General features: G+C 32.9%; 103 protein-coding genes and 1 pseudogene (1 of these 104 running past the window's edge). 10 read left to right on the forward strand and 94 right to left on the reverse strand.

The features are described 5' to 3' along the window. Positions 1-96: 96 nt before the first annotated feature. The 13 genes from N4A68_05425 to N4A68_05485 all read right to left on the reverse strand — a co-directional run bounded on the left by N4A68_05425 (position 97) and on the right by N4A68_05485 (position 14,565). A complete protein-coding gene (locus N4A68_05425; GenBank protein ID MCT4563744.1) occupies positions 97-1,101 on the reverse strand; it encodes a hypothetical protein in 1,005 nt (334 codons plus the stop codon). Positions 1,102-1,216: 115 nt separating this feature from the next. Further along, positions 1,217-1,810: a metal-dependent hydrolase gene (locus tag N4A68_05430; protein MCT4563745.1), complete on the reverse strand. Its 594-nt coding sequence runs from the start codon at positions 1,808-1,810 to the stop codon at positions 1,217-1,219. A 97-nt stretch (positions 1,811-1,907) separates the two neighbouring features. Then, positions 1,908-2,495, reverse strand: coding sequence for an HD domain-containing protein (locus N4A68_05435; protein ID MCT4563746.1), 588 nt, complete (start codon positions 2,493-2,495; stop codon positions 1,908-1,910). 172 nt (positions 2,496-2,667) lie between these two features. Then, positions 2,668-4,632, reverse strand: coding sequence for a DNA translocase FtsK (locus tag N4A68_05440; GenBank protein MCT4563747.1), 1,965 nt, complete (start codon positions 4,630-4,632; stop codon positions 2,668-2,670). 25 nt (positions 4,633-4,657) lie between these two features. Continuing rightward, complete coding sequence (locus N4A68_05445) at positions 4,658-4,939, reverse strand: hypothetical protein (protein MCT4563748.1); 282 nt, start codon at positions 4,937-4,939, stop codon at positions 4,658-4,660. 19 nt (positions 4,940-4,958) lie between these two features. Beyond that, positions 4,959-5,297: a hypothetical protein gene (locus N4A68_05450; protein ID MCT4563749.1), complete on the reverse strand. Its 339-nt coding sequence runs from the start codon at positions 5,295-5,297 to the stop codon at positions 4,959-4,961. A 128-nt stretch (positions 5,298-5,425) separates the two neighbouring features. After that, entirely contained in the window at positions 5,426-7,261 is a 1,836-nt protein-coding gene (locus N4A68_05455; protein ID MCT4563750.1) for a DUF87 domain-containing protein, read from the reverse strand. Continuing rightward, a complete protein-coding gene (locus tag N4A68_05460) occupies positions 7,248-8,027 on the reverse strand; it encodes a hypothetical protein (protein MCT4563751.1) in 780 nt (259 codons plus the stop codon). Before N4A68_05460 ends, N4A68_05455 begins: the two co-directional genes overlap by 14 nt. A gap of 11 nt (positions 8,028-8,038) precedes the next feature. Next, positions 8,039-10,393 (reverse strand): hypothetical protein, encoded by a 2,355-nt coding sequence (locus tag N4A68_05465; protein MCT4563752.1) that lies wholly within the window; start codon positions 10,391-10,393, stop codon positions 8,039-8,041. Positions 10,394-10,406: 13 nt separating this feature from the next. After that, entirely contained in the window at positions 10,407-11,054 is a 648-nt protein-coding gene (locus N4A68_05470) for a hypothetical protein (protein ID MCT4563753.1), read from the reverse strand. A 20-nt stretch (positions 11,055-11,074) separates the two neighbouring features. After that, positions 11,075-12,832: a C39 family peptidase gene (locus N4A68_05475; GenBank protein ID MCT4563754.1), complete on the reverse strand. Its 1,758-nt coding sequence runs from the start codon at positions 12,830-12,832 to the stop codon at positions 11,075-11,077. 11 nt (positions 12,833-12,843) lie between these two features. Further along, a complete protein-coding gene (locus tag N4A68_05480) occupies positions 12,844-13,917 on the reverse strand; it encodes a GGDEF domain-containing protein (GenBank protein ID MCT4563755.1) in 1,074 nt (357 codons plus the stop codon). 183 nt (positions 13,918-14,100) lie between these two features. Beyond that, positions 14,101-14,565, reverse strand: coding sequence for a hypothetical protein (locus N4A68_05485; protein MCT4563756.1), 465 nt, complete (start codon positions 14,563-14,565; stop codon positions 14,101-14,103). A gap of 168 nt (positions 14,566-14,733) precedes the next feature. Here N4A68_05485 and N4A68_05490 point away from each other — a divergent pair, with 168 nt between their 5' ends. Beyond that, positions 14,734-14,925, forward strand: a complete 192-nt coding sequence (locus tag N4A68_05490; GenBank protein MCT4563757.1) for a hypothetical protein — start codon at positions 14,734-14,736, stop codon at positions 14,923-14,925. A gap of 59 nt (positions 14,926-14,984) precedes the next feature. Here N4A68_05490 and N4A68_05495 read toward each other — a convergent pair whose 3' ends face one another. The 43 genes from N4A68_05495 to N4A68_05705 form a co-directional block, all read right to left on the reverse strand. Then, positions 14,985-15,680 carry a DUF2786 domain-containing protein gene (locus N4A68_05495; protein ID MCT4563758.1) on the reverse strand — a complete coding sequence of 232 codons (696 nt, stop codon included), beginning with the start codon at positions 15,678-15,680 and terminating at the stop codon, positions 14,985-14,987. Between the two features lie 98 nt (positions 15,681-15,778). Continuing rightward, positions 15,779-16,471 (reverse strand): AP2 domain-containing protein, encoded by a 693-nt coding sequence (locus tag N4A68_05500; GenBank protein MCT4563759.1) that lies wholly within the window; start codon positions 16,469-16,471, stop codon positions 15,779-15,781. Then, positions 16,464-16,670: a hypothetical protein gene (locus N4A68_05505; protein ID MCT4563760.1), complete on the reverse strand. Its 207-nt coding sequence runs from the start codon at positions 16,668-16,670 to the stop codon at positions 16,464-16,466. Before N4A68_05505 ends, N4A68_05500 begins: the two co-directional genes overlap by 8 nt. Positions 16,671-16,737: 67 nt before the next feature. Next, entirely contained in the window at positions 16,738-16,953 is a 216-nt protein-coding gene (locus N4A68_05510) for a hypothetical protein (GenBank protein ID MCT4563761.1), read from the reverse strand. 42 nt (positions 16,954-16,995) lie between these two features. After that, entirely contained in the window at positions 16,996-17,376 is a 381-nt protein-coding gene (locus tag N4A68_05515; protein MCT4563762.1) for a hypothetical protein, read from the reverse strand. A gap of 126 nt (positions 17,377-17,502) precedes the next feature. Next, positions 17,503-17,709, reverse strand: a complete 207-nt coding sequence (locus N4A68_05520) for a hypothetical protein (GenBank protein MCT4563763.1) — start codon at positions 17,707-17,709, stop codon at positions 17,503-17,505. A gap of 129 nt (positions 17,710-17,838) precedes the next feature. Continuing rightward, entirely contained in the window at positions 17,839-18,789 is a 951-nt protein-coding gene (locus N4A68_05525; GenBank protein ID MCT4563764.1) for a hypothetical protein, read from the reverse strand. 91 nt (positions 18,790-18,880) lie between these two features. Then, on the reverse strand, positions 18,881-21,304 hold the full coding sequence (locus tag N4A68_05530; GenBank protein ID MCT4563765.1) for a hypothetical protein: 2,424 nt from the start codon (positions 21,302-21,304) through the stop codon (positions 18,881-18,883). Next, complete coding sequence (locus N4A68_05535; protein MCT4563766.1) at positions 21,297-22,241, reverse strand: copper amine oxidase N-terminal domain-containing protein; 945 nt, start codon at positions 22,239-22,241, stop codon at positions 21,297-21,299. Before N4A68_05535 ends, N4A68_05530 begins: the two co-directional genes overlap by 8 nt. Positions 22,242-22,274: 33 nt before the next feature. Then, positions 22,275-22,667: a HEPN domain-containing protein gene (locus N4A68_05540; GenBank protein ID MCT4563767.1), complete on the reverse strand. Its 393-nt coding sequence runs from the start codon at positions 22,665-22,667 to the stop codon at positions 22,275-22,277. Further along, a complete protein-coding gene (locus tag N4A68_05545) occupies positions 22,642-22,980 on the reverse strand; it encodes a nucleotidyltransferase domain-containing protein (GenBank protein ID MCT4563768.1) in 339 nt (112 codons plus the stop codon). The genes N4A68_05540 and N4A68_05545 overlap by 26 nt, the downstream gene beginning before the upstream one ends. Positions 22,981-22,993: 13 nt before the next feature. Beyond that, positions 22,994-23,248: a TIGR04540 family protein gene (locus N4A68_05550; GenBank protein MCT4563769.1), complete on the reverse strand. Its 255-nt coding sequence runs from the start codon at positions 23,246-23,248 to the stop codon at positions 22,994-22,996. Between the two features lie 186 nt (positions 23,249-23,434). Further along, the gene (locus tag N4A68_05555) at positions 23,435-28,594 is read right to left on the reverse strand and encodes an S-layer homology domain-containing protein (GenBank protein ID MCT4563770.1); all 5,160 of its coding nucleotides are present in this window, start codon (positions 28,592-28,594) and stop codon (positions 23,435-23,437) included. 22 nt (positions 28,595-28,616) lie between these two features. Continuing rightward, positions 28,617-29,132, reverse strand: coding sequence for a hypothetical protein (locus tag N4A68_05560; GenBank protein MCT4563771.1), 516 nt, complete (start codon positions 29,130-29,132; stop codon positions 28,617-28,619). A gap of 7 nt (positions 29,133-29,139) precedes the next feature. Next, positions 29,140-29,553 (reverse strand): DUF4320 family protein, encoded by a 414-nt coding sequence (locus tag N4A68_05565; GenBank protein ID MCT4563772.1) that lies wholly within the window; start codon positions 29,551-29,553, stop codon positions 29,140-29,142. Between the two features lie 20 nt (positions 29,554-29,573). Then, entirely contained in the window at positions 29,574-30,035 is a 462-nt protein-coding gene (locus N4A68_05570) for a DUF4320 family protein (protein MCT4563773.1), read from the reverse strand. An 18-nt stretch (positions 30,036-30,053) separates the two neighbouring features. Continuing rightward, positions 30,054-30,212: a hypothetical protein gene (locus N4A68_05575; GenBank protein ID MCT4563774.1), complete on the reverse strand. Its 159-nt coding sequence runs from the start codon at positions 30,210-30,212 to the stop codon at positions 30,054-30,056. Between the two features lie 235 nt (positions 30,213-30,447). Next, entirely contained in the window at positions 30,448-31,335 is an 888-nt protein-coding gene (locus N4A68_05580; protein ID MCT4563775.1) for a hypothetical protein, read from the reverse strand. A 23-nt stretch (positions 31,336-31,358) separates the two neighbouring features. Next, on the reverse strand, positions 31,359-32,336 hold the full coding sequence (locus N4A68_05585) for a hypothetical protein (GenBank protein ID MCT4563776.1): 978 nt from the start codon (positions 32,334-32,336) through the stop codon (positions 31,359-31,361). 12 nt (positions 32,337-32,348) lie between these two features. Beyond that, on the reverse strand, positions 32,349-33,743 hold the full coding sequence (locus N4A68_05590; protein ID MCT4563777.1) for an ATPase, T2SS/T4P/T4SS family: 1,395 nt from the start codon (positions 33,741-33,743) through the stop codon (positions 32,349-32,351). Then, entirely contained in the window at positions 33,736-34,587 is an 852-nt protein-coding gene (locus N4A68_05595; protein ID MCT4563778.1) for a hypothetical protein, read from the reverse strand. The genes N4A68_05590 and N4A68_05595 overlap by 8 nt, the downstream gene beginning before the upstream one ends. Continuing rightward, positions 34,580-35,428 carry a hypothetical protein gene (locus N4A68_05600; protein MCT4563779.1) on the reverse strand — a complete coding sequence of 283 codons (849 nt, stop codon included), beginning with the start codon at positions 35,426-35,428 and terminating at the stop codon, positions 34,580-34,582. The genes N4A68_05595 and N4A68_05600 overlap by 8 nt, the downstream gene beginning before the upstream one ends. Positions 35,429-35,441: 13 nt before the next feature. Beyond that, a complete protein-coding gene (locus N4A68_05605) occupies positions 35,442-36,806 on the reverse strand; it encodes a hypothetical protein (GenBank protein MCT4563780.1) in 1,365 nt (454 codons plus the stop codon). A 235-nt stretch (positions 36,807-37,041) separates the two neighbouring features. Beyond that, a complete protein-coding gene (ftsZ, locus tag N4A68_05610) occupies positions 37,042-38,142 on the reverse strand; it encodes a cell division protein FtsZ (protein ID MCT4563781.1) in 1,101 nt (366 codons plus the stop codon). Between the two features lie 160 nt (positions 38,143-38,302). After that, a complete protein-coding gene (locus N4A68_05615) occupies positions 38,303-38,641 on the reverse strand; it encodes a small basic family protein (GenBank protein MCT4563782.1) in 339 nt (112 codons plus the stop codon). 12 nt (positions 38,642-38,653) lie between these two features. Continuing rightward, on the reverse strand, positions 38,654-39,367 hold the full coding sequence (locus tag N4A68_05620) for a DUF881 domain-containing protein (GenBank protein MCT4563783.1): 714 nt from the start codon (positions 39,365-39,367) through the stop codon (positions 38,654-38,656). An 18-nt stretch (positions 39,368-39,385) separates the two neighbouring features. After that, positions 39,386-40,111, reverse strand: a complete 726-nt coding sequence (locus N4A68_05625; GenBank protein MCT4563784.1) for a DUF881 domain-containing protein — start codon at positions 40,109-40,111, stop codon at positions 39,386-39,388. An 11-nt stretch (positions 40,112-40,122) separates the two neighbouring features. Next, positions 40,123-40,875, reverse strand: a complete 753-nt coding sequence (locus N4A68_05630; protein ID MCT4563785.1) for an FtsQ-type POTRA domain-containing protein — start codon at positions 40,873-40,875, stop codon at positions 40,123-40,125. A gap of 343 nt (positions 40,876-41,218) precedes the next feature. Then, positions 41,219-42,472: a UDP-N-acetylglucosamine 1-carboxyvinyltransferase gene (gene murA / locus N4A68_05635; protein MCT4563786.1), complete on the reverse strand. Its 1,254-nt coding sequence runs from the start codon at positions 42,470-42,472 to the stop codon at positions 41,219-41,221. 150 nt (positions 42,473-42,622) lie between these two features. After that, positions 42,623-43,726, reverse strand: coding sequence for a putative lipid II flippase FtsW (ftsW, locus tag N4A68_05640; protein MCT4563787.1), 1,104 nt, complete (start codon positions 43,724-43,726; stop codon positions 42,623-42,625). Between the two features lies 1 nt (position 43,727). Next, positions 43,728-45,086, reverse strand: coding sequence for a UDP-N-acetylmuramoyl-L-alanine--D-glutamate ligase (gene murD, locus N4A68_05645; protein MCT4563788.1), 1,359 nt, complete (start codon positions 45,084-45,086; stop codon positions 43,728-43,730). Positions 45,087-45,111: 25 nt separating this feature from the next. Further along, positions 45,112-46,071: a phospho-N-acetylmuramoyl-pentapeptide-transferase gene (gene mraY, locus N4A68_05650; GenBank protein MCT4563789.1), complete on the reverse strand. Its 960-nt coding sequence runs from the start codon at positions 46,069-46,071 to the stop codon at positions 45,112-45,114. Between the two features lie 4 nt (positions 46,072-46,075). Further along, positions 46,076-47,458 carry a UDP-N-acetylmuramoyl-tripeptide--D-alanyl-D-alanine ligase gene (locus tag N4A68_05655; GenBank protein MCT4563790.1) on the reverse strand — a complete coding sequence of 461 codons (1,383 nt, stop codon included), beginning with the start codon at positions 47,456-47,458 and terminating at the stop codon, positions 46,076-46,078. Continuing rightward, positions 47,458-48,936 (reverse strand): UDP-N-acetylmuramoyl-L-alanyl-D-glutamate--2,6-diaminopimelate ligase, encoded by a 1,479-nt coding sequence (locus N4A68_05660; GenBank protein MCT4563791.1) that lies wholly within the window; start codon positions 48,934-48,936, stop codon positions 47,458-47,460. The genes N4A68_05655 and N4A68_05660 overlap by 1 nt, the downstream gene beginning before the upstream one ends. Before the next feature lie 301 nt (positions 48,937-49,237). Beyond that, complete coding sequence (locus N4A68_05665; GenBank protein MCT4563792.1) at positions 49,238-51,238, reverse strand: stage V sporulation protein D; 2,001 nt, start codon at positions 51,236-51,238, stop codon at positions 49,238-49,240. 21 nt (positions 51,239-51,259) lie between these two features. After that, positions 51,260-51,766 (reverse strand): hypothetical protein, encoded by a 507-nt coding sequence (locus N4A68_05670; GenBank protein MCT4563793.1) that lies wholly within the window; start codon positions 51,764-51,766, stop codon positions 51,260-51,262. Positions 51,767-51,795: 29 nt separating this feature from the next. Continuing rightward, positions 51,796-52,731, reverse strand: a complete 936-nt coding sequence (gene rsmH / locus N4A68_05675) for a 16S rRNA (cytosine(1402)-N(4))-methyltransferase RsmH (protein MCT4563794.1) — start codon at positions 52,729-52,731, stop codon at positions 51,796-51,798. A gap of 78 nt (positions 52,732-52,809) precedes the next feature. Further along, complete coding sequence (gene mraZ / locus N4A68_05680) at positions 52,810-53,241, reverse strand: division/cell wall cluster transcriptional repressor MraZ (protein MCT4563795.1); 432 nt, start codon at positions 53,239-53,241, stop codon at positions 52,810-52,812. Between the two features lie 449 nt (positions 53,242-53,690). Further along, complete coding sequence (locus N4A68_05685; GenBank protein ID MCT4563796.1) at positions 53,691-53,828, reverse strand: hypothetical protein; 138 nt, start codon at positions 53,826-53,828, stop codon at positions 53,691-53,693. Positions 53,829-53,966: 138 nt separating this feature from the next. Then, positions 53,967-54,689, reverse strand: coding sequence for a prolipoprotein diacylglyceryl transferase (gene lgt, locus N4A68_05690; GenBank protein MCT4563797.1), 723 nt, complete (start codon positions 54,687-54,689; stop codon positions 53,967-53,969). A gap of 308 nt (positions 54,690-54,997) precedes the next feature. Then, on the reverse strand, positions 54,998-56,290 hold the full coding sequence (locus N4A68_05695) for an insulinase family protein (GenBank protein ID MCT4563798.1): 1,293 nt from the start codon (positions 56,288-56,290) through the stop codon (positions 54,998-55,000). Then, positions 56,290-57,570: an insulinase family protein gene (locus tag N4A68_05700; GenBank protein MCT4563799.1), complete on the reverse strand. Its 1,281-nt coding sequence runs from the start codon at positions 57,568-57,570 to the stop codon at positions 56,290-56,292. The genes N4A68_05695 and N4A68_05700 overlap by 1 nt, the downstream gene beginning before the upstream one ends. A gap of 212 nt (positions 57,571-57,782) precedes the next feature. Continuing rightward, on the reverse strand, positions 57,783-58,760 hold the full coding sequence (locus tag N4A68_05705; protein MCT4563800.1) for a hypothetical protein: 978 nt from the start codon (positions 58,758-58,760) through the stop codon (positions 57,783-57,785). 603 nt (positions 58,761-59,363) lie between these two features. On the opposite strand from N4A68_05705, the gene ychF reads away from it, so the two are divergent. After that, positions 59,364-60,458, forward strand: coding sequence for a redox-regulated ATPase YchF (gene ychF, locus N4A68_05710; protein MCT4563801.1), 1,095 nt, complete (start codon positions 59,364-59,366; stop codon positions 60,456-60,458). A 232-nt stretch (positions 60,459-60,690) separates the two neighbouring features. Here ychF and N4A68_05715 read toward each other — a convergent pair whose 3' ends face one another. Beyond that, on the reverse strand, positions 60,691-61,467 hold the full coding sequence (locus N4A68_05715; GenBank protein ID MCT4563802.1) for a transposase: 777 nt from the start codon (positions 61,465-61,467) through the stop codon (positions 60,691-60,693). Between the two features lie 139 nt (positions 61,468-61,606). Further along, positions 61,607-61,777, reverse strand: a complete 171-nt coding sequence (locus tag N4A68_05720; GenBank protein MCT4563803.1) for an aspartyl-phosphate phosphatase Spo0E family protein — start codon at positions 61,775-61,777, stop codon at positions 61,607-61,609. Between the two features lie 226 nt (positions 61,778-62,003). Here N4A68_05720 and N4A68_05725 point away from each other — a divergent pair, with 226 nt between their 5' ends. The 3 genes from N4A68_05725 to N4A68_05735 all read left to right on the forward strand — a co-directional run bounded on the left by N4A68_05725 (position 62,004) and on the right by N4A68_05735 (position 64,965). Continuing rightward, positions 62,004-62,330 (forward strand): helix-turn-helix domain-containing protein, encoded by a 327-nt coding sequence (locus tag N4A68_05725; protein ID MCT4563804.1) that lies wholly within the window; start codon positions 62,004-62,006, stop codon positions 62,328-62,330. A gap of 521 nt (positions 62,331-62,851) precedes the next feature. Further along, positions 62,852-64,402 carry a methylmalonyl-CoA carboxyltransferase gene (locus N4A68_05730; protein MCT4563805.1) on the forward strand — a complete coding sequence of 517 codons (1,551 nt, stop codon included), beginning with the start codon at positions 62,852-62,854 and terminating at the stop codon, positions 64,400-64,402. Positions 64,403-64,428: 26 nt separating this feature from the next. Beyond that, positions 64,429-64,965 carry a biotin/lipoyl-binding protein gene (locus N4A68_05735; protein ID MCT4563806.1) on the forward strand — a complete coding sequence of 179 codons (537 nt, stop codon included), beginning with the start codon at positions 64,429-64,431 and terminating at the stop codon, positions 64,963-64,965. A 257-nt stretch (positions 64,966-65,222) separates the two neighbouring features. Here N4A68_05735 and lpdA read toward each other — a convergent pair whose 3' ends face one another. The 10 genes from lpdA to N4A68_05785 form a co-directional block, all read right to left on the reverse strand. After that, positions 65,223-66,632 (reverse strand): dihydrolipoyl dehydrogenase, encoded by a 1,410-nt coding sequence (gene lpdA / locus N4A68_05740; GenBank protein ID MCT4563807.1) that lies wholly within the window; start codon positions 66,630-66,632, stop codon positions 65,223-65,225. Positions 66,633-66,649: 17 nt separating this feature from the next. Further along, positions 66,650-67,930, reverse strand: a complete 1,281-nt coding sequence (locus tag N4A68_05745) for a 2-oxo acid dehydrogenase subunit E2 (GenBank protein ID MCT4563808.1) — start codon at positions 67,928-67,930, stop codon at positions 66,650-66,652. Positions 67,931-67,951: 21 nt separating this feature from the next. Further along, positions 67,952-68,953, reverse strand: coding sequence for an alpha-ketoacid dehydrogenase subunit beta (locus N4A68_05750; protein ID MCT4563809.1), 1,002 nt, complete (start codon positions 68,951-68,953; stop codon positions 67,952-67,954). Then, positions 68,950-69,894, reverse strand: a complete 945-nt coding sequence (locus N4A68_05755; protein ID MCT4563810.1) for a thiamine pyrophosphate-dependent dehydrogenase E1 component subunit alpha — start codon at positions 69,892-69,894, stop codon at positions 68,950-68,952. Before N4A68_05755 ends, N4A68_05750 begins: the two co-directional genes overlap by 4 nt. A gap of 159 nt (positions 69,895-70,053) precedes the next feature. Continuing rightward, positions 70,054-72,003 carry a sigma 54-interacting transcriptional regulator gene (locus tag N4A68_05760; protein ID MCT4563811.1) on the reverse strand — a complete coding sequence of 650 codons (1,950 nt, stop codon included), beginning with the start codon at positions 72,001-72,003 and terminating at the stop codon, positions 70,054-70,056. 623 nt (positions 72,004-72,626) lie between these two features. After that, complete coding sequence (locus N4A68_05765; protein MCT4563812.1) at positions 72,627-74,432, reverse strand: glycoside hydrolase family 16 protein; 1,806 nt, start codon at positions 74,430-74,432, stop codon at positions 72,627-72,629. A gap of 35 nt (positions 74,433-74,467) precedes the next feature. After that, the gene (locus N4A68_05770; protein MCT4563813.1) at positions 74,468-74,788 is read right to left on the reverse strand and encodes a PTS lactose/cellobiose transporter subunit IIA; all 321 of its coding nucleotides are present in this window, start codon (positions 74,786-74,788) and stop codon (positions 74,468-74,470) included. A 192-nt stretch (positions 74,789-74,980) separates the two neighbouring features. Continuing rightward, positions 74,981-75,304, reverse strand: a complete 324-nt coding sequence (locus N4A68_05775) for a PTS sugar transporter subunit IIB (protein ID MCT4563814.1) — start codon at positions 75,302-75,304, stop codon at positions 74,981-74,983. Between the two features lie 219 nt (positions 75,305-75,523). Then, positions 75,524-76,423: a haloacid dehalogenase-like hydrolase gene (locus N4A68_05780; GenBank protein MCT4563815.1), complete on the reverse strand. Its 900-nt coding sequence runs from the start codon at positions 76,421-76,423 to the stop codon at positions 75,524-75,526. Between the two features lie 91 nt (positions 76,424-76,514). After that, on the reverse strand, positions 76,515-77,834 hold the full coding sequence (locus N4A68_05785) for a PTS sugar transporter subunit IIC (GenBank protein ID MCT4563816.1): 1,320 nt from the start codon (positions 77,832-77,834) through the stop codon (positions 76,515-76,517). 250 nt (positions 77,835-78,084) lie between these two features. Between N4A68_05785 and N4A68_05790 the strand changes: the two genes are divergently transcribed. After that, a complete protein-coding gene (locus N4A68_05790; protein MCT4563817.1) occupies positions 78,085-79,284 on the forward strand; it encodes an ROK family protein in 1,200 nt (399 codons plus the stop codon). A gap of 100 nt (positions 79,285-79,384) precedes the next feature. Here N4A68_05790 and fucO read toward each other — a convergent pair whose 3' ends face one another. The 4 genes from fucO to N4A68_05810 form a co-directional block, all read right to left on the reverse strand. Next, entirely contained in the window at positions 79,385-80,539 is a 1,155-nt protein-coding gene (gene fucO, locus N4A68_05795; protein ID MCT4563818.1) for a lactaldehyde reductase, read from the reverse strand. Between the two features lie 369 nt (positions 80,540-80,908). Further along, positions 80,909-82,870, reverse strand: a complete 1,962-nt coding sequence (locus tag N4A68_05800; protein ID MCT4563819.1) for a sigma 54-interacting transcriptional regulator — start codon at positions 82,868-82,870, stop codon at positions 80,909-80,911. Between the two features lie 222 nt (positions 82,871-83,092). Beyond that, positions 83,093-83,713: a TetR/AcrR family transcriptional regulator gene (locus N4A68_05805; GenBank protein ID MCT4563820.1), complete on the reverse strand. Its 621-nt coding sequence runs from the start codon at positions 83,711-83,713 to the stop codon at positions 83,093-83,095. Between the two features lie 105 nt (positions 83,714-83,818). Next, on the reverse strand, positions 83,819-84,469 hold the full coding sequence (locus N4A68_05810; protein ID MCT4563821.1) for an L-2-amino-thiazoline-4-carboxylic acid hydrolase: 651 nt from the start codon (positions 84,467-84,469) through the stop codon (positions 83,819-83,821). A 363-nt stretch (positions 84,470-84,832) separates the two neighbouring features. Here N4A68_05810 and N4A68_05815 point away from each other — a divergent pair, with 363 nt between their 5' ends. Continuing rightward, complete coding sequence (locus N4A68_05815; protein MCT4563822.1) at positions 84,833-85,681, forward strand: polysaccharide deacetylase family protein; 849 nt, start codon at positions 84,833-84,835, stop codon at positions 85,679-85,681. 82 nt (positions 85,682-85,763) lie between these two features. Here the strand turns inward: N4A68_05815 and N4A68_05820 are convergent, their stop codons facing one another. The 3 genes from N4A68_05820 to N4A68_05830 all read right to left on the reverse strand — a co-directional run bounded on the left by N4A68_05820 (position 85,764) and on the right by N4A68_05830 (position 89,909). Next, positions 85,764-87,134 (reverse strand): alpha-L-fucosidase, encoded by a 1,371-nt coding sequence (locus N4A68_05820; protein MCT4563823.1) that lies wholly within the window; start codon positions 87,132-87,134, stop codon positions 85,764-85,766. A 97-nt stretch (positions 87,135-87,231) separates the two neighbouring features. Then, positions 87,232-88,200, reverse strand: coding sequence for an acetyl esterase (gene aes, locus N4A68_05825; GenBank protein ID MCT4563824.1), 969 nt, complete (start codon positions 88,198-88,200; stop codon positions 87,232-87,234). A 146-nt stretch (positions 88,201-88,346) separates the two neighbouring features. After that, positions 88,347-89,909, reverse strand: a complete 1,563-nt coding sequence (locus tag N4A68_05830; GenBank protein MCT4563825.1) for a BCCT family transporter — start codon at positions 89,907-89,909, stop codon at positions 88,347-88,349. 675 nt (positions 89,910-90,584) lie between these two features. Here N4A68_05830 and N4A68_05835 point away from each other — a divergent pair. Continuing rightward, complete coding sequence (locus N4A68_05835; protein MCT4563826.1) at positions 90,585-90,836, forward strand: YobA family protein; 252 nt, start codon at positions 90,585-90,587, stop codon at positions 90,834-90,836. Positions 90,837-90,981: 145 nt separating this feature from the next. Here N4A68_05835 and N4A68_05840 read toward each other — a convergent pair whose 3' ends face one another. From N4A68_05840 to N4A68_05885, 10 genes and pseudogenes are all read right to left on the reverse strand, one after another. Next, positions 90,982-91,959 (reverse strand): class I mannose-6-phosphate isomerase, encoded by a 978-nt coding sequence (locus N4A68_05840; GenBank protein ID MCT4563827.1) that lies wholly within the window; start codon positions 91,957-91,959, stop codon positions 90,982-90,984. Between the two features lie 16 nt (positions 91,960-91,975). Then, positions 91,976-92,647 carry a FadR family transcriptional regulator gene (locus tag N4A68_05845; protein ID MCT4563828.1) on the reverse strand — a complete coding sequence of 224 codons (672 nt, stop codon included), beginning with the start codon at positions 92,645-92,647 and terminating at the stop codon, positions 91,976-91,978. A gap of 55 nt (positions 92,648-92,702) precedes the next feature. Beyond that, positions 92,703-93,647 carry an ROK family glucokinase gene (locus N4A68_05850; protein MCT4563829.1) on the reverse strand — a complete coding sequence of 315 codons (945 nt, stop codon included), beginning with the start codon at positions 93,645-93,647 and terminating at the stop codon, positions 92,703-92,705. A gap of 147 nt (positions 93,648-93,794) precedes the next feature. Further along, entirely contained in the window at positions 93,795-97,031 is a 3,237-nt protein-coding gene (locus N4A68_05855) for an alpha-mannosidase (GenBank protein ID MCT4563830.1), read from the reverse strand. 69 nt (positions 97,032-97,100) lie between these two features. After that, positions 97,101-98,057 carry an ABC transporter ATP-binding protein gene (locus N4A68_05860; GenBank protein ID MCT4563831.1) on the reverse strand — a complete coding sequence of 319 codons (957 nt, stop codon included), beginning with the start codon at positions 98,055-98,057 and terminating at the stop codon, positions 97,101-97,103. A 99-nt stretch (positions 98,058-98,156) separates the two neighbouring features. Next, positions 98,157-99,116, reverse strand: a pseudogene (locus N4A68_05865) (ABC transporter ATP-binding protein). Between the two features lie 14 nt (positions 99,117-99,130). After that, on the reverse strand, positions 99,131-100,048 hold the full coding sequence (locus N4A68_05870; GenBank protein MCT4563832.1) for an ABC transporter permease: 918 nt from the start codon (positions 100,046-100,048) through the stop codon (positions 99,131-99,133). Between the two features lie 18 nt (positions 100,049-100,066). Next, on the reverse strand, positions 100,067-101,011 hold the full coding sequence (locus N4A68_05875; protein ID MCT4563833.1) for an ABC transporter permease: 945 nt from the start codon (positions 101,009-101,011) through the stop codon (positions 100,067-100,069). 105 nt (positions 101,012-101,116) lie between these two features. Continuing rightward, positions 101,117-102,817: a peptide ABC transporter substrate-binding protein gene (locus tag N4A68_05880; protein ID MCT4563834.1), complete on the reverse strand. Its 1,701-nt coding sequence runs from the start codon at positions 102,815-102,817 to the stop codon at positions 101,117-101,119. 360 nt (positions 102,818-103,177) lie between these two features. Next, the gene (locus N4A68_05885) at positions 103,178-103,729 is read right to left on the reverse strand and encodes a DUF421 domain-containing protein (GenBank protein ID MCT4563835.1); all 552 of its coding nucleotides are present in this window, start codon (positions 103,727-103,729) and stop codon (positions 103,178-103,180) included. A 403-nt stretch (positions 103,730-104,132) separates the two neighbouring features. Between N4A68_05885 and N4A68_05890 the strand changes: the two genes are divergently transcribed. Both N4A68_05890 and N4A68_05895 read left to right on the forward strand, forming a co-directional pair. Continuing rightward, positions 104,133-104,477, forward strand: coding sequence for a helix-turn-helix transcriptional regulator (locus N4A68_05890; protein ID MCT4563836.1), 345 nt, complete (start codon positions 104,133-104,135; stop codon positions 104,475-104,477). Continuing rightward, on the forward strand, positions 104,464-105,867 hold the full coding sequence (locus N4A68_05895) for an FtsW/RodA/SpoVE family cell cycle protein (protein MCT4563837.1): 1,404 nt from the start codon (positions 104,464-104,466) through the stop codon (positions 105,865-105,867). Before N4A68_05890 ends, N4A68_05895 begins: the two co-directional genes overlap by 14 nt. 93 nt (positions 105,868-105,960) lie before the next feature. On the opposite strand, the gene N4A68_05900 is transcribed toward N4A68_05895, so the two are convergent. From N4A68_05900 to N4A68_05940, 9 genes are all read right to left on the reverse strand, one after another. After that, positions 105,961-107,037: a hypothetical protein gene (locus N4A68_05900; protein ID MCT4563838.1), complete on the reverse strand. Its 1,077-nt coding sequence runs from the start codon at positions 107,035-107,037 to the stop codon at positions 105,961-105,963. Between the two features lie 64 nt (positions 107,038-107,101). After that, a complete protein-coding gene (locus N4A68_05905) occupies positions 107,102-108,328 on the reverse strand; it encodes an MFS transporter (protein ID MCT4563839.1) in 1,227 nt (408 codons plus the stop codon). Positions 108,329-108,561: 233 nt separating this feature from the next. After that, positions 108,562-110,106 carry an SPFH domain-containing protein gene (locus N4A68_05910; protein ID MCT4563840.1) on the reverse strand — a complete coding sequence of 515 codons (1,545 nt, stop codon included), beginning with the start codon at positions 110,104-110,106 and terminating at the stop codon, positions 108,562-108,564. A gap of 22 nt (positions 110,107-110,128) precedes the next feature. Continuing rightward, the gene (locus N4A68_05915) at positions 110,129-110,692 is read right to left on the reverse strand and encodes a hypothetical protein (GenBank protein ID MCT4563841.1); all 564 of its coding nucleotides are present in this window, start codon (positions 110,690-110,692) and stop codon (positions 110,129-110,131) included. Between the two features lie 610 nt (positions 110,693-111,302). Then, positions 111,303-112,949, reverse strand: a complete 1,647-nt coding sequence (hcp, locus tag N4A68_05920; protein ID MCT4563842.1) for a hydroxylamine reductase — start codon at positions 112,947-112,949, stop codon at positions 111,303-111,305. A 180-nt stretch (positions 112,950-113,129) separates the two neighbouring features. Then, on the reverse strand, positions 113,130-113,819 hold the full coding sequence (locus N4A68_05925; protein ID MCT4563843.1) for a Crp/Fnr family transcriptional regulator: 690 nt from the start codon (positions 113,817-113,819) through the stop codon (positions 113,130-113,132). A 47-nt stretch (positions 113,820-113,866) separates the two neighbouring features. Continuing rightward, positions 113,867-114,640: an ABC transporter permease gene (locus N4A68_05930; GenBank protein MCT4563844.1), complete on the reverse strand. Its 774-nt coding sequence runs from the start codon at positions 114,638-114,640 to the stop codon at positions 113,867-113,869. Positions 114,641-114,643: 3 nt separating this feature from the next. Next, complete coding sequence (locus tag N4A68_05935) at positions 114,644-115,264, reverse strand: ATP-binding cassette domain-containing protein (GenBank protein ID MCT4563845.1); 621 nt, start codon at positions 115,262-115,264, stop codon at positions 114,644-114,646. Continuing rightward, positions 115,245-115,343: the final stretch of a PadR family transcriptional regulator gene (locus N4A68_05940; protein MCT4563846.1), read on the reverse strand. 234 nt of this gene lie beyond the right edge of the window; only the last 99 of its 333 coding nucleotides appear in the window; its start codon lies off the right edge, out of view; the stop codon is at positions 115,245-115,247. The genes N4A68_05935 and N4A68_05940 overlap by 20 nt, the downstream gene beginning before the upstream one ends.

The raw sequence follows: 115,343 nt of genomic DNA on the forward strand, positions 1-115,343 counted from the left end.
ACATGCTTAAGAAGCTAAAGACTGCCGATGAAATGTATCTGTGTTACAAAAAATACATAAGAAATAAAAAAGTCAATTAAATTGTAAGACCAGGAATCAATCCTGGTCTTTATTATTTAATTCAAGTATCTCTCTCACTCTAGAACCACTTAGAATCTTTTCTCTGGCTAAATCTTCACTCAGTCTTAATATCTTATCTTTATTTTCTAAAATAATTTTCTTTGTATCTGCATAAAGTGGATCAACAATTTTTCTGTATACATTTTGTTTTTCATCGGAAGTTAAAACATCCCATGTTATAGGCCCAAGTTCAGTAAGACCATTATTCACTAAGGCTATTACAGATTTCTCAATGCTTTTTATGTCACTTCCTGCACCGTATGTTGCTTCCCCTTCATCGGATAGGAGTTCTTGTGCTAAAAGCCCGGCCAATGAAACTTGTATATCGTTATAAAAATCTTCTTTAAAAACAAATTCACTAGTTGTTCTATGGATTCCCAGTGGTAATTTTCTTGATTTTTTACTATATATATATCTATCTACCCTATCTTTATCCTTTGCATTAAATATCCTTAACTCTATTGTTTTTTCTGGCTTTAATATTTCATTGACTAAACAATGTCCACTTTCATGTACAGCAATACGCTTAAGCTCTTCATTAGTATTTTCGACATGTTCACTTGGAAACATTTCTAAATATATGATCGAGTATATTGGCAGTAAAGTAATATTTATACAAATAGAAATAGCAATTATTTTTTTTAACACTTTTAATTTGGATTTATTTCTTTTTTCATATTGATCATTTGGATTTTCAATAGGTTTTTTAAGGGAATATATCAAAGCCAAATATATTAATATCATAAAAGTTGTAGTTATTATAGGTTTAAAACTTGAATTAGCTTTTCCTAGATATCTATAATATTCTTTAAATGTTACAAACTGATTAATTGTAAAATATGCTAATCCTAAAACCACTACTAGAACAAATAATAAACCAATTTGAAAAATCATGTCCTTGAAACGCGAATATTCTTCTTTCTTATTTTCATTTAATTTTTCAGAAATTTCTTCTGTAATTTCATTTAATTCAGTATTCATAAGCTCCCTCCTTTTTTGTTTTAAATTTGCCCTTTTATATTTTAAAGGAATATTATTCTAAAATCAACTTTTTATCGATTGTTATCATTATTTTAAACTACGGAATCAGTTTTGTTTATCCATATATATCTATAATTCTATAAGCCACAAATAGCATTGCTCCTATAGACAACACCGTTTCTATACTTCCTCCTGTACTGAAACGCAAAGGAGCTTTGTAATTTTTATCATCAATAGGATACAAAGCTTCTATTCCATGTTCTGTAAAAAAGTCTGATACAAGATGTGAAACGTAGCCTACCATAAAGCTTTTTCCTTGGTCTACATATCCATACTTTTGTGTGAAAAGGTGTACTGTTATATAAAATATGAATACCCCAGCTAATGAATGAGTAAATCCTCTATGATGGGATATCCCAATCATTATTGAAATTGCTCCAATGAAATTTAGTAATGTACTATTAAATTTTATGTAATTACTATAAAGTAATAATGAACCCAATAAACAATAAACAAACATCTTAGTGGCTTTATTCCTTTTTACAGGTAATATTTTTTGATTCAATTTGCTTTTGGGATGATCAAGATCCGGAATCATAGATCCAAAAGCTGCAGATAAAACAGTAGTTACTGTTAATGGAATACTAAGTGCTGGATTTACTAAAAAAGCAGTAGCAGTTCCTAGTGTTACATGACTTTTTACATTCATTTTTATCATTTCCTTTCTTAAATAACAAAGCATAAAAAAACAGCCTTTAAATTAATTTATACGGGCTTTTTATAAAGAAGGTGTACCTATACTACCTTTAATTGCATGTAGCTTCCTTCATTGATTCATATGGATCTAAAACATTATTAATATTTTCAATAAATAGTTTAGTTAGTCTTGGATCAAATTGGGTTCCAGCTCCATCCACAATGATCTTCAGAGCTTCCTTTTTTGTATATACCTTTTTTCTATAAGTTCTTTCACTTGTTAATGCATCGTATACATCGGTTATTGAAATAATCCTAGATAAAAAAGGTATGTTGTTTTCTAAAAGTCCATCTGGATATCCCTTACCATCCCATTTTTCATGATGATATCTTACTACATTAGAGTAAGCTTTAAGCTCAGGAATAAGTAGTATATACTGCTCACCGAATATCGAATGTGTCTCTATGGCTTTCCTTTCACGTTCATTTAAAGCTCCGGGTTTATTAAGTATAGATTTCTTTATCCTAGCCTTACCAATGTCATGAAGTAATGCTAAAGCATAAAGTCTATTTAATTCACTATTCTCCAAACCTAATACACAACCAAATTTTTTTGAATAAAAGGCAACTCTTTTTGAATGTTCTTTTTCTCTTTCCCCTAAGTTTTTTAGCAACAAAAAATTTTCAAATTTCCTCATTTAATTCATATCCTCCCTGGTAAAATACAGTTCATATACACTTTCCAAAATGGTTCCCAAAGAATGGTTCCCACCAAATTATCTATACCTGATTTAGATAATTTTTAGTATTTTCAAATACTCTGGACCTTTTTTGTTAAGGGAACCATTCCTCTGGGAACCATTTTTATTTTTATTCTTTTAAAGCTTTTGGATTAAACTTTTTCAAGAATTCATAAGCTTCGATTTGAGATATCCGTATATATGTTTTACTTCCGCGACCAGTTCCTGTCATTTCAATAACACCTTCTTTCTCCATTTCTTTTAAAATTCTTAGCAAATCTTCTTTTCTAATTCCAAGTTGTCCTCTTATAACATTTGTTGAAGGCAAGATAAGTGTTTCATCATCTGATCGATATGCTATTTCATTAACATAAATCCTTACTATCAAATCCTTATCAGAATAATTTGTAATATTACCCATATTTTCCTCATCGTCCATTTTATTGCTTACTCCTAAATAGTTATTATAAATTTCGTCTGTGTTTTTTGTATTTGAAATATCAATTGATTCCATATCTCCTTCTGTATAATTTAATGCTCTTTTCTTCCACCAATCAATTATTTTATCAATCTCCCTGTCACTTATATATGAACCCTGAAATCTTTCTGGATTTCTCATTTCTGTAGTGAACAAATATCCATCACCATTTCCTAGTAGTTTCTCTGCCCCTGCTTGGTCCAAGATAATTCTTGAATTTGTATTATCTTGAACTGCAAAGGCAATCCTTGCTGCAAGATTAGCCTTAATGACACCAGTTACTACATCCATGGAAGGTCTTTGAGTTGCAACTATTAGATGTATCCCTGCGGCCCTCGCTAGTTGACCAAGTCTTTGAATGCTTTCTTCCACTACTTCACCTACCAGAAGCATTAGGTCAGCAAGTTCATCGATCACAATGACTATTTTTTCCATACAATTACCATTATTTTTTTCGTTATATCTATCTATGTCTCTAACTCCAGCCTTAGCAAAGGCTTTATACCTTTTTCCCATCTCCTCAACTGCCCACTCTAAACCTTTAGCTGCCCTTTTAGGATCAGTTATTACTGGAAAAATGAGATGTGGTATTCCATTATAGTTACTTAGCTCCACTACTTTAGGATCAATTAAAATAAGTTTCATCTTCTCCGGTGTATTTTTTAGTATGAGACTTGTGATTATAGTATTTACACAAACACTTTTTCCTCCTCCAGTTTGTCCAGCAATTAAGATGTGAGGGCATTTAGCAATATTCAAAGTCTGTATTTCACCTATTGCCGTCCTACCTATAGGAATTTCTAAGGTCTTAGTAGGTAAATTTAAGACTTCCATAAGTACGTCTCTATGATAGATCATTCTACGCACCTTGTTAGGTATCTCAAAGCATAAACCGTCCTTGTCAGGCTTTATGGTTATATAGTCTACTCCCAAGGTCATAGCTATTTCCTTTTCGTACTTTGTAACCTGGGATATTCTTTCATCTCCAATGTTAGCAATAAATCTTGTTATTGCTGGGCCATTAAGAACTTTTTCAATTTTTATATAGTCAAGATCATACTTTTGAAAGCACCATATTAGTTCTTTCTTTAGTCCATCATCATTTATATCTTCTTTAGCATTATTACTTTCAAGAAGTGTAATTGGTGGACAATCCTTATTTATATGTAATGGTTCTTCTTGCTTCTTCTCTGGTATTGTTTCGATATTCTTTTTCGCAAAGTCAATTTCATAACAATTCTCTTTAGTTTCAGCATTTTTAGAAGAATTAACTTTTTCAACAAGAAATTTTAACACGTACTTAATTACATCTAATAAATTTTCAGCCATGAATACTGTGGCATTAAATATAATCTTAATATTTAACAAAGCCACTGAAGATAGTATCATTACTGTCCCAACTGATATAAAATCATATGCTATACTTTCATAGCCCTTTAAAGCCTTAAGGCTATTTATTTTTTCAACATTTAAATATACTAATCCTAAAGCTATAAATACTATAGAAACTATTATTATGTTTATTATCCATTGCTTTATCTTCTCAAGTAGCTTCTCCTTCATATTTGTCATTTTTAATTTTATATTTCCCTTGCTATTTGTAGTTCCTTTAGCCATGCCTTTAGCTCCTTTCTATTTAGCTCTATTTAGCAATTGTCTTAATAGCCTCCATAAATTCATCAGAATTATTGATTGCAAAGTTATAAATGTAGACTAAAAGATCCTTGCCTTTTTCCATTGATAAATTAAATATTTTTTTAATAAGGGGGTAATTCTGCTCCCAGTTTGAAAATAAAGCAAAAAGAGCCAACGCAACTGATATTCCCCTTGCAAAAACCATTATTTTAGGGAAAACATCTACAAACTTTACAAACATAGCCCCTATAATTAGTATTACTAATACTACCATTAATTTTTCATCCATACTAAGCACTCCTTATCCTTTAAATAACACCTTCACTCCTTGCTCTATTAAGGGTTTCTAAAATATATTTTCTAAGATCTGCAGCTACATCAACACGTAGATGTTCATTGCAATATTTATAATAATCATGTTTATCCTTTTCGGTTAAGTATGTATAGGCTTTTTGATTCTTTTTGTCCTCTTGATTTTTCTTTGGCCTTCCTTTAACTTTTTCTATAAGCTTTTTATTTGTATCTTTTAGGTTCTTAGCATTATATCTTTTAGGTTCATCGAATTTATGATTAACATCCCCACTGACTAGATTACTATTAGATTCTGATCTTGTTAGTTTAATTCTTCTCATATTAGAATCCGTCATAAAATTCCCTTCCTCAATTAATAGCCATTTATTAAACTATTTTATATATCTTTTTAAATATTTTTTAAGTGGTAAAAAAGTATTAACAAACTACTTTTTTACTGTTAATTTAGCAAAAAAAATAAAACCTAACTAATTCCTCTGGTCTTAATAAGCTCAAGCTCTTTGTGGGGAAGTTCTGCCCTTAAAATATCAAAGGCTTCCTTGTTATTCTTTTTCTGCCTAAATATAAAGCCATACTCAGGTAAGTCAAGCCACTCATTTACTACTTCCCTAGGTATGTTTCCTGAAGTAGCAATCTCTTCTATTAAATCCTTTTTAAGTGTAAATAATACGTTGTATTTAGCATTGTTCCATATACCTTTATTATCTTTTAATATCGTTGGATCATTGAAGCCAGCAATTTGCTGATAATTAAACTTTCTAGCGGTTGTAAAATTCCTGTATGCACTTTTCCTTGCTGGTGGTTTTTCAATAAGCCTTTGGAACTCATCGTCTACACCAAAACTGAACTGCATCTTTTTCAGTCTATCTCTTTTTACTTGCTGCCAAATCATTTGATCTATCATAAGTAATTTTGCTGTACCTATTTTTTCATCCAATCCATCATCCACCGATGATGCAATATAAAATACTGTAAGGGAAGTATCCTTAATCCAGTCAGAACTTTGTGCATATTTAAACATATGTTTTTGTCCACCTTCAAAATATGTCCAAAGGTCCTCCATAAGATCCATTGAACCTTTTTTAAATAAAATCTTAGGATCATCGGAGAAGGCATGCTCTTTTATATATTCATAAAGTATTCTAATTCCAACACCCTCCCTAATTTCCCATGTTGAAGGTTCTTCTTCATCTATACCTGCATCTTCCCACATTTTTAATAGAGCAAATTCTAATGCATTTCGTTTTTTAGTAGTAAATTCATCAACTAAAACACCTACAACACCCCTTGTTAATGTTTGTGCTTCAGTATATCTTGCTGCATCTGCTTTTTTAGCCTTTAATAGTTCAGACTCTGAAAGTCTTGAGGGATCTATTTCATTAAGTAGTGAAGGTTCGATTATTGTTGGATCAACAAACTTTCCGCTGGCAAGGGAATAATCCACCCATTCCCCACCATATTTCTCACAAATATCTAGGTATTCACCATCAACATCCTTAATATATCCCTTCATTCCAGCTGCAAGCATACCCTCTATAAGAGCCTTTATAAAGGCTGATTTTCCCGATCCTGTATCCCCTATTACAAGCATATTTTCATTGTCAGATGATGACATAAAATCTATAGATACTGCTGTACCATCCTTAATTCTATGTCCTATATAACAACCTATATCAGCCGATAGAGAACCATCCAGGAAAGGATAAAAGGCTGCTAGTGCGTCAAGATCCATTATCCTTCCGTGATAATCCTTAAGAAGCTCTAAGTCTCCTGCCATCCATGTAGCTGATAAAGCTCTTTGCTGCTCCATTTTAAGTTCATTATATTTAAAGCCCCATACATTTTTCATATTATGTTTTAGAGCCCTTATCTTTCTTTTAAATACTTTTTTATCGTCACAGGATATGGTGACTAATAAAAACACCTCTACATAGGCACTTTTCATTGCATCACCAGCTCCAGAATTTCGAAGATTGACTATTGCATCAAGTGCTGCTTTTTCTTCTTCCCTTGGAGCATCTGATAGCTTACCGGTGCTATGGGATTCTACGCTGGCCTGTAGTCTATCCATCTTCTTTGTCATTTTCCAGTCAAATTGTACATCTGCCCTTCTTATGTGGAGCATTGAATTTATACTTGCTCTTATGCCTGTTCTTTTGTCAGGTTTTGAGATGTCTCCATGATTAAATTCATATAGCATACCTGGAATAGCTCTATTAGGAAAACCGGTTATTAAGAAGGTTTTAACATTTGTATTCCCAACAATAATTTGATTTATCCTTGATCTAATGTTTATCAAAATTTATTCCTCCTCGTTTTACGTTTGAATCAGGGGTAAGCTGTGTCTTTATTCTAGATTTTATACTTCCACTACCAAGGCAAGCCCCATCAAATACCATCGCATCTTGTATCTCTTCTATATCTTCTTCTGCATCTCCATCTGGTCTTTTGAGAATCCTTATGGTGTACTCCGTTTTACTTGCATGTCTTGATAGATTATAATGATGCTCTATTCTTGCACTTTCAATTTCTCTAATTCCTTGAGGAAATTCAGATAACCTTTCAAGCCTTTTCTCTAACAGGGTGGATTTTTCTGAAGAACACGTAGAAAATACGCTAACTTCTGTCCCCATAGATACTGCTGCAAAAACTCTTTGTGCGAAATCCATGGCACGGCTTTCCTTGATTTCATCTGGACTTACCTCCCATGGGTCAACTGAATAGTCTATATATACAGCCTCTGAACCATCCTTATTTTTTACAATTGGTCCATACTCCTCAATATTGTTTAGCTGATCAAGGTCTTTAATACTTTTTTTATCACGTCTGAATCTTATAAGTCTTTTAAAATATCCTGGTAAATCTGCAGCCATAATTATGGTTGTAAAAAAAGCTACTGCAAGTACAAAGAAAACCCTAAACAAGGGAAAAGGGATTATAATGAATGATAAAGCAACGGATATAACCGTTGCTATGATCACACATATAAGCCCTGGAATACTGAGTATTTTACCTATTTTTATATCTTCCAGTATATCTGCTGGAACATTTCTTGGTCTTAGCATTATTTCACCCCTTAAGCATTATATGTTCCTAAATATCTTCCATTTTCAGGAGGTTCTACATCCTTTACATACATCCTAAGCTTTGTATCAAAATAATAAAAATTGCCCTTACTATCCTTCCAGTAGGGCAATTTAGAACTATATTTCTTGATTATGTCTTTTACTCCTTTTATATGTTTTTTCTCAATAACCAACCTATTGTTTTTTTCATCCTTCTTGCTTCCTGGTACAATAGCATAGGGCATATATCTTTCAACCTCTTCATATACACCATTATAAAATTCTTTGTTAGATAGGTCTATGTGCACATAATCACTTACCCTAAGGAAATCTTCAGATTGTCCTATATATGTAATATCATCAAGAAATTTATCCTTTGCTTTGTTATCAAGCCATATCAAATCTTCTTGCTTATGTTTTAGTCCGGTACTTTTAATATCCTTTACAATACTTTCTCTATGGTCCTTAGATTCCAAATTAAAATCAAAGGTACTATTGTCTTCAAGATGAAATTTTTCTATAAATTTCTTTCCGGATTCAATTTTATGTTCAATCTGTTTATAGTCAGCTTCTTTAAAGAATATATCAGTACCAACTTTATTATAGTCGATCCCCCATATATCAAATATTTTTTCAGCATGGGAATTTTCCTCTGACTTTATCAAAATAGTTCCATTTGGCATCCTTTGAATACCTTTTTCTGTAAACATTTTAAAGTCATATACTAAAGTTTTGAGTGCCTTTATTTCTTCTTCTGGGATACTTAAGTTATATACATCCTTATGACTTAAATGTTTTGAATTGATACGTTCCATAACATCATCAATATGTTTTAAATTTTTATTTATAAGCACTCCTTCGCTACCGGAAAGATTAAATTTTTCCATATGTTTATCTGTATAAACTTTCTTTATCACTTCTTCTACTCTATTTATACTGCTATCATTAATGAGTAACTTCCCATCTTCAACAGCTATTACAGATTCTGATAACCCTTCTTTTTTGAGTGCCTTTTCCAGGGCTATTTCACTAATCCCTACGGAAGATACTTCTTGTAGCATTTCTAGCTGTTCTTTATCAGGTCCCATGGAAAAATCCTTTACTATTTTTTCCCTTCTAGCTCTATCTAAAGCCGCTAACTTATACTGCTGTCTTGCCTCGGCTAGCCTATCCTTTGTTGATCCTGTAAATTCTCCCGATAACTTTTCACCAGCTATTTTTATATGTTCAGCTCCAGTTACTTCCATTTGACCACCTTTAGTCTCAAGTCCGTCTATTCCAAATCGATTACCTAATGTGTTAAAACCTCCTCCGGTTTTCTTTATTATCTCTCCATAATGTTTTTGAGCTTCAACTCCGGCAAGGGTGAATGGTTGTTTTACTGCCTTGATCACCCATATAAACCATACCCATATTGCCCCTACTAAAGCTAAAGTAAAAATAATACATGCTATAGTTTGTCTTCCTAGTCCTTCAAACTCACTTGCACGGTTTACATATACTGAAAATAACCAAGCTAAGTCAAATATATAGGAAAGTGCCAATGATCTTACATAAAGATTTATATATCCTATAGCAGGGCTTAGGTTTCCAGTAAAGCTACAGGCCGAGAACCAAAATGGTGAACCAGCACCAAGTAGTCCCAATACTCCATATCGGATATATCCAAATAAACCTATTAGCCAATTAATAGACATGGCCCAAACCATTGTTAAAAAACCTGATCCCCCTCTTTTTCTTGAGAAGGTCTGATACATTTTGGCCTTTTTATCGGTAAGGTCCCCTCCAAAGGCAAGTTTTAAAAGGGATTTACTAGTAAAACTATGGAATCCTACTTCTTCAGGATCTAGATCCTCTTGTAGTATAGCTGCCTTGTTTTCTTCCCTAAAGTACTCTGTAACTAAAGTCTCCCTTACCATTGCATTTGTCATCATATTCGATCCGTCAATTATTCGATCCGTTATATAAAGGGAAAAGTATGAACATATAAGGGCAACAACCAGGGCCTTAATCAGCTCTCCCGTAGGAATTCTTTTTCCTAGAAACGTCATGACTATGGTTATTCCCATACCAATAACAGCTAGAATTATGGCGAGTATGTAATTATTCCACCAAAGTTTTTGAATCCACTCAAAATTAATAAGTCTTGGGGTTAAAAATACCCATTTACTTATAAGACTTGAAGAGTTATTAAATGCATCTTCAAAGGTTTTTCCGATTGTTTTTGACAAGAGTATTTCTAGCCATCCTTCTTCTTCCACATCCTCAGCTTCTTCCGCCGCATAGGCGGTTATTGGGACCATGTTTACCGATATAAGTCCTATAAGAACCAATAAAATCAATAATCTCTGCCTCTTAAACTTCATATTCTTACCTCCCCTACATAGTTTCTAAAAAGACGTTAAATACATCCTTTGTTATATTATCAATTTCCAAAATATCTTCTATTACTCTTATCTTGAAAACCCTAGCACTTCCTTCAAATTCAACCTTTAGGTTAAATTTAGTTGCATTATCAATGGATTTTATAGTATTGAGATCTATACTACAGCCTTTTATTTTAAAGTTGTTTATTGTTTTTATTTCCTTTAATAGCCTTTCAAACTTTTCAAGGGTATCACAGGAAAATCTATTTGCAATTTCCATTTCATTCTCCTGGTAGAATTCTTTTGCCTTATTTTCTTCAAGCTTTTTAAATCTAGGTATCCATATAAGCAAAGCTTCGTTTATCCTTTCCTTTATGATTTTTTGCTTTTCAAAATTATAATAGTTATAAAGCTCATGGGAACCGTCGATAAATATTTCATTTATTTCTATTCCTCCCGATAGCTCCCGATGCTTTTGGTACTTTTCATCTTCTTCCTGAATTTTTGAATGATCTTGAAACTTCTTTATTTTAGTTATTTTATCTACATCGTCTTTAGTTTCATTAATCACATTTATTTTGTAATTAATGCTTGCGTAAATAAAAAACAGTGCTGTTAACACTGCTAATACAATAATTAAATATACTTTTTTATTCTTCATAACGGCTCCCTTTCCTATTCCTATGGATTTTTAAAGGTCCAAAACTGCTTTGCTTCATTTAGAATTATTCTAAAGTCCCAGGGCCTATTTTTTATATTAAATGGATCATAGGGATCATTTACTATTACATGACCATTCTCATCAATCCCAGCTAAAACTATAAAGTGCCCCTTTGATGTAAAGTGCCCAGGACCCATACTAGCTATTGCAGGGTTTCCCTCCTTGAGTTCATCTAAAACCCTTTGATAATCCTTTGTAGAATACTGATTAGATCTTATGTTATATTCATTAGCTATTATTCTAAAAAATCTCCATGTCGTCCCTTTAGGATCTTTGCATCCATTTTCAACTGAAATTCTAGCTGCATCTACTGGTGTTACTATATCCTTTGTTAAACCAGTTATAACCATACTTGCTGAAGTTGGACCGCATCCTCCACGACCTATTGTAGAATCTCCATATCTTATTTTTGACCATCTTGAGTCAATCTGTGAAAATCTTGGAATTGGAAGTAGTAGCTCTGAAGGTTCTATAACAATATCTCCTATAAATCCAAAAACTGGATTTTTAAGTTCGCTTACTATTTTCAAATGATCATCCAAATATTGGTCTATATAATTTTCCCTCATACCAGCCGCTATATAGTATCCTCCTGGATAAAGGGACACCGTTTCTCTGAAATCATCGGCATTCTCTTCCCCTATTCCAACATTGTCCAGAAACTGAGCAAATACTATAGAATTGTCTTCTTCTAAAACTTCCTCAATCTCTATTTTGTCATAGCTTTTATATTTTTTGATTTTTGTTATTGTCTTTTTAGTAGCATTTCCACTGTCATCATAGTCCCTATCAATGTTTTTGTCCTCAGCTATAAGCTGATCGAAAACTTGATGTCTTGTATATTTATAGTTTATCTTTTTAAGGGGAGTTATTATCTCTTTTATCTTTAGAGAAGGCTCTACCTTTGTGATATATCTCTTTACTTTCTTACTTGTACCTGTAGATTTCCATCCTTTTTGTGTCTTTTTATAATGTTTTCTTTCAATTATTGTTTTTTCATCCTCAATTGAGTCATATCTATTTGCCCCTACGGGTTCTTTTGACCCTATAGCATAGAATTTATAATTTAAATCGTCATAGGGCACTGTGGAGTCCCTATTTATATTAATTTTATGATTAGCCTTATCTTTATTTATAAAACTATTTGGCTGTTCAAAGAATTTAAATTTTATCTCCTTAAAGTATTCATAGGTATATGTAGGTAGTAAACTTTTCAATGTATAGTCCATCTTATCTTGCATCAAATAAAAATCCGTAGCACTTATTATTTGCCACGGAACCCTATAATCATATTCTATTTCCTTAAGATCAACTTCACCTTCTACCACTTCCTTTTTACTCAAGCTAAAATTATTAGTTTCTTTCTTTAACTTTATTTTCTGTATATTATGTTTGAATTTTTGCTGAGAATATGTTTCTTTTTCCCTTTCAAGGGCTTTTTTTATATCCTCTAGATATATTGGATAGTTATTAATTTTAAATATATCCTCCTGCATTTCATCGATAAGACCTTCGAGATCCTCCGATGCGATATCCACTCCCATTTCTATGCTTGAATCAGTATTCTTCTTTTTAAACATATCCATGAATATCATTTTAACTTTATATATACCTATTATTGGTATGAGCATGGACCATAGGAGTGCTATAATAACTGCTATTACCCCTATTACCATAAATCTTTTTCTATATTTTTTTATTATCTTTAATAGGCTCATAAAATCACCCCTTATATGTATGCTACCCTGTTTTTACCTTCTTTTTTTGCAACATATAAAAGATCGTCGGCTTTTTTAATTAGCTTTTGTGGATTTATATCTTCATTCGCAAAATCATTTGGATATGTTACAAGGCCAAAGCTGGATGTTACTTTTATAATCTTTTCTTCAATTTCAATTTCAATACTTTCAAGTTCTTTTCTTATATTTTCTATTCTTTCTATAACCAGCTCCTTATTCATCCTAGGAATACAAAATACTATTTCTTCTCCACCCTGCCTTGCTACCATATCTGCATGCCTAATGTTTTTACTGAAAATATTAGATACTATTTTTAGAACTTCGTCTCCAATGTCATGTCCATGATTATTATTAATATTACTGAAATTATCTATGTCTGCATAAACAATGGTCATGGGATAGTTTTCATTGTTTAAATTATCATCTATATATTCAATCAGAAAATCTCTTTTAGGGATTTGCATTAGTGGATCTAAATAGGCATATAATCCACTATTTATTATGTTTGCTATTTGATCTGCAAGGATTATTATTTGCGCCTCGTCTATTTTGTTAATGCTGCAGTTCTCAATTAACCAATATGCTATTACTTCACCGGAGGATAAAAGGGGGAATATATATGTACTTTTAACACTTCGATTCTTTGCAGTGGGATAGTCAAGATACATATCATCTTCAAAAGCTATACGGGAATTATTCTTGAGCATTTCAATAAAATCCATTTGACTACTATCGAACTCCATTTTATGATCTTTTATATTAGCAAGCTGTCTGGCCAAATTGTTGTCTGCTATATTTGTTTCTTTTAATACTAGATCCTTTGTATTTTGATTAATAAAAAAGAAGCTGCTATAATCCATCTGCAGCTCCTTAATTAATATAGTATTAATATCCTTAAGCACTTTTAATATATTCTTTTCTCTGCTACTTACCTCCATTATTTCTTTAATAATTTTGTATCTTTTAAGCTCCTTATTTTCTTTTTTAAGCCTATGACTTAGGATTATAAATCTAGTCATAGTTATTATTAATATTATGTTGAAAATCCATAAAACACTTTCCATAGCTTCACTCCCCTTGCATATTTCCCCTATGTTAAATCAAATTCACCTTTTCTCAAACATTAAATAAGTGTTTCCGTTTATTAAAAAATGTAGCAAAAATAAAATTTCTGTTCTTCATTGTCTCTATCAAGAATTTTTTATCGTCTTTCCATGCATCTACTAATTTAGGAATTACTTAAATAATTACTTTACACATACGATATATTTTTTGTCGGGTTTTATTTCAACGTCAAAGCCCTTATTTTTCAAACTATCTATAAACATATCAAATTTTTTAGAATTATTAATTACATCAGATACTATGTTCTCATAATTACTTACTTGAAATGTTGCTAATCGATGAATTATATCTCTAAGGTTAAATTCCCCTACATATCTTATTTGTTTTTTAATCAGCCCTCCTAGTCGTTTTTGAAAACACAATTTTTCTAATAGAGTAGTAAATGTTAAATCCCATATATATTTTCCCATAAATGTATGTATAGTGATTTTTAAATCTTCATCTTTTCGCTTTTCATCTAAAATATATGTTGAAATTATATCTGTACTTATATATTCTTCTAGCCTTTCGTCAAATAACTCTGTTATTATTTGTATTATTTTATTGCGTTCATCGTTAACTTTATTTTGAACATCGGTTTTATTCATCTTCAGTCTCCTTTCTTTTTTCACCGTCGCAGAACCTCAATTTTTTGATCGATCGCTAACTTGATTATTTAACGATCAATCAAAAATCTTATAGTTTGCGCTGTTTACTCAACCTTTTCACAGGAATCTCGACATCTATGTCGAATTATTAATCTTGGAGGTGATTCTGTGGATAAGAGAGAGCAAGCAGTCCTATTAGCTTCTTCTATTCTAAAAAGAAGTGCTGATATTGATGTGAGGTCTAATTTCAAAGATTCAGAAGAAATCTTAATACTCTTTCAGGATGTAAATGACGAAAGAAAACATGAAAAAGCTATAACCTTATCAGCACTTCTTGAATTAATCGAAAAATCTCTTTGATACATTTAGGTTAGTATGACTAGCCTAAATGTAAAGTTGGTGTAGTTTATCTTACTATTCTAACCACTTTGTAATGCCATGAGAGTTTCTTCTGTCCCTTCGGCAATTTTATCTGAAATACTGAAATTTTGTCCATCTTCATGACCTTTAAAATATATATCTTTATGCCCCTTAAATTTAATTGCTGTATTTACTGACCCTTCAAATTCTTTTTGTTCGTATTCTTCCACGACTTCTTTGTCCTTGACTAGAACCAGTCCCCATTCTTGATGTTTCTTTTTCTGTTCCTCAAATTGTTCTCTTAAACCTTCTATAAAACCTATTGCATAGTCATTTCCTAATCCTTTTACGCTTAAACCATCTTTTCTATACTTATATTGCAATTTCTTTATAGAATTATCTATGCAGTCAACAGCATATTCTAAAACTATATTACATACTTCAACATCTTCTTCTCTTCCAAAGAATACAATTGTATTGGTATTCTTAGTTTTAAAGAAGTGATAACAACCAAAATTATCCCCGATAAGTCTTGCTAAATGTGCTTTCCATTTAGCTTTTGTAAATGTTATTTTACTCCTTTTTTCTTTTATGATGCTATTATGTATTTTAAAATCTTTAACTTCTTGCATTGATAGTTTATGCTTGATTAGCAACTCTTGGGCTTTTAGCATTGCTAATTCTGCTTCATGTTCATTACAACTTTCACTTAATGCAAGAAGTTTTTGTACTTTTTCTACTATCTTTACATTCATTCTTTCACCTTCTTTCACCGTCTCTAAACCTCAATTTTTTGATCGATCGCTAACTTGATTATTTAACGATCAATCAAAAATCTTATAGTTAGTCCTGGTCATTTTTTTCTATTGTTGTACCATTCTAAAAATTTCCCATGCAGTTCCTTTTCTGCATCTTTCCGTAACCCTGCTGCTTCTTCTGCTGTATCTTTACTCCCTAGAAAGTATCTTTTCCCTTGGAACTCTATTTGTGCCGTATATTTCCCATCCTTTTTTCTTAAATATACTCCCTTATACCCGGTTGTATTATTCTTATTAAGCTTATTGTTGTTAATGGCATTTAATCTAGTTCCAGCTACACAATTTTTCTCTTTAAATTCAAACATGTTTCTTGCTGCATTTTCTTTAGCTAATTCCCTATTTAAACAACCGCAACTTAGAGTATTTCCACTGATTAAATTGCTTACGCTTACATACACATCATTTCCACATTTACATTTACATTTCCAAATCACGCTTCCATGTCGTCTTTCCATAGTCGGCTCTATTGCTGTAAGCCTACCAAATTTTTGACTAGTAATATCCTTTGTTTGTCTAATCTTATTTCTTTTTACCACCTTTTCTGCCTTTAAGCAGCCGCAACTTTGAACATGCCCTTGCTCTAAGTTAGCTCTACTAGCATATACTTCCTTGTTTCCACAGTCGCACTCACATTTCCAAACTACACCCCCTTGTTGCCTTTTCGTAGTTGGTTCTATAGCTGTTAATCTACCGTACTTACGACCTGTAATATCTTTTATTCTAGTCATTATCATTTTCCTTCTTCTTCGGTAATAACTCTAATAATTTATCTTCTTTTACTATCCAAGGCTTTCCTTTGCCACCTATCTGTTCTTTATATTCATTGCAAAGTTTTTTAACAATTCTTTGTGTATTCCCTTGATCTAATCCGTACTTTTCACAGAAATCTTTTAATGGAATCCATCCTTTTTTTAAGCACTTATACATTGTGACAATCCTTTCCTTAATGGATTTAAGAACAAAGAGAAGCTTTAAAAGCCCTCTCTTTTCTTTTTTAGTTGGAATAATTTTTTTCTAATTCTAACATTTCTTCAAATGTTATTTCTTCTTCTAGGTTAGCATAACTGCTAAAATCTTCTCTTGCACAAGATTCTCCACAATCCCACGTGCCAGAGACAGGATTACTTCCACCATGTTCTTTTACCCATTCATTATGTTCTTCGATGTCCTTTCTCCATTCGTTATAAATCGCCTGTAATCTTTTATCCATCTTGTATCCCTCCATTTTTTATTCTTTACAAAAGAGTATTTATTATATAGATATATATCTATCATTTAAGTAGTTTCCTTTTAGATCATAGAAATTTTTATGAGAATTTGCATTTTTAGATCTCCAAGGGCAAGTTATGTATGCTCTTTTTTTACCATATCTTTCCCAGATGTTGAAGGTGATTTTAGCTTCTTCTGCATACTCTTCTTGGTAAACTTTTTCTACTTCTGCTAATTTTATAGATTCTTCTTCTGTAATATCTAAAGTTTTTTGTAATTCTAATACTCTTTCATCTTCTTTTTCTGATAGAAGAAACTTAATGCAAATACCAAGTTGAACTGAATAATTAACCTCTGGATATTCTTCTTTTATTTCCTTTGCTAATTTGTGAGCCTTTACCATAAGTTCTCTTGATATTTTCATTTGTCGTTCCCTCCATTTGATTTATTTGTTAATTATATTATACATTTTAGAATGTAATTCGTCAACACTCTAGAATGTATAATTTTATATTTCTTAAATGAAGGTGAACAAAATGTAAATTTAACGCTATACTCCTAGCCATCTTTTACAACTACTTAGACTCTTAAAATCTTCCGTCCATGCACTACCATCTGCATTATCTATGCCTATATAGATGCTATTACCATCCTTCTTTTCTATCGTGTAAAATAGTCCTAATGGTTTTCTAGTAGTTATAATTTCCTCGGCTTCTTTATTGGTAATTTTGGTTACTTTACTTTTTATTTCAATCACCTTCTTATAAAAGTTTTAGTGTTGTTACGCTATAAATCTTTGATTGATCGCTAACTGGATTCTTTAACGATCAATCAAAGGCATCATAAATAAGAATGATCTAGTCTGATTTTTTATTACCTTCTTATTCTATTGCATGAAGTACCCATAGCTCTGTGCAAATCTTATAAAAGTTTTTACTATGCCTTGCAAGAATATTTCAAAAGTAAACAGTAGTGTTAATAATGTAATTAATTGACTTCCAACCGTCTTTTTAGGTTTTATTGTATTAAAATAAAAATCATTTAATGCTTTCTTAATTGAAATTATATTTAATATAATGGTTGTAATAATTAATAACATTAAAATTGTTTTTATTATCGCAGTTGCGCTAGAATATATTTTGCTTAATGTTAGTAAGCTGCCATCACCAATGAAAGAATAATTATTATTGAAATAATAATAAGACCCTACCCCTATAATTATCAATAAAGATAATTTAAATATGCTCCCGAGGGATATATGGCTTAAGTTTTGTTGTCTAAGGAATGCTCTCATCGGGTTAATTAAAATTCTTTGAAAATACGAAACCTTCTTGTATTCCAATTCTTCTATATCATCTTGTATAATCTTTGTCACCCTAGATTCACTAATATTTATGTTCATTATTTTGTTTTCACATTCGTTATTTAGATACCAATCTATATAGGATTTTGCTTTTTCTTTGCTTTCTTCAAAGATAATTAATACAGTTCCATTTTTTCTGACAAATCTACATAAAAACTTATCCTTAGATCTATATCTTTTTAGATATGTATATATATTTCTTAAAACATTCTGTTTTCGCTTGCTTCCTATTTCACTGATCCTTTCTTCCAATTCATTATCATCAAGCTTCTCACAGTTCTCTTTAGTAAAAATTTTTATTATCCAAAATACTATTCCAAATAGCACAATAATTGTTCCTAGATAGAACAATATTATTCCATCAAGTCCAGCTAATTCTGAAATTATACTACCTATAAGACAAGTGGTTCCCCATACTAAGTAGAATACTGATCTTTTAAAACTGTCCCTAAAACTTCTTAAAATTTTTCTCATTCTTCCAGCCCCCTATTTTTCAAAAAACAATACAGGCTAGTAAAAGCCTGTATTGTTTATAAATTTATTTCCCTATGAATTTTTCAGTTCATTAATTGGTATTATCATCTTCGTACATGTGTCCCTTAATAGGAACTATAACATCTTGGCAAATATTTAATATTCCTCCAGGTGTGGAAGCTCCCTGGAGACTCACAGAAATTTTATAATCCCCATCGGAAGTATTAACCGGAATATAGTGCATTTTTTCATTCATATGACTTCGCGAATTAACCGGCAATTCAAATCTACCATTTGATCCTTTCATCTGGATGGTTTTGTCCGGCGAATAGAAAAATGTCCTTTGAACATTCTTTATTTGGCTTGGTCTATCATAGTTTGAAACGATATCAGCTTTGGCCTCAACTTCTATTCCATATCCAGATTTAATAAATCCCTGTTCTTTATTTATCCAATTAACATCAACATTAACATTGGTCAGTTTTGCATAGAACCTCACTGTATATCCATCTATAACAGTTACCGTCTTGCATTTTCTTTTTTCCCCGGAGCCAGTGCATTTCTTCTTGGTATGTGTCCATGTTTTAATTTTTTTACCGGAGCTATAACTCTTTTTGCTCCTGTACTCTGTCCATGTTACGTATGATGGACTGCATTTCTTTTCCTGTGCCTTGATTGTCCTTGAATTAATTGAGTAAGTGTTATTCTTCTCATTGCTTTCACTAATTTTATTATCATAATCGACTTTGGCTGCCATCTTAAATTGTGTTTCTATGTTTGGTGTTTGAAGTCCAAACATCACTTCGGCAACTTTCCCAGCCGGGACAAAAAAGTCTTTCTTTGAGACAGTACCTTCAACATCGAGCTTCAAGTTAGTTGCAATGTTTGTCGTTCCATTATTCCTAACCTTCACTATAACAGGAGAGTAAGACCCTGCTTGATATTCTCTATACTGAATGTCTATGACTTCAAGGTCAAAGGCTTCCTTTTCCTTGATTGGTATAAGGATTGAAATTTCATTGTCCTCCATTGTATTCTCCTCAATAATCGTACCATCTTCAAAGGTTGCCGAGTGCTTTTCGTTCATATTGAGCTTTGCAACAAGTTCAAAGGTATTCCGTTTATAATCCTCTGGAATGCCATAAATCAGACCTCCAGTTTGACTTTTTAAAGCTTCTATCGTATGGCCTGAGTCAACAAACATATGCTTTAATTTATCATTATACTGTAAATAATAATCAACCGTAACATCATAAGCGTCCTTAAGACACATGTTGTACACATCAAATTTTAATTCATAATCCTTATCATACTCTATTTCACTTGTCTCGTTTCTAATGTCCTTTATTGCCAAATTATCGGTTTTTGCTTCAACCCAATATTCGATAATTATTGGTATAAACACTATATACGCTTCAGCCCCTAGCTCATCTAACAAACTTTTTGCTGGAGGTATTTCGAATGTTTGATAAAGCACCTTGCCATTTTCAAGACTATGCCATCCGATCGCAGAACCTGGTGTATAATCAGTCTGCGGCGACTGAATCATAAAATAATCAATCAGTTTCTCTCCTGTCCATCCATTTTTTCCTGCCCATTCTATTTGATTGAGCCAATGAGTAGCATTTCGATCTCTATTAAAGGCCGACTTTTGAGGCCTTTTTTGATTCTCTATATTCGTATTCCAAGGCTTATATATCCAGTTTTTCTCCCAAGGTTTTTTACCTATATTAAAGTCATTAGGAAAGTCTTCATTTGTAAAGGGAGTACCATTAATATCATATCCCAGGTATCTATACTCCCCTGCCTTAAATTCATTATTTTCAATATCCTCTGGCTTTCCATATACAGCTAAGCCCTTTTTGAATAAAATCTCTACATTGAGCATACCTTTAAAGGTACTTAAAGGTACTGGAAGATTTAGATCTTCTACCGTAGGTTTTAACTCTCTAATGGCTTTTAAGTCTGACTTTATTTTAGGGTTAGGGTCCTCAGGATCTTCCCCTAATAATATATAGATATCTTCATCACTGTATTTAGATACGTTTAAGGGTTCTACTTTTGGAGTAAGTTCCGTATTATATTTTAAATTTACTATCCCATTGTTTAACTTTTTATCTATTACTTCTACGGAATCCGTTGAATGGTTATAGTAATTTTCAATAAAATTCTCTCTATCCTTACAAAACTTGTTAATAGGCCTTGTTAGTTCCTCCGTGGAAAACATAAAGCCAGGATCATAGGGATAAACTAAAACATTAAATATTTTATTAATATCCTCTTGGTCTTCAAACTGCCCAAGGTCAATTTTCTGCTCTATCTCAATATCCTCTCCTATCCCACCATTAATCCAATTTCCATCCTTGTCTTTGTATATTAGTATTCCTTTTTGTTCTAGCCTGTAATGTGGTACATATGCCACTAATTCCTTTCCCTGTGCCATTGTACTTATTGGATATCCTACAAACGATGTAAATAAAAAAAAGGCTAAAAGCCTTGATATGATTTTATTCATTGGCTTCGCCTCCTATGTATATACTAACTGCCATTTCACCTTTTGCACATGCAAAACTTCTCTTGTCATAAATAAACTCTTTTGCTTTTCCTTTAGTATATTCTGAATTCTTCATTGTATCAGTTACATAAGCATACACTGTTTCAAATTGAGTTGGATAATAAACTTTAAGCATTTCTTTAAGTACTGAAGAATCTTTCTTGTAGAACGTAGGATAAACTGTTATTAATGTATTGTTGTAGTACTCGCAATAGGATATCATTATCTCTGTATCATATAACCCTGTTTTTCCTTCTGAATTGTACATAATATCCTCTCCGGTATCTCTTCCTGCAACATATATATTTGAAACATTTTTAACAACTTCTTTTAGTTCATCATCTTTTAGATTTTGAACAATTTTCTCAATATTTTGTTCTGAAGGTGTTTGTGGTTGTACCACTTCCCCACTTTTAGTATCAACAGTTACTGTTTTTGTCTCTCCATTCCATCCAACCTTTGCCCCTAGAGCCTCTGAAACAAACCTTAATGGAACGAAAGTTCTATTAAAGTATATTTCTGCCTTGGTATCAAATTTTATGATTTCTGAATCAACTGTAGCCTCCATGGCACCTATTACTAATTCAATATGTTTTTGTTCTTGGTCTATAAATACAGTTCTCGTTTCTCCATTCCAATCAACCTTGGCTCCTAAAGCTTCTGCTATAAATCTTACTGGGACAACCGTCCTTTCCTGCTTGTTTATAAAGGGTTTAGCGTCTTTAAATTTTACCTCAACTTCATTTACAGTTACATTAACTATGTTATCAAAATTCTCATCAACTTTAATAAGGTTTCCATTTTCGTCCATCTTATAGTTGTTATCCTCGGCAAAACACGGTATAAGCAGTGCCAAAGTTAATGTCAGTACAATTATTAAGCTAATACATTTTCTCATATTTTCATCTCCTTAATCTATCTAATTTTTAGATTAGTTATTGTTGATTATATTTGATATAAAGTCTAGTATTGTATTTGCACTATCTATACTTTCCCGCGTCTCTTTATCTGTTATATCAATTGGAGTATCTGCAGGGTATCGGGTTTCTATATAGTAATCATCTAATGTATAGGTATGCTCTTTTATATCATCAAAAGACTCATCATATTTTTCACATCTTCTTAAAAGATAAGCTAAAGAATGCCCAGAAACAACTTCTCCTGACTTAAAAAGTAAAAATGCTTTAAGCATCTTTTCAGCTGCTTGCTGACAATGAAAAGTAATAATAGAATTTACTCCTTCATTAGCAAAAAGTATTTTGGCACTACTTAGATCTTCATTTGCTTTAATTATCCAGTCATTGTACCTTGTGCTGTCTGTCATATAATATCACTCCTTTATTAAGTATGTGATTTGCAAAAGTCCCTTTTTCCAGTAAATATTTTTTCCATTCCTCAATCGTATATATAAGAACATCTACAGGTTTATCAAAATCCAGTCCACTTTTAGCATAAATATATTTACTTATTTCCCTCCGCAATCTTCTTCTGTCCGTGGTTTCAATTATTATGCAAATATCAATATCGCTTTTTTCTGTTGCCGTCCCCTTTGCATATGATCCAAAAAGAATAATTTTTTTTGGATTGAAATTATCTACAATTCCTTTTTTCAATATTTCTATTAGCTCTTTACTCATACAAAGACTCCTTTCATATATGAAGCTTTGTTTGAAAGCCCTGTAATATCTTATCAATAAGGGCAATTCTTCTTTTGCCTAGTCGCTGCTTAATAGTCGGACTATATTCTGGACCATGGAACAACTTCTCTTTTTCATAATTTGCAAAATATATAATGTATTCCCTCATTTCTTCTTCAGTTATATCTCTGCTCCAGTAGGCATCAATTACTTTTTTCATTTCATGTGACAATTTCAAAACTGAACTTGGATGTCTTTGTATGTCCATTTTTTCACCTCAAACACATTTGTATGGTTTTCGTACTATTCGTATCATTATTGTATCATTTTCATACAAGTAATTCAACCATTATTTTACTATAATTACCATATCAAGGAGAACAAGTTAATGTTCTCCTTGATATTAAATGGATATATAAAGTCTTTTGCACCAAACTGATACAGATTATTTTGTTCAATCTCCACACTCTAATAATATTCTTTTTATTAATGTTACGGCTTCGGCCCTTGTAATTTCTTTACTTCCTTTAAAGCTTCCATCCTCATATCCTTTTAATATTCTCCCTGCAGTTTTAATTGACTCTTTATATTTTGAGTTGTCTATATCTGTGAACTTCACCTGGGAATCGGATTCAAACTCTAAAATTTTAGTTGTAAGATAAACTGCTTTTTCCCTTGTTAAAGGTGTATCTAATATAAAATCTATCTCATCTGCCTTTAAGCCCATAGTGGCATTAGCTATTTCGTAATAGCTCCAATGGGATCTGCTCAGGTCAATTGAGTTTAGCTTCTTATCTTCCTTATTAGTGATTAGTTTTACCTTGTTTAACATCACCAGGAACTCTTCAGTAGATACTATTTCATCTGGCCTGAAGGTATTATCCTCATAGCCATGGACAATCCCTTTCAAAATAGCGTTTTCTACAGTTTCTTTAGCCCAATGTTTTTCGATATCTGTGAGTTTTTGATCAAAAGGTTTAATATCAACTACTTTAAAGTTAATATTGCTAACCTTAGCTTCTGCCAGATCTACTACTCTTATAGTTGCTATCCCTTCATTTAAAGCTTTAACTTTTACATCATCTATTAATTTGATATTTTTACTATCGGTTTCAATTACAAGGTATTTACTATTTACATTTTGACCTTCTAATTCTAGATAATCTTTAACATTAATTTCTTTCCCCTTCAAAATAGTAAAAGCAACATTTTCCTCAATTTTTTGTATATTACTTCTAACACTTGAAATAGAATCCGCTACTATAACATATAGCTTAATATTTTCTTTATCTTTACTTGCTATTATCGTTCCGATTCCATTTTCATGGGCTTTAAGCACATAATCATTTATGCTTATGTTGCTACTCGTAGTCTCGAATGTAATGTTTTTGGTATTTTCAAATATATCTATTAACGCTTCATCGAAGGCGAGTGCTACATTCATTTGGCTTCCCTTTTCGACTATGATTCTTCTTTTGAAACTGTCATTATCATCTACTACCTTTATTAGGTATTGTATAGTTTTGTTTGTAGCTGTGTTTGTTATACTTACAACTATATCGCCTTTACCTATTATGTTTATTTTCCCATCCTTAATAGTTGCATTACCTTGAGTGATTTTGATATCTAAATCTTTCTTCTCAACATACTTTCCTAATTTATCAATTATTTTGTCTAATATATCTTCAACATCAATTTGCGAACCCTTACCTACTTTAAGTGGATTCTCAGGATTTATGGTTTCATGTATTATTCCATTCCCATCTGCAATTATTTCATTTGATTGTGTAAAGTTACCTTCTTTATCTCTAACTGTTACAATTAATTTTGTTCCCGTATCAAACTCTTTCCTGTTTTCATTTTGCCAATTTACTTCTGCCCATTTAGTTTTTGAAGCAAGTAAGCTAATATCTAACGCATCATCTATACTTGCAACAAGTACCCCTTCACCAAGGACAAATTTTTCTTTCATGGCTGCTTGTTTTTTCCCTGTTATATCAAATTTATAGGCCTTACTATGTAATTTAACATTATCCTTAGCTATTACATTAATTCTGTTATTACGAATGACTATGCTTTCTATAATTGGTGCCGTTCTATCCTTGGTCATCTTTTCAATCTCTTTGAATGCCAGTTCTTTATTTCCCTTTAATATACTTAATCTTACTATATATTTTGTGCTATCTTGTAGTTTTGGAATTTCAACATTTTCAGGTTCATTAAGGATTTTAGTATAAACTAGATTCATATTATCCTTTTTTATAATATCTAACCTATATCTATAATCATCACCTATATACTTATTTTTTAATTTGTTTGATATATTAATAGAGATTTTCCCTTCATTACTATTAAGCTCCGTATCCTCGGATTTTATATCTGTATCATTAATTGTGTCTATAATATCTTCCTTTAATTCTTCATCAATATTTGGGTCAGTAATAACTATATCTTCATCATTGGAATTATTGTTGTTATGTTTTTTACCATATATGGAATCCTTAATTTCATCTGAAACTTCTCCATAGATAATTTCATCATAATCGTTAACAGTGATTTCTTTCTCAGTGGTGTTATTAAAACTATCCTTTAGTAAGATTTTTAGGGTATTTGGTGCATTTATGGCTATATGATTGTCCTTATAATATTTTGTATCATCTACATCTAGGTACATCCTTCCTACTGCTTTGATACCATCTGTGCTAGTCAATTCCTTCTCCACATAGGAACCCTCTTTAAATTTAAATCCATATGGTTTTATAGCAAGCTTATAATTATCCATGCCTAATACATATACTTCGCCTTTCAATCTGTAAATACCAGTTATTATCGGTGCTATAGTATCAGGATATGTACTGTCAAATATAGTCCTACTATATAAAATATCCTTATAGTAAATCTCAATAATTATCCTGTAAGTATGTCCCATTTTTGCTCCTGATATTTCGATATTTCCACCTGTACTTGTGGTATTAGATATTACATTACTATTATCTTCTAAATCTATAACACTCAACCTATATTCACCCTTATCTAAGTTAGGTAAAACCAAGATAACCGGATCATTGTCAAAATCAATATGTATTTTGTTTATTTGATCTTCAAAATATGCCTTGTCACTCACCTTTTTCAAAATCTTATCTCTTTCTGCTTTTATGTCTTCAAGTTCCTTTATAAAATCATCCTTTTCTTTTCCATCGGGCAGTGAACTTATTTGATTTTCTAATTCATCTATTGATTTATTTAAATCATCTATACCTGTTGGGAGATCAATTTCCTTAGTATTCTTTAAATCATCAAGTTTTTTATTTATCTCGGTGATCTTATCTCTTATTCTATCCTTTAGGTTCTTTACTACAACCACAGTTCTAGTTTTTGAAGCCTTTGTACCAAGTGGATTTTCTGCTTCATATGTTAATATGTATTCTCCTAGTTTTGAAGTGTCTACACTTCCTAAAACTTTCACTGCATAGTTAGATGTTGCTCCTGGATCAATGAATGTACTTTCTCTCTCTGTCTCTATTAACTTAGCTCCATTTAGTTCTACATAGGGATTAATTACAATGCTGCCATTCCACTTCGTATTAGCTGTTCCACTCTTACCATCATTTGCTGTAATATTTATTCCCTCAAATTGTCCTGAATTTAATTCTGTACCCGTCCATGATAATGACCAATGGGAATTTGCTGAAGTATCAATACTTGTGGATTTTGTAATGCCCCCCAAAACACCTTTTATTGTTACTGTATCCCCCTCTGTATCTGTTATGGTTCCTTCCAGTATAAAGGAGCCATCGTAGTTAATTGCATTTTGTTCTTCTATAGTAGTTATGCTTACTGTTGGAGACGTATTTGTAATAAAGCTATCTAATGCTAGGTACTTAGGATTTTCTACACCATCACAATTCCTTGTCATGACCCATAATTCATATTCCGTTTCTATTGTAAGTCCTGTAAGTTCTCTAGTTGTATCTGCGCTCCAATCTGAGGTTGAAATATTAGATCCATTCTCACCGGCTCCTTTAAGTTTTAGTTCTAATTTATGTTCTGGTGGTTGTCCCTGTGGTGCATTAGCTATTTCAAAGGTTATTGATGTCCCTACACTATCTGATATTGATATGTTTTCAGGATTTAAAGCTTTGGTATAAATCTTAGCTATAGGAGAGTATCGGCTTTCGTTGTCTAGACTATCCTTAGCTTTGTATTTATAAGTGTACTGTGTATTTGCTACTAATCCTGTATCTGAATATGGGCTTGTATCGATCCATGAAGTTATGTCTGAGTCGTCCCTATTATATAGAAATGGTGCTACATTTAAATTACTCGGGTCATTTGCATTTGGTGTGATTTGTATTTCCGTATTGCTTATAACTCTTACTGTAGGTACATTTGATGTTGGACCTGTATTATCTACTATAAAACTTCTAGTTATTTCATTTGATTTGCCACCTTTATCATCTTCACACCATATTTTTATATTATTATTACCTTCGCTCAAACTATCATCTACAGATATAGTATAATTGCTAAAGTTTTGAGTGTTACCATTAGCTAAAAAACTATCAATATTTATATTCTCATGTCCTAAAACCGGGTTATTTGACCTATCTAATATACTATAGTAAACTGTTAAATTATCGCCAGCATCATCATCCTTTACATTTCCTTCTATTGAAATGCTATTGTGACCTACTTTCTTACTAAAATATTCATTTTCGGTAGGTTTGTTTATACCTATTGTTGGGTTGCTGTTGTCTGTATATTTTAGTGTTACTGTATAACCGTAGTAATCATCATATCCCCCTTTGTAGACTGTTCCTGAATAGTTCTGTTTCCAACTTCGTGTATCTGACTTATATATAGGTCCTCCATATTTTCCTTTACGATTGAGAGAAAAATGTTTTGTCTCACCTTTTCTACCAGTCCAATTTGGACCTAGCTTCCAATCATATAAACTTCCTCCTACATAATCTGTATCTTTTAAACTTAGCCAACCCGTAAATCCATCATTGCTATAATATATTCTGTCAGGTAAACTGGGACTAGTGGAACTAACCTTAATCCAGTCTCGATCATCATCATCCCATTTCCAATAAGAGTTCCATTCTATATAATGATATTTAGTAGTGTAGCTACTTTCTCCCTGAGAGCCTCCTAAAAACACACTAGTACCTGTTTTATATAAGGTTCCACTATAAGTCCCATAATTATAGTCCATTGTAGAAGAAAAACTACTACTCCCTTGTATTTTTGAATCTGTAACTTGCTTTGAATATTTCTTAGCGTTATATTCTTGTCTGCTAGGGCTTCCCCCACTAACACTGAAAGTTATATTTTCACCATCCACGGAATGCGATACATTCCCTGTATTTATAGATACATCTACTATACTCTTTAAATTAGGTATAGTTATAGTCTTACTCTTACTCTGATTCATGTCCTCAGTAAAATTTATAGTCATGGTTTTAGTTACAGGATCAGCATAGCATTGATTAATCGAAAGTCCTTGACTGATTACTATAACGCATAACATCACAACTAAAAACTTACCGAAATTAATATTTTCTTCACAATAATAATTTTCCTTAAATGCATTAAATAAACTTAATATCATATTGAACTGCCCCCTCTTTTTATCAATCGTATCTAGAGTTCTCAACATCTATATCAAAGGCAATTTTTGCATTGTATTTTATAAGAAATGATATAAGTACAATTGGCTTCTCTGTATATCCTTGAATATGTATTGAAGGAAAAACCGTATTTTTACTTCCACTACCATTTGTAGTATAATCTCCTTCTTCTACTGATATTTCTTTTATATATATTTTTCTTGATAGTATACCTTTTTCAATAGGATTTAGAGAATTATCTAGATCGAATTCCGTTTTTAATTGATCATAAAATGTATTTTTCACATCTTGAGTTTTCACTAAAGAAATATGTTCTCTTCGGTATTCATCCAAAAGATTCATCTCTAAACTATCTTGTGCAATTATTTCTATCTTTGTATTTAAAGTTCTGTGAATTGCTTGTATTTTAATAAATTCTATTCCTATACCTAGTACTACTATAATTAGGAAAAATTTCAACAAGGCAATAAGGGATGATGAACCCCTTTCATTATTAATTGATCCTTTAATTTTATTCATTATATGGTCACCATCCTTCACCATAACCACTTCCATAATATCCTTGGTTAGTACCTGAAGCCTTAAGTGGTATACTGAGCTTTATATTCCAAAAGTCTCCCAGTTTCACTTCATGCTCATATTTTATTTTTAAAAAAAGCTGATCTCCTAGTTTATCTACTTTTTTGTAAAAACTAGGCTTTATATCAACAACACTAACTTTGTCATAGCTTATATTTCTTTTACTTAGCTGCTCCTTTAAATAATTTTCTCTAATCATACCCTCGGACTCAGCCTTTCTTACAGCTTCATCAACAGCCATTTTGGCGAAACCAATATTTATAAGAAATATTGACAGCTGAAATACCAAGATCGTTACAACCAGAAGCTTAAAGGTAAATCCTAGTGCTTCTATAGTAGTACTCCCCTTTTCATTTTCCATATATATCAACCTATTCACCTTCAATCAGATATGTTGAGTTCATTTGGTTTAAAATACACCTGGGAAAACACATGACTTTTTACGGGTATTGTTATATCTATGGAAAAGGTAGATTTATCTATTTTCATAAAAGTAAGCTTTTTCCTGTAGGATAACTCTATACCCAGCTTATTTCTTTTATTAACCTTTACATCTGTACCTGGCAAAAATACTGTTGTTAATCTGCCCCTATCAATTTTATATTCATCTAAAAGCTCCTCATATCTAACTAATACAGCATTATTAAACCCCCCTACCTTTTTAGCCATATTAACTGTAGTTGTTGTAATGGTATTAAGATTTTTCCATGTAGTATATGTTCCCACTAAGGAACCTAGTATGGGTAAAAACATTAAAAGGGCAAATATTACAACCAAACCAGAGAGATTAGACATACCCCTCTGGTCTTTTAAGTGTTTTCTGAAATTTTTTCTAATGTTCATCAACATTATAACACCTACTTAAAATATCTTTGGGAATACAAAAATATCACTGCCATTAACTGCTTGGCTAAAGGTAGCAAACAGATCACCTGCTATTTTCACAGTTTGCTCCTTAAAAACAGTTAATAATGCTACTACCACAACTACAGCTATAGCCAATCCAAAAAGTTTGTTCATAATCCATGTCCTCCTTAGTTATTATTTAAAAAAATCAGATTTTTGATATACACCCTTCACTTCATATTAATAATCTGATTTTAATTAAAGCAGATTCAAAAATAAACTAGTCATCTTATTCCTTCTTTTAATTTTTTATCATTACTCAACCCCCTACATACAGTAAGTATGACGGTGACCAAAGTCCTGGAAAATATCAAAATAACTTCTTAACCTAGCCTGTTTTTTCATATGCTTAAAACTGTTTTGCAAAATCATAAAAGAAAGATAGTATAATTGCTAATCCATTCATGGCCATTATACTGTAGAGAACTATTGCATTAATTCTCTCCAAGATTTCTGGTCTTTTATTCATTTCTTCTTTGATATTATTAAGGTTCATTTGCCTAATTTTCTCTTCCTGAATTGCATAAAGGGCGTCAACATTTTCTTTACTAGTCTCTAATCCAGTAATAACTGCCATTATGTAGTTTTGTATTGCATTTATACCTATTTTATCTGCAAAATCCTGTAGTGCTTCTTTTTCAGATACACCCGCTTCTAGTTTCGCATGTAATATCTTAAGATCGTAGTATAATGGCCCTTTTGAAATCTTCAAATAGTCTTCTATGGTATGTATTATATTTTTATGTGGGGAATATCTTAGAGTCCTGGCAAAGCGAGGAAATTCCTTTAGTATATTACCATTTAATTCATCTATTTTCTTTTCCAGCTCAGCATCGGGTTGGAAATACATAAACACTGCAAATATTACACATATAGCAAATATTGTTACAGAAAATAGGCTTAGTACCAATCCTAATAAAATCATTATGCTTGGATAAATAATCTTTTTTGCTTGATGTTGTTCTGGCCCTATTTTTTCTCCAACTCTTAATAGGTTTCTTTCCAGACCTTCTCGATCATCATTACTTATCTTTACCTTTTTATTTACGAAGTCCGAAAATGGTTTTAAGGCTTCTTCTAAGAATGGAACCTTATCATCATTACTGTATTCTTGAATCCACTTAGCTTTTTTCCTTGTTTTCTTGCTTATTCGAAGTATAAGCATATCCTTAAGCTTATATAAAGCAACAAATATAGAGGTACTTATAATTAATGAGTATAGGGATTGTGTATTCAATTTTTTATATCACCTCTTTTAATTTAATCGATTTCAACTCTGATGGGCTTATTGTATTTATATAGAAAATAAGTACAACCTATCATTATTAGAACTACAACCGCTAGTCCTATTTTCCCCTGGGAGGTATACACAATTAAATCATAATATCTCCTATAACCTGCTCTTAAAATCAGCAGATTAAGGGGGAAAAATATCAAAGTTGCCACAAAATTTCTAATATATTTCTTTCTTATCAGATCAAATTCGCCTTGAACCTGCTGAATATCTCTAAGGTCTTCCGGTATTGTCATCATGGTATATTTTAATTCTTCCCCTTGAACTTCTGTCTGAATAGCCAAGTCAATAAATTCCTTGAAATAATAGTTATCGACTTTATCCTTCAGATTTTCTAATGCCTCAACCACATTTATGTTTAAAACCTGTACCTCATTAACGAAGGATGTAAAGTATTTATTTAAGGGGTTAGGAAGTTGGTCTAACTTCTTTTCTACGGCTATAACAAAATCTTCTTCACTCATGAACTGAGCAATTATATTCCCTAGAGAGGTTGGTAGGTTTTCCTCAATCACTTTAAATTTTCTTTTAGCTTTTTCCTGTATATAGAAAAAGGGTATTACTGATGTAAAGCAACCAAATATTATCATCAATAGTGGATTCCTTAGAATCATGCCTGCCATAATACCTGCAATACTAGATATCAATGTATAAACCAGAAATTTCTCTAAGGTTAGTTCTATCTCCGATAGTTCTATGGTATTTTTAACTTTCCTTTCTAAGCGTTCCCTTAAATTGGGTTTGATCCTTAATATCTCTTTTCTTCTGTTTTCTTTTAAAATCTTTTCATAGTTCTCTATTCTCCTCTTTTCCTTCTTTTTCCCTTTAAGTATAGGCCTAAATGATATCTTACCTTCAAATCCAAAAACAGTGCAAAGCAAGGTGAAAATTGCTATAAATATAGAGAGGCTTATTATCAATTTATAAACCAAAGCTCTTTCCATTAGTTCCCCTCCTTAATTCTCTGTTTTTCCCTTTAAATATATATTTGCAATTCCTTTATCAATCCCAGCTTCTAAAAACCTTTGATGAAGTATGTTGCTTATGTTACTATTAAAAACATGACGGCCAATAATACTTTTTCTATAAAATTTTTCTCCGGTTAAGGGATTGATATCCTGTGTCTGCTCAATACCTATTGGTTTAAACTTAAATATCTCACGATATTTGAGCCTTCCACCTTCATAACCCTCAAGCTCAGATATACTCATTATCTTTCTACTTCCATCCTTTAATTTTTTTTGAAATATACACAGGGGAAATGCATTGATAATCATATCGAGTATCATATCTTGTGTAAGGGTGGTTGAACCCATCATATACATTTGAAGTACCCTTGTTGGTGCATCGGCTGGGCCATTGGCATGAAAGGAATTGTAAATCTGATGCCCTGTATTTGCGGCTGCAACAACGGTTTGTGCCTCTTGTCCCCTCATTTCTCCCAAGACCATTGTTTCAGGTGATTGTCTCAGGGAATGAATAAGTAGGTCAAGAAGGGAAACTCCGTTTCTTGTTTCCCAAGCAATTGCTCCTTTAACATTGAGTTCAGCAGTATCTTCCATAGTTATAATCCTTCGATCACCATTTTTTTCAACTAATCTGGTGAGGATGGTTTGTAATGTTGCAGTTTTACCACTATTAGTTGGTCCTATTACCATATTAGAAATCTCTGATTCCCCTAACACATCCAGAAATTCAAACATATTTTTAGTGGCAGTCCCAAAGTCAATTAATTTTTCAGCAGTAAAAACCTCTTTTTTTTGCTTTCGTATAGTAAGATTTATACCACTTAGGGCATTTGGGGATATTATACAAGCAACTCTTTGTCCATTTTTTAATCTCGCATCTACAATAGGTGAAGATGGGGAGAGGGTTTTACCCACAGTTCTTACAATTTTTTTAGCAATATTTATGGCCACATTTTCAGATGTAAATTTTTTACCTGTATAATATTCTCTACCGTCTACTACTATCCTTATATCAAAGGGAGAGTTTACCCTTATTTCCTCTACACTTTCATTTTCAAGGTATTCAGTTATAACCCCAAAATCCAAAATTTCTAGATTTATAGCCTTTATGGTTTCATCTAGTCCATCTACACCTTCAACTTTTATGGCTCTAGTCCTAACAAACTCTGCTACCTTTTCCTTAATCTTTTCCCTAGCATAATCATTTGACAATGTATCCTCAAATAGATCGGAATAATTATTTGTAAGGTATTTCCTAACTTCGTCTACTGAATTTTCTAATGCCCTTTCAGTTCCCTCTGTGATGGTAGACTTAATCTCTCTTCTTTTTTGAATACCTGCTAAGTATTTAGCTTCATTAATATTAGGTATAAAATTATTCATTGGTTACACCTACCTCAGTATTCCCTTGTTTCTTCTTATTCCTTGTTCTTAAAAATGAAAGAAATTTTCTATTGATGTTTACTACTTCTTCATCGGTATCTTCCCTTAAAAGTACTTCATGTAGATTTTTTATTTGCCTTTGAACCACTCTATCTTTTATATTCCCTCCTGCATCAAATATTGTTTTCCCTTCATTCATATCCTTTATTACATTTCTACTAAAGGGTATAAAGCCTACGGGCTTTATATTAGTTATGGATTCTATATCTTTTAAATCCATTATGCCGATATCCTTATTAACGATAAGTACAAGCTTATCCTTTTTTATGTTCAGTTCGTCGAACTGTCTAAGATATTTTTTTAAAGCAAACAAGCTATTGATATCATTATCAATTACAATGACAATTTTCTCTGCATAAAACCAGCCTATGTAGCTTGTAAATTCAATATAGGAAGTAGGTAAATCTATAAACAACAGGTTGAATTTTTCCCTAGATATTTTCAAAAGTCTTTCTATATGATTTTGTTGTAGTTCATGTAGACTATCTACTTTATCACTTGGATTAAGGCCTAGGACGAAAAGATATTTCTGCTCCCTATTGTTTTCATGAAAATTAACTATTACATCCCTATCGTTGTCAGTAAATAAAGCATTTTTGAGGCTCTTATCCTTATCAAGCTTTATATTCAATAAGTGGGGAAGTGATGAATATTGTCTGTTAAAGTCTATAGCGCCGGTTAAATAGCCCTGCATTGCTGAATACTTTGCTAATGCTGCTGTTAAAAAGCTTGTCCCCGTCCCGGACTTTGGACTCCATACAGCAAAAACTTTTTTATCAATCATTTACGATAAACCCCCCTCCTTGGCTTTCCTTATTATCCTCCAAGGAAGCTTCTACTTTATCTTCTACAGCTTCCTTGGTTTCCTTCAGCTCCTTATTTCCCTTTATGTTGGCTATTCCCTTCTGGTCTCCCTCATCTACTATTTTTGTTTCTTTTTTCTGCACTAACACTCTAGGTCTTAATGCAAGATGTATTGTCCCATCATAAATTCCTTTCACAAGCAATTGTTGTTGCTTTATATCAGCCTTAACAGTAACTACTCCTGGCACTATGGAATTATTAATATTGGCATTTCCACTTTTAGCATCTTCTATGGAAATACCATTTTTGTTTGCCACTTTAATTACTTCTAATTTAGAAAGCTCATCATAAGTCAACACTTGACTTTCAGTATCTCTATCCCTGGCTTGTTTATATATTATTACCCGTACTTGGTCTCCTTTTTTAGGTATTCCTCCTACACATTTTGAAAGATCGGTTTCAAAGCTTATCCCATCAACAGATGTGTCTTCATACAGAAAAGCTTCGTCGGGGATTTTCTTATCTTGAAAGTATTTCCCTATAGCAAATTCGTCTTTATGCATCGGAACCATAGCATACTTGCCAATAATCTCATTAGAGTCAGTAACAATATACTTAGGCAGATTATAGCTTCCTATTTCTATTACCTCGACGTGTTCATTCTTAACCTTCTGATTTTTCCCTATATTCTCTTTAAGTCTTACTACCATAGTCGTTTGCCTAGTTTTCTCCATATCCTTAGGTACAAGATAAAAACCTGTTGCGATGGCAACAAATAGTGCAATGATAATGATAAAAATACTCTTTAGTCTTCCCTTCATTCTTCTTTACCTCCTATATGCTAAATATCTTTTTCAACAATCCTTTTTTACCAGACTCCCCTATATTTGTCCTGTATAATGCTCTAGCAATTCTTTCAATACTATTGTCAAACTCAATATTCTTCCCATAGGCCGCCTCTCTATTTGCCATGGCTTCAGCTATGAGTTCGAGTCTATTAGGTATAAAAAACATCCCATCAAAATCCAAACTATATTTTTTTACTCCAAATAATTCAATGTCCTTAAAATACTGCTTTATCTCTTTGTTTGAAAGATTTTTTATATTTATATCCTTGTTTATAACTAATTTTAGTTTCCTAAGGTTATGGCTTTTTAAGGGTAATTTATAGGGAATGCCATTTAATGTTGATAGCATTTTATCGGCTACTATTATTTTCTCATCGCACAAACATAGTATTTCGTTGATAAGCTCATTATCTAAACATCTAGATATATCAATAATCACAATATTACTTTCACTATTTCTAACTATAGTATTTATCATATCCTCAGTTACTTTATAAATAGAATCCCTGTGATCAGTAAAAAGCTTAAGTCTTTTAGTAATATTTATTTCATAGGAGGAAATACTATCAATTTCTTTTTGATCCTGTGTATCCTTATATAGCCTTTGCATTTTTAAATAGTCTGAGCTATCTATAGAAAAATAATATAGCATATCCTTTTTAAAATAGTCAGTATCAACTAAAGTCACATTTAATTTATTCTTTGCGTAGCACATAGCCAAATTAACGGCTAAAGTAGTTTTACCCACGGAATATGAACTATATATACCTATTATTTTTTGATAGTCTTTTGGTGTTCTATATACGATTCTTTCCTTTACCACAATAGCTTTTTTACCACCATCTTTAGTTATATTCATTTTGATATCTTCTAAGGAAGTTCTTATTGAATTATCATAGATTTTCTCTGTTTCATCTGTATTTATTGATAATCCATAATAACTTTTAGCTTCATTTTCCGCTCTGGGATTTAAAGAAATATAAACAATATTTGATATGCTAGCATCCTTAATAAATAGGCAGTTATAGATTCCCATATCATAAATATTTCTTATGTAATTTGATTCATGATATTTGTTGTTAAGGATATATACTATATTAAGTTTTGGAAATCTGGATCTAATATTATTTAGATATTCCTCTTGTATAGGTTGATTATGTTTCTCCACATCCCCTTCAATAATCAGAATATTATATTCCCCATCTTCATTGAGAATTTTCTCTATTTCAAATAACCGAGATACCTTACTTATTTGTGGAAGTTGAGATTTCTTTTTAAATTCATTATAAAATCCTTTAATCAGTTGCTCATTCCCATTAGAAGCCTTAAAAGCCAATAGAACTTTAATCATAAAACCATCTCCAAATTTTGTATAATTCCTTATTATGAATTTTCTCATACATTTTGTTCTAATGCAACAAAATTTTGTATTTTTCTTCTTTTTATTTCTTTTTATATCATTTATTACCTGTTAATATTAGTCATTTTTCGACATGTTTCCCATTTTCCCAAACTTATTTTTTTGCATAAAAAAAAGACCATCAATTGAAGATAGTCTTTTTTTTAGAAATATAGTTATGTAATTTTTATCTTTTTCTCCTTAAAAATGTAGGAATATCTAACAATTCACTATCATTTTCCTCTGGCTTTGTTTCTTCCTCTTTTTCAGCAACATTATTATTATCACTAGCATTGCTTATTTTATTAATATTATTAATGGTGTTAGTAGTACTATTGCTATGGAACCCAGTGGCAATCACTGTGATTCTAAGCTCGTCCTTTAATGCTTCATCTATAACAGCACCAAATATGATATTAGCATCTGGGTCAGCGGCTTGAGAAACTATTTCTGCCGCTTCATTCACCTCAAATAGTCCAAGATTTGAGCCACCTGTTATATTAAGCAATACTCCCTTAGCTCCATTGATAGATGTTTCTAACAACGGACTTTGGATAGCAAGCTTAGCTGCCTCCGCAGCTCTATTTTCACCATTAGCTTTTCCAGTTCCCATATGGGCTAATCCTTGCTCATACATTATGGTTTTTACATCGGCAAAATCCAGATTAACCAAGCCTGGAATAGCTATAAGATCCGATATACCTTGTACACCTTGTTTTAAAACATCGTCAGCTATTTTAAAGGCATCCATCATCGAAGTTTTCTTTTCAACTATTTGAAGTAATCTATCATTAGGAATGGTAACCAAAGTATCAACCTTTGACTTCAACTCATCTATTCCCTTTTCAGCATGCATCATTCTTCTTTTACCTTCAAACATGAAGGGCTTTGTCACAACCCCTACTGTAAGAATTCCCATATCCTTGGCAATCTCAGCAACTATTGGAGCTGCCCCTGTACCAGTTCCTCCACCCATTCCAGCAGTTATGAAAACCATGTCTGCACCTTGAAGGGCTTGATATATATCATCTCTACTCTCTTCTGCCGCCTTTTTTCCTACTTCTGGATTAGCCCCTGCTCCTAATCCCCTTGTTAATTTTTCACCAATTTGAATCTTATACTCTGCTTTTGAAGTATATAGTGCTTGTTTATCAGTATTTACAACTATAAACTGTACACCCTTTAAGTTTGATTCTATCATTCTATTGACAGCATTATTTCCGCCGCCACCAACGCCTATAACTTTTATTTGTGCAAATTGTTCTACATCAATATCGAACTCTAACACGAAATAACCCCCTTCATGTCGATTAACTATATGGAATAATAGTAAACTGTATTCTCTTATTATTTACTAAGTATTTTATCATTTCCTAGTTAATTGTTAAATAATATAATACTACTATTTCAACATAATTTCTTAATTTCCTTCTTTAAAACTAAAATAATTACCTATTGTTAAATTTTACAATTAACATTCTTCTGATTATTGCAAAGTTCTGGAACAATCTTGACCCAAATGTGAATATAGCTGCATAATAAAGAGGTACACCCATTTTGTCACCAATATAGGCCAATAGTCCTGCTATAACAGCATTACCTATGAAACCAGTAACAAAGATGGTTGAGTTGAACTTATTTTCTAAACTAGCCCTAATCGCTCCAAAAACTGAATCGATCGCAGCCAGTAAAGCAACGGATGTATACGCCGAGTAAATCATGGGAAAGGTTATTGGCAAATAAAAACCTACCACCAATCCTATTATAATACCAAAGATTGCTATAATCAACTTGTTCACCTACTTTTTTGTTATTGTTTGTTTATTCATTAAATCCATATCATATTTTGGAATTTTTATATAGGTACTTGAATTAACTTCAACAAAAATACCATAAAGCTTTAGCATGTAACCATATGCCATAGGAGCATTAATTGCGGCCTCAAGATGCTGTGGATCTCCAATAGCCCTTATGACAAATGGATGTCCATATTCTTCTCCATTGATTCTAATAGTGTAGCCAGAGCAATCAATCTCTGATGTAGATATTACTCTTTGTTTATTTATGGATATAGCTTCAGCACCTGCTGATTTTAGATCATTTACTATATTTAGCACATCTACATCATGGACTAATACATCGGCAGCATCTTCTCCCTCATACAACTCTCTGGTAGCATCATCCATTATAACAACGACTCCCGGTCCATAAACATCAGTAAGTCCCGAAATAGTCTTATAATCATTTATCTCTCTATACAATAATTCCGTTATATCCCCATCCTTAATTTTTGTCAATCTAAATTCATTAATTTTATTTTTACGATCTTCTATCACTGTTTTGAGTTTAATTATTTCAGCCTTTTCCTTCTCCAAGCTCTTCTTAAAATCCTGAATTTCATTTAAAGATACATATTCATAATCACCATTCATACTCTTAAATTGAAATGAAATTAGAATACCTAAAATAACTGTCAGAATCAGAATATTTAGCCTTACATAATTTTTTTCCATTAAATCACTCCAAAGCTATTATTCGTCAACAGGCTTAGCAAGCTTATATTTAACTACATCATTATATCTATCGATTTCTAGCTCATCAAGCTTTTTAATATCTACCTGTAGATTTAAGATTTCCCTCATCTCACCTACTATTCCATATCTCCAATCTAAAGCTGATTTCAATGTATCAGCATCACCAATAGTTTTTATAACAATAGGTGGTGCAGTAGGCACAGAGTTGATTTGTAAACTATTACCCGCCAGTTGTATTTCAGTATTTGCTATGATCCTTTGACCATTTATAGATATTGCCTCGGCACCAGCTGAGTTTAGATAGTTTATTATTCTTAGCAAATAATCATATCTATACATGATAACACTACCATCTACATCGTATCCAAGTTCCTTTGGGGGATCATCTATAATCACTTCTATACCAGGCCCTTTAACCCTTGTAAAACCACCAATCACCTTGTACTTTTCAAGTTCTTCATTTAACCTTTTTATTATTGCACTACCCTCTGAAGCAGATTCTTCAATCTCTTTAAGCTTTTGCTCATAGGAATATAATTCCTCGGTTAAAGTTTGCTTTTCCTCCTGGGCCTTTTTTAATTCACCCTTCAACTCTAAGAGCCTTTGGCTAGGGACTCCCCCTTCTAAATAATTAGCCTGTACTATTCTAAATTGTAGAGCTAACACAATTCCCAGAATAGCACACATAAATCCCAGTAAAGCTTTGTCCTTAAAACTCTTCACATTAATGCCTCCTATTCTCCAAAAGGACTGTAGGTAGGATAGCCATCATGGCTTATATCAACAGTTCCTGAATTAACATTTTTACCTATTAAATCATCATATATTGCTTCAAAAATCTTAAATCTTTTAGTTAAGTTTTCTCCGCTTCCAAATTCAACTTTGAATTTCTCATTTATATACAAAGTAATATTTTCATTATTGTAAACAATTCTGGGTCTAAAGATTAAATTTGAATTCTCCATGAGCGTACACAAAGCCACGGCCTTATTTAAAGCTTCTTCATTTTCTACTTTTATACTTTCCCCCTCTAAAAAGCTTTCAAATTCAAAACCTTCAATAACGCATATATCATTTATATCATGGGAAGTATATAAAATAACTCCTTCATCGTCTATGATAAAATATATACCCATATAGGATGCCGCTGCTAACTTTTTTCTTTCAACAACGTCAATCATTAGCTTATTAGGCAACTTCCTTTTGATTGTTACATCCTTTACTAGTGGACATTTTATTATCTTATCTCCTGCTTCAGATAATTTGATTTTAAAAATATTTTCACCCATCTGTATTCCCGAATAAGAAATAATCTCTTCATTAGTAAGCACTTCATTATTGACAACGAATATATTACTTATATCAAAGAAATTAGTTTTGAATAGGATAATAAATATTATTGCAGACAATAAAAAAAATATAAGGAAATACAATCTTATTTTACCATATCTTACCTTTTTATCAACCCTATGTTTAGATTTATTCATTTTTTCCCCCTATAAACATCTGGCATTATAGTATTATACATCAATTGAACAAGATTAGAAAGCCCTGTCATCTTAATTTTTTATGACTTTCTAGAACAATAGGTATCGGTCATCCATTGTTTTAATCCCAAAATATTCGACCAAAGAGCTATTAAACCTAGCCTTGTGCTTAAATAAACCCTTTAAGTCATATAGATTTCCCAAAGTCAAACTTAATTTATACATCTCAAAATATCCGATGCTTCTAGGGATTTTTTATGCATATAAATTAACTGTTTAACTAGAATATATAACACTTGTCCAACTATGGCTATTATAAATAGCAGCATTTGATGCCGCTATTCTACTCCACTCTTTTTATATCAGCGCCCAACTGTTGAAGCATAATGTCTAAATTATCGTATCCTCTTTCTATGTGTTTAATGTTCTCAACAATTGTTATGCCCTCCGATGCCAAACCAGCTAAAACTAATGCTGCTCCACCTCGCAAATCCTTAGCTTCAACCTTAGCACCAGTTAATTTTTCAGTTCCTTTTATAACTGCTACTCTTCCATCGACTTTAATTTTTGCTCCCATTCTCATTAGTTCCTCAGTATGCTTAAATCTGTTTTCAAATACGGTTTCAGTAACTATACTAGTCCCATTGCCTACAGTCAATAGGGATACAAACTGAGGCTGCATGTCTGTGGGAAATCCGGGATAGGGTAAGGTTCTAATAATATCCACAGGTCTTAAGACAGAAGGAGAAATTATTTTTAGCTGATTTTCCTTTTCAATAATTACACATCCAACTTCTTTAAGCTTTGCAATTACAGATACTATATGATCCTCTATGACATTAGTAATAGTAATTTTACTTTTAGTTATTGCTGCGGCGACTAAAATAGTACCTGCCACTATTCTATCTGGTATAATCCTATGCTTTACATCACCTAAGCTATTAACTCCTTGGATTTCTATTATACTACTACCAGCACCTACTATCTTTGCTCCCATACCATTTAAATAGTCTTGCAGGTCAACAATCTCTGGCTCCTTTGCCGAATTTCTTATTATGGTTTTACCATTAGCTAAAACTGCTGATAGCATGATGTTTTCCGTAGCCCCAACGCTAGGATAATCTAAGTGGATTTCTGCACCCTTTAGCTTTTCGACTTCACATTCAAGGAATCCATGGGCCTCTGAAATTTTTACACCCATTTCCCTTAGCCCCTTTAAATGTAGGTCTATTGGTCTATGACCAATTTCACACCCACCAGGATAACTAATCTTTATCTTACCAAATCTAGCTAGCATTGGGCCCATTAAGAAAATCGATGATCTCATTTCTCTAACAAGGCTTTCATCTATCTCATGGGTGAATATTCCTTTTGAATTGACAACTATTGATTTATCACTTTTTTCCACTTTACACCCTATAGACCTAAGAATTTTTATCATGATATCTACATCTCTTAGATTTGGATATCCACCTATAACACTTTCTCCACCATTTATAACTGATGCGGCTAAAATTGGTAATACAGCATTTTTAGCTCCACTAATTTCTAATTCTCCCTTTAATTTTTTCCCACCATTAATCAAGTACTTTGACACATAGTTCACCTCCGAGAGCATTGAGAAATAAGAAGAATATATAACTATTCTATGCATAGCTCTCACAGGTGTTACAATTACTTGTTAAATTAGACCCAAATTACCCATATAAAGTTCAAAACTCTAATGACTGCATATGAATAGCTAAGGTCAGTCGATCTCATTTTCTGTATACTTGGAAATATTAAGTAGAATTCCTATTGCCGCCATAAATATTGCTAAAGAGTTTCCTCCAAAGCTAATAAAAGGTAGAGGTATACCCGTAACAGGCATAGAGGATGTTGCTACCGCAATGTTTATTATAACCTGTATAGCAATCATGGCTGTAATTCCTGTAGCCATCAGAGAACTAAATAAATCCGGTGCATGTATAGCTATTCTTATCCCCCGCCATATGAGGAATAAAAATAGAAGCATAACGGTTACACATCCAATGAAACCTAATTCCTCACCTATAGTTGCAAAAATAAAGTCATTTTGAGGTTCCGGTATATAAAGCTTATTTTGAACACTTCTTCCAAGTCCCACTCCAAAAAGGCCTCCAGACCCAAGGGCAAATAAAGACTGAATAACTTGATATCCAATGTCCTTACGATATTTAAAGGGATCTAGAAAAGCTGTAAATCTAAGCATCCTATAGGGTGCAATCATTATCAAAATACCTACCATGCCTACACCTGTGGCTCCCAGCAATACCACGTGAAGCCATCTCATTCCCGCCACAAAAAGCAGTGACATTATTATAAGGGAAATAGTCATAGCCGTACTTAAATTAGGTTGAAGTATTATTAAACCCACATACACCCCTATAACTATTAGATAAGGAAATACTCCTTTAAAAAATTTATCTATATCCTTTACCTTTCTCGTAAGGCTATTTGATACAAAAATGATGGCACAGATTTTTGTAACCTCCGAAGGCATGATAGTTATATCCCCTACCCCTAGCCATCTTTTTGCTCCATTTATATTTATTCCCAAGGGTGTTAATACTAACACCAATAAAACAAGACTTAGTAAATACAATGGAAAAGCCAACTTTTTATATCTTTTATAATTAAAGTTCATAGTGAATATCATTGCGAATATTCCTACCACAGCCCACAATAGATTTTTTTTCAGGAAATGATAACTGTCCTGTTTATTATAGAATGAATAGTATTGGCTAGAGCTAAACACCATTATTATTCCAATAATAACCAATATGAATACAGTTATCATCAATGTAAAGTCAAAGGACTTTTTTTTGGTCATATTATGACCTCCTTAATTTCTCTACACAATCTTTAAAGTGTATCCCTCTCACTTCATAGCTTTCATACATATCCCAGCTTGCACATGCCGGAGACAATAGTACCGTATCTTTTTCCGTTGCTTGTTCATAGGCCTTTTCCACAGCTTCTTCCATGTTTTCAACTATAAAAATGTTATAAAACCCGTATTTTTCAGCGGTCTTTTTAATATTAACCGCAGTTTCTCCCAATAAAACCAAAGCTTTAACCTTGCCATCAAAGGCCTCAACAAATTCATCAAATGAGCTTCCTTTATCCATGCCTCCAGCTATTAAAATCAATGGTGCCTCAAGCCCTTCTACAGCCTTTATAGAAGCATCTGGGTTCGTTCCCTTTGAATCATTGTAGAATTTAATGCCCTTAATCTCACCTATGTATTCAGTTCTATGTTCAACACCTTTAAAGCTTTGTAAAGTATATTTAATTACTTCCTTTTTTATTCCTGCCTTAATGGCAAAAGCTACTGCAGCTAGTGCATTTTCAAGATTATGTTTTCCAGATATATAAATATCATTGACATTACATATAATTTCTTTTTTCTCATTAAGCTTAACAACTATATCATTATTCTCTAAACAAACGCCTTCTTTTAAGATTTCTTTCCTACTAAAGAATATTACTTTGCAGTTAGCCTTGGAAACCAATTTTCGTGTGACATCGTTGTCGTAATTCAGTATCAAGATGTCGTTTTCATCTTGATTTCTAAAAATATTTGCCTTTGCTTCTATATAGTTTTCCATCGTTTTATGGCGATTTAGATGATCAGGTGTTATATTCAATATTGCTGAGATTTTAGGCTTGAATGCTTCTATGGTTTCAAGCTGAAAACTACTGACTTCAGTTATTAAATTTGTATCCTCCGTTGTTTCTAACGCCTTAGAAATAGCAGCTAAACCGATATTCCCCACTACAAAGGTTTCAAGGTCTGCATTCTTAAATATTTCACCGACAAGAGCAGTTGTTGTTGTTTTTCCATTAGTCCCTGTTATAGCTAAATATTTTCCTCTACTTAGTCTATATGCTAACTCAAGCTCTCCTATTATCTTTTTCTTTTCTTTTCTAGCTTTTTCTATGAATCCTAAATCTGTAGGTACCCCGGGACTTAAAACAATCAAATCATACTCATGTATTTTTTGTGGATGCGAACCAAGGATCACTTCATCACAGATATCTTCGATTTCCCTCAATATATCCTTTAGCTTTTCCTTTGATTTGATATCATTTATGGTAACCTTAGCTCCAAGCTTCGATAAAGCCTTTACTGTAGGAATGCCAGATTTAGCCATACCTACCACTAGAACTTTTTTATTCTTTAGCTCCATTATATTCACCGCCCTTTTCCCCTTACTAAAGTCCATATAATCCAATAATACATAACACCAATGTAACACTCCAAAAAACAACTACTATTTTTGTTTCCTTCCAACCCGATAACTCAAAGTGATGATGCAATGGACTCATTTTAAATATTCTCTTACCAGTCGTTTTAAATGAAATAACCTGTATGATAACCGATAGGGCCTCTGCAAAATATATTCCTCCCACAATAGGTATAAATAAAGTCATATTCATTAATATGGCAACAGATGCTATTGCCCCTCCTAAGGCCATAGACCCTGTATCTCCCATAAAAACCTTTGCAGGATAAGCATTAAATCTTAAAAACCCTAAGCAAGCTCCTGTAAGGGCTGCAGAAAATCCTGCTATAGTAGGATAGCCCAAATTTAGTGCAACTAAACTAAAAAATGAAGATACTATCAATGTAACCCCTGAAGCCAATCCATCCAGCCCATCGGTCAGATTGACACTATTTGTTGTTGCCACAACTACAAAGGCTATAAAAGGAATATAAAGAAAGCCTAAATCTATATAATTGTTTATAAATGGAATCAAAACTCTAGTCCCATATATAGATACCTTTGATTGATATATGGCTATTATTACTGCTATAGTTATCTGTCCAATTAGCTTCTGATATGCTTTAAGCCCCAGATTACGTTTTAAAACAACTTTAATAAAGTCATCAATAAATCCTATTAACCCAAAGCCAATGGTAGAAAATAGAACTATGTACAAATCCTTATTTAATTTTCCAGAGGTTAGTGTTGTTATAAGTATTGCAGCAATCATTATTAAGCCGCCCATTGTTGGAGTCCCAGATTTAGAAAGATGAGACTGAGGCCCTTCCGCCCTAATACTTTGTCCAACCTTCAGTCTTCTTAAGAAGGGGATTATAATAATTCCTAAAATTAATGTAAGAATAAATGATATAGTTATTTTAGCTATCAGTGGTTTGTAATAATTCATCTATTTATCTCCTCTCTTGTAGATACTGTACAATTTCTTCCATTTTCATACCTCTAGAAGCTTTTATAAGCAGTACATCTCCAGACTCTTTTATTATATCTAATAGGTTATTAGCGGTAGTATTATCTGCTAATGCAAAGGTTTTATCCTTTGAAAATCCACTTTCTATAGCACCCTTAACTATGTTTTTAGCACTATCGCCAACAGTGATAAGCAAATCAATATTTTTCTCAAATACTATTTTCCCCACTTCACTGTGGGCCCTCTCAGAATAATCACCTAGCTCAAGCATATCTCCAAGTACAGCTACCCGTCGTTTCCCCTCCATGTTTTCTAGAACATTTAAAGCCGCCTTCATTGAATCTGGATTAGCATTGTAGCAATCATTAATTATTCCTATCCCTTCATCAGTATTAATGATATTTAACCTCATCTTGCCTCCGTAAAAGCTACTAAGTCCTGCTTTAATTTTTTCAATAGATATATTATAGTGAATTCCAACGGCTATTGCCAAAAGAGCATTGTTTACGTTATGGATACCAGGTACATTGAGCTTGAAATCATGAATTTCTTCATTATATAAAGCCTTGAACTCAATACCTTTGTGACCTAAATTTTTTATTTCCGTTACTGTTATATCATTAGATTGATTTAATCCAGTCAGCACTTTTCTATATTTAGTATTTATGTCATTTACAGTGGATAGGTAGCCATCGTCTCCATTGAGTATTAACGTACAGGCTTCATCCATATAACTACTCAGTTCCATCTTCGCATTAAATATTTCTTCCTTTGAACCAAGATTTTCAATATGACATATACCTATATTAGTTATTACCCCAAGTTCTGGCTCCGTAAGCTTTGCCAAAAGATCAATTTCTCCCCTATTACTCATTCCCATTTCCAAAACTACTATTTCATGTTCTTCTTTAATATTAAGAAGAGTAAGGGGCAATCCAATATGATTATTAAAATTACCTTCATTTTTTAAAACATTATATTTCTGTGAAAGTACACTATAAATCATTTCCTTTGTGGTTGTCTTTCCCGTACTTCCTGTAACTCCAACTACTGGAATATTCGCTTCATTTAAAAGGTATTTCGATATATCCTGTAATGCCTTTAGGGTATCTTCTACCATTATTATGTATTTACCAGGGTATTCCTTTATATTTATTTCTCTACTTGTTAGAACTCCATATGCTCCGGCCTTTAAAGCACCATCTATAAAAATATGTCCATCAAACCTTTCTCCGATTATAGGAATAAAAAGATAATCTTCTTTAATATCCCGTGAATCTATGGATATTCCTTTGAACTCAACATCCTCTTTTCCACATAAAAGCTTCCCACCTGTAGCATTTAATATATCCTTTATATGAAACATTAGTTTTCCTCCCTTAAAAACTCAATAGCCACTTCTCTATCATCAAAATCAAGAACTTCATCATTGATTATCTGATAGGTTTCATGTCCCTTCCCTGCTATTAATACTATATCGTCTTTTTGTGCCCTACTAATGGCAATTTTTATTGCTTTCCTTCTGTCTATAACGGCATCATATTTATTTTTATCTTGACCCATTCCCCGTAATATGTCTTCTACTATCATATTAGGATCTTCTGTACGGGGATTGTCGTTGGTAACAACTAGATAGTCTGCCATATCATATGCGATTCTACCCATTATAGGCCTTTTAGAAGAATCTCTATCGCCACCACAACCAAATACTACTATGACTTTCCCTTTAGCAAATTGATTAATGGTTTTCAGAACATTTTCCAAAGCATCGGGGCTATGGGCATAGTCAATTATAACACTTATGCCCTTATTATTTTCAACTGGTTCAAATCTTCCACGAATAGGCTTTATGGACTCAATTCCCATTGATAATTCTTCGTAGCTGTATCCCATGGAGTAGCATACCGATATAGCCGCTAGTATATTATAAATAGAAAATAATCCAGGTATATTTATTTTAACGGGGCCTGAATACCTAGGTGTCACAAGCTTAAATTCAGAAGAAGTAACACTCATGCTTATATCCTCAGCCCTTATATCACAGGCATTATCTATGCCATAGCTCAAAACCGGTGTATTAAGATTTTTAATTTCATTATATATCCCTTTTCCATACTTATCATCAATATTAATGATATTAAAATCAGATGTTTTATAAAACAATTTGATTTTAGCATTCCTATAGCTTTCCATATCCCTATGAAAGTCTAGATGCTCAGCGGTAAGATTAGTAAAAACTCCTATATTAAATTTAACATCTTCAACCCTTTTAAGGTCAAGTGAATGGGATGATACTTCCATTACACAAAGATCAACATCCTTTTTCACCATTTCATTAAATAAGTACTGCAATTCCAAGGATTCAGGAGTTGTATTTGATGTTTTATATTCTTCATCAACTATTTTATTTTTCATAGTTCCTATTATGCTAGTTTTTTTGTTATTTGCTTCTAGTATACTAGTAATCAGATATGTAATGGATGTTTTACCATTTGTTCCAGTAATACCCACAGTATTGATTTTCCCACTAGGACTATTATAAAAGTTTGCAGAAAGCTTTGAAAGCACATTTCTAGAGTCTTCTACCCTTATAACTGATATGCCATATTCATCTATAATATCCTTAATATTCTTCATTTCTTTTTCAATAATAACTACACATGCTCCGTTTTTTATAGCACCTTCAATATATTTATGCCCATCGGTCTTTAATCCAATTATACAAACAAACAAGTTCCCCTTCTTAACTTTTCTAGAATCGTAGGCCACTCCTGTAATATCAATATCATTATCTCCATAAACCTCTAGGGCTTTTATTCCCTTCAATAAATCACATAATTTCATCTTTATCTCTCCTAGTTTTATAAAAATATAAAAAGATATTTACTATAAAATTTCAATTAAAATTAAGGCACATTCAAAAAATAAACTAGTCATCTTACTCGTCCTTTTAATTCTTTTCTCCTAAACTCAGTCACTTACATACAGTAAGTATGCCCGTGACTGAGTGACTAGAAAATAATCAAAATTACTTCGTAACCTAACTTGTTTATTTTTCTCATATGCCTAAAGTCAAAGCCTTAATTCAAATTGCCCTCATAACTAGCTAATTCTTATTAATTATATCATAAATGTAGGTTTAACTTTACTCTGATTCTTCTTTTACAAATAAATATATAAATGATTTTTCATACACTTCACTTCCCGGCTTAGGAAATTGATCTATTACCACTGCATTGCCGCCGCTTACAGTTATCGGTTCAGTACTAAAGTCCAGCTTGTTATCAGAAAGTATTTTTGATGCTTTAGATAACTTTAGGCTCCTAACCTCAGGTACAATAACCTTTTGCCTTTGGAACCTTGCCTTCTCCTCTTCATTATACTGAGGTTCTACTTCCAAGTACCTTAAAGTGTCCCTCAATATCTCATGGGCAGCTGGCGCAGCGATTTGACTACCATAATGAATGCCCTGGGGTTCATCAATAATAACAATAACAGCCACCTTTGGGTCATTTATTGGAGCAATACTGACAAATGAAGAATACACACTGCCCTTTGCATACCTTCCGTTTATAACCTTATCGGCTGTTCCCGTTTTGCCTCCAACTCTGTATCCAGGTATATATGCCTTTTTACCTGAACCATCTGAAACTACCGACTCCATTATCAATCTCAATTCCTTTGCAGTTTTTTCAGAAACTACCTGTCTAACAAATTGAGGCTCATATCTATGTATTACATTACCAGAATCATCTGTTAACTCTTTTACAATTTTAGGCTGCATAAGCTTTCCATCATTAGCAACACTAGAAATTGCAGTTATAAGCTGTATAGGCGTAACAGAAATACCTTGACCAAAGGATATTGTTGCTAATTCCACCGGTCCAACCCTTGACAACCTTTGAATAATCGCATTTCCTTCCCCTGGCAAATCTATTTCCGTTTTGTCTTTAAATCCAAATGCATCAATGTATTTATAATATTTTTCAGCTCCAAGTCTTTGTGCAACCTCTATAAATACAGGGTTACATGAGTTTTGAACCGCTTCTGTAAAGGTCTGATCCCCATGGGGTCTATAATGTCTCCAGCATTTAATTTTCTGTCCTGCCACTATGGCGTATCCCGGTGAATAAAAATGGGAATCCGGCTCTATAGCCCCTTCCTCTAGCCCCGCCGCAGATGTTATCAGCTTAAAGGTTGAACCAGGTTCATAGGTATCACTCACCATTGGATTTCTCCACATTTTGTTCCATAGCCTTTGTTTTTCACTTGTATCTAAGGCTTCATAATTTTGCTTTTCTAGCTCATCTAATGGAACCCTTGGAGTATTTGGATCGTAATCTGGTTTAACAGACATGGCCAGTATATCTCCAGTTTTTGGTTCCATAACAATTGCCATTACTCTTTTACCATTGGTTTTAACTAAGGCATTTTCGATAGCCTTTTCAGTGAAGTGCTGAATTACCTCATCAATAGTTAATATAACATTAAGTCCATTTACAGGCTCATAGTATTTTTCGATTCCATAGGGAAGCCGCCTTCCAGCAGCATCAGTATTCTTTATCCATCTACCAGGCAATCCGCTTAACACCTTGTCATACTTAAGTTCTACCCCGGATAAACCTTGGTTGTCATCTGTAGTATGGCCTAATACATGGGCTGCAAAATTTCCATAGGGATAAAATCTTTTAAAATCTTGAGCAACCTGAATTCCCTTTAGTTTTTCTTTTATAATTGCATTAGCCTTCTCTTTATCTATCCACTTAGCTATTCTAACTAGTCCTTTTTTTTGGGAAATATTTTCAAGAATTTTTTTCTCATCTATTTCAAGTATTTCAGATAGGCTTTTTGCGACTTCTTCCTTATAATTAACTTCTGACTTAGATTTGATTTCTGCGGGAGTAGCCCATACAGTGAATGTAGTTACACTAGCAGCTAATTCCTTTCCATTTCTATCATAAATTGTTCCCCTTTTAGATGTTATAGGAACATCCCTTGTCTGCTGCTGAATCGCCAGCATTCTAAATTCTTCTCCATTTACTATTTGAATCCATCCTAGTCTAACTATCAATGCAAAGAAAATCAAACAAACAAAAAACAAAGCAAAAACTAATCTTTTTTTATTAAGAATACTTGGATTTGTCAATCTTAATCCTCCTTAAACAAGCTAATCTAATAGAGAGTATATTTTCTGTATGGAAGCTTTAAGGTGTTTGAATATATTTCTATCCTTCTTTTGTGCTTCTTGGCTTTGCTCATTGCTATATGTGTTTTCTTCAAGAACTGTTAAATCCAAATCTGAAGAATTATTTATACTTAAGAATACCATCTGTTCATATTGTGGATACTGCATTTTCAATTCGTTCAAAGCGGCTTCTTCTATTATATCCGATCTTGTTAAACTATCGTACTCAACTTTTTTATCCTGTATGTGATTTTCAAGCTCCTTTATTTGCTTATTTAGATTATGCACTCTATATTCTGCTTCAGTTATAGCTGTATACCGAAGCAGAATAAATATTAAAGACGATGATATTAGAAGCACCCAAAACATAACAGCAATCTTTATAAAAAGATTTTTGTCTTTCTTGTTTACTTTCTTTGTTTTAGTTTTTATATCTTGATTTAAATTAACATTATCATCGTAAGAATACTTTTTCTCAGCTACTAACAATGTATTCTCCCCCTTTAATATTTAGAACATTAAATCCTTTCAGCTACTCTAAGCTTAGCACTTCTAGCTCTAGGATTGTTTTCTACTTCCATATCCGAAGGATATATTGGTTTTCTAGTAATCACCTTTAGCATTGGTTTATTATCACACTGACATATAGGTAATTCCGGTGGACAAATACAACCCTTGCTAAGGTCTCTATAAACATTTTTTATTATTCTATCTTCTAATGAATGGAAGGTAATTATACTTATTCTTCCTTTTTTCTCTAATCTTTCAGATATATCCTTAACGGTTCTTTCAAGTATTCCAAGTTCATTATTCACTTCTATCCTTATGGCTTGAAACGTTCTCTTTGCCGGGTGAGGGCCATTTCTTCTTGCTCCTGCAGGTATTGCTCCCTTGATTATGTCCACTAATTCACCTGTAGTTTCAATGTCCTTATCCTTCCTTGCCTCAATTATAAATTTTGCAATCCTTGAGGCCCATTTTTCTTCACCATATAGTTTTATGACTTTATTTAATTCCTCTTCCGAATATGTATTAACCACCTCTTTAGCAGTTAAGTCCTTTTTTCTGTCCATCCTCATGTCAAGCTCTGCATCCTGCATATATGAAAAACCTCTTTCACCTTTATCCAGTTGGTAAGAGGAAACACCTAAATCCATTATCATCCCATTGATTTTTTCAATGCCTAAACTATCTAATATACCTTTAATATTTGAAAAATTGTTGTTTACGAGCTTCAGCTTATTTGAAAACCTTTTTAATTTTTCCTTTGTAAATCTTAATGCATCTTCATCCTGATCTATACCAATCAATAGACCATTATCGTCAAGCTTGGAGCATATAAGCTCAGAATGTCCTCCTCCCCCTAAAGTACCATCAACATATATACCGTCGGGCTTTATATTTAAATTTTCTACGGTTTCATTTAATAGCACCGTCTCATGTTTGAATTCCATATTATACCTTCCCTCTCTATGGTTGTAGGTTTATTCTGATTATTAATTTACGGCTCTTAACCTACAGGCTTTAACCTTTTATATACCTAAATCTGCCATTTGCTCAGCTATATCACCATAACTAATATTTGCAGTATCATTATATTTATCCCAATTGTCTTTACTCCATATCTCAATCCTCGTTGAAACTCCAATTATTGCTACTTCTTTTTCAAGTTGGGAGAATTCCCTTACATTTTGCGGGATCGTAACCCTCCCTTGCTTATCCAGACTACATTCCGTTGCACCAGAAAAAAACAATCTAACAAATGCCCTAGCATTTTTATTTGTGAGGGGTAATTGTTTTAACTTATTTTCAAAAATATTCCATTCTCTTTCAGGAAAAACGAAAAGACAATTATCAAGCCCCTTTGTTAAAAAGAACCTTTCCCCTAATTCTTCTCTGAATTTAGCTGGAATATTTATTCTTCCCTTTTTATCAATTGTATATAAGTATTCCCCAATAAACATAAACTTCACTCCACTTTAAGGGAAACTAACCCACCATTACCCACTTTTGACCACTAATAGTTTAATTCTATAGTAATATGTCTTTTCCTTCTTATTTTTTAATTTTTTTTCTAGTATTTTTGTACTAAATTTGACAAGGGTTATGGAACTACGTACTTAGGTCTAATGATGTAATAAACTAATTTCCTATATGATATATATGAAATTCTACAAAAAAATAAAGGTGTACCACTTAAGGTACACCTCAGATTGTTGACAAAGTCAACAAGATGTCAGGCTGTTGAGAAATCCGAAGTTCAAGGCGTGCTGAAACCGAGAGACCGCAGCGTATACAGACATACGTAAGGGTTCTTGGTTGAAGTAACAACGAAGAAATTCGGGTTTGTCAACAGCCTAAAGGTGTACCACTTAAGGTACACCTTATATCAAGGTTTCTTTACTCATTTTTACTAAAGATTGACTTTTATAAGAGTGTCTATTTCATTACTAATAGTTAAAACATCTTGTAAATCATCGCACTCCACTACGTCATCTAATTTCTCTTGCAAGCTATGTATTTCTTCCATAGAAGTACTAAGATGTGACATACTTTCACCCCAAATTTAAAATATTATATTATCAACCGACAGATTTTGTTAATATGATACTATAAATGGCATTTAATGTCAATAACTACTTTTTTACAAAATCATTTCAATTCAGTTACAATATGAGATTCATTCAAATTACTTTCTTCTCTTTCTTAATAAAATATATGTAAAAGTTAATACAAGTGAAAGACTTAAAACCTGTGCAACTCTCAGAGGCCCAAGCATTAAGCTATCAGTCCTCATACCTTCAATGAAAAATCTTCCAATGGAATAAAGTATAAGATATAGAAAAAATACCTCACCATTAAATTTCTTTTTCTTTTTATATATCATCAAGAAAATAAAAATCATAAAATTCCAAATAGATTCATATAAAAAGGTCGGATGAACCTTTATGCCATCAACTACAATTCCCCATGGCAAGTCCGTAGGTCCACCGTGGGCTTCTTGGTTGATAAAATTTCCCCATCTACCTATTGCTTGACCTAAAATTAAACTTGGAGCAATTATATCAGCTAACTGCCAAAATTTTAATCCTTTAACCCTCGTAAAAATTATCCCAGCTATTACGCCTCCAATCACTCCACCATGAATAGCTAAGCCACCTGCTCTAATGTTTATCATTTCCATTATATTTCCATTATAATGACTCCAATTAAAAATCACATAATATAATCGTGCCCCAACTATTGCACAGGGAATCATAACTATAATAAAGTCTAATATTAAATTTTCATCTAAGCCAAGGCGTTTTGATTCTTTAAGTGCTAAAATAGTACCTAGTACCATTCCTAAAGAAATCAATATCCCATACCAGCGTACTGCGATACCAAATACTTCAAATGCAATTGGATCCATTATACTCACTCCTCAATTTCAAGTTCAAAGCTGTAATTTCTAATTTTTAAGTTGAGGGTCATCCTTAAAAGAAATAGCTTACAAAAATTTAGTTGCCATGGCAAGGCAACTGAGGCATATGAAAAAAATAAACAAGTCAGGTTACGAAGTAATTTTGATTATTTTCTAGGCACTCAGTCACGCTCATACTCACTGTATGCAAGTGATTGAGTTTGGGCGAAAAGAATCAAAAGAACGAGTAAGATGACCAGTTTATTTTTTGAATATGCCTAAATTTATTATACACATACATTATTGATATTTTCAAGCTATTTATTAGGTTTAATCAAAGATAAAACACTTTTATCAAGATTAAAATGATCATTAAATCTTTTTGAAACACTTTCAAAGTCTAAATTTGTGAGTTCAGTAATATAATCAAAAAGATTTATTCCTTTGAAATAATATGAAGTAAAGGTATTTCCAATGAATTCAACTGAATTATAGGAACTAATATGCTGTCCAATAGACTTTTTCTTAACCCTTTCAAAGTCTTCTTTATTTAAACCATTACTCTTTATTCTATTTATTTCTTCTGATATGATTTCATAAATTTTTTCAGGATGCTTTGACTCTCCCCCAATAATTGAATGTCCATAGGAGATATCAAAGGTATACTCACTTTCAAAATTCTCATTTATCAAACCATCATCATATAATTTTTTATACAGTTTAGAGCTGCTGCCAAAAACCGTATCCAAGATAACTCTAGTTTGTATATCGTTTCTTAAAAGATCTTTGCTGTGAATAAAATTATTCGTATTTTTAAATGCAATATTAAACAAAGGCATAGAAACCGATAGTTTCTCTTCTATCCTCTTTTCATATACATCATTTTGTTCAGTAGGCAAAATTCTCTCAACTTCCCCTTCAATCCTCTTAAAGGTTGGCTTTAGATTCCTTTCTATAGTGTTACATGTCTCATCAACATCCACATCTCCAACTACAAATACCACCATATTATTTGGAACATAAAATGTGTTATAGCATTTATATAACTGTTCCTTATTTATCCTATATATACTATCTACAGTCCCTGCTATATCAATTTTCACTGGATGATTAGCATATAAACCTCGGAGTCCATTGAAAAACACCTTCCAATTTGGATTATCCTCATACATCCTTATTTCCTGCTCAATTATACCTTTTTCCTTTTCAACATTCTCATCGGTTAGATATGGAGATTGAACAAAATCAATAAGTATACTAAGATTTTCATAGAAATTATCAGTACAGGAGAATAAATAACATGTGGAATTAAAATTGGTATATGCATTTACACTAGAACCCAATTTTGAAAATCTTTCAAAGACACCACCCTCTTCACTCTCAAATAGCTTATGCTCCAAAAAATGAGCGATGCCCTCGGGCACTTCAGTGGTATTTTTATCCCCTGGAACAATAAATTTATTATCTATGGAACCATATCGGGTCCCAAATATAGCATATTTTTTAGTATAATCCCTTTTAGGAAGCACAAATATCTCAAGTCCATTTTCTAATTTTCTAAAGCTTATTTTTTCCTTAAGTATTTCACTATATATTTCTTTTTGAACCATTATCTTCCCTCCTCTTCTTTACTAAGGAAGTATATTGTATCTAATTCAAATTTCTTTCCAGCTGCTAGTATAGATTCTTTATCTGCCGATTTAATTTTTTCTATTATATTCTCTATATTATCAAGTGAATCACTTAAAATTTGAGAATATAGAAAGTCCATGAGAACATTTGGAGTATCAGTTAAGGACTCTATAGAAGTAATAATAGATTTCTTGGCAATATCAATGTCTTCCTCAGTAAAATTACCATCCTTTAGTGAATCCACTTCCTCAATTACTAGCTTTTTAGTTTTCTCAAAGTTTTCAAACTCAACACCACTACCTACAAGCATAATTGATTTAAATTTGTCAATTCTAGAAAAGATATAGTAGCAAAGACTCTCCTTCTCCCTTACATTTTTAAAAAGCTTTGAATTAGGTCCGCCTCCCAAAATATTTGAAAATATTATAGAACTTTCATACAATTCACTATCATATGGAATATTTGTCCTATATCCGAGGGTCAGTTTACCTTGATTTATGTTAAATCTATCCTCTGCTTCTTTTATATCTGTAATTTTCTTTGATATCTCTTCCCTAGGCATAGTTATGATATCGTCTCTTTTAAATTGTAGTGTCTCTTTAAAAAGCTCTTTTACTTTATCCTCCTCAACGTCACCTACTATAAATATGTCCATAGGAGAAGTGCATAAAACATTTTGATAATATTCATATAAACCTTTTTCATCAATCTTATCTAAATCCTCTACACTACCATATTCATATATGCTGTAATTCTCATCCTCACACATTACCTCAACGCATCTATCCACTGCAAATCTCATTTTATCATTAATTCTACCTTCAATTTTTTCCCTTAGATTAGCCTTTTCCTGTAGGAAACTTTCCTTTTTAAACCCACCATCATGGATAACCTGCTTATTAAGCACTCCATTGATTATTTGTAGTCCCTCTTTTAAAATATCCTTGTTATTAATATACTTACTATTTGGAAGCTGCATTTTAATCTTCAATATATGCTTTTCACCTTTTTTGGCCACATCACTAATCAATATCCCGCCATATAAATCCTCAAGTTTTCTATTAAGCTCAAGAAAAGAGGGATATTCCTTTATTCCCTTTGTTAAAAGCATAGATAACAAAGCATTTTTTGTGGCTTCTTCTTTTTTCAAGGGTCTTCTAATATATACACCTATCAAATTTGTTTTAAATTTATTAGATTTTATAACATGTAATCTAACAGATTTACTTAATTCCGTTTGCTCAAGTATTTTTAGCAATTCATTACCTCCCTTTTATAAATGTATTTCCCTTTACTATTGTGTTATAGAGATTCCAGTCAAAACCTTAATTTTTACTATGAAAACCCTATATATTATCTACAGATACTTTTATTATGTTATAAAAACAAACATAAAATTCATGAATTTACCAAAAATTAGCATCATATTTATTTTACTATATATTTTATTTAAGTAATACCCTATAATATTTAATTTTTTAAATTAGTTATTCTGATCCTGTATTCTAATTCATTTAAGAGATCATCTCCTATTCCCCATCCACTTATATGCTGTATTTTAATTAAATCCCTTTTCTCTATTTTTTTTATTAATTTATTTATTTTATTTTGTTCCCTTATGCCATTATGCAAGCTTGATATACTAATAACTATGATATTATTGGCTCCCTTTAACTTTAGACCCTTTATAGATTTTAAGAGAAGGTCATCATTATTGTATTTCATGCAAATAATTTTTTCCTCTTGAAATTTTGATTTTGCCATTTTACGTACAACCTCATTACTAAGAATACTTTGCTCATAAAAGCTTTCATCATTTGAAATCAAAAGAATCATGCCAGTGGAATATATATTTTTTCTTTCTACCAATTCCATTGCTTTATCTGACACTTGTCTCGCTAACTTCTGACTATTCCAAAGGAATGGCACAATCTTAATATCTGTATTATTATTCAAAACTCCCTCATCAATTGTATTTTTAAATTTCTTATATTCCTTTGATTCGCTAAGCATTAATGGTACTAGTATTAATTTTTCATATTGCCTACTAAGTATATTGACCTCTTCATAAATATCTGGTTCTATGTTGAAATATGCTGAATATAAGTCGTAATCTGTTCCCAAGCGAAGACTTAAGTTTTCATTTATCCTCTTACATAAATCCACATACTTACTATTTCCAACTTTCTCATATGCAAGCTTATATTGTGAAGCCATAATGGGCCCATGGGCTTTATTCATTATTTTTTCTTCCTTATATATATTCTTTAAAATATTAAAGGTTTCATATTCATTAGGCTCGCCCCCTGAAAAGATTATAACAGCTGGCTTTGTAAGTTTTTTCTCATTTTTTATATTACTATTTTGATAGTCATTATTATTAATCCCTATAACGGAATAATATAATATAGTATTTCCCAAAACATATCCTGCCCCAAGTCCTATCAAAAACAAAAGTCCCCATTTTATTTCCAGTTTTATACTTCTTAAGATATTTATAAGTGTTAACATTAATGTTATTATAAAAATTCTTTCTATATTACCATCGAAAATGAGAAAACCTATTATTAATAAGCTTAATAGCAAAGCCTTTATAAATATGAAAAATTTATTATTAATAAATATCATCTCCTTTATATATTTTATTTGTCACATAGGAAAATATGTTTATGTGAGGAAATTGCATAACTCTTACTTGGCTAAGCCTAATATAGGAATATCGTTCTTGATTTAATTACTTAAGATATAAGCGTATTTGAGGGTATAAATTTAGGGCTTTTAAAACTATATATAACAGATAATTTTTGTAGAAAGTAATTATGCAATTTGCTCACCTAGCTATTGCTTTAAAGGCATAATTGCATTATAATTTATTCTGTATGCTAGGATTATGAAAAAAATGACTTCCACCTTAATAAACGTCTTAGAAGTCAAAACTACTTGTACTTTTTCAAAGATTCCATGAATAATCTGGCTTAAATTAATGAACTTGTTTTTTTCATAATCCTAGGTCTCGACAAATCTATCAATGAAGCGAAAGGAAGAATATTTATGAAGTTAGGAATAGTAGGATTACCAAATGTAGGTAAGAGTACTCTTTTCAATGCTATTACTAAAGCAGGAGCAGAATCAGCAAACTATCCATTTTGTACCATAGAGCCAAATGTAGGCGTTGTATCTGTACCCGATGAAAGATTAGAAATATTACAAAGGGTATATGACTCTAAAAAGATTATAAATACAGCCATAGAGTTCTATGATATCGCAGGACTTGTTAAGGGTGCTTCTAAGGGAGAAGGTTTAGGGAATCAGTTCCTTGGACACATCAGAGAGGTTGCAGCTATCATACATGTCGTAAGATGCTTTGAAGACGAAAATGTGGTTCATGTTGACGGCAAAATAGGTCCTTTAAAGGACATTGAAACTATAAATCTTGAGCTTATTTTCTCTGACGAAGAGTTAGTAGATAGAAGACTTACTAAGACAAGAAAGGCCCTTAAGGGGGATAAAAGTCTTCAAGGAGAATTAACAATACTTGAAAAAATCAAGGCTACTTTAGAACAAGGGATTAGCGTAAGGGCTATGGAGCTTAGTGATGATGAATGGTCATTCGTAAAGACTCTTCAACTATTATCGGCTAAACCAATCATATACTGTGCTAATGTATCTGAGGATGATTTGATTGAAAATGATGGAGAGAACTCATTCGTTCAGGAGGTTAGAGATTTTGCTAAAACTGAGGGTGCTGAGGTAGTAGTGATCAGTGCTAAGATAGAACAAGAGATAGCTGAAATTGACGATGAAGAAAAGGATGCATTCCTCAAGGAGCTAGGACTCAAAGAATCTGGCTTAGACAAGCTTATAAAGTCAAGCTATCACTTACTAGACCTCATCAGCTTCTTAACAGCTGGCCCCCAAGAAGTTAGGGCTTGGACCATCAGAAGAGGCACAAAGGCTCCCCAAGCAGCTGGTAAAATTCACTCGGATATAGAAAGAGGATTTATCAGAGCGGAAACTATTGCCTATGAAGACCTTAAGGAACATGGAACTATGTCAGCAGCTAAAGACAAGGGACTTGTTAGACTTGAGGGTAAGGAGTATGTGGTTAAGGATGGGGATGTTATATTGTTTAGGTTTAACGTTTAAATAAAAAACCATATTTTTATATAAATAAAACCGCTATACTCCTTAATTTAACTGGAATATAGCGGTTAATTCATTAATATCATAACAAAGTTATTGGTTTTGGGCACAACCTTGGTGCAACACCACCAAAATATTATCATTTGATACCCCCTAACCTTTTTGATAAACTATCCGTTGCCTTCTTCTTTCGAAGGACGAAGGGGCAGAAGGACGGAAGGACGCAGGGACAGGTTCATCGTCCTAATATGTTGCTAATCTTATGGATGACACTTTTAGATATTCCTGTTATCCTAGATATTTGCCTTATAGTAACCCCTTCTTGTCCCTTTATTTTTCTTATGATCTCATTTCTTTTATCTTTTTCAAGTTTTTGTAATTCGCTTATATTCTTAATTCCCATTTTTCTAAGGTTTTCTCTTACTTCATTATCCGTTTTTCTCTTTTTTTCTTTATATTCTAAACACTCATCATTATTCTTTTCTTTTGAGTATTTCTCAAACTCCTCTATGGATTTCTTTCTATCTTCTGAAAGCATTCTCAATGCAAAATCTGTATCTATTATTGTTCCTTGTCCTATATATTCTTTATAACTGCTCCATTTATAATCCACTATATTTTCAATTTTTCCAGCTTTTATTGGATTTTGATGAATGTATCTAAGAACTGTTAAAAAATACTCATCATTTTCAACAACTTCACTTTTATATCGCTCCTGAAATAAATGACCACATCTCTCATACTTGTTATTATACCAATGTACATAACTGCTACTAATTCTTTTGATTGCATTTGATATCGATTCTTTTTCTTCTTTTATTAGCAAATGTACATGGTTATCCATTAAACAATATCCATAGACTTTATACTCACTTATAGTTTTATAGTATTTTATTCTTTCAATAAATCTTTCTTTGTCTTCATCATCTTCAAATATATTCTGTCTGTTTATTCCCCTAAGCATTATATGGTATATTCCGCTTTCACTTTTTTCTCTAGCCTTCCTTGCCATTTTCCTCACCTCTATGCCCAGTTTATCATATTGGTCATTAAAGGACAATGAACCTGTCCCTGCGTACTTTTATCATTAAAGGACAACGAACCTGTCCCTGCGTACTTTTTTTCTTAACCCTTACCTTAACTCCTTCTTATTACTCCCCTAATTTCTTTTTTTGCTCTATTATAATATAATCATCAAGTTCTTGACTTATTTTTACTACCTCTGTAGTATTACCTCGTTCAACATATATTTTGTTTAAGGCTAATCTTAGGGCTTCCATTCTCTCCTTTATATATCTTTGATTATTCTTTGATTTTTTCACTTTAATTACCCTTTCTTAAAATATATTTTTGAATTTTTAGAACTATAAACTCCTTTTTAATATGTGTTCAATAGAATATTTTTGTTTATATCTAAATAAGCATGCTATATGAATTATATGTTAAATATTAACACGTAACACGAACTATAGTCAATATAAATTACGTACTATAGGTCGTTAATTTTTATTCTCTTTAAATGTAAAGTTAACTTAAGGGAGTGATTGGATGTATAATAGTATTTTAGGAAAAAGAATTCGTGAAGAACGTTTAAAAATAGGATTGACTCAAGAAAAGCTTGCGGAATTTGCAGAAGTATCACCTGCCTATATGGGTCGCATAGAACGTGGAGAAAGAAATATTACTGTGAAAACCCTTATTAGGATAGCTAATGCTCTGGGTACATCAATTGACTATTTGTTGAAGGATGCTTTTGAGATAGAAGATGATACCTTAGTAAAGCAGTGGTTACAATTAACAGCAAATAGAACGGATAAAGAAAAGCAAATGGCCATTGATGTGATCAAGGTTATGTTTGGTCATTTAGATTCTTAAATTATTGAATATTCCTTTGCATATCCTACAATCTCAAATAAAATAATTTTTAAAAAGGGCATTACACTATGTTTTCAATAGGCGTAATGCTCCTTTTAATTAGTTTGAATAATTACTACAAACAATTTTTTTCTACTAGTTTTATATAATTGTAAAATTATCAGTGCTTGACTCCTTTTTCTATATCATATTCTTCACCCTCAGTTCCATTATTTTACTTTCAAAACTAACCTAGGAGATATACCCACTTGACTGTTTATTCTATGTTTGATTTAATAGTTTAGTATGACTATATTGTACAAGAGAAAAGATGCCCACAATACATACATTAAATCAATTCATAGAATACCTTAAGCTATAGAGAGTTTAGGGTAAATCTTAATTTATGCATATCAAAATTTTTGATGTGTATAAATTAAAGTTTTGACTGAAATCCCTATAACAGTGCCAGAATAAAAAGTAAGTTTATTTTAAAGAGTATAAGGAAAAATATATAAATAATAGCATAGGAGGTTTTCACAATGGATAATAGGCAAAAGATTGATGATTTGCTAAAAAGAAAAGAAAAAATTCAAGCTGGTGGTGGAGAGAAAAGAATCAAGAGCCAACATGAAAAAGGAAAGCTAACAGCTAGAGAAAGATTAAATTTATTATTTGATGAAGGTACCTTTGAAGAAATAGATGGCTTTGTAAAGCATAGATGCACTAATTTTGGAATGGAAAATTTAGATGCTCCAGGAGAAGGGGTTGTTACGGGTCACGGTTTAGTAAATGGAAGACTTGTATATGCTTATGCCCAGGATTTCACTGTGGTTGGTGGTTCATTAGGAGAGATGCACGCTGCAAAGATATGTAAAGTTTTAGATGGTGCTGTAAAGGCAGGGGCTCCAGTAGTAGGAATGAATGATTCTGGGGGAGCTAGGATTCAGGAAGGTGTAGATGCTCTTTCTGGGTTTGCAAAAATATTTTACAGAAACACAAAAGCGTCGGGTTTCATTCCTCAGATATCAGTAATTATGGGCCCATGTGCTGGTGGTGCAGTATATTCTCCCGCATTAACGGATTTTATCTATATGGTTAATCAAACCAGTCAAATGTTTATAACTGGCCCTCAAGTAATTAAAACGGTTACTGGTGAAGAGGTTTCGTCAGAGGAATTAGGTGGAGCTATGACTCACAATTCAACAAGTGGCGTTGCTCATTTTGTAGCCCCAAATGATGAAGAGTGTATTGAACAGATAAGAATGTTACTAAGCTTCTTACCTTCAAATAATAAGGAGAAACCTCCCGTTTATTTAGCTAAAGACGCTGTAGATAAGATAATTCCTGAGCTAGATAGTGTATTACCTAATAGCCCTAAGAAACCTTACAATGTTTTAAATGTGATTGAAAAAATAGTTGATGATGGTCATTATTATGAGGTTCAACCACATTATGCTCAGAATATGGTTACTTGTTTTGCTAGAATTAATGGAAGTACGGTGGGTATTGTAGCTAATCAGCCAGCAGTACTGGCCGGATGCCTAGATATAAATGCATCTGATAAGGCCGGAAGATTTATCAGATCTTGTGATGCCTTTAATATTCCATTATTAACGATAGTAGATGTTCCAGGGTTCTTGCCTGGAACTAATCAAGAATATGGTGGGATTATTAGACACGGAGCAAAAATGCTTTATGCATATAGTGAAGCCACAGTCCCAAAGGTTACATTAGTAACAAGAAAAGCATATGGTGGAGCTTATATTGCTATGTGTTGTAAAGAGTTAGGGGCGGATTTTGTATATGCATGGCCTAGTGCTGAAATAGCAGTTATGGGGCCTCAGGGGGCTGCAAACATAATATTTAGAAAAGATATAGCCAATGCCGAGGATGGAGAAAAGCAAAGAGAGAAAAAAATAGCAGAATATACTGAGGAATTTGCCACTCCATATAAGGCGGCAGAAAGAGGCTATGTAGATGATGTAATAGAGCCAAGTGAGACAAGAAAGAAGATTATAAAGGCGTTTAATAGACTATCTTCAAAGGAAGAGTATGGATTAGATAAAAAACATGGAAACATCCCTCTATAAAACAAATACTAAAAAGAGGTGGATATATGAATGATCTAGTTGCATTAGAGAAAAACTTAGAAGAATTAATAGCGGTGATTAACTCAGTCGTGGCTATGAGTTTGAAAACTTCTTTAGATAAGATTAGAGTGAAAAGCATTAAATGTGAGAGAAATAAAAATATAAATTGGGAAAGTCCATTCCAGGAGGGAAGCTGTGTGGAAAAGTTTAAGGTAACAATCAGCGGTAATACATATGAAGTGGAAGTTGAAAGACTTACTGACGATTCTAGGAATGGTCAAAGCAAAGAGCCTCTTAAAGCTCCACCAAAACCAGTAAAGATAACAAAAACAAATACTATACCGCCAGGAGGAGGGGTCATTTCTGCTCCAATGCCAGGTACGGTTTTAGATGTTAGAGTTAGTAAAGGAGATAATGTGGAAGCCGGTCAAATTATACTAATTCTTGAAGCCATGAAGATGGAAAATGAGATCATGGCTCCAGCCAGGGGAACTATAACCTCTGTTCATGTAGGAAATGGCGATTCTGTAAGTGCAGGAGAGATAATGGTTAAAATAGGGTAAAAAGGTGAATACCTATTATCAACCTTCCCCATATAAGAAGCTACTTAATTCAGCTTTAACATATAACCAAATACTATATTTACATTCTAAAAAAGCTACAAGTCCTTTATTACTTACTTGTAGCTTTTTTCTTATGTTTTGAGTATTCACTATAAAAGTATATTTCAGTCCTACCTTTACAAACACAATATAATTGTGAGCCAACCACCTTATATTATTATATATCTCCTTTTAACTTCAGCTGATCTTCTTTCGTGTCAAACAAAACATCCCCTTGCCACGGGGAGATGTATGGATGAATTGTGAACGGCGTGGGCTGCTTCATGGAATGCTTCTCCTATGGTAGGGTGGGCATGGATAGTTGTAATAATCTCTTCCACTGTGGCCTCTAATCTAAGGGCCAACCCTCCTTCCATAATAAGATCAGTTGCCCTTGGCCCCGCCATATGTATCCCAAGTATTTCATCAGTATTGGCATCTACTACAAACTTCACAATCCCATTTGTCTCACCCATAATCAAGGATTTACCATTTGCAAATAGTGGAAAGCTTCCAATTTTAACTTCATATCCTTGATTTTTTGCTTCCCTTTCTGTTAGACCTACAGATGCTAATTCAGGCTTAGTATAAACAGCGGAGGGCGTGGTTTTAAAGTCAATTTTAGATGCTCTCCCCATGATATTTTCTGCTGCTGCTATACCTTCTGCGGATGCAACATGGGCAAGAAGCACTCCACCATTACAATCCCCGATGGCATAAATATTTTTCACATTAGTTTCCATGGTTCTCCTGTCAACTACAATGGCACCTTTATCAACTTTTACTCCAATCTCCTCAAGTCCTAGATTTTTCGTAACTGGTTTTCTTCCCACTGCCAATAAAACCTTTTCCACTACAAATGATTGTTTGCTCTCTCCAGATCTGGTATCAACAACTAATTTTTCATTATTTTCTTGAATACAAACTACCCTTGTTTTTGTATATATATCTGCACCTAATTGAATTAGCTGATTTTTCAAGATACCTACAATGTCATCATCCATTGTAGGTAAAATTTCTGGAAGCATTTCAATAATTGTAACCTTTGTGCCTAGGGAAGAATATATACTAGCAAATTCGCTTCCAATTACTCCTCCACCTATTATACACATGCTTTCTGGTATTTCCTTCAAAGATAAAGCTTCATTGCTTGTAATAACTTCATCTAGCTCAGCCCCTTCTAAAGGAATTCTTATAGTCTCTGATCCAGTAGCAATTACTGCTTTATCAAATTTAATAATTTCTTTTTTCCCATTAGGTAAGGTAACTCTAATCTCATTATCACTTATAAACTTTCCTTCTCCACTTATTTTTAAAATATTATTAGATTTCAAAAGGTTTTCTATACCACTTACTAATTGATCCACCACCGATTCTTTCCTCTCTTGAAGCACAGTCCAATCTATATCAAGGTTATCTACTTTTATACCGAGTTTTTTAGATTCTTCCTTTATTGTCCTATATAATTCAGTAGTATGAAGAAGTACCTTCGTTGGAATACATCCAACATTAAGGCATGTGCCTCCCATCCGTTCCTTTTCTATAATCGCGACATCCGCTCCAAGCTGTGCTACTCTAATAGCACATACATATCCTCCAGGTCCACCCCCAAGAATAACTACTTTCATATGTCTAGGCTCCCTTCCTATAGTATTAGCATTTCTGGCTTATCAATATATTGTTTGATTTTATAGAGGAACTGAGCGGCAACTGCTCCATCCACCGCCCTATGGTCTGCTGTAAGAGATAATTTCATGAATGGTTTGTTTATCACATTTCCATTTTCTAGTACTGGTGTTTCTACTATTGTATTAACTCCAAGTATTGCTACTTCTGGTTGATTTATGATTGGTGAGAAGGAATCTATTCCATACATTCCAAGGTTAGTAATAGTAAAGGTTCCTTCAGTTAAATCTTCCGTAGAGAGTTCATTATTTTTCGCTTTAAAAGCAAGGTCTTTAATCTCAGTGGAAATTTCTTTTAACCCTTTAGTATTTGCATATTTTACTACGGGCACTACAAGTCCATCATATATTGCAACTGCTACACCAATATTCGTATAATTTCTATATATAAGTTCTTCTCCATCTATTGAACAATTTAATAAAGGAAACTCTAGAAGAATTCTTGAAAGTATCTTAACCAAAAGATCCGTATATGTTACTTTATAAATATCCTTTAGTTTGTTCTTTAATCCTCTTAGATTAGTAACATCTACTTTTATATCATAGGTAACAGCAGGGGAAACCCTCCAGCTATGTGACATCCTTTGGGCTATAACTTTCCTCATTTGAGTCATAGGGACTCTTTCATCAATGGGGTTAGCAGCTTCAAGTATCCTACGCTTTTTATTAAATTCGAGTATATCCTGCTTCATTATTCTTCCATCCTTATTGATATCTGAGAGTTTAACATTCAACTTAATGGCAGCTTTCTCTGCCATTGGAGATGACTTAACTTTGCCCTTGGCTTTGATATATTTTTCAACATCATTCTTTGTTATTCTTCCATTAGGGCCAGTTCCAACAACCTCGGCAATATCAATTCCATTTTCTTGTGCTAGTTTCTTTGCTATTGGTGAAGCCTTTACCCTCTTCGATTCATTTACTTTTTTCTCTATTTCTTGCTTATCACTCATAATTTTAACACTATATTCTTTGTCAGCCTTTACAGTTGACTGATTTGATATTATTTCTAATTCAGCTATTGTAAAGCCAACGGGTACAATCTCTCCTTCTCGTATAAATAATTCCTTTAATCTCCCCTTTTGTGGGGATGTAACTTCATAGTTTAATTTTCCCACTACTAATTCTGCAATAGTTTCATCCTTTTCTATATTTTCACCGCAGCCCTTGAGGATTTTTACAACTACACCTTCTTCCATTTCCGAATTAAACTTAGGAATTCTGATTTCTATCTTAGCCATTGGAGGCACCTACCTTCATTTCTAGTCATTAATTACACCTTTTACAGCCTCTACAATTTTTCTTGCATTTGGCAAAACATAGTCTTCCATGGGCTTACTAAATGGTATTGGTACATTAGGTACTGCAAGTCTTTTTATCGGTGCATCTAAATAATCTAGTGCCTCTTCAGCTACAACGGCAGCGATTTCACCACTCATACCATAACTGAGATAGTCCTCGTCAACAATAAGAAGCCTATTCGTCTTTTTAATCGATTCAATGATGGTCTCCTTATCTAGGGGTACAAGACATCTTATATCAATTACTTCTACATCAATCCCCTCTTTTTCAAGTATACTAGCTGCTTCTAATGCTCTATGAACCATGAGGGATGCTGTAACAATAGTTATATCTGAGCCTTTTCTTTTTATATCAGCCTTACCCAATGGAATATAGTACATTTCTTCGGGGACATATTCCTTATTCCCATAGGGTAACCAGTCCAAACCACATAATAGCTTATGCTCAAAAAACATTATGGGATCATCATCCTTTATTGAACTTAATAGTAGTCCCTTTGCATCATATGCTGTGGATGGAACAACAATTTTTAATCCCGGTACATGGGCAAACAGTGAATAGAGTACTTGAGAATGTTGTGCGGCATCTCCATAACCTCCTCCAATGGCAGTTCTCAATACCACTGGCATCTTTAAGCTACCTCCTGACATATACGTATTTTTAGCTAAATGATTATATATCATATCCATTGCAACACCGAAAAAATCTACAAACATAAGCTCAACTATTGGTCGCAGACCCTCTGCCGCTGCACCTACAGCTCCTCCTATAAAAGCCGATTCAGATATAGGTGTATCCAAAACTCTACTTGGTCCAAATTTTTCATATAAACCTACATCTGTGCCAAATATTCCACCATATTTCCCCACATCTTCGCCCATCAAAAATATATTTTTATCCTTTTCCATGGCCTGCATCATAGCTTCGCTTATGGCCTGGGCAAAGGTTAATTCTCTATTCATTCCCCCACACTCCCTTCCGTAAATACATTCTCTAATGCTTCCTCTGGTCTAGGCCAAGGTGATTTTTCTGCATATTCAAAGGCTTCTTGTATTTCCTGTTTAACTTCTTTATCAATCCTTGTAAAATTATCATCGGATATATTTCCCTTATTTTGTAAATATTTTTTAAATCTTTCAATCGGTTCATTCTTTAAAGCCTGCTGTTGTTCTTCTTCACTCTTATAAACTTCTGGGTCTCCTTCAAAATGACCCATCAATCTAAATGTTGTACACTCTATAAAGCTAGGTCCTTTCCCTGATCTTGCTCTTTCAACGGCTTCCTTAGCTGCATCATAAACCGCTAGTAGATCATTCCCGTCTACTAAGACTGCTGGGATTCCATATCCCTTTGCTCGCATAATATTATTGTCTGTACTGGTGGACTCACTTTTTCTAACGGAAATGCCAAATTCATTATCCTCACATACAAAGATAACCGGTAGCTTCCATAATGCAGCTAAATTCATGCTTTCATGAAACATCCCCTGATTGGCTGCACCATCACCAAAAAATGCCACAGAAACATTGTCTTCGTCTTTATACTTTGATGCAAAGGCAGCTCCAAGGGCTGGAGGCATACTAGCACCTACAATACCACTACAGCTGAATTTAATAGACGTATCAAACAAATGCATATGTCCGCCTTTTCCTCTACATAATCCAGTGGAACGACCAAATAATTCTGCCACCATTTTTTTTAAGTCTACACCCTTGGCAACTAGTTCCCCATGTGCCCTATGGGTAGAAGTAGCGGTATCAGTATCTCTTAATTGGGAGCATACTCCAACTGCAATTGCCTCTTGCCCACAGTACAGATGCATTTCACCGGGGATTCCTCCCTTAGCATAGGTTTCAGCAATTCGTTCTTCCAGCCTCCTTATTAACAGCATAGTCTTATACATATCAAGAAATTTTTTTTCGTCAACTGTTGTCAATAATATCACCCCTTATTCATATTTATAAATAACAGATAACGCAATTACTATGCCAAAAAAAAATCAGGCATAATCGCCTGTTTCACTAAACTTTGCTGATGATACGTAGCGTTTTAGAACGTTCCATTATGAAACGCTACGCTTAATATCATATAGCTTCATTTTTCTATAAAGTGTTGATTTTGCAATATCTAATTCCTTTGCAGTCCTTGTTACGTTATATTCATTTTTTATTAATTTATTGATAATAGTCTCCTTTTCAATATTACTTAATGTATCGGATCTTGTATTAACATAGGATCTATTAGCTTTTTCTAGCCTTAGATCTTCTACTGAAATAGTATCATATGCAGATATATTTATAGCTCTTTCAATTGTATTTTCTAACTCCCTAACGTTTCCTGGCCATTTATGTCTCATTAAAGCTTGTAGGGCATCATCTGTAATTCCATTTACACCTTTACTTAGTAAGAGATTATATTTATTAACGAAAAAATCAGCTAATAGCCTTATATCATCTATCCTACGTCTTAAAGGTATCATCTCTAAGCTTAATACATTTAATCTATAATAAAGGTCTTCTCTAAATTCACCATTTCTTACAGCATCCTTCAGATTTTTATTTGTTGCAGCTATTACCCTTACATCTACTCTAATACTCTTATTGCTTCCTATTCTATTAACCACTTTATTTTCTAAAACTCTTAGAAGAGCCACCTGCATATCAAAGGGCATATCCCCTATTTCATCTAAGAATATAGTGCCTCCATCGGCTAATTCAAACTTACCTGTATTTCCATATTTCCTTGCCCCTGTAAATGCACCTTCTGCGTAACCAAACAATTCACTCCCAATTAATTCACGTGGTATTGCTCCACAATTTATAGCAATAAAGGGGCCACCTTTTTTTAAACTTTCATTATGTATTGCCTGGGCAAACATCTCTTTTCCTGTTCCACTCTCTCCCATTAGTAGGATATTTGAATTGCTTTTAGAGATTTGCTTTGCAGTATTAACTAGCTTTAAAAAATTCTTGCTGTGTCCTATAATGTCACTAAATCCTATTCTAGAACTGCTACCAACCACCGTATTAACTAGCTTTTTAACATTTTTAGCTTCATTTATAGTATAAAGAATGCCTTTTTCTAAGTCATTTTCTATGATTTTTCTAGATTTAATAATAAATTGATTATTCCTCCTATTAACCCTGATATTAATTTCATTAATCAAGCTTTGCCCACCAAAATCCTTGAATCCCCTTATTTTTTTTCGTGGAAGTATTATATCGATATTTTTGCCGATAATATCATCAGCTCTTTTATTAAACATAGTATAAATTCTTTCATTTACCCTTAGGATATTATCATTTCTGTCGGTGGCTATAATCCCCTCTTCAATATTTTCCATCATCATATTTAATATATGGTTAGTTATGTTCAACTCTTTTGATATTTGCTTTTCCCTTAGGATACTGCTTATATTATTTGCGGCTACTGCTACCATTCCAAGGGTATGGTCTTGAACCTTTGAATAATGTGCCGACATATTCAATACTCCAATGATTTTCCCATTACTGAATATAGGGGCCGAAGAACAAGTCCATTGCTTGACTATATGACAAAAATGCTCCTCTGCGAAAACCTGTTCTGGTCCTCCAGTTTGCATACACATACTTATGGCATTGGTTCCAACCGATTCTTCTCCCCAATTTGCACCCTCTATGAAGTTAATCTTATTAGCACTGGACATTATATCCCTGTCCCCAATTGCCCTTAGTATATATGCCTCACTATCACAAAGCATGACTAAAAAGCCACTTCCTTTAACCAGCTTATACAAATTATCCATTATTTCCTTTGCTACTTCCACAAGCTCTGCATTCCTGTTTAGAAAGTCCTTCATTATATTATTATTGAGAAATATCATTGGGCCCTTTATATTGGGATCTATGCCAGAATTAATACATCGTTTCCATGAGTTGATAATTTCAGAATTGATAGGATATGAATGGGTTAAATCACCTTTTAAGAAATTTTCCCATATGGTTCTAACTTTAATTGTCTTCCTATTATCCATGCCACAATTACAATTGGCTTAAAATATATATCCTAATAAAAATAATTTATCATCAGCTATTGTAATTTCCCTATAGATATTCCAGTTAAAGTTTTGACTGGAATCCCTATATTATCCTATATAAAAAATTGCTAAGATACTTACATGAAACCTTTATTTTTCCAAACTAATATAAGCCAATATACTCCTTTCTTAGATATCGAGCAAATTACATAATTACTTTCTATAAAAACCATATATATTATGCAATTCTGCCAAGTTAGAGTTATGCAATTTCCTCTATCAGTATTAAACTTATTATAGCATATAAATTTTTTTACTAAAACATTGATTCCCACGACAATATCATGAGGCGGCCCTGTTTTATATAAATTAAGATTACGAAATCATTGGAGCAGTTTGTTTGCTTCTATTTTGCTTTAAAAATTATGAGATGAAGACCAATATTACGATACAAATAAACCCGATATATTCCTTAACGTCACTGGAATATATCGGGCATTTTATTTATATGGATACAAGGTTAGGATTAATGTGGCCCTTTTCCCTTAAATAAGGAAGGAAATAAAGGGTATCCTCTTTATATCCATCTAAAGATAATTTACTATTTTCTGAATCAGTTTTTAATTACGTTCTTTAATAGTGAGCTTAACACCCTTTCTATCAAATTTATAAAGTTCCGCAGCACTTGGTACTATTTCACCATTGCTCTTTACATCAAATTCTAAATCCTTCGGTAATGCAGTATAATATAAATAATACTCACCGGCAGGTAATTTAGCTAATGATGAAAGATCTTTTTTCCCTTTACATAATAGATCTACACTTGTAATTGGATTTTCAGATGATGCTTTTTTTTCCTTAATCGAAAATTGTGGTGTATCAGTCACTGAAAAGTCAATATCTGCATTATCACTGACTACTACATTAGATAATACATCTGTATCACCTTCATAAATAGATATATCATCACATTGTATTATTTTGGGTGAATCCTTATAGTAGACTTCTGCATCTGCTTTTTGCTTATCATTCTGTGCGTAGTAAACATAGTCAACAACGTACTCTGTTCCATCTAATCCTTCACCAATTTGTCCTGGCCATATCCCACCCATTGCTAAATTCATTTCAATATATTGGGGTCTATCTAAACATTTACTTGCAACTGAATCCTTTGAATAATCAATTACAGAAACTATTTTATCATCTACATACCATTCAATTTTTCCTTTTGACCAATTCATTCCAAATATATGATAATCGTCATTAAAATCCTTTGGAATTGTATAGGCAGTACCACCTAATTTATGATAACCATTTTCCGAACCATTTTGTGTATGTAATGTTTGATATACTGTTTTATTTCTAACTCCACCCTGTTTAGAACCTATTAGCTCCATAATATCCATTTCACCACAACGAGCCCATCCATATCCTTGTTCATTACTAACATCTCCGTCAAGAACAAAATCAGACCCTAATGTCCAGAAAGCAGGGAATACTGATTGTCCCTTGGGTAATTTGGCTTTCATTTCAATACGGCCATATAGAAATTCCTTTTTACCATGGGTTCTAACACTTCCTGAATTATAAATAATTTTTCTTGAGGAATTACGTGGATGATTATATTGTAATTCCTTTGGTCTATCAGTAGCTTTTAAAACTAATTCTCCACCATCTCCATTATCTCTTATGAAAACATTTTCCTTGTCATCTACATAATGTTGCTGTTCTATCCCACGAATAGATCCTAACTCATATTCCCATTTTGATAAATCTAATTTAGACCCATTAAAATCATCGGCCCATACAATATTATATTTTTCATCAACACTACTTGTGCTTTTTTCAAATAGCTCCACATCATCTACATAGGCTTGCTGTTTAAAAGTAAGGCTAGTGTTATCGGTTGTCCATTTCATAACGCAAAGTGCAATCTGCTGTTCATTGCAACTATTAAACTTTAATTCAACATTTTGATATGTCCATTCTTGAGCTTTAGTACAGCTAATAGTCTTTTCAGCGTCTCCAATTAAATGCCTAACATCTGGGGTTTTTACGTTTAACAGTGCTGTGGCTCCTTCTTTTGAAAGTAAAACCTTTGCCTTTGCAACATATTCTGTATTAGGCTTTACATTTATAACTTGGTAAACACAAGCATCTCCACTATTGGAAGGTAATAATCCACACCATTCTCCCACTGCGGCACATCCAGCATAATTTGTAAATTCTCCATCCCCCGTTGTTTTCCAATTGCTTCTTTCTTCGAATCCGCCACTTATAATTAAATTTCCAGGATTTCTATTAATTTTTACTAAGTCATATTGTGGACTTGCACTACTAGCTTCTGCTATTACAAAGGTATTCATCATCATAAGAGATACTGCTGTTACACCGATTATAGTTTTTAAAATTTTTTTCATTTTCATATATCTTTATTCCCCCATCTTAAGATTTAAATTTATTATTTCCCATCAATTTTTTTATAAAGATCAATAATTTCCTTTGCTAAATCTACAAATGCCATCGAAGTCATTAAATGGTCTTGTCCATGTACCATTAATAATGAAACTTCAACTTTAGCCCCTTGGGCCTCCTGAGCTAACATTTCTGTTTGAGAATTATGGGCCTTCACTAGGGAAGCCTCTGCTTCTGAAACCTTTGCCCCTGCTAATTCAAAATCTCCAGCCTTTGCAGCTTGAATGGCTTCCATAGCATTACTTTTAGCACCTCCTCCATGTATAATTAACTCCATAACTACTTGTAAATTCCCCTGTTCTTCCAAAACAAACATTCCTTTCAAAGTCATTGTTTTATAAACTATTTATTTATTGAGCAAATTGCATAATTACTTTCTATAAAAACCATCTACTATATATAGTTTTAAAATCTCCGAAGCTATACCATCAAATATGCTTATATCTTAAGCAATTAAATCAAGGATGATATTCGCATATGCAATTCTGCCAAGTAAGAGTTATGCAATTTCCTCTATTAATTTTATAGCTTTCTCCAATACTTTTTCTCCATTCATCATACCGTAATCAGTCATTTGTATTACATCTACCACCAAACCTAATGGTGCAACTTTTTCCTCAAACTGCTTTTTCATAAAACGTACTTGTGGGCCTAGGAGTAAAACATCAACTTTTTTCTCATCTAAGTAATTATCTACCTCACTAGCTGAAACGGCAAATATATCTGCTTCAACACCTTTATTTTCAGCTGCCTTTTGCATTTTAGCCACCATTAGACTAGTACTCATTCCAGCGGCACATACCAACATAATTGTTTTTTTCATTTATTACACCCCTTCTTAAAATATATTTGAGGAAATCACATAATTATAACTGGGCTAAGTTGCATAACATATATAGGATTCTCATAGCATGAATTAGTATCCACCCCAAGCTCTCTATAGTAAATAGTTTATGTAGAAGGTAATCTCAGGTCAAACCAAAACTGAAATTGAAACTGACCCTTAGTACATTTTAAATATCTTTACTTAATATTCAAGTTATTAGCGATTAATTGAACGAGCAACCATTGATACAGTATGGCGAACGCCACGGATTGCCTTGCTCATCGCGAAAATATTCTCAAAGGGTGCAACTCCACCATAACCCGCATCACCAATATGTTGAATATCTGCTCCACAAATTTTGTTGCGAATAGCGATTTCTTTAATAGTGTCTTCATCAGAACTTTCCTGGCTAGTACCAATTGCAGTTAATACAAGGGCCCCTTTACTATGTGCTACCTTAACTACATTGTTTAGTTCTGAATCATTAAAACCAGGAACTGTACCTACTGCTGGTACCAAAACAATATCTGCACCTGCATCAATAAACTTTTCTATAGCATCTATATCTGCAACCGGTTCATCAACACCGGCTCCATGCATTTTACCAGCTATAATTATTCCTGAAAATTTTTCTTTAGCTAGACGGATCACTTTTTCTATTTGTGAATTTGTCACCCCTGTACCAGGGTTACCAGTAAAGCAAACAAAATCCATTCCCAGTTTTTCAATTTCCTCAATTGTTTCAATATTGGCTTGACGCCCCTTACTTATATCTAATCTATCTTCTTGCATATCTGCTTCCAAGTCAACGGGCTCTAAGTTAACTCCTATCGGGCGTCCCACTAACCTATGCAGCTCATCTACAAAAAATTTATCTGTAGCTTCTAGCCCAAAAATATTTGGATTTAAAACATCTACACCATTAAGCAAAATCAAATCTGCCCCAAAGGCACTGGCAATTTCAGCGTTTGTAATATCTCCTACAAAGGATTCTCTTGTTGCCACATTCTCTGAAATAATGGTTCTTCCTTCACTCGCTTTGATACTTTGTTTCAATTCTGCCCCGGTCATATTTAATATATCCGACGCATTTGCACTAATCAATCTTTTAACCATAATTACTCCCCCAAAAATCATTTGATTTGTCATATTTATTTAATTTAATAATTTAAATTACTATATTTTCGACTTGCTTTGACTATGATGATTAACCCATTATACTATCATCAGTTTCAATATCTTCCGCCGCTTCTAAAGTTAAGTTTTGTTTTTCTACGGATTGATAGAAGACCCAATAAATTGCTACATCCACGATTATACATACTATCTGTAGTATAGAACCACTTATGTGTCCTCCAGTTGTAAGAAATCCACTAATAATTGGCGGCATTGTCCAAGAAACTGCAATCCCTGTAGTTGTAGCGACTAGACCCGTTGACATAGCAAAGTATGATATTATAGCATTTAGTACAGGTGCTAAAATAAATGGTATTAATAATGAAATATTCATTACTATTGGTAAGCCAAACATAGCTGGTTCATTAATATTAAATAGACCTGGTGTTAAAGTCAATGGCGCCATGGCTTTAGAAATCTTACTAGCTCTCTTTCGTCTAGCGATAATTACAATAACAATTATTAGACCGATGGTAGCTCCACCACCACCCATAAACACGAAGTTATCCATAAATTGTGCTGTAATAATATTTGGTAGGTGTGCAGTACTGTCTGCCTGGAATACTAAGCGATTTGCGTCAGAATTGATTAACCATATTGGACTGAGAATGCTATTTACAACGTTACCACCATGAATACCAACAAACCAGAATAAACTATTTAATAAAATGGCTATAATTGTTCCAAAGAGACTATTCCCTAGTAAGCCCAATGGTTTCCCTAAAACTATCATCATTAAATCATGAATATTACCAATGTTTATTCTATCAAAGACCGCAAAAACAACTAACCATAAAGTTATAATAGCTGCACCTGGAATTAAAGCACTAAAACTTTTAGAAACCGCAGGTGGCACAGAATCAGGTAACTTAATTTGGATATTACGTTTAATGAACCATTTAAAAATTGAAGTAGAAATAACGCCGAGAACCATAGCAACAAACAATCCCTTACTACCCATATATCCAACTGGAATTCCTGTACCTGCTTCACCACTTATAAAGGGCGTAACGACTACAAAAGAAGATAAGGATATAATACCTGCTGAAACACCATCAACTTTATGCTGACGGGCTAGACTGTTGGCAACTCCAAAGCTTGCTACTAATCCCATTAAACCAAAACTACTATCTACCCCTTTCCATAAGTAAGTATCAATTCCTATATTAGCTAACCAAGTTGTCCATATATCAATTGGGAAACTGGCTATCACAAGAAATAGTGAACCGATAATAATTAATGGCATACTTAAGGTGATACCATCACGTATTGCTATTAGTACTTTGTTTGCACCTAGCTTTGCCGCAATAGGCAGCATTTTTTCTTCGAGAAATTCATTTACCTTCTCCATATTTACCTCTCCTTAGCAATTGATTATAAAAAATAATTTATTAATATAGTTAACACCACTTTGCTTTGTCTATTTATAACAAATTATTATTTATTAACTAAATGATATCCTATAAATTGTAATTCGTCAATAATATTTTATAATCAAATATATCATATTCATAAATATAATCAGATAGTTATTTATAATTTATAATCAATATGATATAATATTATTAATATAGAGAAGTAAAATTTAAAGGAGTATGATTATGGAGCTTACAAAAAAACAGCAGAAACTAAGATTTAAAATTTTAGATAAAATATATGCTAAAGGACCCATATCTCGAATTGATATTTCAAATGAACTTGAAATCACCCCTGCAACTGTTAGCAAAATTACTGGTAAAATGATTGGCGAAGATCTTATTCACGAAATCGGTGAAGTTATGTCTACTCAAAATAAATCTGGAAGAAAAAAAATACTATTAGGTATATCTTCTAATCATAGCTTTTATATAGGAACCGAATTGTCTCAAAAGTACATATCATTTTGTCTAACCGATAATACCGGTAGAATTTTCAACGAGAAAACTATTCAATTAAATACTTATGATTTACCTAACACTTTAACTGAGGAATTTTATATTAATGAATTAAACAAGTTTATCATGTCTTGCTATGAATATAATCCTGTAGGGATTGGCGTTGCCCTTCCTGGTCATTTTGATGAAGGGAACAAAAAAATTATTACTAATAACCCCTTTTGGAAGAATTTCAATATCAAAGTTTTATCAGATAAAATTAACCTTCCAATTTATTTTGAAAACAATGTTAAATGCATGGCATTAGCAGAAAGATTATTTACTTTTACTGGAATTGATGATAATTTTATATTTTTTCATGTAAGTAGAGGAATGTTTTGCTCATATATGTATAATGGTGAACTCTATGCCAAGGATAATTTTCTTGTTGGTGAAATAGGGCATATAGTCGTACATCCAGATGGTGAGCTATGTGAATGTGGGAAAAGAGGTTGCCTTCAAACCTATGGAAGTGAGACATGGATTATCAAAAAATCTCAGATGCTTTTTGACAACTCAGAGCTTACCTATTTAAGACAATTAGTTACAGATAAAAATAAAATAACCATAGAAACTGTATTAACAGCCTATGGTCTAGGAGATGAGGGCGTAATAAATATACTTCACTCTGCCATTAAATATTTTTCAATTACACTTAATAATTTATCCATGATGATTGCTGCAAATAAAATTGTAGTCCATGGTGAATTATTCAAGGAAACTTTGTTAAGAAAATTATTAAGGGAATTATTAAATCAAAATATCAGTCTACTATTAATACACAACAAACAGGATATCATGATTAAAGATTATCATAGTCATAATGGTGCTTTAGGTGCTAGCGCTCTTTGTGTATCAAAAATGTTAATTAAGCTAGAATTACAGTAAAGAACTCTGCTGGATTCATTTCATTCTGAAACACCTTGGGGATGTCTCAAAGTCACCGTACTTTGAAACATCCCCCTTTAACCAAAGTTAATCCAACTTCCTAGTATGCTTCTTCATATAGTTTTATAATATCCTCTTTACTAGGTACTCTAGGGTTTCCACCCGTACATGCATCAGCTAATGCAAAATCTGCAAGAACTGCAAAATCTTCTTTCTTAACATCAAGTTCCTTCAAACCTGATGGGATTCCAACATCCTTTGACAGCTTTTTAATTGCTTCTATAGCAACTTCATTAGCTTCTTCAGTGCTTAATCCTTCTATATTTTCACCCATGGCTACTGCAACATCCCTAAGCTTATCATTAGTTGCAGTTGAATTATATTTAACAACATATGGTAACAATACTGCGTTACAAACTCCATGGGGCAAATCATAAAATCCACCGAGTTGATGTGCCATAGAATGAACGATTCCAAGGCCTCCATTACTAAATCCCATTCCTGTCACAAATTGACCATAGGCCATATCTGCCCTAGCATCCATATTTTCACCATTCTCAACGGCGTCTCTAAGACTACCTGATATAACCTTGATAGCTTCAAGATTATACATATCTGTAAAGGAAGTTGCACCGGCGGATATATAACCTTCTATAGCATGGGTTAATGCATCCATACCAGTTGCCGCAGTAAGTGATTTAGGCATTTTTGTCATTAAAGCAGGATCATTTACGGCCACTGATGCTATGGAATTAGAATCAACTAAAACCATTTTCACCTTTCTTTCTTCATCGGTTATTACATAATTTATTGTTGCTTCGCTTGCGGTTCCAGCTGTGGTATTGATTGCTATTATAGGTAGTGCCTTATTATTAGTTTTATTTACACCTTCATAGTTTCTTATATCTCCAGGGTTTGTTCCTAAAATCGCTATAGCCTTTCCAGTATCCTGTGGTGAACCTCCACCAATACTTATTATAAAATCACAGTTTTCTTCCTTTAAAGCTTTATATCCGTCATTTACATTTTGAACCGTTGGATTTTGCTTTGTATCGGAAAAGACTGCATAATCTATATTATTACCATCTAAAACCTCTAGCACCTTAGTAGCAATCCCTAGGTCTAATAATACCTTATCAGTAACTACTAATGCCTTTTTGACTCCCATTTTTTCAATTTCCGGTATTATTAATTGTATTGCACCTTCTCCCATTAAAACTATACTTGGAAAATAATACGCTTTTGCTCCAGACATTTTTAATACCTCCTCTAGACAAACAATATTGATATTTAAATTAACTAAAGATGACATTCACATATGAAATTTTACTCAAGTCCAAAATTGTTCATCCTTAATAATTTTTCTTCACTTATAATATGAGCAATTATCATGCCAAGAGAAAAAGGGATTATATCAAAAAAAATGTATAATATTTATACATTTTTTAATTGCTATATGTTTAATTTTTAAACACATGATGTTTTTTTAAACATTGATAAAATTTGGTCAATCCAATAAATTGCAGGACTAATTTCTATAAAAACCCTCTACCCCATGTGGTTTTAAAATTCCAGAAACTATAACCTCAAGTAGGCTTAGCTAAGTAAGGGTTATGCAATTTCCTCAAATATTATTTCCTTCAGATTTTATGCTTTGAATATTAATTTGATGACCCTTGATTTTATTATAAAGTGTGGTTCTATTTATCCCAAGGAATTTTGCCGTTTTTGTATAATTATAATTATTAGTCCTTAAGGTTTGCTCTATGGCCATTTTTTCTAATTGTTTCAATGGACATTCCGGTAATCTATATACTTCACCAGAGGTATTTAATTCATTGGAACTACCCATCCTTTTTATTTCATGATTCTCATTTTCTTCGATTAAGTTGAAATTCAGCTTTCCATTAAAATTAACTATATTTTCTATAACGTTTTCTAATTCCCTTACGTTACCAGGCCAATGGTAGTTGTGTAGCCTATGAATTATATTAAAGGGCAATGGAGGGATATTTTTTCCTAACAATTGTGATTTACTCCTTAAGAAATGATTAATCAATAATTCCAAATCAATATCACGTTCCCTTAGTGGCGGTAAATCCACTGGAATCACATTAATTCTATAGAAAAGGTCCTCCCTAAAGTAGCCTTTTTTTACTTCCGCCTTTAAATTTTTATTTGTGGCTGCAATAATCCTTACATCAATGGGGATTGGTTTATTATCCCCTAACCTCATGATTTGATGCTCTTGTAATGCTCTCAGAAGGTTTACTTGCATATGAAGGGGCATTTCTCCAATCTCATCTAGGAACAATGTTCCTTTATCTGCTAAAGCAAATTTCCCTAAATATCCACCCTTCCTCGCACCTGTAAATGCGCCTTCAACGTATCCAAATAATTCACTTTCTATCAAGTCCTTTGGAATAGCTCCACAATTTATAGCAATAAAGGGTTTATTTCTACGATCGCTATAGTTATGAATAGCCTGTGCAAATAGTTCCTTACCAGTACCACTCTCTCCTTGTATTAATACAGTTGAAGGACTATTAGCTATACTTTTACAGTATTCCTTTATGCGGATGATGGTTTCACTCTCACCTATGATTTGATTGAAATTATATTTTGCTGTTGTTAGAGTATATTTATCTACAAGCTTCATGACACTTTTAATATCCCTTAAAAGTAATACGGAACCCGTTATTCTTTGATCTTCCCCGATTATATGATGGCTGTCTATGAGTACCCTTTTATGGTTGCCTTTTACAACTGCTTCCCAATTATTAAATTTATGTTGATTTATGTAACTCAATATATCTCTATCTTTAGTAAAAAAGCTTGATAGATATTGATTAAGGCTGTTTTTTTCATCTATATCAAGCATACTACATGCCCTATCATTTATTAAAAGAATTTTTCCCATCTCATCCAGTGCAATAATACCTGTATTAATGGAATTCATTATTGTCTCCGCGTACTGGTAGGATTTAATAAGCTCTTTTTGGATTCTTTTATTTTTGAGTTCATGTTCTATGGAATCAGCGGCTGCAACAACCAATCCTAATGTATGCTTATTAACCTTTTCCTTCCATCCGTTTAAGTTGATACAACCAAGTATATTACCATATTTATCATGTATGGGGGCTCCAGAACAGGTAAAGCTTTTGAACATTGTTAAATAGTGATATTCTCCCCTAAGCTGTATGGCACAATTTTCTTCTAAGGCTAGGGAGATGGCATTAGTTCCTGTGCTTGCAAGGCCCATATCCGTTCCTACCTTCATCCCTATTTGATTAGAAAAATTGATTATGTCTTTGTCTCCAATAATACTAAGAATAATCCCATTCCTATCAATCAACTCTAAAATAAATCCGGTTTTCTCAACATAATTATACAATTTTTCCAGATATGGTTTTGCTTCATTTAATAGAACTTTATTATCCTCAAGTATACTGTTCATCTCGGTGCCCGTATATTTCTGACCAAGAAATTTAGCTTGTCTGTCAACACCCAGTTCCCCAGATCTACGATGATATTTCTCCACAATTTCTAGAATATTAAATTGATTATCATATCCAAAATATTTCATATTTACCCCTTTTCTCCCTGGCACATAATGCTTACTATAGAGAGTTCAAAGTGAATCTTAATTTATACATATCAAAATATCCCATGTTTCTGGGGAGTTTTGATATGTATAGATTAGAAACCTTACTTAAATACCTCTAGTTATTATTCAATATAAATATAACATATTAAATTTAGCAAATAAACCATTAGGATAATATATTGGAGAATTTTTTAACAAATATCATTGAACACCTAGTATTTTACGCCATCCTGCATTAAAGAAATCAACCAAGGTTGTCACCTCTTCTAATGTATCTTCAAGTCTATAGTTATGTAAAACACATTGAAATATGGATTCTAAATAATAGTGGGAAAGTATATGAATCGAACGCTCCCCTGGGATCTCCAATTCAACTCCAAGTTCTTTGAGTTCATGGAAAAACCCAAGGGTTCGTCTAACCTCTAAGTCCACTAAGTCCTCTACAATATTACTATATGATGTTCCTCCAGAACATAATAGCAGCAGCTTAAAGCTCTCAAAGTTATCATAAATATAATTAATAAGGGTAATTATTGAGTCATTATCTATCTCAATACACTCCAATATGCTGTCCTTTGTAATATCCTTGTGACAAGCCTCATTGGAAGCATCATACATTTCCATTAATCCATCCACACAGGGTGCTACTAAAGCTTTGAACAAATCCTCCTTACTATCAAAATGCCTATAGAAGGCCCCGTTTGTCACGTCCGCACCTCTACATATTTCCCTAAGATTAGTCCCTTGATATCCCTTTTTCAAAAAAAACTTTTTAGCACTTTGCAATATTTTTTCGTGGGTAGCTCCATAATCATATCCCATATTGTAATTTGAACCTCGCTTTCAATTACTAAGTAATATTATTTAGTAATGCTACCCTATAAAATTCCTATTGTCAACATTAAATGAAGGATGGACATATGCATTTTACACTTTCCTTATTACATGAAAATCACATATCTCATATCCATCTGCAATTGTTTTTGTTCTTTCAAGTTTACCTCCCATCAAATCAATTGTTATATAGTCAATTTTGCATATGTATTTAACTAGATGGAAACAATCTTCTTTTTTTGCTAACTCGCATATTCCACATTTTGTATAGGTAGTAAAATATTCATCTACCTTGGCTTCATGGGTGAATTTCCAATCCATACTATAATCAGATTTTTGAGAACGTATTGCTTCAGATGTTTTACTCCTATGGGATTTTTCAGAAAAAGGATCTTTTTTTGAAAAAATCTTTTTTAATATGGGTGCGTTCCCAGCGCTCTTGGCAACATTTGCAAATATTTCTTCCTTCATTTTTCTATCCGTTGCCAAATAAATGGCGAACATCAAGCACCCCATCACAAGTCCACCTGTCAAAGAATTCTCCTTTGAACCACCAATGCCTGGAGTTCTTTCTAGCATTTCACGGTAAATTCTTTTTGTTTTTCTCTTTATTAACTTTGTATCCTTTTTACCATATACCGTTTCAAGATATTTAAATATGGGCCTTTGGTACATCAAACAAACAATTCTTGCCAGTGTATCATACTTCATACATTTTTCATTTTCCATTAATTTATCTGTCATTTGATACCCCTCCTTTATAGAAATATTATTTTATTAGCTTCCATAATTTTGTCATTACGTCATAATCATAGCTTATATTCAAACTCAGATATGATTACTAAGTAAGCTTACATAGTAATCATATGCTAAAAAGTTGTCATTGTCAATATTTGGGCTTTTTATTCTAAGAAGATTTACATTGTTCTATATTTTCTATTGTGGAGAGTTTAACACCCCTCTTAATCTATACACCCTTCCCATGCTTTTTACTTTTTCCTTAATTTTTTCTTAAAACGACTATATTTCTACAAATTTTGACAAAAATTTAAATCAATATATTTTATACTACATATAGCAAAATCAGTATCAAAGAAAGGGGATTATATGAAAAGATTTACTTATGTATATTTGGGCTTTTTTTTAGTTTTACTTTTAATGTTGTTTTCAGGATTAACAGGGGAGAGTATTTTTCAAACTGATGAAGAAATAACAGATTCATCCAAAGTAGAGTTGGCTAAAAGTATTTCTATTTTGAGTTATCATCATCTTTTAAAGAATGAAGAAAACCCTTTTCCTAACAATGACTCTGTCTTGTCTGTGGAAAATTTCCAAGAACAAATGAAATATTTGCACGATAAGAACTTTAATGCTATTACACTTGATGAGTTGGAGAAATTCTTAAGGGGCGAAATAAAGCTTCCTAAAAATAGTATTGTAATAACCTTTGACGATGGATATAAAAGTAACTATATATATGCCTATCCGGTTTTAAAGGAATATGGCTTTAAAGCTTCAATTTTTATGATTACTAAATTAATTACCAATGAACCTACTAAGTTTGATCCAAAAACCCTACAATATTTATCTTGGAAAGAAATGAAGGAAGCCAAAGATGTATTTGAATATGCTAGTCACACCAATGACTTACATAGGCTAGATGCTAAAAATAAAAGTTTTTTAGTTGTACAACCTAAGGATGTGGTTTATGCTGATCTTAAAAAAACACAAGAGCTATTGGAAACAACCTATTTAGCTTATCCCTACGGACAATACACTAAGAATACAATGTCCATACTGAATGACTTAAACTTCAAAATGGCTTTCACAACAAAATCTGGAACTGTAAAACCAGGGAATGATATGCTAAAGTTAAAAAGATATGTCATATCACCTAATACATCTTTAAATAAATTCAAGAAAATAGTAGATAGAAGATTTTCTTTTTTCAACTGAGCAAATTGAATAATTACCTTCTACAAAAGCTATATACCATATATAGTTTAAGCATCCCCAAAGCTACAACCTATACTTATGATCATTTTTCTATTTTTAATTCATAAACATAGGCATGTAAATGCTTAAATGTATTTGGACTAATGACTGGTGGTTCTATTGTAACAGTATTTATATTTTGATGATATTTAATATCACCATCATAGCCAAGCAAACTTATATTATGTACTTTAATATCGTCATTGAGACAAATCTTTATGTCATCATCAAACCATTTTGTACAAATTACATAATTGTACATATCAGTTTGAGTAACAAAAATTTCTTCATCATTTGATTGTACTCTGTTAGATGGTAGGGTTTCATAGATGGCTTTCCCGTTTATATTAAGCCAATCACCAATATCCTTTAACCGTTGTTGCTGTATAACAGGAATTCTACCATCGGCTGTGGGCCCTACATTTAATAATAAATTCCCACCCTTTGAAACAATTTCAATTAATTCATGTATTAACTGGGCAGATGTATTATAATCCCATAAATTCTCCGCTCTGTTAAAACCATAGGATTTACCTATGCCCCTACTTTCTTCCCAGGGATGTCTAAAACCATATCCTTCAACATCCCTATACTCTGTACTATAATAGTCACCATGTCTGCCGGGCATTCCATCATAAAATCTATCATTAATAACTACTTCATCCTTATTTGGAGCTTCATTGTATAGCCAAGCTAAAAACTCCTTTACCCTACTTCTTTCTTCACTAAAATCCCATTCTCCACCATCCGTAAAAATCAAAGCAGGTTCATATGTATTCACCAATTCCTTTAATTGTGGTATCAATATTTCATCCACATATCTATCTTCATCAATTCCATATAGCTCTACATCTCTCTTTGGTATAAAATATCCACCCTTAGGTCTATGACTCCAATTTGTTTCCCAATCGATAATTGAGTAATATACTCCCATCCTCAGTCCTACCCTTCTAACGGCATCAGTCAAATTCCCTAATAGATCACGATTTGGGCCAACATCAGTTACTCTCCAATTCTTTTTGTGTTTATTTGTAGTTGGCCACATGCAATAGCCTTCGTGATGCTTAGAGGTTAATACGACATATCTAGCCCCTGCTTCTTTAAAAAGCCTTGCCCATAATTCTGCATTGAAAAGTTCAGCCCCAAAGTCCTTTGCAAAATCTCTGTATTTGAAATCATTTCCATACATTTTCCCATGAAAATCCTCATCATTGTTTTTATAGTCGCCATATACGCTTGCATAATACCATTCCCCATAGGAGCCAAATCTCTCATCACTGATCCTTCTCCAGGCGGGTACGGAATACACTCCCCAGTGTATAAATATACCAAATTTTGCATTTGAGAACCATTCCGGTGTTTTTCTACTGTCCAAGGAAAACCAATCTGGTTGATATTTAGCGGTGTTAGCCATGATTTTCATCCCTTTCTCAAAATGTTTTCATATGTATAGGCCATTACCATTATATAATCATATTCATCGTAGAAGAATGACAAAAGCAGCATCTGAATTATTGTTTATTTTCTTTCATAAATTCTGCCCCTTTTTTCAGAGCATCTTTTGCTTCTTCTAATATTTTAGAATAATGTAGAAAGGAATGTAATAAACCTTTATACACATCACATTTACATTTAATCCCATTTTCTGTTAAAATCTTTTCTAAGGCCAAACTATCATCTAATAAAGGATCTAAATCACCTACACAAATATAAGTTGAAGGAATGCCATAGGTTAAATCTGCTGATAAACAATCAAGATAAGGATTGTCCTTATCCCCTTCATTTTTAACATAGCAATTACAATAATAATTAATATCTTTTCTTGTTAAGCCATCCCATGGACCACCAAAAAGTCTCATGGACATAGAATCCTTCAAGCCAAAACCTCCATAATAAAGAATTAATGATGTGATATAAGAAATATCTTCTTTTTTATTTCTTAAAAATAAAGTCGTCGCTAAAGAAAGACTCGCACCCCCGGAATCACCGGCTAATGATATATTATTTCCGTCAATGCCATGGTTCTCTCCATAATTATGTAAGTATTCAACTAATGCCACACATTCTTCTAATGCAACGGGAAATTTATTTTCTGGGGAAAGTCTATAGTCAATTCCAATTACCGCAACATCTGCATAATTTGAAAGGGTACGCATAATTCGATCGTGGGTATCCATATTGCCTACTACAAATCCTCCTCCATGAATGAAAACACAACAGCTATTTATGCTTTTTTTATTTGGATAATATATGCGTATTGGTATATCTCCATGGGGCCCATTTATGGTCATATTTCTTATATTTTCTACACTAGGGCCTCCTTCATTCCAATATTTTCTTTCTATCACATATGCTTCTCTTAACTCATCAAAATCATCACCTGTCACAAAGGCATCCTTTGCTCTTTCATCCTGTATCCTTAAAACTTCTTTCATTTGTTTTGTCATCCTTGAAAATACATTCAGCTTATTTTTTTGCACATAGTTCCCCCCTCGTCTTTAAAAATATCAAGTCACTTATTTATACCATCCATGATTAATTTTACATTCCACCATAAAAATGCTAATAGCAAAAATATTGAAGAAGTCTCTAAAATACTAGTAGATAAACTTGTTTGATATGGCATTTATATAACCTCCTTGCTCATTTCTTTATTATCTACGACAATTTGTTTAATGAAGGCCGAGATTGAAATAATAAAAAATACTAGATAGGGTATCGTCATTGTCGTTGCTAGTGCTTTTATTCCGTTGAAAGCATCATTGCCTCCTCTAAAAGTTGCAACAATTGCCGCAATAGCTATAATTGACATAAGTACACTCCATACCCCTGCTCTAGTAGCACTATTCGTTTTTCCTTCAAGGTCTGTCATTGTACTAAGGGAAACCGAACATCCAGTACAAGTTGTAGCGAGGAAAAATAAAATAAGTACTAGGGTAAATATAGTAGTTAACTGACTGAATGGCAGTGTATCTAATAATGCAAAGAAAGTCATATCGGGAGTTGACATTGCTATTTGTGATAATGACCCATCCCCTTGAATAACATTCAACATAGCGGTTCCACCAAATGTACAAATCCACAATATCATAAAAGCTACGGGTGCAGTCATTGTGGCAATAGCATATTCTTTCAGTGTTCGTCCATAGGAAATTGATGCAACAAAAACCCCCATGAATGGCGTCCATGAAATCCACCATAACCATCCAGTTGCAGCCCAATCATAAACGAAACTTTGCTGTTCTGAGAATATATACATCTCAAAGTTCTGAACTATTAAAGTATCTATAAAGGTTCCAAAGGTAGTAACAATTTGCTCAAATATGAATCTTGTAGGCCCAAATACCATAACAAAAACCATTATACCTATTGCCATATACATGTTGATATTCCCGATTATTTTCATACCCTTTTGTAGTGGTGTTACTGCGGCACTGGTAAATAGTACAAATAGAATAGCTAATATTATGAATGGTAAAATTGATGAGATATTATCTGGTATTAGAAAGAGTTTTTTTATTCCTCCCGACATTTGGATTACCCCAAGACCTATTGTTGTTGCAATGGTAAGGGCCGCACAAACAACTGAAAGTATATTCATTGTCTGTGATACGGGTTTTGCCCATTTTTTACTTCCAAATCCCATTGTGATCGCTTCACCTGGTAGGTACTTTCCCCCATGGGTATAAACAAAATATCCAACTACCAGTCCAGCAATACTAAATATTACCCATGCACCTATTCCCCAAAGATATACGCCCATGCCCATTGCATGTCTAGCAGCTTCCATTTGACTCACACTAGTATTACTGATCCCCATTGGTGAAAGATAATAAGCATACAAGGGTTGATTGATTCCAAAATATACAATTCCAATTCCTATTCCGGCTGTAAACAACATCGCCAGCCAAGAAAAAGTAGAAAACTTTGGCCTAGAATCTGTGCCACCAAGTCTAATGTGCCTATACTTTTTTGAAAAGCCGAAGAATAGACAAATTATGGCAAACAAAACCGGTAAAAGCATTAGGAACCAGCCGTAATTTATCACAAAAAATTGCTGGATAACCGAAAGGGAAAGGGTTAGCTGATTAGGTGATATGATGGCCCAAATGGCAAAAGCCGAAGTAATAAAAGCAGAAATTAAAAATAAAGGTGTTAAGACTTTCTGTGCTTTTTTATCATTATACATATACATCCTCCTTAAATTTACATTGTACTATTCATATTAACCATAGTTTTGCATACCTTATATAAACATGTGGGATTGTTATACCAGCTTTTATCGCTACTATTTCTTCAAGCACTATTAGTACTCCTCAATACTTTTTATCAAAATAAATCATTTTTCAAAATTGTATTCTCTACATATAAAAAGCATTGATATTTGTATCAATGCTCAGGCTGTTGACAAACCCGAAGTTCGAGGCGTGCTGAAACTGAGAGGCAACAACGTAATAGACATATTTTAATTACCCCTACATCGTAATCTCTATTTAAATATGTATTCAATTCTATAGAAATGATTTCTTTATTGCCTTATCTATAGATATTCCAGTTAAACAGTTAATTTGTACACATCAAAACTCCCTAGAAACATCGGATATTTTGAGATGTATAAATTAAGTTTAACTTTGGGAAATCTATATACATAATTATACACACTTAACATATTATAGTCAAATTTTTTAGAATTTTATATATATTCGATATTTTTCTGTAACTTTAGAAGGAAGTACCAGATACCAACGAAGAAAAAATACCTATATAGAATACACTAATATATCTATGAAAAAATAGTGCCCAAATATATAGTTCATACATATTATATTAGTATGTTTACTGTTTATAAGGGGGATTTGATAGGATGATAAACGACAAATATGCTATGATTAGCGGGATAATAAAGGGAATCAATGTTAGTAATGGCAAGAAATCATTACTGATAGTAGATAATAAAGGCTTTGAATATATTTTTTTTATTAATGAGCATACAATAATAATGACCTTTGAAGATCTTAAAGTAGGTCAAAGGGTAGATATCATATTCAATGGTATACTAACAAGAAGTATTCCACCCCAGGGTAATGCAATAATAGTTAATGGTTTAAAAGTATAACAAAAAAATTCTAGTCTTATTACATGAGGAAATTGCATAACTCTGACTTGGCTAGGTTGTATAATATATATAGTACATAATTTCTGTAGAAAGTAATTATGCAATTTTGCCAAGTTACAATTATGCAATTTCCCCATTTAATCAATCATTCTTCTATTATAGACAATATCTCTTTTTCAACCTTTTTAATATTGGGAACATAACTGTTTATGAATTTCAGTCTCCCAATGATTTCATATTTTCCTAGGCTAGCCGGTATTAAATAGCTATCTCCTTTTTTTATCCTTTCATTTCCATTACTGTATTTAATTTCACCATCACCTTCAACACATGTAATAATATTAAATCTATCTTTATCACTTTCAATGGCACATGCTGTTTCGACATCATATACGTCCAATGCAAAATGGGCATCTAGACAATAGAAGGTCTTACTATATCCTTCACGTTCCACCCTAAGCCCTTCGCTTCTTTTACCCCTAAGTCCTAAATTAATTACATCCAATGCTTTATTTATATGTAAATCTCTACCCCTATCATAATCATAAACACGATAGGTTGTATCGCTATTTTGCTGTATTTCTGCAATTATAACACCCTCACCTATGGCATGTATAAGTCCGCTTTTAATAAAATATACTTCACCTTTCTTTACATATACCTTATTCATACATTCAGCAAATTGTCCTACATCAATAGAGCTTTTAAGGGACTGCTTTGTACATTCTTTGCATCCGATAATAATACTAGATCCCTCAGAAGCTTCCACTATATACCATGCTTCCGTCTTACCTGTTTCACCTTCCATTCTTGATGCATATTCATCATCTGGATGTACCTGAACCGATAGATTTTGTTTAGTGCTTATTAATTTAACTAGCAATGGAAAGTGATCACTGGATGTATTACTACCCAATATTTCTTCTCCCTTTAGCTTAATCAACTCATCAAGGTTTAATCCTTCGTATTTTCCATTAGCAACAATACTTGTGCCGTGCTGATGACATGCTATATCCCAGCTCTCACCAATATTGCCATCTGGCAAATCATATCTGAATGATTCTAAGCCCCTTCCACCCCATATTTTTTCGAAATATAGATGTTTGAATCTTAGAGGATACATTATACGCCCCCCCAGCCTATATATTTTTTATAATAACCTCAACCTGATCAATTAATTTATTAAAGGCTTCCTCAGCAACCTTTAAATTCTTATCCTTTATGGCCTTAAATAATTGGACATGATAAGCTGTGCCTTCTGTCAAAGCATCCCCCGCACCTAAAGGGTTTTCCCACAGCACCTCAAATTGGTCGTGTAAATAATTTATGGTATTTATCAAAACTGGATTTTTTGATGCTTTATATATAGCATAATGGAAAGCCTTATCATACTTAGGATGAGGTTCTCCCTTTTTAGCCTTTTCCTCCATGATTCTCACATTTCTCTCCATATCGTTGATATCTTCTTCAGTAGCATTTTCTACTGCAAGCTCTACAGATAAAAATTCTAGGGCTCTCCTGACATCTAAAACATGAAGCAAATGCTGTTTTTTGTTATCTTCATCGCCATCCTCGTGTTGAAATATAAAACTATTACTTTTTACATACATTCCTTTTCCATTTATGACCTCAATTATGTTTAAAGCTTGTAGGGTTCTTAATGCTTCTCTTAAGGACGTTCTACTGACTCCAAATTTCTTTACCAATTCACCTTGGGTAGGAAGTTTATCACCATTTTGCAAATCGCTTTCTTTGATTATCTTTTTCATTTCTTTAACGATCATATCATGGAGCAGTGTTCTTTCAATCATAATCTTTACCTCCATCCCAATTAAATATATTTATGTAGGAAAATATAGGCTAACACTATTGCTTTCCTAACATAGCTGCACCAATAATTCCTGCTTTATTTCCTAACTCTGCCAATACTATTTTACCTATGGGTAACTCCCTATAATACTGATTTTTCTTTACATCTTCCTTTACTAGATCTAATAGATATTGTCCCGCATTGGCAACGCCCCCACCTAATGCAATTATCTGTGGATCTAAAATATTAATTAAATTGATTATACCTAGGCTTAAATATTTGACAAGTCTTTTTACTGCCTTATTAGAAAGTTCATCCCCAGCTTTTGCACAATCAAAAATTAGTTTTGCATTTAACTCTTGGGAATCATCATTAATTTTTCTATAAAGCATTCCTTTTTCTTTACTTTCTTCTAATAGCTTTTCAGTATATTTAATGATTGCCGTGGATGAAGAGAAGGTTTCTAGACATCCATTCCTTCCACAATTACAATCATAATAATTCTCCCCTACTACCATATGTCCAATCTCAGAGCCTACTCCATTATATCCACTATATACTTTCCCATTAAATATAATTCCTCCACCAATTCCCGTTCCTAGAGTGAGCAGTATGCCACTTTGACCCCCCATCATAATCCCACAATTATATTCAGCCAAAGCAGCAACAGTAGCGTCATTATCAATATAGATAGGTTTTTTAAATTCCTCCTGCAGGATGGCAGCTAAGGGTACATTTTCCCAACGAAGATTTACACAGAATATAACATTTCCATGTTTATCAGCTAATCCCGGTATCCCTATACCGATTGACTTTATTTCATCCTTTGATAAACCATACTCCTTAAGTAAATCTTTTATCAGTCCCTTTATATCATCTATTATTTCTTCAGTACTCCTTTCTGTCCTCGTGGGAATTGATTTCTCATATCTTAACTCCCCACTTTCACTAACAATTCCTGCAGCAATATTTGTGCCTCCTAAATCAACACCTATATACATATGATTTCCCCCCAAATAATTTTTCAGCAGCCTAGGCATATGAAGAAAATAAACCAGTCAAGTTACGAAGTAATTTCGATTATTTTCTAGGCACTTAGTCATGAGCATACTCACTGTATGTAAGTGACCCAGTAACTACGAAAAGAATCAAAAGGCCAGTGAGATGACTAGTTTATTTTTTGAATATGCCTTATAACTTAAATTAGAATCTACATATTTAATCTTTAACCTAAATGTTTTTATTTCATAGGGCTTTATTTCAAATGAAAAATACTTATTTTCATGATCAATAGTTTCAATTGTATTTTCCATAAGATCACACTCAAAAACACCATCTAAATTAAAGAATGTATTACAAATAGCTTTAGTACGTTTATTACAAAACTCATACATCCTTATTATGATATCACAGCCATCCTCAGATTTTTTTATTGTATCAATACATACATTGTCACAATCAACACCTATAAATGAAATTATATCAGATAAAGAACCCCTATGGGCTTTCTCATATTTACTAATAACAGGGGTGTTCAAGGATAATGCCATGGCATTGGTATTGGCTTTTATCCAATCGCCACCATGGGGATATAGGGAATATACAAATCTATGCTCTTCCTTATCGGCATCAGGATTTGGATAGGTCCCACTCTTTAATAAAGTAATATTTAAGTTTTCATCCTTGACATCATATCCGTATTTACAATCATTTAAAAGACTTACTCCATATCCAGACTCCGATAAATCTACCCATTTATGGGCAGGGACTTCATACTGTGCTTGATCCCATGATGTATTGTTATGTGTCGTTCTCTCTATATTACCAAATTGTATATCGAACACTGCCTTTGTTGCATTTACATCTACAGGAAAACTTGCCTTCAATAAAACATCTGTTTCCTTCCAATCCACATATGTATCAAAATCAATTCTGTTTATATCCTTATATATGATTATTCTTTGAATTATTTTAGACTTTGAAAAATCTTTCTCGATTTCTAAAACCTTTCTCACCGGGCCATCTTCAATGATCTGCACCCTTTTTACATCATCTATTTCCCATACCTTTTCTTTATAATAATTACTGATATTCCAGTTATCATAGGTCATTGGCTTATCTTCATAGGCTAGAAGTCTATTGCCTCGGTGACATTTTTTGAGTATCTCCCTATGGTTTATCCTATCATATATAGAGGTAAAGCTTCCCCTGTTGTCAAGCCTAATGTCAAAAAATTTATTATACATCCTATCCTTTGATATATTAAATTCCTCGGTACTATTCCCACAGCATTCACTAAAATCATCTAAATCATTAGTTATATTATAGACCGAATAACCATTTGAGGGAATATCTTCAGCATAAAAAACTACTTTTTTATTATCTCCTTCTTTAAATATCTGACTTTGAACTTCCCTATTGTTTCCATCGACAATCCTTATTTTATCATAATCCCTTGGGATATCAGCCTCTATAATATCCTTTCTGTTAAACGACAAGGTATTAAATAGCACTATGCTATCATGCTCCAAATTAATTTTACTACAAATATTATCAACGGATTCATTTATCATTTTTTTTGTGCTTTTTTCTATTAACTCATGCTCTTCTTTAGTTACCTCATACACTTCTTTGATACATGAACCGGGTAAAATATCATGAAATTGATTTCTTAATAGGATCTCCCAATTCCTATCCAATTCATATTTTTTGTAATCACTATTATTTATTATCATATCCATGGCATTGAGCTTTTCTGCATTAGATAAACCTATTTCATTTTTCCTATTTCCTCTTTTTTCTCTGGCCATGGAAGTATAGGTTCCTCTATGATATTCAAGGTACATTTCCCCATTCCACCTCGGAATATGTTTTGAATCCTTTATTTTCTTTTCAAGCTTGTTGAAATACTGATTCACCGTACATACCTCTGTCCTTGGGCAACCCGGTATTCCTTTCTCCATTCTCCTATGATTTTCAAGCATTTCCTTGGTAGGCCCACCCCCACCATCTCCATAGCCAAAGGATATTAGTACATCATCATTTAGAATCTTATGTCTGTATTTATTCCAAGCTCCCATAACCGTTTCTGGGAATAGCTGCCCATTATAATCCGTTGCATAGGAAGTGACGCTTGCCCTTGGATAGGTTGTGGTAATCAAATGGGTTAATATCTCGCTTCCATCTAATCCTCTCCATAAAAAGGTGTCAAGGGGCATTCTGTCGGTATCATTCCACCCCATTTTACAGCTCATAAAATATTTTATTCCACTTTTTTTCATTATCTGTGGTAATGCTGCATTATAGCCAAAGACATCGGGCAGCCATAGGACATTACACTCGACACCAAATTCTTCTCTGAAAAATTTTGTACCATAAAGTATCTGCCTCACAAGACTCTCCCCAGAAGCTAGATTGCAGTCCGACTCAATCCACATGGCACCCTCAGCTTCCCAACGCCCTTCTTTAATTTTCTCCTTAACTTCTTCATAAATATCGGGATAATCCTCTTTTAGGAACCTATATAATTGGGGCATACTTGACATAAACTTGTATTCAGGATATTGTTTCATCAAATTAAGAACAGTCGAGAAGCTTCTAGCTACTTTTTCCCTTGTCTGAGCCACTGTCCAAAGCCACGCGATATCTATATGGGTATGACCTATAATACTGGCAGTTGGACTTGATGCCCCACACATCTTGTTATAAAACTCTTCATTAATATATTTATTTGCCCTTTTTATTGATTCAGAATATAACTCGGTATGGGGACTTCTGAAATCTATATGATTAACAGTTTCATTTAATGCTTCTAGTATTCTAAGCTTTGTATAATCTCCGTCGGGCAGATTTTTTGCCACTTCATAGGGAACCCTAATATCATAGTACAGTTTTCTAGTTTCTTCATCAACGGTGACAATTTTAACTTCAAGGGAAAATTTCCTGTCATACATGCCACTATTAATCTTAATATCGGCTTGATATTTTTCTCCCCCCTGGGATTCTTGGGAAAGTATGACTTCCCTATGATTTATGTCCAGTCCTTGTATTATTTTATTATCTAAATATAAAAGCATTTGAGGATTTATTGTGGTTTCTTCTTTTTCTAGATCATCTATGCCTGTTGATACATATAATGCAGTAGTTTTTCCTTTAAATTCTTCTGGAACATTTATATTGAATCTCAGCCATGCATTCTTATCTATACCACCCCAGAATTCTCCACACCTATATGTTCTCCAGTTTTCCGTTGTTTGGTCTACTTCATGGATATTTCTAAAAAAACCATCCTTCATGGACATCTCTTCTATAAATACTACCCTTGAATATATATTATCCTTCAATTCATTTAATATCTTCTTTATTCTACCTAATGTAAAATCCATAATTTACCTACCTCTCCCAATGTAAGCTTAAGGGAACAAGCCTTTTTTAGGTGCTATACCAAAAGCCTACTAGTATAAATGACATGCTATATAATGGTTATTACCAACTTTTTTCATTTTAGGCATAGCTTCAGAGCAAATCTTTTTGGAATACTTGCAGCGATTTCTAAACCTACAGCCTGGAAGGGGATTTATTGGGCTTGAAACCTCTCCCCCATCAAGGTGCTTCTTTTTCTTAACCAATTCTAAATCCGTAGTGGGAATAGCCGACATCAATACCTTGGTATATGGATGTAGAGGATTACTATACAGCTCTCTACTCTCTGCTAATTCAACCATACACCCTAGATACATCACCCCAACTCGATTTGAAATATACTTTACCATAGAAAGATCATGGGCTATAAACATATAGGTCAAATCAAATCTATTTTGTAAATCTAATAAAAGATTAACAACCTGTGCCTGTATAGACATATCTAATGCAGAAATTGGCTCATCGCATACAATAAACTTAGGTTCTATAGCTAAGGCCCTAGCTATACCTATCCTTTGCCGTTGTCCCCCTGAAAACTCGTGGGGAAATCTATTTGCATGTTCCTTATTGAGTCCTACCATGTTTAATAATTCATATACTCTGCTAAGTTTATCCTTACCACTATAAAGTCCATGAATATCTATTCCCTCACATATTATATCTGAAACCGTCATCCTTGGATTCAAGGATGCATAGGGATCTTGAAAAATCATCTGGGCGTTTTTCATGAATTTTCTTTTTTCCATTTTATTCATACCATATACATTTTTATTTTCAAAAAGAACCTGTCCGGCTGTAGGCTTATAAAGCTCCAGTATAGTTCTACCACAAGTAGTCTTCCCACAACCAGATTCCCCTACAATTCCTAGGGTCTCTCCTTTTTTTATATCAAATGAAACATCATCTACTGCCTTAAGTACCTTATCCTTAGATATTTTAAAATATTTTTTTAAATTCTTAACTTCAATCAAGCTATGGGTTTTTTTTATATTTTCTTTTTTAATAGCATCTTTCCTTTGTACTGAGCTGATCTTTACATCATCAGCACCTAAACTTAAATCAACTGAAGGTGCATATTCGTGGTTAAGCCAACACATAGTTTTATGGGTATCAGATACATCGGTAATATCCGGTATCTTTTTTTTGCAAATTGGCATACAATACTTACATCTTGGTGCAAAGGCACATCCCTTTGGTGGTGCAACAAGATCCGGTGGTGTTCCATCAATTGAAATTAACCTTTCATCACTGTTCATATCCAGCTTTGGAATCGCCTTCAAAAGAGCCACTGTATATGGATGCTGTGGATTATTAAATATCTCATGGACCAAGCCTCTTTCAACTATCATTCCTCCATACATAACTGCAACCTTGTGTGCGTTTTCAGCCACTACACCTAGATCATGGGTAATCAGCATGATTGCCGTTCCCAATTCCCCTTGCAATTCCTTTATCAAGTCCATTATCTGCGCTTGTACAGTAACATCCAATGCCGTAGTCGGCTCATCTGCTATCAAGACCTTAGGATTACAGGCTAATGCTATTGCTATCATAGCTCTTTGTCTCATACCTCCAGAAAACTGGAATGGATATTCATTGATCCTTGTTTCTGCATTGGGAATTTTAACTAATTTAAGCATTTTTATTGCTTCTTTTTCTGCATCCTCTTTACTGATATTTCTATGAATCATTATACTTTCACAAATTTGCTTACCAATCTTCATAGTGGGATTTAAAGATGTCATGGGATCTTGAAAAATCATACTTACATCTCCGCCCCTATATTGCTCTAGGTTCTTTCTGTTCAAAGTCAAAATATCTTTTCCCTCAAAGGTAATATTACTTCCCTCTTTAATCTCTCCTACGGGCTCCTTTATTAATCTCAATACACTTTTAGCTGTTACTGTTTTACCGGAACCGGATTCCCCTACTATAGCCAATATTTCTCCTTTGCTTAAGTTAAATGATATGCCCCTTACGGATTGAACTTCTCCAGCATATGTATGGTAGGAAACCCTGAGATTCTCTACTTTTAGTATATTTTCCAAAATACCTTCCTCCTTTATTGTCGCAGCTTAGGATCAAGGGCATCCCTCAATCCATCTCCCAATAGATTAAAGGCAAACATGGTCAAGCTTATTGCCATAGCCGGGAATAATAACTCATGGGGAAAGAAATCCATTTGCTGCTGACCAATAGATGCCATTGCTCCCCAGCTTGTATTCGGAGGCTGGACACCTAACCCTACAAAGCTTAAGAATGCTTCAGCAAAGATAAATCCTGGTATTTCAAAGGTCATATTTACTATTATCAGTCCTAAAGTATTTGGAATGAGATGTTTAAAAATGATTCGCATAGGCTTTGATCCCAGTGCCCTTGCTGCCATCACATACTCTGATTCCTTTAGCTGTATAACCTGACCCCTTATAAGTCTAGCAGATCCAGTCCAACTCGTAACACATAATGCAATTATTAGAGAACCTACCCCCTTACCAAGAACTACAGAGACAAGGATTACGACTATCATATATGGTATACCCACAAGTATTTCTACTATTCTCATCATTATTTCATCTATCTTGCCCCCAAAGTATCCACTTACACCGCCATATAAACAGCCTATTGCTAAGGATATCGTAGTACCAACGAAACCTATTAACATCGAAATTCTACCGCCTACACATATTCTGGCAAAGATATCCCTTCCAAGCTCATCTGTGCCGAACCAGTGATCACTAAAGGGGGCTTTATTTGTTATATCAAGATTCTGCTCTCTAAAACCATACTTAGTAAAATATGGCCCAAATATGGTCATAAAGGTAATCAGAAATAATATTACCAAAGATATCATTGCTACTTTATTCTTCTTTAATCTTCTCCATGCATCCTGCCAATAGCCAATGTTCGGTCTTTGAATAGCTTCCTTTTGAGATCCCTCACAGCCTACTATCACAAAATCCTTTCTATCAACACTCTCCATCGCTTCCATATAATTCACCTACCTCTCATTAGCTACTTTGACCCTAGGATCAATAAGTACATATAATATATCTACTATTAATAATGAAATTATAAATAAAAATGAACAGAATACTGTCATGGCCATGATCATGGTATAATCTCTACCATTTATGCTTTCAATAAAGTATTCACCAAGTCCTGGTATTGAGAAAATCCTCTCGATTACAAATGAGCCTGTCAAGATTGCCGCAAAGTGAGGCCCTGCAATAGTGACAATTGGGATTATAGAATTTCTCAAGATATGCTTTCTCACTATATTAAAGCGTGATACCCCCTTGGCTTCAGCGGTAAGTATGTAATCTTGACTCTTAACATCTAAAACCGAATTCCTCATAAATCTTGAATAGGTTGCTATTCCTCCAAAGCTCAATGCCAAGGTAGGAAGAACAGTATATTTAAAGCCTGTGAGCCAAATATTTTCTGTAGGCCATCCTATTATAGGAAGAATACCTCCTGATAGATATTTTTGAAGTAAAGCTGCTATTACAAAGCTAGGCACTGCTACTCCCAGTATTGCAATAAATATTACCATATAATCAATCCATGAATTTCTATTAAGGGACGCAATTATTCCAAAGCTAATTCCAATGACCAATGCAATAAAAACGGCTTGAATTCCTAATCTAGCAGATACAGGAAATCTATCCTTAAATATGTCATTTGCGGTCATCCCCGGTGTCTTCATTGACTCCCCAAAGTTCCCCTTAATGACATTCCCTAGATAAAGTCCATATCTTGTAAATATGGGTTTATCAAGTCCCCATTTTATTCTGAGATTATGTTCTACCTCCGGAGGTAAAAGCTTCGTACTTGTTTGCAGTGCATCTCCCGGCAATGTATTCATTAAAAAGAATGTTATTGTTATAATAACCCATAATGTTAGGACTACATATAATAGCCTTTTGAAAATATATCTTGCCATAGCTATCCTCCTGACCTTTAAAATTAAATCCTACGTCAGAATAGCCTTCTGACATAGGATTTTTCTTTATTTATGATTCTTAATTACGGCTTATATTCCTTCTTATTATTTTCCCTCAATATAGGTATTCTTCAATTCAAATTTAGGGCCAAATGAAGGGAGTTCTATTCCTTTAACATAGTTCTGTATGTAGGAACTTTTTTTAGCATAAGAGATTGGAGCTATTGCAGCCTGCTCTGCAATCAAAATCTTTTCTGCATTTTCAAATATCTCAAATCTCTTATCTCTACTTCCTTCTTTCCTTGCCTTATCTATAAGTGCATCATACTCTTCATTGCTGAAGAATGGACCATTATTACCACAGCCAGTCTCAAACATCTCTAGGAAGTTCATAGGATCATTATAATCTGCACCCCATCCTGACTGGCATATCTGGTATGTACCCTTCATTACTGATTGATTAAAGGTCGCGTTATCACTAGCTACATCTACATTTACTTTAACTCCCAATTTTTTCTCCCACTGGTCTTGATAAAACTCACCCTTTGATCTTTCCTTTGTACTTGAGTTTCTTAGTAAGAAGGTAACCTCCTGCTCTTTACTCTCATCTAACCCTAATTCCTTTAAGCCCTCTAAATAAAGCTTCTTAGGATCTTTATCTAATACTGCCTTTAGGGGGCCATCCACTACATCTCTATATTCTTTATCTTCTAATAATAATGCCCTTGGCACCCAACCATAAGCGGCCACATCTTCCTTAGCAATATTTTTTATGTAGGCGTCTCTATCTATAGCCAATGAAAATGCCAATCTTATTTTGGGATTGGTAAAGAACCCTGACTTATCCTGTGTGTTGAAAATAATCTCTGCTGATCTTGGGGAATATCCTTCAACAGCTGTTATTTCTTTAGCCTCAGACTTTTCCCTTAGAACATTATTATATTCGCCCTTAACTTCTGTTACTAGGTCTAAATTCTTAGTACTGAACATTTTCATTTTTGTTGGTTCTTCTTTAACAATATTAATAATAGCTGTCTGAAGCTTTACTTTATCCGCATCCCAGTAATTTTCATTTTTTTCAAGTATTATTTTAGAACCCTTAACCCACTTTTTAACAACAAAGGGGCCAGAGAATATCATCTTTGATTCATCTTGCCCATATGTATCTCCACAGGCTTCATATATATCTTTTCTAACTGGAACAATATTTGCAAAATTCATTAATTGTAGGAAATATGGTACAGGATAGTTAAGTGTAAACTCCACAGTTTTCTCATCTAAAGCTTTTACACTAACATCTTCAGCTTTACCTGTGCTTGTATTATATTCTTTTGCTCCCTTTATAAAGTAAAACATAGCTGAATTTGGGCAAGCATTAGTAGGATCAAGCATCTTTTGTACGGCGTAGGCATAATCCTGAGCCTTTACTTTCGTTCCATCGCTCCAGTTGAAATCTCTGAGCTTAAATGTCCACTTTAATCCATCCTCTGAAGTTGTCCAGCTCTCAGCTCCTGCCGGCTTCAAGCTTCCACCCTCCATCCTTACTAGCATCTCTTGGGTTTCCATAATTATTGTGTTTGCATAGGATTCTGCCATAGTCGTTGAATTAAGTGATGACATATCATCGGCAAATTCAAGATTTAGAACCTGTTCATCTTTTGGTTGTTCTTTGTTATCTTTACTTACTTCATTATTGCTATTGTCATCTACCGGTGTACTATTACTTGTAGTACTATTACTACAACCAGATAATACTAGCCCAAATATCATAACAACCACGATTAATATTGATATAGATTTTTTCATAAAATAGTCCCCCTTAAAATTTTCAGTTCTTTACTACTGGACATATACAAGCCTACAATCTAATCATATTATGTAATTTATAGTATCTACATTACATACCAAAATTAGATACCTATGAATTTGAAATTTAAACCTCCTTCCAATGTCTATGTAAGTTCTGAAAACAATGCTTTGACATTTTCTACAACTATTCATTTTCTCTAAAACCTATATTGCTATATACCTGTATGATAGCTTATAGGTATATATTAACATGTATTATTTTCATTAACAACATTGAATTTTGTTAATTTTCTTTATTGTGCTTCCATTTACTTCGATTTTTATAACAGTAAGCGTTTTCCCTTTGTTTTCTATAATTTATTTATCCTTATTTTCCAATTCCTTAACTAAATCTATATGCTCTGTAGTTCCCTCATATTTATTGAGTATCTTATTGAGTATAAATTCCATATCTTCTACGGTGATTGGCTGGGCGGCCTTTGTTAATTCATATCCTAGCTCTCCATTTGGCTCTAGTGTGGCTCGCTTTAAATATCCTATTTTATCTATTCCTTCTTGTCGCATTCTAGAATATAGCTCATCATTTGTAAACCTTAGCTTTTTCATATTTTCCTTATTTATGACACCATCTTTTACTATGACTTTTTCTCTTCCCACAGCAACCTTTTTAAACCCTTTAAAATGATATTCAAAAACTTCAAATAGAATAAGTAAAATAGAAAAAATAATAGCAACGGTTATGGCCTTTTTCACATCTTTATCTGCAAAGGGCTCAACGATTATATCCCCTAAGGAAATAATCAAGATGGTTTGTGAAATAGTCATCTGAGCAATTGATCGTCTGCCAGTTATTCTAAGTAAAATTACTGCTACAATATAAAGAACAATGGGCTTTAATAAAAAGGGCATATAAACAACTCCTATATAAATAGTGATTATTAGCAATATCAAAACTACCTTAAATATTTTCAAGCTTCCTATGAACAATTTGGGGTTAATAATATTATTTTAATTTACTTGTTTTTTATTCCTATTGAATTCCACCCTTGCATACTTGAGGAAATTACATAACGCTTACTTGGCTAAGTCTAATATGGGAATATCCTCATTGATTCAATTGCTTAGGATATAAGAATATTTGATGGTATAGCTTTAAGGATTTTTATAGAAAGTAATTATGGAATTTGCTTACTTAAGAATTTCTAATACCATCAATACACTGATCTATTTCTCCAAGCATTTTTATCTTGACTTATATAGATGATCTATATATAATATATGTAGATCATCTATATATGGAAGGAAGGTAATTATGAAAATTGATAAAAGTTTAGTATCTGGAAGTACAACAATGTTAATCCTCAAACTTTTAAGCAGCGAAGATATGTATGGATATCAAATGATTGAACAACTGGAACTTCGCTCTGAGAATGTCTTCACCCTAAAAGCAGGTACATTGTATCCTCTTCTTCACAAACTAGAACAACAAGGAATCCTGATTTCCTACGAAAAAAAAGCCGAGAATCAGAAGCAGCGTAAATACTATAGTATTACAGATACGGGAAAAGGGCTATTAGATAAAAAGCGTCAGGAATGGTCTACCTATACCGAGGGGGTAAATAAAGTTTTAGGAGGTATTAACTTTGAAACATTCTAATAATAAGGAAAAATTTTTAGATCAAGTTTGTGAATTAGTAAGAGTAAAAAAGATGCATAAGCAAATCAGAAAGGAGCTTAATGATCATATAGAAGACCAAAGAGATGAATACATATCAAGGGGAATGGATAGAGATGAGGCTTTAATTAAATCCATAGAAGATATGGGTGATCCCTTATTAGTTGGCAAAGAGCTAAATGAAGCCCATAAACCCTTAGTAGAGTGGTCTGTATTAATAACCACAGGACTTTTTCTTTTGATAAGTGGTATAATGCAATACATGTTCAGTAATATTGAGTCTATTTCTGGTAATAGTCAAGCAGTATTTTTTAGTAAATTTCTTGTATATGCTCCAATAGGAATTATGATATTTGCTGTGGCATATTTTTTTGATTATACTTTATTAAGGAAATACGCTTGGATACTTTACATATCTTATATATTGCTTATGATAGTAATATTTATGACTTCACCTATGGTATATGGATCAATATTTTATGCATATTATCCTTCGTTATTGTTTATTCCTATTTTTTCAGGCCTAGTATACAGACTTAGCCATATGAAGTATTTAGGAATTCTTCTTTCGGGAATAGTTTGTATGCCAGCATTTATTATAGCCCTTGGAATTCCATCTATTAGCAATACCCTTATATTAATTATTTCATGTTTAGTCATTCTTACTTCAGCAATTAAAAGTGGCTTATTTAGATGTGATACTAAATTAGGACTTAGCTTAGTTTATATACCTACAATCATTACTTTTATCTCAAGTATTTTTATTATGATAGTCCAATCCCCCTATAGATTTAATAGATTATTATCCCTATTTATTTGGACCCAGGATGCTAATGCAGAAGACTATCAAATGGCTATTGTAAGAGAAACTATTCGTAACTCTAGACCCTTTGGTTCCATATCTATTAAAAACAAACCTTTAGAAGCATTACTACCTGGATGGAATAGTGATTTTTCTTTCACCTTTCTAATAGGTAAATTAGGGTATATTCCTGCTATTATAGTAGGTGCTTTGATACTATTTCTTCTATATAGGCTATATAGGATATCTTTGAGTCAAAAAAATATCTTGGGCAAATTACTATCCCTAGGTTGTGTATCCATATTAACCCTACAATTTGTTTGCTCTATTCTATTTAACATAGGATTTTATATTATCATTACTCAAGCTCCTCCATTTTTATCCTATGGCTCCTTAAGCCTTGTCTTTACCATGGGGCTATTGGGATTGATTCTATCCGTATACAGAAGGAGCAATACTGTAGCTAATACCTCACTTAGTCCGGTACTGAAAAATGATATAATTTATATTGATGATGGAAAGCTTATTATTAATTTTAAAAATAAATGGTTTAAAAAGCAAAATCTATAACTATATTTTTATTATAAGTTATCCTTATTTATAAAAAAGGGACTGCCTCAAAATAACTCCTTGAGTCCAGTCCCCTTAATGATTATTATATAGTTAATTATCTTCAATTATTTCTAAATCATTATATTTCATGAATTCTCTAGGGTCTATAAATTCATGTATATCATTCCTATAAACCTTTTCTAGCTTAATTTCATGTATTAGTCCATACTGATCATTATAACTCTCGTATATTAAACCAAAATTCCTTTGATATTTTTGTATTTTAACATATTCTTTATCTTTATAACCCTCTAGGTTTGGTACTACTAGCCGAGTTGTAACTGTTTTATCAGTTACTTCTTGTATACTAACAGTGGCTTTATGGGTTTTAGAAACACCATTCATGGCTAGTTCAACATTGGTGTCCCAATTATTTCCTTCTTTCAAAGGAGTCTTTAGTACCACCATATCATCAATAGTAATCCTATCCGATGTTATTTCAATTTCTTGTTCTTTAATTCTATCTCTAAATTTTCCTTCATGGTCTATGGGGTCACTAACATGGTTCATGATTAATTCAGTACCCTCGTCACTTACTCTTTTGCTTGACAGTTTCTTGTACATATGGATTTTATCAGATAATATATAATCCATATAAGCATTTTCATCTAATTCATAGATATCAATCAAATGACTTTTATCACCACTTATATTTTGCAAGGATTTTTTGTCTATTATCCTATCAATAGTGCTTGTATCTATATCTCCAATTATCTTGTAATTTCTATAACTTGCATCGTCGGGAAATATGTCAAGCATAATATACCCTTCCCCTATTATTTCTATCCTGACCATACTTTCACCGTTATTAAAGCTGACATCATCTATGTTTCCATCATATATAACACCATTACCGATAAAATATCTCCTAACCCTAATTGATTTAATTAGTTTTATTAAGCCTTCTATATCCTCTGTATCCTCTATATTATAATCATATGAAGCTGAATATACTCCACCCCATCTATGTATTTTTACCTCTTCTAGATTAAAAAGGTATTCTTCGCCAATTATGGATATCAGATCACGGGGTTTGAAATGCTGATAGCTTTTAAGGACTATTAAAGCTATTATAATTATAACTACTATTCTTTTGTAGGGAATCTTAAATTTTTTTTCTTCGACCATTGCTAATTCACCCCTATACCCTTAAATATCTTTAAGTAAATCACCCTGCTTCTTAATATCTTAATTAAACACACTTGTTATTCTTATTTTCTTGTACCTTACTAGCAACATATAGGTTCACTAGAGAAAGTGATGCTGCTAAAAAGAATATATATTGTGGTCCCCACAAACTCCATACAATACCTCCTAAACAAGCACAAATAATGGATACTATGTGATCTAGACTGAGTCCTAAGGATAATGTAGGAGTAATATCTGAAGTTTTTACCGCAATTGAACGCAGATAAATAGTCCTAATCATACCCATCTGGGTAGACATTTTATCTACTATAAACAGTGCATATGCACACAATACTGGAAGTCCTATAACTGCTAATTTCCCTGTTGCAAATCCGGCACTCAACAATCCATATATTAAATAAACAAATATAAAGGATAGTGCATCAACGTATAGAAGCTTTTTAAGCCCAAATCTATCGATCCATCTCCCAAGTGCAGGTATAAAAAACATTCCAATAAAGGATCCGATTATGCTTAATATAGCAAGTGTATCAGCCCTTTTATTTAAAATATCAATCAGAACCCATGGCCCATAGACTAACATGATCTGCTTTTGCACACCCCACATAACCACTAAAATATAATAATATTTATATTCTTTTCTAAAAATAAAATTTACTTTTTTACTACTTTTAATGGTTTCTCCCATGAACTTTTCTAAATAGAAAAGTAAAATAAGTACTATCAGTAAAATTGATGCTGCAATAACAAATATCCACTTTATTTTAGTTGTGAAGCTAAAAAATCCAGTTCTAAAGCCTATAAATACCAATACGCTAGAAATCATTGTGAATGTTGTTGTAACTCCCTTGTATTCTCCCATTCTTTTACCAATATTATCATCCTTAATCAGTGACATCCCTATACTGTCTTGAATAGGCATAAACATATGCATTCCACATGAGTTAATAAATATAAAAATCAACATGATACCAAAGGGCGGTGTAATAAAACCCAGTACTGAAATACCTATAATACTTAATATTTGTGCCAACATGGCAATGCGAATATCTGAAAATAAAGATAACGCAGCAATAGCAAATATGACAAGTGCCCCGGGTAATTCCCTTGGGAATTCAATTAATCCCCTTTGGTATGGCGTAACCTGGTAGGCTTCTTTAAAATAATTTGACATTACATTGTTACTAAAACCCAAACCCAACGCAGTAAGAGCAATAATGCAGAAATAAATCATCTGGGTTCTATTGAGTCTTTTAATCCTTTTTAGCATACTGTATTTCCCCTCTTTTATAGCTATATAGTATATGAGTATATAGGTATGTATTTTATTGTGTTCACTCAATAAAATACTACTTTATCACATGAATGTCAACTGTAGATAAACAACATTAAGACTTAAAATATATTAGACTTTGAAGTTGTTTATCTTTAATCATTCTCATTAATAAAGCAGGACTACCTATTAAATCAATAGGATTGGTCCTGCTTTATCATATATATTTCTTAACTTATTTCTTCTGCCTCAATAACTTCTTCAGATTTAGCTACTATTTCTTCATTTATATTACTTTCTTCAAGCTTAGCGATTTCCTTACATGGGCTCTTTTTTAATAATTCTAATAAATTAATTCCTGTGATAGCTTCTACGGTTTCGGGAACCTGAGATATCATATTTGTAACATAGCCAGATACCTTTGATGCCCCCGATGATTTACCCTCACCACCGTTATCAACAATAACAATTTTCTCTGTTTTTGCAAGAGGTTCAGCCATACTCTTAGCTATATCTGGTAATTTCTCAACTAACATCTGTATAACAGCTGCTTCATTATATTGCTTAAATGCCTCGGCCTTTTCAAACATTGCTTCGGCTTCAGCTTTACCTTTTTGTTTGATGACCTCAGCTTCAGCTTGACCTTCCAGTCTTATGGCTTCAGCCTTTGCTTGACCTTCAAGCTTGATCATCTGTGATTTAGCCTCGGATTCCTGTATCACTTTAAACTTATGGGCCTCTGCTTCTAAGGTCATAGCCCTTGATCTAGCTTCAGCTTCTTGTATTTGCTTATATTTTTGAGCTTCGGCTTGCTTTTTAACGCTTGCTTCAAGCTCACGTTCTTTTCTAAGTGCTTCTTTTTCAGCTACTTCCGTTTCTTTATCCTTCTTCAAAAGCTCAACAGCCATTTCGGTTTCAGTTACTTCCTGCTTAACTCTGTTTTCCTCGATGATATAAGCAAGGTCAGCCTTAGCTTTTTCAGTTTCCTGTTCTTTTTTATAGGCTTGAACCTTTAACTCTTTATTTTTATTAAACTCTGCTATTTCAGTTTCCGCTTCGATCCTAGCTTTTTCTCCTTCCTTATTAGCCACAGCAGTATTTATTTTAGAGTGTTTTTCAGCCTCTGCAGTTTGGATGTCCTTTTCAGCCTTTGCGTTTGCTTCAGCAATCTCTGCATCTCTCTTTACCTCTGCAATTCTCTTCTTACCTAGGGCCTTAAGATAACCATTCACGTCGGATATATCTTTTATCGTAAATGCTTTTATTTCTAATCCCATGCTGGCAAGGTCTAGTGCAGCAACCTCTTGAACTTGGGAAGCAAATTTTTCTCTATCCTTATATATTTCTTCCACTGTCATCTTTGAAATGATTTCACGAAGCTTACCTTCAAGAACGTCCTTAGCTGTGGCCTTGATAAAGTTTATAGTATTGGCTTCTTTACCAGTATTAAACTGCTCTACAGCAGAATATATAGATTCTTCATCGGACTTAACTTTTATAACGGTAACTCCATCAACTATTATGTCAACACCTTGTTCTGTTAGTGCCCCTTCAGTACGAACATCAATCTTCATGTTTTCTAGAGAAATTATATCTGTACGTTCAAATAAAGGAATAACCATTCCCCCGCCCCCAGAAATAACTCTCTTTTTCAAACCAGTAACTATCAAAGCCTTATCCTGAGGTACTTTTCTCCACATACTTAAAATACTTACAACTAAAATAATAATTACAGCTACTATAATACCTGGAATAATAAAGTTTGCAATCGGCATAGTAAATCATCCTTTCAACTTTCTATTTTGTTGTATACCCATGTGCTGGATCGTCGGAAAATAACTCTTCACTAGTTGCTACATAGAAAATATTATTCTCTATGGATATAATGACTACCTCACTACCTGTTTCAATAGCCTTTTTGTCTATACTTTTAGCCGGTGAAGAGTATGTATTGCCCTTATTTGCATAGGTAATCTGTCCAAAGGAATTCTCAAATATTTTTGATGTAACCTTTGCAGTTATACCTATTAGGTCTTTTTGTGAAGCCGCGCTAGTATTTTGAGCCTTAAATAATGGTAATACTATTAGCTTATAGATAAGCAATGTAATTGCATAAGCTATGACTAATGAAATAATAAGCCCAATTATTGTAGATAATCCATTTATCGTGGCCATTATTCCTACCCCACCAAATACCGTTATAAAAGAAACAATAGTTACTGGTTTTATTGGCAGGAAGCTTGATATTGAAAAATCCACATCCCCATCAAAATCCAAGGAATCGAATAAATGACCCAAAATCAAAGTAGCTGCAGCATACAAAATTCCTGTTATAAAGGCTATCCTATATATTAGTAACATATATGATCAGTCACCCCCCCTTCCATAATTCCTATTAGCCTATCAGGTATATAGTAAATTTATCATCCATTGTAATTATATTACACTCAAGTTATATTTTAAATGCTATTTATATAATTTAATTTATTTGTAATTATTTAGAAATATTTTACTTGTATTTAACTTGCTTGATTTCAGACATAGAAAAAAGAACTAACCCTTTAATGTTAGCTCCTTTTCTATCTATACATATTCCAGTTAAACGGTTAATTTATACACATCAAAACTCCCTAGAAGCATGGGATATTTTGAGATGTATCAATTAAGTTTAACTTTTGGAACCCTATATATAGCGACTCATTAACATGGTTTTTAAATAATCGATGGAAATAGAAAGGAGAAAGATTTACAATACTTGCTAAGGATTCTATGGTCAATACTTTATCTAAATTATCTTCTATATAATCTTGAACGAAATGTATTGCTCCTTAGGACTTGTTTTACTCATACCCATTCCCCCCCATTAAATACTACTTTATGTAATTATATCATTTTTCTAGTTAATGCAATAAAAAAGCTTTAGACTCATACTAAATATAAAGTCTAAAGCTTTGATCATCTTATTTAATTCTTACTTCATAAACATTTCTATATCTTCATCAACAGTTCCTATTCCACCAATTCCAAAGGTATCAGCCAATACTTTCGCTACATTTGGTGATAAGAATGCCGGTAAAGTTGGTCCTAGGTGGATATTCTTCACCCCAAGGTATAATAATGCTAATAGAACTATTACAGCTTTTTGCTCATACCAAGCTATATTATATGCTATTGGTAATTCATTTATATCATTTAGCTCAAATACTTCCTTAAGCTTAAGGGCTATAACTGCCAATGAATATGAGTCATTACATTGTCCAGCATCTAATACTCTAGGTATTCCGCCTATATCCCCAAGGTTTAACTTATTGTAACGGTATTTAGCACATCCTGCGGTTAATATTACAGTATCCTTAGGTAACTTTTCAGCAAATTCTGTGTAGTAGTCTCTGGATTTCATTCTTCCATCACAACCAGCCATTACAAAGAACTTCTTAATAGCTCCAGTTTTAACTGCATCTACTACTTTATCAGCTAAAGCTAATACTTGGTTATGGGCAAAGCCTCCTACGATCTTACCTGTTTCGATTTCTGTTGGTGAATCCAATTTCTTTGCATGGTCTATAATTTCAGAGAAATCCTTAACGCCCTTTTCATCAGCTACTATATGCTTGCATCCTGGGAATCCTGTTGCCCCAGTAGTATATATTCTTTCTATATGTTCAGCTTTTGGAGGTACTATACAGTTAGTAGTGAATAGTATTGGTCCATTAAATGTTTCAAATTCTTCTTTTTGCTTCCACCATGCATTACCATAGTTTCCTACAAAATGATCGTACTTTTTGAATGCTGGATAGTAATGGGCTGGTAACATCTCACTGTGGGTATATACATCTACTCCAGTACCTTCAGTTTGCTCTAATAATCTCTCTAAATCCTTTAAATCATGGCCTGAAATAAGGATAGCTGGATTATTACGAGTTCCAATATTTACTTCAGTAATTTCTGGGTTTCCATAGGCCCCTGTATTAGCGGCATCCAACATAGCCATTGTATCTACTCCAAATTTTCCAGTTTCAAGTGTAAGTGCCACTAAGTCATCTGCACTTAATGTATCATCTAAAGTAGCTGCAAGTGCCTTTGACATGAATGCATATATTTCAACCTTTTCTTTTCCTAAATTATACGCATGCTCTGCGTATGCAGCCATACCCTTAACTCCATATGTTATTAATTCTCTAAGTGAACGAACATCTTCATTTTCTGTAGCTAATACGCCAACCTCTAGGGATTCTGACTTTGCCTTTATGGCTTCATCTGTGTCAACAGCCCATGTCGCCGCATCATGTAAATTCTCTAGTGATACACCCTGGTTTTTAAGCTCTTGCTTCATTTCTTCTCTTAATGCTAAGCCTTTCTTAATTTCTTCAACAAACATTTCATCATTGAAGTTGGCATTTGTTATAGTCATAAACAATCCATTCATAATAAAATGATCTGCTTTAGGGAATTTTACTCCTATTTTTTTGCCTTGTTGATCTAATAAAGCTATACCCTTTAAAGTGTAAATCATTAAGTCTTGAATATTAGCAACTTTATCTGTTTTACCACAAACTCCCCTTAATGTACATCCCGTTCCCTTTGCGGCTTCTTGACATTGATAACAAAACATACTCATATATAAATCCTCCTTTTAATGTAAAAGTAAAGTAATTTACCTTTATTGTTATGCATATATCATATAACAGTTTGATTTTAATTTCGGTATCCTATGTTACCAAAACAATTTCAAATTGGAGAATTTATTTTAAAAAGAAAGGCTGCAAAACATTTTAGTGCTTGCGGCCTTGAATATAGACTATATGCTTTTTTTTAATCTTTCAATATCAATTATTTTAAAGGATGATTTGTAAAAATCAATTATTCCCTCGTCTTTCATTTTAATCATTTCCCTTGATAGGGATGGTCTAGATACGTTTAGAAATTCAGCTAATTCATTTCGTTTCAAGGATATCATGAAGGTTTGTTCGCTATGCCTATTGTATTGCTCTAATAGATAGGTACTTATCTTTCCCCTTATACTTTTTATGGTCAAGTATTCCATTTTCCTATTAAGTCCTAGGGCTTTTTGAGATACCAAAGTTAGCATATTTTGTATTAGAAACTTGTGTCCTCTACACATTCTTGGACAATTACCAATAATCTTATGGGAGGGTAGAAATATTATTGTACAATTGGTCTGGGCAATAACAGTTGCAGGCCATTTGCCATAATTGGAAAAGGCTATCATTTCACCAAACAAATCACCCTCTTCTAATTTCGCCATAATTATTCTATCTCCAGCAGCATTTTCTTTGGTTACTATCACATTTCCCTCAACTAATATACCAATCCCTGTGAATTCGTCATTTGCTATGGTTACATATTCTTTCTTTTTATATAAAGATATCCTTGGTGATAAACAAATAAGCATATCAATTAGTTCATCATTTTCAATACCTTTAAATAATTTTACTTTTCTTAAAGAATCTATCCATTTTGTGTACATAGAAATCTCCTCATTATAAAAATCATATTTTATGATAAAGGGTTTAATTAAACTATTAGAATATCATAATCATCAAATGCTTTAAGAGCCGTAAAGAATATTGCCAAAATTGCACTAAAATACCTTGCTATTAAAATGGCTATCATTATTGCTATCTGATATTTTATTGCAGTTAAAGGTATAGCTCCCCCTAAAATCTGTCCCGTCATCATCCCGGGTAGGGCCACTAAACCTATTGTTTCTATAGATGCTATTGTGGGATTTATGGAATCTAAAATAGCATTTTTAAAATATGGTCTTAAGGCATCCAGTTTATTTCCACTAAGGCTTAGGGAATAGAAATACTCGTTTTTATTTTGCTTTATTGCCTTGTAGAAATTATTTATACATATAATATTACCCCCTAAGCTATTACCAAGTAGCATTCCCCCAATAGTAATCATATATTGGGCATTAAACAAATTTTCCAGCCTTGTAACAAAAGTATTAAAGAATATCAGCACAATTACATTTGGGATTATAAAGGCTCCAAATAGTGGGATAATAAATTTATTTACATTAAAATTACAGGATTTGATTGCTGAAAAACTAGCAACCACTATCATAAGAACTAAATATACAGAATTTATTAAGGAATTATTTATATTAAATATATGCTGAAGAAATATACCTACCAAACTAAGCTGAATAACCATTCTTCCTATAGAATATAATATTTTCTTGTTTGCTTTAATATTTAACCTATGGTTTATCATAATTATTGGAACTATAAGAAGCAATAAACTAACTATGGATAAATAAGAAATGTCATTTACATTCATATTTTACCACTCCTTTATTTTAACGGCACCATTTTGACTCCAAATAGTATCATGGGATATTATTATAATGGTTTTATCCTGCTTTAAAACATAATCCACTACTATTTCCTTTGTATCTTTATCCAATCCAGAGGCAATTTCATCCAAAAGCCATACTTTTCTATCCATTAGTATACATACAATCAAACCTAGCCTTTGCCTTTCTCCGCCAGAAAGCTGGCTAATTTCTTTATTTATTGTATCTAACGGCAGCTTAAAATAATTGAACATACTTAGAACCTTGTCTTTATCAATTTGTATATGTCCATTATATTTATAGGAAAATACTTCAAGTATAAAATCCCAAACTTTTGTGTTTCTCATATCTACATCTTGACTTACATACCCTATGTTTCTACGAAAATATGGAAGATTGTTCCTATTAAGCATCCTATCATCAAATATTATTTCTCCACTATCAAATTTTTGAAAACCTAAAAGCATTTTCAACAATGTTGATTTTCCTTTTCCCGATGGTGCCTTTAAGAGTACTTTTTCCCCTTCAATAATCCTCATATTAAAATTTTCAAATACTTTCTTATCATCAAAGCTCAAGTTTATATTATTAAACTGGATCAACATCATCACCCTTCTCCTTGACTTCATGGGTCAATTGACTTGCTTTTTCTATTGCTTCCCTTAAAATTTCTTCTCCCAGCTTAGT

Source organism: Maledivibacter sp., assembly GCA_025210375.1.
Classification (GTDB): Bacteria; Bacillota; Clostridia; order Peptostreptococcales; family Caminicellaceae; genus JAOASB01.

Bases quoted from the DNA above. Each gene is read 5' to 3' on its own strand.
- N4A68_05425 (MCT4563744.1), bottom strand. From the start codon at position 1,101: ATGAATACTGAATTAAATGAAATTACAGAAGAAATTTCTGAAAAATTA.
- N4A68_05430 (MCT4563745.1), bottom strand. From the start codon at position 1,810: ATGAATGTAAAAAGTCATGTAACACTAGGAACTGCTACTGCTTTTTTA.
- N4A68_05435 (MCT4563746.1), bottom strand. From the start codon at position 2,495: ATGAGGAAATTTGAAAATTTTTTGTTGCTAAAAAACTTAGGGGAAAGA.
- N4A68_05440 (MCT4563747.1), bottom strand. From the start codon at position 4,632: ATGGCTAAAGGAACTACAAATAGCAAGGGAAATATAAAATTAAAAATG.
- N4A68_05445 (MCT4563748.1), bottom strand. From the start codon at position 4,939: ATGGATGAAAAATTAATGGTAGTATTAGTAATACTAATTATAGGGGCT.
- N4A68_05450 (MCT4563749.1), bottom strand. From the start codon at position 5,297: ATGACGGATTCTAATATGAGAAGAATTAAACTAACAAGATCAGAATCT.
- N4A68_05460 (MCT4563751.1), bottom strand. From the start codon at position 8,027: ATGCTAAGACCAAGAAATGTTCCAGCAGATATACTGGAAGATATAAAA.
- N4A68_05465 (MCT4563752.1), bottom strand. From the start codon at position 10,393: ATGAAGTTTAAGAGGCAGAGATTATTGATTTTATTGGTTCTTATAGGA.
- N4A68_05470 (MCT4563753.1), bottom strand. From the start codon at position 11,054: ATGAAGAATAAAAAAGTATATTTAATTATTGTATTAGCAGTGTTAACA.
- N4A68_05475 (MCT4563754.1), bottom strand. From the start codon at position 12,832: ATGAGCCTATTAAAGATAATAAAAAAATATAGAAAAAGATTTATGGTA.
- N4A68_05480 (MCT4563755.1), bottom strand. From the start codon at position 13,917: ATGGAAAGTGTTTTATGGATTTTCAACATAATATTAATAATAACTATG.
- N4A68_05485 (MCT4563756.1), bottom strand. From the start codon at position 14,565: ATGAATAAAACCGATGTTCAAAATAAAGTTAACGATGAACGCAATAAA.
- N4A68_05495 (MCT4563758.1), bottom strand. From the start codon at position 15,680: ATGAATGTAAAGATAGTAGAAAAAGTACAAAAACTTCTTGCATTAAGT.
- N4A68_05500 (MCT4563759.1), bottom strand. From the start codon at position 16,471: ATGACTAGAATAAAAGATATTACAGGTCGTAAGTACGGTAGATTAACA.
- N4A68_05505 (MCT4563760.1), bottom strand. From the start codon at position 16,670: ATGTATAAGTGCTTAAAAAAAGGATGGATTCCATTAAAAGATTTCTGT.
- N4A68_05510 (MCT4563761.1), bottom strand. From the start codon at position 16,953: ATGGATAAAAGATTACAGGCGATTTATAACGAATGGAGAAAGGACATC.
- N4A68_05515 (MCT4563762.1), bottom strand. From the start codon at position 17,376: ATGAAAATATCAAGAGAACTTATGGTAAAGGCTCACAAATTAGCAAAG.
- N4A68_05525 (MCT4563764.1), bottom strand. From the start codon at position 18,789: ATGAGAAAAATTTTAAGAAGTTTTAGGGACAGTTTTAAAAGATCAGTA.
- N4A68_05530 (MCT4563765.1), bottom strand. From the start codon at position 21,304: ATGAATAAAATCATATCAAGGCTTTTAGCCTTTTTTTTATTTACATCG.
- N4A68_05535 (MCT4563766.1), bottom strand. From the start codon at position 22,241: ATGAGAAAATGTATTAGCTTAATAATTGTACTGACATTAACTTTGGCA.
- N4A68_05540 (MCT4563767.1), bottom strand. From the start codon at position 22,667: ATGACAGACAGCACAAGGTACAATGACTGGATAATTAAAGCAAATGAA.
- N4A68_05545 (MCT4563768.1), bottom strand. From the start codon at position 22,980: ATGAGTAAAGAGCTAATAGAAATATTGAAAAAAGGAATTGTAGATAAT.
- N4A68_05550 (MCT4563769.1), bottom strand. From the start codon at position 23,248: ATGGACATACAAAGACATCCAAGTTCAGTTTTGAAATTGTCACATGAA.
- N4A68_05555 (MCT4563770.1), bottom strand. From the start codon at position 28,594: ATGATATTAAGTTTATTTAATGCATTTAAGGAAAATTATTATTGTGAA.
- N4A68_05560 (MCT4563771.1), bottom strand. From the start codon at position 29,132: ATGAATAAAATTAAAGGATCAATTAATAATGAAAGGGGTTCATCATCC.
- N4A68_05565 (MCT4563772.1), bottom strand. From the start codon at position 29,553: ATGGAAAATGAAAAGGGGAGTACTACTATAGAAGCACTAGGATTTACC.
- N4A68_05570 (MCT4563773.1), bottom strand. From the start codon at position 30,035: ATGAACATTAGAAAAAATTTCAGAAAACACTTAAAAGACCAGAGGGGT.
- N4A68_05575 (MCT4563774.1), bottom strand. From the start codon at position 30,212: ATGAACAAACTTTTTGGATTGGCTATAGCTGTAGTTGTGGTAGTAGCA.
- N4A68_05585 (MCT4563776.1), bottom strand. From the start codon at position 32,336: ATGGAAAGAGCTTTGGTTTATAAATTGATAATAAGCCTCTCTATATTT.
- N4A68_05590 (MCT4563777.1), bottom strand. From the start codon at position 33,743: ATGAATAATTTTATACCTAATATTAATGAAGCTAAATACTTAGCAGGT.
- N4A68_05595 (MCT4563778.1), bottom strand. From the start codon at position 34,587: ATGATTGATAAAAAAGTTTTTGCTGTATGGAGTCCAAAGTCCGGGACG.
- N4A68_05600 (MCT4563779.1), bottom strand. From the start codon at position 35,428: ATGAAGGGAAGACTAAAGAGTATTTTTATCATTATCATTGCACTATTT.
- N4A68_05605 (MCT4563780.1), bottom strand. From the start codon at position 36,806: ATGATTAAAGTTCTATTGGCTTTTAAGGCTTCTAATGGGAATGAGCAA.
- N4A68_05620 (MCT4563783.1), bottom strand. From the start codon at position 39,367: ATGGAAAAAAATTATGTAAGGCTAAATATTCTGATTCTGACAGTTATT.
- N4A68_05630 (MCT4563785.1), bottom strand. From the start codon at position 40,875: ATGAATAAATCTAAACATAGGGTTGATAAAAAGGTAAGATATGGTAAA.
- ftsW (MCT4563787.1), bottom strand. From the start codon at position 43,726: ATGACCAAAAAAAAGTCCTTTGACTTTACATTGATGATAACTGTATTC.
- murD (MCT4563788.1), bottom strand. From the start codon at position 45,086: ATGGAGCTAAAGAATAAAAAAGTTCTAGTGGTAGGTATGGCTAAATCT.
- mraY (MCT4563789.1), bottom strand. From the start codon at position 46,071: ATGAATTATTACAAACCACTGATAGCTAAAATAACTATATCATTTATT.
- N4A68_05655 (MCT4563790.1), bottom strand. From the start codon at position 47,458: ATGTTTCATATAAAGGATATATTAAATGCTACAGGTGGGAAGCTTTTA.
- N4A68_05660 (MCT4563791.1), bottom strand. From the start codon at position 48,936: ATGAAATTATGTGATTTATTGAAGGGAATAAAAGCCCTAGAGGTTTAT.
- rsmH (MCT4563794.1), bottom strand. From the start codon at position 52,731: ATGGAATTCAAACATGAGACGGTGCTATTAAATGAAACCGTAGAAAAT.
- mraZ (MCT4563795.1), bottom strand. From the start codon at position 53,241: ATGTTTATTGGGGAATACTTATATACAATTGATAAAAAGGGAAGAATA.
- N4A68_05685 (MCT4563796.1), bottom strand. From the start codon at position 53,828: ATGTCACATCTTAGTACTTCTATGGAAGAAATACATAGCTTGCAAGAG.
- lgt (MCT4563797.1), bottom strand. From the start codon at position 54,689: ATGGATCCAATTGCATTTGAAGTATTTGGTATCGCAGTACGCTGGTAT.
- N4A68_05695 (MCT4563798.1), bottom strand. From the start codon at position 56,290: ATGGTTCAAAAAGAAATATATAGTGAAATACTTAAGGAAAAAATAAGC.
- ychF (MCT4563801.1), top strand. From the start codon at position 59,364: ATGAAGTTAGGAATAGTAGGATTACCAAATGTAGGTAAGAGTACTCTT.
- N4A68_05715 (MCT4563802.1), bottom strand. From the start codon at position 61,467: ATGGCAAGGAAGGCTAGAGAAAAAAGTGAAAGCGGAATATACCATATA.
- N4A68_05725 (MCT4563804.1), top strand. From the start codon at position 62,004: ATGTATAATAGTATTTTAGGAAAAAGAATTCGTGAAGAACGTTTAAAA.
- N4A68_05730 (MCT4563805.1), top strand. From the start codon at position 62,852: ATGGATAATAGGCAAAAGATTGATGATTTGCTAAAAAGAAAAGAAAAA.
- N4A68_05735 (MCT4563806.1), top strand. From the start codon at position 64,429: ATGAATGATCTAGTTGCATTAGAGAAAAACTTAGAAGAATTAATAGCG.
- lpdA (MCT4563807.1), bottom strand. From the start codon at position 66,632: ATGAAAGTAGTTATTCTTGGGGGTGGACCTGGAGGATATGTATGTGCT.
- N4A68_05745 (MCT4563808.1), bottom strand. From the start codon at position 67,930: ATGGCTAAGATAGAAATCAGAATTCCTAAGTTTAATTCGGAAATGGAA.
- N4A68_05750 (MCT4563809.1), bottom strand. From the start codon at position 68,953: ATGAATAGAGAATTAACCTTTGCCCAGGCCATAAGCGAAGCTATGATG.
- N4A68_05755 (MCT4563810.1), bottom strand. From the start codon at position 69,894: ATGTATAAGACTATGCTGTTAATAAGGAGGCTGGAAGAACGAATTGCT.
- N4A68_05760 (MCT4563811.1), bottom strand. From the start codon at position 72,003: ATGGATAATAGGAAGACAATTAAAGTTAGAACCATATGGGAAAATTTC.
- N4A68_05765 (MCT4563812.1), bottom strand. From the start codon at position 74,432: ATGAAAATGAAAAAAATTTTAAAAACTATAATCGGTGTAACAGCAGTA.
- N4A68_05775 (MCT4563814.1), bottom strand. From the start codon at position 75,304: ATGAAAAAAACAATTATGTTGGTATGTGCCGCTGGAATGAGTACTAGT.
- N4A68_05780 (MCT4563815.1), bottom strand. From the start codon at position 76,423: ATGGTTAAAAGATTGATTAGTGCAAATGCGTCGGATATATTAAATATG.
- N4A68_05785 (MCT4563816.1), bottom strand. From the start codon at position 77,834: ATGGAGAAGGTAAATGAATTTCTCGAAGAAAAAATGCTGCCTATTGCG.
- N4A68_05790 (MCT4563817.1), top strand. From the start codon at position 78,085: ATGGAGCTTACAAAAAAACAGCAGAAACTAAGATTTAAAATTTTAGAT.
- fucO (MCT4563818.1), bottom strand. From the start codon at position 80,539: ATGTCTGGAGCAAAAGCGTATTATTTTCCAAGTATAGTTTTAATGGGA.
- N4A68_05800 (MCT4563819.1), bottom strand. From the start codon at position 82,870: ATGAAATATTTTGGATATGATAATCAATTTAATATTCTAGAAATTGTG.
- N4A68_05805 (MCT4563820.1), bottom strand. From the start codon at position 83,713: ATGGGATATGATTATGGAGCTACCCACGAAAAAATATTGCAAAGTGCT.
- N4A68_05810 (MCT4563821.1), bottom strand. From the start codon at position 84,469: ATGACAGATAAATTAATGGAAAATGAAAAATGTATGAAGTATGATACA.
- N4A68_05815 (MCT4563822.1), top strand. From the start codon at position 84,833: ATGAAAAGATTTACTTATGTATATTTGGGCTTTTTTTTAGTTTTACTT.
- N4A68_05820 (MCT4563823.1), bottom strand. From the start codon at position 87,134: ATGGCTAACACCGCTAAATATCAACCAGATTGGTTTTCCTTGGACAGT.
- N4A68_05830 (MCT4563825.1), bottom strand. From the start codon at position 89,909: ATGTATAATGATAAAAAAGCACAGAAAGTCTTAACACCTTTATTTTTA.
- N4A68_05835 (MCT4563826.1), top strand. From the start codon at position 90,585: ATGATAAACGACAAATATGCTATGATTAGCGGGATAATAAAGGGAATC.
- N4A68_05840 (MCT4563827.1), bottom strand. From the start codon at position 91,959: ATGTATCCTCTAAGATTCAAACATCTATATTTCGAAAAAATATGGGGT.
- N4A68_05845 (MCT4563828.1), bottom strand. From the start codon at position 92,647: ATGATTGAAAGAACACTGCTCCATGATATGATCGTTAAAGAAATGAAA.
- N4A68_05850 (MCT4563829.1), bottom strand. From the start codon at position 93,647: ATGTATATAGGTGTTGATTTAGGAGGCACAAATATTGCTGCAGGAATT.
- N4A68_05855 (MCT4563830.1), bottom strand. From the start codon at position 97,031: ATGGATTTTACATTAGGTAGAATAAAGAAGATATTAAATGAATTGAAG.
- N4A68_05870 (MCT4563832.1), bottom strand. From the start codon at position 100,048: ATGGAGAGTGTTGATAGAAAGGATTTTGTGATAGTAGGCTGTGAGGGA.
- N4A68_05875 (MCT4563833.1), bottom strand. From the start codon at position 101,011: ATGGCAAGATATATTTTCAAAAGGCTATTATATGTAGTCCTAACATTA.
- N4A68_05880 (MCT4563834.1), bottom strand. From the start codon at position 102,817: ATGAAAAAATCTATATCAATATTAATCGTGGTTGTTATGATATTTGGG.
- N4A68_05885 (MCT4563835.1), bottom strand. From the start codon at position 103,729: ATGCCCTTTTTATTAAAGCCCATTGTTCTTTATATTGTAGCAGTAATT.
- N4A68_05890 (MCT4563836.1), top strand. From the start codon at position 104,133: ATGAAAATTGATAAAAGTTTAGTATCTGGAAGTACAACAATGTTAATC.
- N4A68_05900 (MCT4563838.1), bottom strand. From the start codon at position 107,037: ATGGTCGAAGAAAAAAAATTTAAGATTCCCTACAAAAGAATAGTAGTT.
- N4A68_05905 (MCT4563839.1), bottom strand. From the start codon at position 108,328: ATGCTAAAAAGGATTAAAAGACTCAATAGAACCCAGATGATTTATTTC.
- N4A68_05910 (MCT4563840.1), bottom strand. From the start codon at position 110,106: ATGCCGATTGCAAACTTTATTATTCCAGGTATTATAGTAGCTGTAATT.
- N4A68_05915 (MCT4563841.1), bottom strand. From the start codon at position 110,692: ATGTTACTAATATATAGGATAGCCTTTATAACAGGAATTTTGTATGCT.
- hcp (MCT4563842.1), bottom strand. From the start codon at position 112,949: ATGAGTATGTTTTGTTATCAATGTCAAGAAGCCGCAAAGGGAACGGGA.
- N4A68_05925 (MCT4563843.1), bottom strand. From the start codon at position 113,819: ATGTACACAAAATGGATAGATTCTTTAAGAAAAGTAAAATTATTTAAA.
- N4A68_05930 (MCT4563844.1), bottom strand. From the start codon at position 114,640: ATGAATGTAAATGACATTTCTTATTTATCCATAGTTAGTTTATTGCTT.
- N4A68_05935 (MCT4563845.1), bottom strand. From the start codon at position 115,264: ATGATGTTGATCCAGTTTAATAATATAAACTTGAGCTTTGATGATAAG.